This window comes from Pseudomonas sp. GW823-FHT02C02 (assembly GCF_058797635.1).
The window spans coordinates 169,975-282,976 of sequence record NZ_JBXAJV010000006.1 but is presented as its reverse complement, the minus strand read 5'-3'; the positions used below and the strand labels follow the sequence as shown (position 1 = coordinate 282,976).

The 113,002-nt window shown below is 59.3% G+C and carries 105 protein-coding genes, 9 tRNA genes and 4 pseudogenes (1 of these 118 cut by a window edge); 37 read left to right on the top strand and 81 right to left on the bottom strand.

What is annotated here, in order from left to right; translation table 11 throughout:
• The first annotated feature begins 248 nt into the window (after positions 1 to 248).
• The 3 genes from AC1ROI_RS13300 (at position 249) to AC1ROI_RS13290 (ending at position 2,491) form a co-directional block, all read left to right on the top strand.
• Positions 249 to 1,337: an asparaginase gene (locus AC1ROI_RS13300; RefSeq protein ID WP_010455963.1), complete on the top strand. Its 1,089-nt coding sequence runs from the start codon at positions 249 to 251 to the stop codon at positions 1,335 to 1,337.
• 169 nt (positions 1,338 to 1,506) lie between these two features.
• Positions 1,507 to 1,797, top strand: a complete 291-nt coding sequence (locus AC1ROI_RS13295) for a DUF1654 domain-containing protein (RefSeq protein WP_042932723.1) — start codon at positions 1,507 to 1,509, stop codon at positions 1,795 to 1,797.
• A 4-nt stretch (positions 1,798 to 1,801) separates the two neighbouring features.
• Complete coding sequence (locus tag AC1ROI_RS13290; protein ID WP_010455967.1) at positions 1,802 to 2,491, top strand: endonuclease; 690 nt, start codon at positions 1,802 to 1,804, stop codon at positions 2,489 to 2,491.
• Between the two features lie 58 nt (positions 2,492 to 2,549).
• Here the strand turns inward: AC1ROI_RS13290 and AC1ROI_RS13285 are convergent.
• Positions 2,550 to 3,480, bottom strand: a pseudogene (locus tag AC1ROI_RS13285) (siderophore-interacting protein).
• A 101-nt stretch (positions 3,481 to 3,581) separates the two neighbouring features.
• Positions 3,582 to 3,947, bottom strand: a complete 366-nt coding sequence (locus tag AC1ROI_RS13280; RefSeq protein ID WP_010455972.1) for an SPOR domain-containing protein — start codon at positions 3,945 to 3,947, stop codon at positions 3,582 to 3,584.
• Positions 3,948 to 4,197: 250 nt separating this feature from the next.
• Between AC1ROI_RS13280 and csrA the strand changes: the two genes are divergently transcribed.
• Entirely contained in the window at positions 4,198 to 4,392 is a 195-nt protein-coding gene (gene csrA, locus AC1ROI_RS13275) for a carbon storage regulator CsrA (protein ID WP_007938114.1), read from the top strand.
• A 186-nt stretch (positions 4,393 to 4,578) separates the two neighbouring features.
• On the opposite strand, the gene AC1ROI_RS13270 is transcribed toward csrA, so the two are convergent.
• Together AC1ROI_RS13270 and AC1ROI_RS13265 are read right to left on the bottom strand one after the other, a co-directional pair.
• Positions 4,579 to 5,034 (bottom strand): DUF2214 family protein, encoded by a 456-nt coding sequence (locus AC1ROI_RS13270; RefSeq protein ID WP_102595441.1) that lies wholly within the window; start codon positions 5,032 to 5,034, stop codon positions 4,579 to 4,581.
• A gap of 457 nt (positions 5,035 to 5,491) precedes the next feature.
• Positions 5,492 to 5,686, bottom strand: a complete 195-nt coding sequence (locus AC1ROI_RS13265; RefSeq protein ID WP_010455982.1) for a hypothetical protein — start codon at positions 5,684 to 5,686, stop codon at positions 5,492 to 5,494.
• A gap of 191 nt (positions 5,687 to 5,877) precedes the next feature.
• On the opposite strand from AC1ROI_RS13265, the gene AC1ROI_RS13260 reads away from it, so the two are divergent.
• Positions 5,878 to 7,443, top strand: a complete 1,566-nt coding sequence (locus AC1ROI_RS13260; protein ID WP_083376297.1) for a methyl-accepting chemotaxis protein — start codon at positions 5,878 to 5,880, stop codon at positions 7,441 to 7,443.
• A 135-nt stretch (positions 7,444 to 7,578) separates the two neighbouring features.
• Here AC1ROI_RS13260 and AC1ROI_RS13255 read toward each other — a convergent pair whose 3' ends face one another.
• Positions 7,579 to 7,755, bottom strand: a complete 177-nt coding sequence (locus AC1ROI_RS13255; protein WP_169856879.1) for a hypothetical protein — start codon at positions 7,753 to 7,755, stop codon at positions 7,579 to 7,581.
• Positions 7,756 to 8,182: 427 nt separating this feature from the next.
• Between AC1ROI_RS13255 and AC1ROI_RS13250 the strand changes: the two genes are divergently transcribed.
• Together AC1ROI_RS13250 and AC1ROI_RS13245 are read left to right on the top strand one after the other, a co-directional pair.
• Positions 8,183 to 8,401, top strand: coding sequence for a hypothetical protein (locus tag AC1ROI_RS13250; RefSeq protein WP_102595440.1), 219 nt, complete (start codon positions 8,183 to 8,185; stop codon positions 8,399 to 8,401).
• A gap of 220 nt (positions 8,402 to 8,621) precedes the next feature.
• Entirely contained in the window at positions 8,622 to 8,981 is a 360-nt protein-coding gene (locus AC1ROI_RS13245) for a hypothetical protein (RefSeq protein WP_102595439.1), read from the top strand.
• A gap of 25 nt (positions 8,982 to 9,006) precedes the next feature.
• On the opposite strand, the gene AC1ROI_RS13240 is transcribed toward AC1ROI_RS13245, so the two are convergent.
• The 3 genes and pseudogenes from AC1ROI_RS13240 to AC1ROI_RS13230 all read right to left on the bottom strand — a co-directional run bounded on the left by AC1ROI_RS13240 (position 9,007) and on the right by AC1ROI_RS13230 (position 10,167).
• The gene (locus AC1ROI_RS13240; RefSeq protein WP_102595438.1) at positions 9,007 to 9,525 is read right to left on the bottom strand and encodes a lysis system i-spanin subunit Rz; all 519 of its coding nucleotides are present in this window, start codon (positions 9,523 to 9,525) and stop codon (positions 9,007 to 9,009) included.
• Positions 9,525 to 9,800: pseudogene (locus tag AC1ROI_RS13235) on the bottom strand (cell wall hydrolase); the annotation flags it as partial. The pseudogene AC1ROI_RS13235 and the gene AC1ROI_RS13240, both read right to left, overlap by 1 nt.
• 290 nt (positions 9,801 to 10,090) lie before the next feature.
• Positions 10,091 to 10,167: transfer RNA gene (locus AC1ROI_RS13230), tRNA-Val, on the bottom strand.
• A 183-nt stretch (positions 10,168 to 10,350) separates the two neighbouring features.
• Between AC1ROI_RS13230 and AC1ROI_RS13225 the strand changes: the two genes are divergently transcribed.
• A complete protein-coding gene (locus AC1ROI_RS13225) occupies positions 10,351 to 11,634 on the top strand; it encodes an NAD(P)/FAD-dependent oxidoreductase (protein WP_102594073.1) in 1,284 nt (427 codons plus the stop codon).
• A 119-nt stretch (positions 11,635 to 11,753) separates the two neighbouring features.
• Here the strand turns inward: AC1ROI_RS13225 and AC1ROI_RS13220 are convergent, their stop codons facing one another.
• From AC1ROI_RS13220 to AC1ROI_RS13200, 5 genes are all read right to left on the bottom strand, one after another.
• Positions 11,754 to 12,725, bottom strand: a complete 972-nt coding sequence (locus tag AC1ROI_RS13220) for an XdhC family protein (RefSeq protein WP_102594072.1) — start codon at positions 12,723 to 12,725, stop codon at positions 11,754 to 11,756.
• A gap of 1 nt (position 12,726) precedes the next feature.
• On the bottom strand, positions 12,727 to 13,962 hold the full coding sequence (locus AC1ROI_RS13215; RefSeq protein WP_102594071.1) for a c-type cytochrome: 1,236 nt from the start codon (positions 13,960 to 13,962) through the stop codon (positions 12,727 to 12,729).
• A gap of 2 nt (positions 13,963 to 13,964) precedes the next feature.
• On the bottom strand, positions 13,965 to 14,504 hold the full coding sequence (locus AC1ROI_RS13210) for a (2Fe-2S)-binding protein (protein ID WP_010455997.1): 540 nt from the start codon (positions 14,502 to 14,504) through the stop codon (positions 13,965 to 13,967).
• Positions 14,497 to 17,328, bottom strand: a complete 2,832-nt coding sequence (locus AC1ROI_RS13205; protein ID WP_102594070.1) for a xanthine dehydrogenase family protein molybdopterin-binding subunit — start codon at positions 17,326 to 17,328, stop codon at positions 14,497 to 14,499. The genes AC1ROI_RS13210 and AC1ROI_RS13205 overlap by 8 nt, the downstream gene beginning before the upstream one ends.
• Before the next feature lie 184 nt (positions 17,329 to 17,512).
• A complete protein-coding gene (locus AC1ROI_RS13200; RefSeq protein WP_102594069.1) occupies positions 17,513 to 18,454 on the bottom strand; it encodes a LysR family transcriptional regulator in 942 nt (313 codons plus the stop codon).
• A 125-nt stretch (positions 18,455 to 18,579) separates the two neighbouring features.
• On the opposite strand from AC1ROI_RS13200, the gene AC1ROI_RS13195 reads away from it, so the two are divergent.
• The 4 genes from AC1ROI_RS13195 to aldA are packed head-to-tail and all read left to right on the top strand — an operon-like array spanning position 18,580 to position 23,345.
• Positions 18,580 to 19,875 carry an MFS transporter gene (locus AC1ROI_RS13195; protein ID WP_010456004.1) on the top strand — a complete coding sequence of 432 codons (1,296 nt, stop codon included), beginning with the start codon at positions 18,580 to 18,582 and terminating at the stop codon, positions 19,873 to 19,875.
• Between the two features lie 16 nt (positions 19,876 to 19,891).
• Positions 19,892 to 21,076, top strand: a complete 1,185-nt coding sequence (gene rhmD / locus AC1ROI_RS13190; protein WP_077750338.1) for an L-rhamnonate dehydratase — start codon at positions 19,892 to 19,894, stop codon at positions 21,074 to 21,076.
• 14 nt (positions 21,077 to 21,090) lie between these two features.
• A complete protein-coding gene (locus AC1ROI_RS13185; protein ID WP_102594068.1) occupies positions 21,091 to 21,891 on the top strand; it encodes an aldolase/citrate lyase family protein in 801 nt (266 codons plus the stop codon).
• Positions 21,892 to 21,911: 20 nt separating this feature from the next.
• Positions 21,912 to 23,345, top strand: a complete 1,434-nt coding sequence (gene aldA / locus AC1ROI_RS13180; protein WP_083376282.1) for an aldehyde dehydrogenase — start codon at positions 21,912 to 21,914, stop codon at positions 23,343 to 23,345.
• A gap of 146 nt (positions 23,346 to 23,491) precedes the next feature.
• Here the strand turns inward: aldA and AC1ROI_RS13175 are convergent, their stop codons facing one another.
• From AC1ROI_RS13175 to leuC, 22 genes are all read right to left on the bottom strand, one after another.
• On the bottom strand, positions 23,492 to 25,915 hold the full coding sequence (locus AC1ROI_RS13175) for a TonB-dependent receptor (RefSeq protein ID WP_102594067.1): 2,424 nt from the start codon (positions 25,913 to 25,915) through the stop codon (positions 23,492 to 23,494).
• A gap of 67 nt (positions 25,916 to 25,982) precedes the next feature.
• Positions 25,983 to 26,933, bottom strand: a complete 951-nt coding sequence (locus tag AC1ROI_RS13170) for a FecR domain-containing protein (protein WP_102594066.1) — start codon at positions 26,931 to 26,933, stop codon at positions 25,983 to 25,985.
• Positions 26,930 to 27,439, bottom strand: a complete 510-nt coding sequence (locus AC1ROI_RS13165) for a sigma-70 family RNA polymerase sigma factor (RefSeq protein WP_077750333.1) — start codon at positions 27,437 to 27,439, stop codon at positions 26,930 to 26,932. Before AC1ROI_RS13165 ends, AC1ROI_RS13170 begins: the two co-directional genes overlap by 4 nt.
• Before the next feature lie 249 nt (positions 27,440 to 27,688).
• Positions 27,689 to 27,765: transfer RNA gene (locus AC1ROI_RS13160), tRNA-Asp, on the bottom strand.
• Between the two features lie 105 nt (positions 27,766 to 27,870).
• Positions 27,871 to 27,947: transfer RNA gene (locus tag AC1ROI_RS13155), tRNA-Asp, on the bottom strand.
• A 55-nt stretch (positions 27,948 to 28,002) separates the two neighbouring features.
• Positions 28,003 to 28,078, bottom strand: a tRNA-Val gene (locus AC1ROI_RS13150).
• A 182-nt stretch (positions 28,079 to 28,260) separates the two neighbouring features.
• A complete protein-coding gene (locus tag AC1ROI_RS13145; protein WP_010456018.1) occupies positions 28,261 to 29,034 on the bottom strand; it encodes an SDR family oxidoreductase in 774 nt (257 codons plus the stop codon).
• Entirely contained in the window at positions 29,031 to 30,242 is a 1,212-nt protein-coding gene (locus AC1ROI_RS13140) for an O-succinylhomoserine sulfhydrylase (protein ID WP_102594064.1), read from the bottom strand. The genes AC1ROI_RS13145 and AC1ROI_RS13140 overlap by 4 nt, the downstream gene beginning before the upstream one ends.
• A 64-nt stretch (positions 30,243 to 30,306) precedes the next feature.
• Positions 30,307 to 31,812, bottom strand: coding sequence for an amidophosphoribosyltransferase (gene purF, locus AC1ROI_RS13135; RefSeq protein WP_010456022.1), 1,506 nt, complete (start codon positions 31,810 to 31,812; stop codon positions 30,307 to 30,309).
• Between the two features lie 41 nt (positions 31,813 to 31,853).
• Complete coding sequence (locus AC1ROI_RS13130) at positions 31,854 to 32,414, bottom strand: CvpA family protein (RefSeq protein ID WP_010456024.1); 561 nt, start codon at positions 32,412 to 32,414, stop codon at positions 31,854 to 31,856.
• A gap of 98 nt (positions 32,415 to 32,512) precedes the next feature.
• The gene (locus AC1ROI_RS13125; protein WP_010456026.1) at positions 32,513 to 33,175 is read right to left on the bottom strand and encodes an SPOR domain-containing protein; all 663 of its coding nucleotides are present in this window, start codon (positions 33,173 to 33,175) and stop codon (positions 32,513 to 32,515) included.
• A complete protein-coding gene (gene folC, locus AC1ROI_RS13120) occupies positions 33,159 to 34,466 on the bottom strand; it encodes a bifunctional tetrahydrofolate synthase/dihydrofolate synthase (RefSeq protein WP_102594063.1) in 1,308 nt (435 codons plus the stop codon). The genes AC1ROI_RS13125 and folC overlap by 17 nt, the downstream gene beginning before the upstream one ends.
• Complete coding sequence (gene accD, locus AC1ROI_RS13115; protein ID WP_010456031.1) at positions 34,463 to 35,383, bottom strand: acetyl-CoA carboxylase, carboxyltransferase subunit beta; 921 nt, start codon at positions 35,381 to 35,383, stop codon at positions 34,463 to 34,465. The genes folC and accD overlap by 4 nt, the downstream gene beginning before the upstream one ends.
• 209 nt (positions 35,384 to 35,592) lie before the next feature.
• The gene (locus tag AC1ROI_RS13110) at positions 35,593 to 36,216 is read right to left on the bottom strand and encodes a phosphoribosylanthranilate isomerase (protein WP_010456034.1); all 624 of its coding nucleotides are present in this window, start codon (positions 36,214 to 36,216) and stop codon (positions 35,593 to 35,595) included.
• 63 nt (positions 36,217 to 36,279) lie between these two features.
• Positions 36,280 to 37,104, bottom strand: a complete 825-nt coding sequence (gene truA / locus AC1ROI_RS13105) for a tRNA pseudouridine(38-40) synthase TruA (RefSeq protein ID WP_010456035.1) — start codon at positions 37,102 to 37,104, stop codon at positions 36,280 to 36,282.
• A gap of 310 nt (positions 37,105 to 37,414) precedes the next feature.
• Positions 37,415 to 40,036, bottom strand: coding sequence for a FimV/HubP family polar landmark protein (locus tag AC1ROI_RS13100; protein ID WP_102594061.1), 2,622 nt, complete (start codon positions 40,034 to 40,036; stop codon positions 37,415 to 37,417).
• Positions 40,037 to 40,244: 208 nt separating this feature from the next.
• The gene (locus AC1ROI_RS13095) at positions 40,245 to 41,255 is read right to left on the bottom strand and encodes an aspartate-semialdehyde dehydrogenase (protein WP_102594060.1); all 1,011 of its coding nucleotides are present in this window, start codon (positions 41,253 to 41,255) and stop codon (positions 40,245 to 40,247) included.
• 269 nt (positions 41,256 to 41,524) lie between these two features.
• Entirely contained in the window at positions 41,525 to 42,637 is a 1,113-nt protein-coding gene (gene asd / locus AC1ROI_RS13090) for an aspartate-semialdehyde dehydrogenase (RefSeq protein WP_054052925.1), read from the bottom strand.
• Positions 42,638 to 42,706: 69 nt separating this feature from the next.
• Positions 42,707 to 43,789, bottom strand: coding sequence for a 3-isopropylmalate dehydrogenase (leuB, locus tag AC1ROI_RS13085; protein WP_083376276.1), 1,083 nt, complete (start codon positions 43,787 to 43,789; stop codon positions 42,707 to 42,709).
• 51 nt (positions 43,790 to 43,840) lie between these two features.
• Positions 43,841 to 44,608, bottom strand: a complete 768-nt coding sequence (locus AC1ROI_RS13080) for a class I SAM-dependent methyltransferase (protein WP_077750382.1) — start codon at positions 44,606 to 44,608, stop codon at positions 43,841 to 43,843.
• Positions 44,609 to 44,747: 139 nt separating this feature from the next.
• The gene (leuD, locus tag AC1ROI_RS13075) at positions 44,748 to 45,392 is read right to left on the bottom strand and encodes a 3-isopropylmalate dehydratase small subunit (protein WP_010456042.1); all 645 of its coding nucleotides are present in this window, start codon (positions 45,390 to 45,392) and stop codon (positions 44,748 to 44,750) included.
• An 11-nt stretch (positions 45,393 to 45,403) separates the two neighbouring features.
• Positions 45,404 to 46,822: a 3-isopropylmalate dehydratase large subunit gene (gene leuC, locus AC1ROI_RS13070; protein WP_010456043.1), complete on the bottom strand. Its 1,419-nt coding sequence runs from the start codon at positions 46,820 to 46,822 to the stop codon at positions 45,404 to 45,406.
• 142 nt (positions 46,823 to 46,964) lie between these two features.
• Here leuC and AC1ROI_RS13065 point away from each other — a divergent pair, with 142 nt between their 5' ends.
• Together AC1ROI_RS13065 and AC1ROI_RS13060 are read left to right on the top strand one after the other, a co-directional pair.
• Complete coding sequence (locus AC1ROI_RS13065; protein ID WP_010456044.1) at positions 46,965 to 47,855, top strand: LysR family transcriptional regulator; 891 nt, start codon at positions 46,965 to 46,967, stop codon at positions 47,853 to 47,855.
• A 66-nt stretch (positions 47,856 to 47,921) separates the two neighbouring features.
• The gene (locus AC1ROI_RS13060) at positions 47,922 to 51,200 is read left to right on the top strand and encodes a PAS domain S-box protein (protein WP_102594059.1); all 3,279 of its coding nucleotides are present in this window, start codon (positions 47,922 to 47,924) and stop codon (positions 51,198 to 51,200) included.
• A 50-nt stretch (positions 51,201 to 51,250) separates the two neighbouring features.
• Here the strand turns inward: AC1ROI_RS13060 and AC1ROI_RS13055 are convergent, their stop codons facing one another.
• The 10 genes from AC1ROI_RS13055 to gltX form a co-directional block, all read right to left on the bottom strand.
• Positions 51,251 to 51,694: an Hsp20 family protein gene (locus tag AC1ROI_RS13055; protein WP_010456046.1), complete on the bottom strand. Its 444-nt coding sequence runs from the start codon at positions 51,692 to 51,694 to the stop codon at positions 51,251 to 51,253.
• 132 nt (positions 51,695 to 51,826) lie between these two features.
• The gene (locus tag AC1ROI_RS13050) at positions 51,827 to 52,786 is read right to left on the bottom strand and encodes a tRNA dihydrouridine synthase (protein ID WP_102594058.1); all 960 of its coding nucleotides are present in this window, start codon (positions 52,784 to 52,786) and stop codon (positions 51,827 to 51,829) included.
• A gap of 172 nt (positions 52,787 to 52,958) precedes the next feature.
• Positions 52,959 to 53,396, bottom strand: a complete 438-nt coding sequence (locus AC1ROI_RS13045; protein WP_010456048.1) for an acyl-CoA thioesterase — start codon at positions 53,394 to 53,396, stop codon at positions 52,959 to 52,961.
• Between the two features lie 48 nt (positions 53,397 to 53,444).
• Complete coding sequence (locus AC1ROI_RS13040) at positions 53,445 to 54,278, bottom strand: alpha/beta fold hydrolase (protein WP_010456049.1); 834 nt, start codon at positions 54,276 to 54,278, stop codon at positions 53,445 to 53,447.
• A 31-nt stretch (positions 54,279 to 54,309) separates the two neighbouring features.
• Positions 54,310 to 54,849, bottom strand: a complete 540-nt coding sequence (locus AC1ROI_RS13035; protein ID WP_008151286.1) for a TetR/AcrR family transcriptional regulator — start codon at positions 54,847 to 54,849, stop codon at positions 54,310 to 54,312.
• Positions 54,850 to 55,032: 183 nt separating this feature from the next.
• Positions 55,033 to 55,108: transfer RNA gene (locus AC1ROI_RS13030), tRNA-Glu, on the bottom strand.
• A gap of 80 nt (positions 55,109 to 55,188) precedes the next feature.
• A tRNA-Ala gene (locus AC1ROI_RS13025) sits at positions 55,189 to 55,264 on the bottom strand.
• A 53-nt stretch (positions 55,265 to 55,317) separates the two neighbouring features.
• Positions 55,318 to 55,393 (bottom strand) — tRNA-Glu (locus AC1ROI_RS13020).
• A gap of 81 nt (positions 55,394 to 55,474) precedes the next feature.
• Positions 55,475 to 55,550, bottom strand: a tRNA-Ala gene (locus AC1ROI_RS13015).
• Positions 55,551 to 55,739: 189 nt separating this feature from the next.
• The gene (gltX, locus tag AC1ROI_RS13010) at positions 55,740 to 57,221 is read right to left on the bottom strand and encodes a glutamate--tRNA ligase (RefSeq protein ID WP_008037650.1); all 1,482 of its coding nucleotides are present in this window, start codon (positions 57,219 to 57,221) and stop codon (positions 55,740 to 55,742) included.
• A 220-nt stretch (positions 57,222 to 57,441) separates the two neighbouring features.
• On the opposite strand from gltX, the gene AC1ROI_RS13005 reads away from it, so the two are divergent.
• Together AC1ROI_RS13005 and AC1ROI_RS13000 are read left to right on the top strand one after the other, a co-directional pair.
• Positions 57,442 to 58,491, top strand: a complete 1,050-nt coding sequence (locus AC1ROI_RS13005) for an HlyD family secretion protein (RefSeq protein WP_102594057.1) — start codon at positions 57,442 to 57,444, stop codon at positions 58,489 to 58,491.
• Positions 58,481 to 60,031 carry an MDR family MFS transporter gene (locus tag AC1ROI_RS13000; protein WP_102594056.1) on the top strand — a complete coding sequence of 517 codons (1,551 nt, stop codon included), beginning with the start codon at positions 58,481 to 58,483 and terminating at the stop codon, positions 60,029 to 60,031. Before AC1ROI_RS13005 ends, AC1ROI_RS13000 begins: the two co-directional genes overlap by 11 nt.
• Positions 60,032 to 60,178: 147 nt before the next feature.
• Here the strand turns inward: AC1ROI_RS13000 and uvrB are convergent, their stop codons facing one another.
• The gene (gene uvrB, locus AC1ROI_RS12995; RefSeq protein WP_010456056.1) at positions 60,179 to 62,194 is read right to left on the bottom strand and encodes an excinuclease ABC subunit UvrB; all 2,016 of its coding nucleotides are present in this window, start codon (positions 62,192 to 62,194) and stop codon (positions 60,179 to 60,181) included.
• A 336-nt stretch (positions 62,195 to 62,530) separates the two neighbouring features.
• On the opposite strand from uvrB, the gene AC1ROI_RS12990 reads away from it, so the two are divergent.
• Positions 62,531 to 63,727, top strand: coding sequence for an amino acid aminotransferase (locus tag AC1ROI_RS12990; RefSeq protein WP_010456058.1), 1,197 nt, complete (start codon positions 62,531 to 62,533; stop codon positions 63,725 to 63,727).
• 179 nt (positions 63,728 to 63,906) lie between these two features.
• The gene (locus AC1ROI_RS12985; RefSeq protein WP_010456060.1) at positions 63,907 to 64,107 is read left to right on the top strand and encodes a hypothetical protein; all 201 of its coding nucleotides are present in this window, start codon (positions 63,907 to 63,909) and stop codon (positions 64,105 to 64,107) included.
• Here AC1ROI_RS12985 and AC1ROI_RS12980 read toward each other — a convergent pair.
• Positions 64,104 to 64,334, bottom strand: a complete 231-nt coding sequence (locus AC1ROI_RS12980) for a hypothetical protein (RefSeq protein ID WP_102594055.1) — start codon at positions 64,332 to 64,334, stop codon at positions 64,104 to 64,106. The genes AC1ROI_RS12985 and AC1ROI_RS12980 overlap by 4 nt on opposite strands.
• A 227-nt stretch (positions 64,335 to 64,561) precedes the next feature.
• Here AC1ROI_RS12980 and AC1ROI_RS12975 point away from each other — a divergent pair.
• Both AC1ROI_RS12975 and AC1ROI_RS12970 read left to right on the top strand, forming a co-directional pair.
• Positions 64,562 to 64,637 (top strand) — tRNA-Asn (locus tag AC1ROI_RS12975).
• Between the two features lie 163 nt (positions 64,638 to 64,800).
• A pseudogene (locus tag AC1ROI_RS12970) lies at positions 64,801 to 65,855 on the top strand (tyrosine-type recombinase/integrase); the annotation flags it as partial.
• Positions 65,856 to 66,122: 267 nt separating this feature from the next.
• Here AC1ROI_RS12970 and AC1ROI_RS12965 read toward each other — a convergent pair.
• The 3 genes from AC1ROI_RS12965 to AC1ROI_RS12955 all read right to left on the bottom strand — a co-directional run bounded on the left by AC1ROI_RS12965 (position 66,123) and on the right by AC1ROI_RS12955 (position 71,125).
• A complete protein-coding gene (locus AC1ROI_RS12965) occupies positions 66,123 to 69,209 on the bottom strand; it encodes an efflux RND transporter permease subunit (RefSeq protein ID WP_077750246.1) in 3,087 nt (1,028 codons plus the stop codon).
• Positions 69,206 to 70,327, bottom strand: a complete 1,122-nt coding sequence (locus tag AC1ROI_RS12960) for an efflux RND transporter periplasmic adaptor subunit (protein WP_102599712.1) — start codon at positions 70,325 to 70,327, stop codon at positions 69,206 to 69,208. Before AC1ROI_RS12960 ends, AC1ROI_RS12965 begins: the two co-directional genes overlap by 4 nt.
• 177 nt (positions 70,328 to 70,504) lie before the next feature.
• The gene (locus tag AC1ROI_RS12955; protein ID WP_010456071.1) at positions 70,505 to 71,125 is read right to left on the bottom strand and encodes a TetR/AcrR family transcriptional regulator; all 621 of its coding nucleotides are present in this window, start codon (positions 71,123 to 71,125) and stop codon (positions 70,505 to 70,507) included.
• Positions 71,126 to 71,212: 87 nt separating this feature from the next.
• Here AC1ROI_RS12955 and AC1ROI_RS12950 point away from each other — a divergent pair, with 87 nt between their 5' ends.
• Positions 71,213 to 72,730, top strand: coding sequence for an efflux transporter outer membrane subunit (locus tag AC1ROI_RS12950; protein WP_102594053.1), 1,518 nt, complete (start codon positions 71,213 to 71,215; stop codon positions 72,728 to 72,730).
• Between the two features lie 226 nt (positions 72,731 to 72,956).
• Here AC1ROI_RS12950 and AC1ROI_RS12945 read toward each other — a convergent pair whose 3' ends face one another.
• Positions 72,957 to 74,474 (bottom strand): nucleobase:cation symporter-2 family protein, encoded by a 1,518-nt coding sequence (locus tag AC1ROI_RS12945; protein WP_077750249.1) that lies wholly within the window; start codon positions 74,472 to 74,474, stop codon positions 72,957 to 72,959.
• A gap of 254 nt (positions 74,475 to 74,728) precedes the next feature.
• Between AC1ROI_RS12945 and AC1ROI_RS12940 the strand changes: the two are divergent.
• A pseudogene (locus AC1ROI_RS12940) lies at positions 74,729 to 75,018 on the top strand (BrnT family toxin).
• A 3-nt stretch (positions 75,019 to 75,021) separates the two neighbouring features.
• Positions 75,022 to 75,354: a BrnA antitoxin family protein gene (locus AC1ROI_RS12935; protein ID WP_102594052.1), complete on the top strand. Its 333-nt coding sequence runs from the start codon at positions 75,022 to 75,024 to the stop codon at positions 75,352 to 75,354.
• Between the two features lie 94 nt (positions 75,355 to 75,448).
• On the opposite strand, the gene AC1ROI_RS12930 is transcribed toward AC1ROI_RS12935, so the two are convergent.
• From AC1ROI_RS12930 to AC1ROI_RS12920, 3 genes are all read right to left on the bottom strand, one after another.
• On the bottom strand, positions 75,449 to 76,276 hold the full coding sequence (locus AC1ROI_RS12930; RefSeq protein ID WP_102594051.1) for an arylamine N-acetyltransferase family protein: 828 nt from the start codon (positions 76,274 to 76,276) through the stop codon (positions 75,449 to 75,451).
• Between the two features lie 111 nt (positions 76,277 to 76,387).
• The gene (locus AC1ROI_RS12925; RefSeq protein ID WP_102594050.1) at positions 76,388 to 77,182 is read right to left on the bottom strand and encodes an exodeoxyribonuclease III; all 795 of its coding nucleotides are present in this window, start codon (positions 77,180 to 77,182) and stop codon (positions 76,388 to 76,390) included.
• Positions 77,183 to 77,279: 97 nt separating this feature from the next.
• Positions 77,280 to 79,850 (bottom strand): bifunctional diguanylate cyclase/phosphodiesterase, encoded by a 2,571-nt coding sequence (locus AC1ROI_RS12920; RefSeq protein WP_102594049.1) that lies wholly within the window; start codon positions 79,848 to 79,850, stop codon positions 77,280 to 77,282.
• A 420-nt stretch (positions 79,851 to 80,270) separates the two neighbouring features.
• On the opposite strand from AC1ROI_RS12920, the gene AC1ROI_RS12915 reads away from it, so the two are divergent.
• Entirely contained in the window at positions 80,271 to 80,573 is a 303-nt protein-coding gene (locus tag AC1ROI_RS12915) for a hypothetical protein (RefSeq protein ID WP_370693227.1), read from the top strand.
• 53 nt (positions 80,574 to 80,626) lie between these two features.
• Here the strand turns inward: AC1ROI_RS12915 and AC1ROI_RS12910 are convergent, their stop codons facing one another.
• The 4 genes from AC1ROI_RS12910 to AC1ROI_RS12895 form a co-directional block, all read right to left on the bottom strand.
• Entirely contained in the window at positions 80,627 to 82,033 is a 1,407-nt protein-coding gene (locus tag AC1ROI_RS12910; RefSeq protein WP_102594048.1) for a DUF1254 domain-containing protein, read from the bottom strand.
• 141 nt (positions 82,034 to 82,174) lie between these two features.
• A complete protein-coding gene (locus tag AC1ROI_RS12905; protein ID WP_102594047.1) occupies positions 82,175 to 83,746 on the bottom strand; it encodes a sensor domain-containing diguanylate cyclase in 1,572 nt (523 codons plus the stop codon).
• A 65-nt stretch (positions 83,747 to 83,811) separates the two neighbouring features.
• The gene (locus AC1ROI_RS12900; protein WP_102594046.1) at positions 83,812 to 84,603 is read right to left on the bottom strand and encodes an aldolase; all 792 of its coding nucleotides are present in this window, start codon (positions 84,601 to 84,603) and stop codon (positions 83,812 to 83,814) included.
• Between the two features lie 20 nt (positions 84,604 to 84,623).
• Entirely contained in the window at positions 84,624 to 85,328 is a 705-nt protein-coding gene (locus tag AC1ROI_RS12895; protein ID WP_102594045.1) for a haloacid dehalogenase type II, read from the bottom strand.
• A 108-nt stretch (positions 85,329 to 85,436) separates the two neighbouring features.
• On the opposite strand from AC1ROI_RS12895, the gene AC1ROI_RS12890 reads away from it, so the two are divergent.
• Entirely contained in the window at positions 85,437 to 86,285 is an 849-nt protein-coding gene (locus AC1ROI_RS12890; protein WP_083376264.1) for a LysR substrate-binding domain-containing protein, read from the top strand.
• Between the two features lie 110 nt (positions 86,286 to 86,395).
• Positions 86,396 to 86,863 (top strand): hypothetical protein, encoded by a 468-nt coding sequence (locus tag AC1ROI_RS12885; protein ID WP_077750256.1) that lies wholly within the window; start codon positions 86,396 to 86,398, stop codon positions 86,861 to 86,863.
• A 71-nt stretch (positions 86,864 to 86,934) separates the two neighbouring features.
• Here AC1ROI_RS12885 and AC1ROI_RS12880 read toward each other — a convergent pair whose 3' ends face one another.
• On the bottom strand, positions 86,935 to 88,686 hold the full coding sequence (locus AC1ROI_RS12880; protein ID WP_102594044.1) for a L,D-transpeptidase family protein: 1,752 nt from the start codon (positions 88,684 to 88,686) through the stop codon (positions 86,935 to 86,937).
• 81 nt (positions 88,687 to 88,767) lie between these two features.
• On the opposite strand from AC1ROI_RS12880, the gene AC1ROI_RS12875 reads away from it, so the two are divergent.
• From AC1ROI_RS12875 to AC1ROI_RS12835, 9 genes are all read left to right on the top strand, one after another.
• On the top strand, positions 88,768 to 89,472 hold the full coding sequence (locus AC1ROI_RS12875) for a murein L,D-transpeptidase catalytic domain family protein (protein ID WP_010456104.1): 705 nt from the start codon (positions 88,768 to 88,770) through the stop codon (positions 89,470 to 89,472).
• Between the two features lie 159 nt (positions 89,473 to 89,631).
• Complete coding sequence (locus AC1ROI_RS12870; protein ID WP_102594043.1) at positions 89,632 to 91,332, top strand: copper resistance system multicopper oxidase; 1,701 nt, start codon at positions 89,632 to 89,634, stop codon at positions 91,330 to 91,332.
• Positions 91,333 to 91,342: 10 nt separating this feature from the next.
• Positions 91,343 to 92,230, top strand: a complete 888-nt coding sequence (locus AC1ROI_RS12865; protein ID WP_042932716.1) for a copper resistance protein B — start codon at positions 91,343 to 91,345, stop codon at positions 92,228 to 92,230.
• 56 nt (positions 92,231 to 92,286) lie between these two features.
• On the top strand, positions 92,287 to 92,658 hold the full coding sequence (gene copC / locus AC1ROI_RS12860) for a copper homeostasis periplasmic binding protein CopC (protein ID WP_010456110.1): 372 nt from the start codon (positions 92,287 to 92,289) through the stop codon (positions 92,656 to 92,658).
• 3 nt (positions 92,659 to 92,661) lie between these two features.
• A complete protein-coding gene (copD, locus tag AC1ROI_RS12855; protein ID WP_102594042.1) occupies positions 92,662 to 93,597 on the top strand; it encodes a copper homeostasis membrane protein CopD in 936 nt (311 codons plus the stop codon).
• An 85-nt stretch (positions 93,598 to 93,682) separates the two neighbouring features.
• Entirely contained in the window at positions 93,683 to 94,075 is a 393-nt protein-coding gene (locus AC1ROI_RS12850; RefSeq protein WP_102594041.1) for a hypothetical protein, read from the top strand.
• A gap of 104 nt (positions 94,076 to 94,179) precedes the next feature.
• Entirely contained in the window at positions 94,180 to 94,596 is a 417-nt protein-coding gene (locus AC1ROI_RS12845) for a hypothetical protein (RefSeq protein WP_102594040.1), read from the top strand.
• A gap of 98 nt (positions 94,597 to 94,694) precedes the next feature.
• Positions 94,695 to 94,964, top strand: coding sequence for a heavy-metal-associated domain-containing protein (locus tag AC1ROI_RS12840; RefSeq protein ID WP_102594039.1), 270 nt, complete (start codon positions 94,695 to 94,697; stop codon positions 94,962 to 94,964).
• Between the two features lie 160 nt (positions 94,965 to 95,124).
• Positions 95,125 to 95,916 carry a transporter substrate-binding domain-containing protein gene (locus AC1ROI_RS12835; RefSeq protein ID WP_042932713.1) on the top strand — a complete coding sequence of 264 codons (792 nt, stop codon included), beginning with the start codon at positions 95,125 to 95,127 and terminating at the stop codon, positions 95,914 to 95,916.
• 133 nt (positions 95,917 to 96,049) lie between these two features.
• Here AC1ROI_RS12835 and AC1ROI_RS12830 read toward each other — a convergent pair whose 3' ends face one another.
• On the bottom strand, positions 96,050 to 96,250 hold the full coding sequence (locus tag AC1ROI_RS12830; protein ID WP_102594038.1) for a hypothetical protein: 201 nt from the start codon (positions 96,248 to 96,250) through the stop codon (positions 96,050 to 96,052).
• A 683-nt stretch (positions 96,251 to 96,933) separates the two neighbouring features.
• Entirely contained in the window at positions 96,934 to 97,320 is a 387-nt protein-coding gene (locus tag AC1ROI_RS12825; protein WP_369122660.1) for a 4-fold beta flower protein, read from the bottom strand.
• A 145-nt stretch (positions 97,321 to 97,465) separates the two neighbouring features.
• Here AC1ROI_RS12825 and AC1ROI_RS12820 point away from each other — a divergent pair, with 145 nt between their 5' ends.
• Both AC1ROI_RS12820 and AC1ROI_RS12815 read left to right on the top strand, forming a co-directional pair.
• Positions 97,466 to 97,810 carry a hypothetical protein gene (locus AC1ROI_RS12820; protein WP_306461196.1) on the top strand — a complete coding sequence of 115 codons (345 nt, stop codon included), beginning with the start codon at positions 97,466 to 97,468 and terminating at the stop codon, positions 97,808 to 97,810.
• A gap of 89 nt (positions 97,811 to 97,899) precedes the next feature.
• Positions 97,900 to 98,259, top strand: coding sequence for a hypothetical protein (locus tag AC1ROI_RS12815; protein WP_146012993.1), 360 nt, complete (start codon positions 97,900 to 97,902; stop codon positions 98,257 to 98,259).
• 24 nt (positions 98,260 to 98,283) lie between these two features.
• Here AC1ROI_RS12815 and AC1ROI_RS12810 read toward each other — a convergent pair whose 3' ends face one another.
• The 20 genes from AC1ROI_RS12810 to AC1ROI_RS12715 form a co-directional block, all read right to left on the bottom strand.
• Positions 98,284 to 98,799 (bottom strand): lysis system i-spanin subunit Rz, encoded by a 516-nt coding sequence (locus tag AC1ROI_RS12810; RefSeq protein WP_102595889.1) that lies wholly within the window; start codon positions 98,797 to 98,799, stop codon positions 98,284 to 98,286.
• Positions 98,799 to 99,224, bottom strand: coding sequence for a cell wall hydrolase (locus AC1ROI_RS12805; RefSeq protein ID WP_102595890.1), 426 nt, complete (start codon positions 99,222 to 99,224; stop codon positions 98,799 to 98,801). The genes AC1ROI_RS12810 and AC1ROI_RS12805 overlap by 1 nt, the downstream gene beginning before the upstream one ends.
• Positions 99,225 to 99,287: 63 nt before the next feature.
• Positions 99,288 to 100,154: an HNH endonuclease gene (locus AC1ROI_RS12800; protein ID WP_102595891.1), complete on the bottom strand. Its 867-nt coding sequence runs from the start codon at positions 100,152 to 100,154 to the stop codon at positions 99,288 to 99,290.
• 73 nt (positions 100,155 to 100,227) lie between these two features.
• Positions 100,228 to 100,623 (bottom strand): tail fiber assembly protein, encoded by a 396-nt coding sequence (locus AC1ROI_RS12795; RefSeq protein ID WP_102595892.1) that lies wholly within the window; start codon positions 100,621 to 100,623, stop codon positions 100,228 to 100,230.
• Entirely contained in the window at positions 100,620 to 101,771 is a 1,152-nt protein-coding gene (locus tag AC1ROI_RS12790) for a glycine-rich domain-containing protein (RefSeq protein WP_146015523.1), read from the bottom strand. Before AC1ROI_RS12790 ends, AC1ROI_RS12795 begins: the two co-directional genes overlap by 4 nt.
• An 11-nt stretch (positions 101,772 to 101,782) precedes the next feature.
• Positions 101,783 to 102,382: a YmfQ family protein gene (locus AC1ROI_RS12785; protein WP_102595664.1), complete on the bottom strand. Its 600-nt coding sequence runs from the start codon at positions 102,380 to 102,382 to the stop codon at positions 101,783 to 101,785.
• Positions 102,373 to 103,410: a baseplate J/gp47 family protein gene (locus AC1ROI_RS12780; RefSeq protein ID WP_102595663.1), complete on the bottom strand. Its 1,038-nt coding sequence runs from the start codon at positions 103,408 to 103,410 to the stop codon at positions 102,373 to 102,375. Before AC1ROI_RS12780 ends, AC1ROI_RS12785 begins: the two co-directional genes overlap by 10 nt.
• Entirely contained in the window at positions 103,400 to 103,798 is a 399-nt protein-coding gene (locus tag AC1ROI_RS12775) for a phage GP46 family protein (protein WP_102595662.1), read from the bottom strand. The genes AC1ROI_RS12780 and AC1ROI_RS12775 overlap by 11 nt, the downstream gene beginning before the upstream one ends.
• 2 nt (positions 103,799 to 103,800) lie before the next feature.
• A complete protein-coding gene (locus tag AC1ROI_RS12770) occupies positions 103,801 to 104,307 on the bottom strand; it encodes a phage baseplate assembly protein V (RefSeq protein WP_102595661.1) in 507 nt (168 codons plus the stop codon).
• Positions 104,304 to 105,419 carry a phage baseplate assembly protein gene (locus AC1ROI_RS12765; RefSeq protein WP_102595660.1) on the bottom strand — a complete coding sequence of 372 codons (1,116 nt, stop codon included), beginning with the start codon at positions 105,417 to 105,419 and terminating at the stop codon, positions 104,304 to 104,306. Before AC1ROI_RS12765 ends, AC1ROI_RS12770 begins: the two co-directional genes overlap by 4 nt.
• A gap of 3 nt (positions 105,420 to 105,422) precedes the next feature.
• A complete protein-coding gene (locus AC1ROI_RS12760; protein WP_102595659.1) occupies positions 105,423 to 106,730 on the bottom strand; it encodes a DNA circularization protein in 1,308 nt (435 codons plus the stop codon).
• Positions 106,730 to 108,790 carry a phage tail tape measure protein gene (locus AC1ROI_RS12755; RefSeq protein WP_102595658.1) on the bottom strand — a complete coding sequence of 687 codons (2,061 nt, stop codon included), beginning with the start codon at positions 108,788 to 108,790 and terminating at the stop codon, positions 106,730 to 106,732. Before AC1ROI_RS12755 ends, AC1ROI_RS12760 begins: the two co-directional genes overlap by 1 nt.
• Positions 108,791 to 108,920: 130 nt before the next feature.
• On the bottom strand, positions 108,921 to 109,217 hold the full coding sequence (locus AC1ROI_RS12750) for a phage tail assembly protein (RefSeq protein ID WP_102595656.1): 297 nt from the start codon (positions 109,215 to 109,217) through the stop codon (positions 108,921 to 108,923).
• The gene (locus AC1ROI_RS12745; protein ID WP_102595655.1) at positions 109,214 to 109,561 is read right to left on the bottom strand and encodes a phage tail tube protein; all 348 of its coding nucleotides are present in this window, start codon (positions 109,559 to 109,561) and stop codon (positions 109,214 to 109,216) included. The genes AC1ROI_RS12750 and AC1ROI_RS12745 overlap by 4 nt, the downstream gene beginning before the upstream one ends.
• Positions 109,562 to 109,621: 60 nt before the next feature.
• Positions 109,622 to 111,118: a phage tail sheath subtilisin-like domain-containing protein gene (locus tag AC1ROI_RS12740; RefSeq protein ID WP_102595654.1), complete on the bottom strand. Its 1,497-nt coding sequence runs from the start codon at positions 111,116 to 111,118 to the stop codon at positions 109,622 to 109,624.
• Positions 111,118 to 111,324 carry a DUF2635 domain-containing protein gene (locus tag AC1ROI_RS12735; protein ID WP_102595653.1) on the bottom strand — a complete coding sequence of 69 codons (207 nt, stop codon included), beginning with the start codon at positions 111,322 to 111,324 and terminating at the stop codon, positions 111,118 to 111,120. The genes AC1ROI_RS12740 and AC1ROI_RS12735 overlap by 1 nt, the downstream gene beginning before the upstream one ends.
• On the bottom strand, positions 111,321 to 111,911 hold the full coding sequence (locus AC1ROI_RS12730; RefSeq protein ID WP_102595652.1) for a phage tail terminator protein: 591 nt from the start codon (positions 111,909 to 111,911) through the stop codon (positions 111,321 to 111,323). The genes AC1ROI_RS12735 and AC1ROI_RS12730 overlap by 4 nt, the downstream gene beginning before the upstream one ends.
• Positions 111,912 to 111,935: 24 nt before the next feature.
• Positions 111,936 to 112,457: a hypothetical protein gene (locus AC1ROI_RS12725; protein ID WP_102595651.1), complete on the bottom strand. Its 522-nt coding sequence runs from the start codon at positions 112,455 to 112,457 to the stop codon at positions 111,936 to 111,938.
• Positions 112,450 to 112,812: a phage head closure protein gene (locus tag AC1ROI_RS12720; RefSeq protein ID WP_102595650.1), complete on the bottom strand. Its 363-nt coding sequence runs from the start codon at positions 112,810 to 112,812 to the stop codon at positions 112,450 to 112,452. Before AC1ROI_RS12720 ends, AC1ROI_RS12725 begins: the two co-directional genes overlap by 8 nt.
• A gap of 2 nt (positions 112,813 to 112,814) precedes the next feature.
• Positions 112,815 to 113,002, bottom strand: the 3' end of a protein-coding gene (locus tag AC1ROI_RS12715; protein WP_102595649.1) for a hypothetical protein. It continues 364 nt past the right edge of the window; 188 of the gene's 552 nt are visible here — the last part of the coding sequence; its start codon lies off the right edge, out of view — the gene reads right to left on this strand; it ends in the stop codon at positions 112,815 to 112,817.

Here is a 113,002-nt window from a genome sequence, read left to right as displayed (position 1 = left end):
GGTCGTAGGCCTTTTCGGAGAGCCGAACGCGAAACCTCAACTAATTCGGAAACCCGGACACGAAGCTGTTTAAGGCCGGTAACCCACTGGGTAAATATTGATATAAATCATCCAGTTAAAAGTTTTTCTCATTCAACGTAGGGCTGGTACAGATCCTGCTCTTCACCTAGACCCCAAGCGTTCAGATCTGCCTGGGGCGTATCTAGATGAACTTGCATCAGCACCGTCTCACTACTAGAGAGAAAATAATGAAATCTGCCTTCAACACCTTTATTCCGGGCGCTTTGGCCCTCCTGCTGCTCCTGCCTACCGCTCTTCAGGCAAAAGAAGTCGAAACCCAACAGAAACTGGCCAACGTGGTGATCCTCGCCACCGGCGGCACCATTGCCGGTGCCGGCGCCAGCGCTGCTAACAGCGCGACCTACCAGGCAGCGAAAGTCGGCATCGAGCAACTGATCGCCGGGGTTCCGGAGCTCAGCCAGCTGGCCAACGTTCGCGGCGAACAGGTCATGCAGATCGCCTCGGAAAGCATCACCAACGACAACCTGCTGCAATTGGGTCGCCGCGTCGCCGAACTGGCCGACAGCAAAGACGTCGACGGGATCGTGATCACCCACGGCACCGACACCCTGGAAGAAACCGCGTACTTCCTGAACCTGGTGGAAAAAACCGACAAGCCAATCATCGTCGTCGGCTCCATGCGCCCAGGCACCGCAATGTCGGCTGACGGCATGCTGAACCTGTACAACGCCGTCGCCGTCGCCAGCAGCAAAGACGCCCGCGGCAAAGGCGTGCTGGTGACCATGAATGATGAGATCCAGTCGGGGCGCGACGTCAGCAAAATGATCAACATCAAAACCGAGGCATTCAAAAGTGCCTGGGGGCCGCTCGGCATGGTAGTTGAGGGCAAATCCTACTGGTTCCGTCTGCCGGCCAAGCGTCACACCATGGATTCGGAATTCGACATCAAAACCATCAAGAGCCTGCCTGACGTCGAAATCGCCTATTCCTACGGCAACGTCAGCGACACGGCCTACAAGGCACTGGCTCAATCCGGTGCCAAAGCGATCATCCATGCCGGCACCGGCAACGGTTCGGTCTCCTCGCGTGTGGTCCCTGCCCTGCAAGCCCTGCGCAAGGACGGCGTGCAAATCATTCGTTCGTCCCACGTCAACGCCGGCGGTTTCGTCCTGCGTAATGCCGAACAGCCTGACGACAAGTACGACTGGGTCGTGGCGCATGACCTGAACCCGCAAAAAGCCCGCATCCTGGCCATGGTCGCGCTGACCAAGACCAACGACAGCAAAGAGCTGCAACGGATGTTCTGGGAATACTGATTCGCCCTCGCCCGACCGACTCCGGTCGGGCACTGCATTCACCACTCGCCAGCCTGGGCGAGTGGTTCATACCCCGCCTGATACTCCGATAAAAATTTTCCCTTCTTCCTACACCAAATGGAAAAAACTGCTGTCAGAGGATTTTCTTGAATTTTAAGCAGTTGCGAAAATGCCTACAGTTAAATACTGTATGCACGTACAGCTTAATAAGGATAATTCCGTGGCCTCCACCTCTGCTTCTCCTGATGCCTATCAACGCATGGGCATACGCGTTCAGAAAATCATCAATTCCCCCACCGCTCAGAAAGCCAAAGCCGCACTGATCTTCCGTTTACCGGACGAGCCTGTGGATGAGTGGGAGCAATTGCTCGAAGAAATTGATGAGAACGACAACGTCACCCTCGCCTATCGCGACGATGGCGGTGTGCAGATTTTCTGGGTTGTGCCGAAGGAAGATTGAGTCAATGAGTGTCCGCTGGTTTGCTTTGCTGTTTCTGTTCATCACCCTTGGCGCCCAGGCTGGCGCCCCCCGCACCTTCAACGAAGCCAAGAAAGTCGCCTGGAAGCTTTACGCGCCGCAATCCACCGAGTTCTATTGCGGCTGTAAATACACCGGCAACAAGGTCAACCTCGCAGCCTGTGGGTATGTGCCGCGCAAGAACGCCAAGCGCGCCGCCCGCATTGAGTGGGAGCACATTGTTCCCGCTTGGCAAATCGGCCATCAGCGTCAGTGCTGGCAAGAAGGCGGACGCAAGAACTGCACGCGGTACGATCCGGTCTATCAAAAGGCCGAGGCTGATCTGCACAACCTGGTGCCGAGCATCGGCGAAGTGAACGGCGATCGCAGTAACTTCAGTTTCGGTTGGCTGCCGGTGCAATCGGGTCAGTACGGTTCGTGCCTGACCCAGGTCGATTTCAAGGCAAAGAAGGTCATGCCCCGTCCCTCCATTCGCGGCATGATCGCCCGGACGTATTTCTACATGAGCAAACAGTACGGTTTGCGCCTGTCGAAACAGGACCGGCAACTGTACGACGCGTGGAACAAGACCTATCCGGTTGAAGCCTGGGAACGTCAGCGCAACCAGAGCGTGGCCTGCGTGATGGGTCGGGGCAACGAGTTTGTCGGGCCCGTGGACATGAAAGCCTGCGGCTGATCGACCGCATAAAACCAAAAAGGCCTCGGGTATTCATGCCCGAGGCCTTTTTACGTTTCTATCCGCCGCTTTTGTTGTAGCGCCAGTAACCCATCAGATTGAGTGACTCCCGAGCGATGCCGCGCTCCTTGATCAAGTACTTGCGCAGGCTCATCACGGCCATCGTTTCCCCGGCGATCCAACCGTAGAAACCCTGACCGGTCGAGTCGGATGTTTCCCAGAGAATCTCTTGGTCGACATCGACCTCGGCCAGCTCCACTGTTGCGTGAGTCTGCGAGGAAGTAACCGGCAGCTCCGCCCCACGGACCGCTTCAACCATCAGCGAACCTGCTGCCCTACCGGCGGAATGATCCCGGACCAGCCACCGCACTGACAACCCAGGCCATTCAGGAACCGGCAATGCGTCTTCTGCGCTGGCCACCTCGAAAAATGCCTGAGTCGTCGGCGGCTCGGCCAAGGCAGCCATCTCGTCCAGAATGCCGAGAGCGGCGGGCAATGCCGAGAGCGGCGGGCAATGCCGTGGCATCAGCCACCAGCAACAGATGCTTGAGCGTGTGAGGCGGCTTCCATTCGAAACCTCCCGCGTCTTGCGCTGAAAACTGACGATCAGGCGCAACAATCTGGATTGGCTCGCCCACTCCCGACCGGATTGCCCAACGGGAGGCCGGACCGGTTTCACCGTGCAATACGAAGTCGATGTCCACTTCGCCTTGCTCGGCCCGCAGATGCCGGATGGTGTAAGTGCGCATTGCCGGACGCTGGTTGGCCGGCATTGAACGGTAGCGCGCATACCAATGCTGGTCATGAGCCAGTCTGGCAGGCGACCCGTCTTCGGCTGGAAAGAATAGTTTGACGCGCTGATCCGGTGCCTAGGTGGCCATTTCGGTGACCATCGGACCGGCCAGGGTCACGCGCATTAAATGTGGGCTGAGGGTCTTTTTGTGCGCCAGGACCGCGTCGAATATTTTGTAAGGGGTGGCGGAGGCCATGGAGAGCTCCTTCTGGGAATCGACAGTGACTACGCTTAGAGACGAGTCAATGTGGATCCCCTTTAAGGGGCTTCGACGGAAGGCCTGCGTGAAAAGGGCTGTTACTGGGCTACGGGACGCTCAAGCACCAGCACTTCGATGTTCTGTTTCTTGGCCCGGGTAAGCGCCGCAGCCACCTCGGCCTGCTTGGCTTCGGCCTCGGCTTTCGAATTGAATGGTCCGAGCAGAATGCGAGTCTTGCCGTTTTCCTTGACGATGCTGGACACAAAGCTGTGCTCGATCAGCCAGCCGCTCAGGTCGCTGACAGCCTGGGGCGTTTCGCCTCGCACTTCGACATCCCATTGCGGCCCGGTGACTGCCGCGGGCGCGGAAACGACTGCCGGCTTCGGCTTTTGAGCGTCGACGCCCTTACCTTGATCGCACCCAACCAGCGCCAGTACTGCGATTACCAAGACCATTTTGCGCACAACGTGTCCCTCTGAATGCTGAAAGCGGCGATTTTAGCATTCATGAATACTTCCCGAGTGCCGCAAAATGGGCGCAAAACAACGAGAATGATGGTTGCGGCCTCTGTATAGTTACGCCTTGGGAATTAATGCAGCATCTGCGCGTCAGAAAGAGGCACCCAAACCGTGAGACTTCGCACTAATCTATACATACCACCGACCTCTGCACTGTTCGAATCAGGTGCCCTACAAAGCAATCAAGGAGAAGACCATGCTGATACTCACCCGCAAAGTCGGTGAAAGCATAAATATCGGTGACGACATTACGATCACCATACTGGGCGTGAGCGGCCAGCAAGTCCGGATCGGGATCAACGCGCCGAAAGACGTCGCAGTGCATCGCGAAGAAATCTATCAACGCATTCAGGCTGGCCTGACCGCTCCAGACAAGCCGCAAACTCCCTGAATCCTGTTGCAGTCAGTAGCCAGCCCGTTCAGTCCCGGACAACGGCTGGCTAAAGATTCAAGCGTAGTATTGCCATCCGTTCGCCCCTGCCCGCCAAAAACGTGAAGCCGATATTAACGACACGTCCCCTGCCCTGACTGTCAGACGTTTCTGATTATCCCCCAGGAAGAACGTGATCCGACTCGGCTAACCAAACGTTACGCCGCGCGCCATGCCCGTGGCCGCCACCACCATCAGCAACACCAGCAGCCCTTCGAGATGACTGATCCGCGCAAACAGCTTTGCGCGCCCGGTATCGATCGCCGCGCCACGACTCAGTGCTACCCGCCATTTGATCAGCGTGATCATCGGCGCCACTTCGAGCAGCAAGATCAGCACGAACAGCGTCATCTTGAGATGGAACAATGGCTGGTGAAGGTAGTAATCCGTACCTTTTTCGTACCCACCGAAGGCCCGCATCCCACCGGAGATCAAGAGGATGACGGCAGAGATCCCCCACAGATTATCGGCCATCAACACTCGGCGAGCCTCCCCCGACCCGGCCGCCAGACGGCTGAATGCGGTTCCCCGCGTCAGTACAGCCCAGAACCCCAAGGCGAAAGCCAGCAAGTGAATTGCCGCAAGCGACCAATGAACCAGCATCGATTGACTCCTATCAGACTGAGTTTGAGTTTGGCCAGTCAGTAGTAGTCCAAAAAACCGCGATTCGCCCGGGTTTGCACAGGAGGCGTTTCGCGCTTCTCCATAGAAGCGGCACGGCACACAAGCAACTTTTTCAGAGTGAAGACAGGCGGCGGAGGTGTCCTTGCGATGTTCGAGCGAACCAGGACAAACCTCAGGCAAAAAAAAATCCCAAGCAGCTGATGGACGCTTGGGACTTAAAAATGCATAAACCGTGGTGGTGAACGCGAAGCAATCTTACCTAAAACCGACACTTGTAACAATATATTTTGAGGACCGTTCGGTTAATTAATTTTATAAGTGCTTAAATATCCACACTATTTTTGTGGAGCTTGAACAATCCTATAACGACCAGTGTCGTAACTGAGCATCTATTAGAGCGCCAAACAGAGAGCCCAGCACGATGGCTGGGCCCTGGTTATTTTCTGTTTTCCATCATCTTATCGGCGAGCGCTTTGGCCCTTTCAATCAACAGATTCTGCCTGTCTTCGTGAGTAGCCCCTCCGACAACGGGTGCCGTCAGATTACTTTCCGCAATCAACGCAGCGCAGAAGTATTGATCCCAAACAGCCTTGCCCTCAGACGCCTGTTTGTTCATTTGGTCGGCGATCATATGCGGCTCCTTTTGGTGGGATAGCACCGCTATCTTACGCCTGAACCGCAAACAACCTCAGCCGCTGAAGACCAACGCAAACGCGCCGCCCCATAAACTTTCCGACACAAGACAGTTTCATTTCCAAGAACTCGTTAACCTTTTGCAAATTCTTGCCGATGTCTCAAGCTTAGGGCATAGGAGCAACACAGATGAGAAACAATCAACCCGTTACACAACGTGAGGTTGCCCTTGGACCTCAACAGAAACTCATCTCGACAACGGACTCACGAGGGGTCATCACTTACTGCAACGACGCCTTCGTAGACATCAGCGGTTTCAACAAGTCAGATCTGATAGGCGCGCCTCAAAACATCGTTCGTCATCCTGACGTGCCATCCGCCATATTCGCCCATATGTGGAGCGCCCTCAAACAAGGCAACCCGTGGATGGGCATCGTCAAGAACCGCTCCAGGAACGGCGACCACTACTGGGTCAATGCCTACGTCACGCCCATATTTGAAGGGAGCCAAGTCGTTGGTTATGAGTCGGTCCGGGTAAAGCCGAGCATCGAACAAATCCGTCGGGCCGAAGCTCTCTATAAACGAATCAACCGGGGCAAGTCGGCAGTCCCCGGCAGCGACAAATGGCAACCCGTCTTGATGGACTGGCTGCCGTTCCTGGCCATGGGCTTAGCGGGGACTTTGGGCGGTGTTTTCCTCAGTCCTCCCTTGGCAGCATTGGTAGCCGTAGGTGTATCGGCTCCGATGGGCCTGATTGCTTCGCGCCGGCAGAAGCGCGGTGCGCTGCATCTGCTGGAAATGGCAGAGGCTTCCACTTCTGACCAACTGATCGCGCAAATGTATAGCGACGAGCGAGGTCATCAGGCGCGTCTTGAAACGGCCTTCGTGAGCCAGGCATCACGCCTCAAGACTTGCCTGACACGCTTACAAGACACCGCAGAGCAACTCACCGGGCTGGCCGGGAGATCTGATGCTCTCGCCTCCGACAGCTCACGTGGACTTGATCGCCAACGAATCGAAACCGAGCAGGTATCGGCCGCTGTCAATCAGATGGCAGCGACCACGCAAGAGGTAGCAAGCCACGTCCAGCGCACTGCCGACGCCACCCAGGCAGCCAACGTGCTGACAGGCCGCGGACGTGACGTAGCCCGGGACACCCGCGACGCCATTCAGCGGCTCTCCAATGTGGTAGGCGAGACAGGCCAGACCGTCGCGCAACTGGCCAAAGACAGTAACGAAATAGGGACGGTCGTCGATGTGATCAAAGGCATTGCCGATCAAACCAACTTATTGGCGCTCAATGCCGCAATCGAAGCTGCACGCGCGGGAGAAATGGGCCGAGGTTTCGCGGTCGTCGCGGACGAAGTCCGCCAATTGGCACAGCGAACAACCGAGTCGACAACCCAGATTCACGGCCTGATTTCCAAGCTACAGGTCTCTTCAAACAACGCCGTGAAGACTATGGAAAGCGGCCAGCGCCAGGCCGAAGAAGGAGTTGCGTGGGTGCTGGAAGCCGATAAAGCCCTGATCGGCATCAGTGAAGCCGTCGCCAACATCACCGATATGACCACCCAGATCGCGGCCGCGACTGAAGAGCAGTCGGCCGTCGCAGAGGAAATCAGCCGCAACATCACCACCATCGCAACCCTCGCCGATCAGACGTCTGAGCAAGCCAGGCATTCCGCCGAGGTAACCAAGGAACTAACACAGACGGCTAAAACTCAGTATTCGCTGGTTGAGCGCTTTAACCGATAGCCCCTGCTCTTACTGATCAGGGATCTAAATAGAAAAAGCAGGATGATCAATCCTGCTGTTTAAGCCAGTTATCTGCTCGACGCTCAAGATTAGCTATGGCGTAAGCACATGGGCACACGTCTACGGCCGAGAAGCTCACTTGTTCCTCTGCATCCAGCCGATCAACATAAAGGCGAGCCCTGGAATGAGCAGCCCGGGCGCCATGCCACTGAACGTTGCTTCGTTCAACAAGCCGGTCAAGCCAAAGCTGGATCCGCAAATGGCCAGCGGGATGCCGGTTAGAAACATGGGATTTCGAAATGCCTTATCCATAGCAAGATCTCCTTAACAATTTAGCTGACTGAACTATACCGTCTGTAGGTGAGCGGCGGGAATTGCTAAACGCCAGACAACAAAAAAGGGCCCACCTTTCGGTGAGCCCCTCTAGACCGCCCAGCAGATCGGATTTTGTTTGGTTGGCGCGTTTGGACTCGAACCAACGACCCCCACCATGTCAAGGTGACCCAGAAACCCATGCAAGCTGTTGATCCATAACGATAAATAGGTGTTTTTAGACAGGTGATAAAGGGGCGTATAGCCCTATAAGAATCAATAACTTAGCGTTGTATATTCCTACAGTAGTGCCCCTTCCCCGGCGTCCTGCCGACCGAACACAATCCAAAACCCTACAGCTCGTCGCCTTGCCCTCGCCCGAATCCTGCCCCTCGATTACTGTATATCCGAACAGTATCGATAAGGCATGACCGTGGACCCCCTCGAAATCGAAGACACCAGCGACTGGCTCCGCAGCCCCACTGAGCTCGAAACGTGCACCCACTATTTGCGCATGCTGGAAAACGAGGTCCAAGAACTAAACCTGCACCTTCGAAAGGCGCGAGAGGATATCTTCGGCCTGGTGCAGATGTATGACCAAGCGATCACTCAGCGCGACGACGCAATGAGCAATCTACGCGAGTGATCAGCTCAATTGGCAAGCGCTCGAAAGGAATTGTACGTCGTCGAAATTTCGGCCAAAGGCCACAAGCGCGAGGCTGATCGACTCAAGGGAATGGGAGGGCCTGGCGCCACGACCCAGAACGATCATTTAGGTTCGCAAAATATTCCGAATTCATTAGAACGCGCGTCTCAATATTGGCTATTATCCACCGCTCGGTCATATTCTCCACGGAAGGTTTACAATGAGTCGCTTTCTTATCGCCTGCGTAATATTTTCCTGCTCGGCTGCCCATGGTGCCGACCTGATTGTCTTGCCCTCACATTCACTCAGCAAAGATACGACCGTTTCAATCAGCCAAACTGATCAAACCCGAACCGTTATCACGGAAAGGGACTTTGGCAATTACAAGACTTACGTGAAGCTTGAGTTCAACTGCACTGATTCCACTGTTCGTTACCTTGGATCTAGCGCTAGCCCTACTGGTTTTGACGCCGGGCTGCAGGATAAATATTTTTCGAAAGTGGGCGATACCTTTGTGCCCCCTACCCTTTTGTCCGAGGCGTGCAAGGACACAACAAGCTCGCTCACCGCTTCACAGTAAAATTCCCTCTGGCCTATCACGATCGTCATCGCGACAATTCTCGCACGTAGGTTTGGCACGCGCGCAGCGCGATCAATCCTTGGTCGCCGGCGTCGGTAATGGCGACAATTCGTTGAGCATGCGCCGGGTCAAGTCGGGCTCGCGCCCCTCCATGAACCACGCTGCCGGCAACGGCAACGGTTGGCACTGCGCAACCACTGGCTGTATCCGCTGAGTCGAGAAGGACTGACAAGCGCAAATCAGAAGTGGCAAGGCGATCGCGCAGGCGAGCCTGATTAGCTTGAGCATCGGTTAGCTCCTTGTGGTGGGTTTCTTCGCTGGCCGACAGCCGTAGCTCGAGCGCCCGGCGTTTTTCCTGATCGGTACGAACCTGGGCAGCCGCCGCGCTGCTGATGGCGGCCAGGTCGTCTTTATGTAAGATGACCTGCTTAGCGAGTTGCTTACCATACCGCCAGTCCTGCACCTTCCAAGCGCCCGCCGCGGCGCCTGCTGTCAGAACCAGAATCAGCGCCAGCAGACCGATCAGCTTCTGCGTCGGTGTCATCACGGCACATCCTTGAAGAATACATGGCCACCAAGCCTAAGAGTTTCCTTAGCTTTCGCCGCCCAACCGGGGGCCTTCTTCATGGCAATGGCGTAATAGTGCGTGGCGCCGCCGGTGGGATCTGGCACCCTGCCGTCGATCACCTGGTCAGCAACGATCCGCGCTTGGGCAAGCTCCCGGAACGGAATCGCTTTGGCACCGATCAAGGACGGGTAGTTCGTGTCGCTCTTGTTCCAGCAGCTGAACTGGTACGGCGCTTGGCAGACACCGGCATCCATCACGTTTCCCCAGACACAAAAAAACCGGCTGCTTGGCCGGCCGTCGGGAGGATGCGTGGCATCCCCGACACATTGATGGGTCACGCAGATGTGAAGATGACCGAGCACTACCAGGCAGGGCACGGCGATGACGCAGTGGTTTACATGAAGGTCAAAGCCGACCTCAAGGTGTAGCGCGGTGGTCGTTTGCCCAAAATATTCCCAAAGTTTGCCCAAACACCAGACAACAAAAAAGGGCCCACCTTTCGGTGAGCCCTTCTAGACCGCCCAGCAGAGCGGATTTTGTTTGGTAGGCGCGATTGGACTCGAACCAACGACCCCCACCATGTCAAGGTGGTGCTCTAACCAACTGAGCTACGTGCCTGCTGTGAGGCGGCATTCTACGGAATTCCGGAGGGGTGTCAACACCTTTTTTCGAGCTAACCCTATGAATATGCAAAATATTTAATTTAGCGGCGGTTAAGAAGATTTTCCGGTGGCTGGCGGTCGTTTTTTAACTCGGGTAGGATCGAGGCACTCGTAAAATATATTAAACAGAGGCAGCCGGATGGCGAACACCCCCTACCCCGAATCCTATTACGCCGCGTCGGCCAATGCGGTTCCGCCGCGCCCGGCCTTGCAGGATGACGTAGAGACTGATGTCTGTGTGATCGGTGCCGGTTACACCGGTCTGTCCTCTGCCCTGTTTTTGCTGGAGAACGGTTTCAAGGTCACGGTGCTGGAAGCCGCCAAGGTGGGTTTTGGTGCGTCGGGCCGTAACGGTGGACAGATCGTTAACAGTTATAGCCGTGACATTGATGTGATCGAACGCAGCGTCGGTCCCAAGCAGGCTCAGTTGCTGGGGCAAATGGCGTTTGAAGGCGGGCGGATCATTCGTGAGCGGGTCGCCAAATATAATATCCAGTGCGACTTGAAGGACGGTGGCGTGTTCGCTGCCATCACTGCCAAGCAGATGGGCCATCTGGAATCGCAGAAACGCCTGTGGGAACGTTTTGGTCATACGCAGCTTGAGTTGCTGGATCAAAAGCGCATACGTGAAGTGGTGGCCTGCGAGCAATACGTCGGCGGCATGCTCGACATGAGCGGCGGGCACATTCACCCACTCAACCTGGCATTGGGCGAAGCGGCGGCGGTCGAGTCGCTGGGCGGTACTATTTATGAGCAGTCGCCAGCGGTCCGCATTGAGCGCGGCGCAAATCCGGTGGTGCATACACCACAGGGCAAGGTCAGGGCCAAATTCATTATCGTGGCCGGCAATGCCTATCTCGGCAACCTGGTGCCGGAACTCGCGGCCAAGTCGATGCCTTGCGGCACTCAGGTCATCACCACCGAGCCTTTGGGCGATGAAATGGCCAAGCGTCTGCTGCCGCAGGATTACTGCGTCGAGGACTGCAATTACCTGCTCGATTACTACCGCCTGACCGGCGACAAGCGCCTGGTCTTCGGGGGTGGTGTTGTCTATGGCGCGCGGGATCCGGCGAACATCGAAGCGATCATCCGGCCGAAGATGCTCAAGGCGTTCCCGCAACTCAAGGACGTGAAGATTGATTACGCCTGGACCGGCAATTTCCTGCTGACCCTCTCGCGCCTTCCCCAGGTCGGGCGGATCGGCGACAACATCTACTATTCCCAGGGCTGCAGCGGCCACGGCGTCACGTACACGCACCTGGCGGGCAAGGTGCTGGCCGAAGCGCTGCGTGGCCAGGCTGAGCGTTTCGACGCGTTTGCCGATCTGCCGCACTACCCGTTCCCCGGCGGGCAATTGCTGCGCACACCGTTTGCCGCGCTGGGTGCTTGGTACTACGGGCTGCGGGACAAGTTCGGGTACTAAGAATACTGAAATCCTTTGTAGGAGCGAGCCTGCTCGCGAAGGCGGCGAAACAGTCAACATGGATGTTGGATGTGCCGGGCTCTTCGCGAGCAGGCTCGCTCCCACAAGGGGAATGGTATTTAAAGTCGATCCCGTGCGATGCCGCTGCGGATTCGCAGGATGTCGGCGAGTACGGCGAGGGCAATTTCCGCAGGGGTTTTACTGCCCAGATTCAGGCCGATGGGCGCATGAATCCGCGCCAGTTCTGCGTCTCCCAACCCACCAATCCTGCGCAACCGCTCGAAGCGCTTCTGCGAGGTCTGCAGGGAGCCCATCACACCGATGTAAAACGCCTCGGTGCGCACGGCTTCCATCATCGCCAAATCGTCGATGCGCGGATCGTGAGTCAAGGCCACCACCGCGGTGTCGCTGTGGCAGCCGCCGTCAGCAATGAACACGGACGGCAATTGACGACGAATCTCAACGTTTTCCAGCACGACACCTTCCAGCACCTCGTCGCGCGGATCACAGAGAATCACCTCGAACCCGAGGCCAACCGCAAACTCCGCGCACGCCTGGGCGACGCTGGAATACCCCGCCAACAGCAAACGCTGAGCCGCGCCGATCCGCACGCGCACCCGATCAATCTCCCGTTCGATGCGCACGCCCTGCTCACGATCAGTGAATAGGCTGCGTGCACCGCTGGCCAGATCAATCTCGCGGATCAGCCGCCGCTGGCCCAGCAACGCCGACTCCAGCTCCCGCAGATGAGCCTGAACTTCACACCCGGATTCGAGCTTCTCCACCAGTACATCGAGCACACCACCGCAGGGCAGACTCACACGAGAATGCGGATCGTCGCCGTCGCCATAACGGACCACGCTGACCGCATCAACAAACGCGCCCTCGGCGACGCGTTCGAGAAAGTCTTCCTCGACGCAGCCGCCGGACAGCGAGCCGATCCATTGTCCGTCGGTGTTCACCGCCAGCAACGAGCCCGGCGCGCGCGGCGCCGAGCCATAGGTGGCGAGCACCGTGCACAGCCAGATGCGCTGGCCGGCCATCGACCATTCCAGCGCCCGGCGCACGACTTGCAGATCGAGATGCTGCATGTCAGTGCGCCTTGTGCTCGAGTGGCGGTGCATCGGCGCGCAACGTCTGCACGTCGCTCACGGCCAGATCACCTGTCTGACCACCCCACCCTTGACGCAGGTAGTTGAGCAGATCGGTGAGTTGCTCGTGACTGAGCTTCTCCGCGAACCCCGGCATCGGTTGCATGTGTTCGAACCCGGTGAATTTCTGCTCACCAATGCCGTCGTCGATCACCCGCACCAGGTTGCGCGGATCTTCCAGGCGCAGCGTGGTGTTGCCGCGCATGGCCACGGCGATGTGCGGCTTGCCCTCGCCGCCGACCGCGTGGCAACCGGCGCAGACGTTCAGGTAATCCTGACGACCGCGCTGGGCGCTGGCACCGAGCTTGTCCAGCGGCACGTCGGTCAGAACCTTCGCGGTCGGCGGTTGATCGCCGAGCAGGAAGGTTGCCATTGCTGCCAGGTCCGGGTCATTGAGGCCTTGGGTGCTGTTGTGAAACACCGGGAACATCTCGTTGAACATCGTGCCCTGGGCGCTCATGCCGTGTTTGAGGAACGTGCTCAGGTCCTGATGATTCCAGCCGCGAGCGGCCAGGTCGTTGGCCAGCAGGCTAGGCGCCAGATAGCCGTTGAGCACGCCGCCGGTCATGCGTTTGTCCTGCTGCATCGCGCCCGGCAAGCCGCGCGGGGTGTGGCATTCGCCGCAATGACCGAGCACGTCGACCATGTACTGGCCGCGCTTCCAGGCTTCGCTTTTGCCGTCGGCCGGCGCCAGCTTCACGTCCTTGCCGTAGAGCATGTTCCAGCCCGTCAAGCCCAGGCGCACGTTGAACGGAAAGCTCAGGCTCGTGACCGGCGCTGCCCGTTCGATCGGCTCGACGGTTTTCAGGTACGCGTGAATCGCATCGGAATCTGCGCGCGGCATCAAGTGATAGGAGGTGTACGGCATCGCCGGATACAGGTTCGCGCCATCGCGACGCTTGCCCTCGGTGAGCGCGGCGAAGAATTCGTCATCGTTGTACAAACCGATGCCGTGCTCTTTGCTCGGGGTGATATTGGTGCCGTAGATCGTGCCGAACGGCGAGACGATCGGCAGCCCACCGGCATACGGCGCGCCACCCGGCGCGGTGTGGCAGGCCATGCAATCGGCGGCGCGGGCGAGATAGGCACCACGAACGACTTGATCATCCGCATGAGCCAGCAACACAGACGCAGCCAGACCCACCGCCAACGCCAGACGGGACAGTAAATGCTTCATGCTCAACCCTCCTTGACCAGGCCGAGATCGGTCAGCACGTTGCGCGTCGCGCTGTAATACCGCACGTAGCCGGTGCAGCGGCAGATATGGTGACCGAGGCTGTCCTCGATGACTTTTTCCAGCTGGCTTTTGACGATGGGCTGACGCTGCAGCTTCTCCACCAACACCGTCGCGGCATTTACAAAACCCGGTGCGCAGTAGCTGCACTGGAAGGCAAATTCATCGACGAAGCGCTGCTGGATCGGATTGAGTTCGGTGACCTGGCCCTGTTCATCGCGGGTCGCGTGGCCTTCAATGGTCCGCACTTTTTTGCCTTCGAAATAGTGCGCACCGGTGATGCAGGTGCGCACTTCTTCGCTGGTGCCGTCCGGGTTGTCGACGATCACTACGCAGGCGTGGCAGATGCCCTGGCCGCAGCCCAGGCGCGAGCCGGTGAGGTTTTTGTATTCGTGCAGGTAATCGATCATCGGCAGGTCATCAGGGATGTCCACCGGGCCGACGGATTGACCGTTGAGGGTCAGTTGAAGCGGACGGTTAGCCATTGAGGGCCTCCTTGATGCGGGCAGAAGTGATAGGCAGGTCGCGGACCCGTTTGCCGATGGCATGCGCCACAGCGTTACCGATGGCACCGACCACCGGGATCATCACCACTTCGGCGATGCCCTTGGATGGATCGCTTGGCGACAGCGGCGGCAGGATTTCAGCCGTCTGCGTCCACACCGCTACGTGGCGCGCCATCGGCAAGCGGTAACGGTTGAAGTTCCAGTCACCCTCCCCCGGCCCGCCTTCATACAGCGGCATCTCCTCCATCAACGCATGGCCGATGCCCATGGCGATCCCGCCTTCGAGCTGGCCCTTGACCAGTTCTTCCACCAGCACCCGACCGCACTCGACCCACGAGTGGTGGTTGAGCACCTGCACTTCGGCGGAGCCCTTGTTCACTTTCAGCTCCACCAGCGTCGCCACCGGGCTGTAATACGTCACCGCCGCGTTGTTCAACTGCGTGTCCGGGTAATGCACGTTCTGGCGATCCAGCAAGTGAAAACCGGCGCTGTTCATCTGCGCCTTTTTCACGCTCGGCGCGCCATCGCCGTACTTGACCGCCAAGCCGTCCAGCGGCAGACGTTCACGCACGCCGTCGATGCTGAACTCGGCCTCGGCCCAACTCCAGCGGTTGAAACCGTGCACGGTCGCGCCGGTCACCAGGCCTTTTTCGTGGGCGTGCCTGGCCAGTTGCTCAAAGCTCAGCGGCTGCATGCCGTTGGCGGTGAGTCGGCCGTCGACCCAATGCGCATCTTCACGGCGAACCACATACGGGTTGGCCTGGCCGCCGTAAGGGCCCTGGCCCCAGATCTGCAACGCCGCCGGCCACAAACCGTGGTTGAACAACACGCGCGCCGCTTCACGGGTGGCGTGGCTGAAGTAATAGGCGGAGTTGGTCGCCGATGAGGCCGAGGCGAGTTTGCCGACCCAGCGCGGATTGCGCAGCACAGTGTCCTGCTCGGCCTGGCTCATGAGGTACGGGTTGCCGCCGGTGATCAGCTGCAACTCTTTCCATTCGGTCTCGCCGGTCTTCACTTCAGTCGCCGGGACGCCAAGGAAATCCGCCACGACCAAGGCTTGCGAGGTGGACATGCCGGTGCCGATTTCGATACCGATGTGGCGCAGGGTGATGTGCCCATCAGCGGTGAATTCGATGCTGGCCATCGGCGCTTCGGAACCGGTGCCGAAGTCTTTCTGGCAGATGGCAAAACCGACGCCGTACCAGTTGTCCGGGTCCCGGGCTTCGCGCTGCTTTTTGATCGCGTCGCGGTTTTTCCAGACTTCGTGGACAGCGGCTTTATCGAGAATTTCGTGCAGGCGCAACGCGCCTGCCGGCACCGCGCCCTGGGTGTTTTTCATGCCCGAGACCATGGCGTTTTTCTTGCGCAGATCAATGGCGTCAATGCCGAGGCGATCGGCAATCTCATCGACCATCATCTCGGTCGAGGCCATGCTTTGCAGGGTGCCGTATCCACGCATTGACCCGGCTTCAACGGCGCGGGAATGGTAGGCGGTGACCTGCAAATCGTTCTGCGGCATGTAGTAGATCGACTGCGCCGCCGTGGCGCCAACCGCCGCGACAGAGGGGCTGTAGTTGATCCGTCCACCGCCGTCGACGTTCATCTCGGCGCGGAAAATTTTGAAGCTGTGATCGGTCTTGTCGACCGCCAGTTGGTAGCGGATGTCGAACGGGTGACGCTTGATGCCGCTCTGGAACTGCTCGTAGCGATCGTTGGCCAGACGCACCGGCACACCGGCGCCGTACAACGCCGCAAGCGCCGCGTAGTACACGAAAATGTTGTGATCTTTGGAGCCATAACCGACGGTGTAGCCCGGGTGCATGTTCAGGTTGGCCAGGCCGAAACGCGACGGTGCGATCATCTTCGCGGTTTCGCTCGCGGTCTCCAGCGGGCACTGAGTGGCGACGACAAAATGCAGGGTTTTGGTCGCCGGGTCGTACCAGCCGTTGCCGTTGTCTGGCTCCATCGCGGCCGGTTCGATTGACGGGGTTTTGTAGCGCTCGTCGAACACCAGCCAGTTGTCTGGCGGCGTGTCGATTTGCTGCTTCATGCGCTCGGCGTAGAACAAGCCGCGCTCGGTCAGGTTGCCGTGCAGGTTCGGTTGGGAATTCCACACCGGACGACGGTTGCGCAGCATCGGGAACAGGATCGAATCCTTCAGGCTGGCGAATTCGTCTTCATCCGCCGAGGTCGCCCCACCGACGCGCACGTAGCGGAAACTGCCGTAGGGATCGCCTTCGTAGAACGGCACTTTGTCGCCGTAACGAATCGCTTTGTCATTAAATTTGAGTCTGGCCTTGGCCTGGCGGAAGCGTTCGAAGTCGTTCCAGATCAGGATCGCCACGGGATGGCCGATGAACATCGGCACCTTGCCCTCCGGCAGCAGCGGATCCGGCGCGTGCTCTTCCGGGAAGGCGATGCCGTTCTTGTCCAGGTCGGCGGCGGTGACGATGCGGTCCGGCTGCAAGTCGGCGCCGAGCCACGTCAGGTCGTAACCGGCATAAATGCGATCGGCCTTGGTGGTCTTCAGCAGCATGGCGTGGCCTTGTTGCTGCGGCCAGCCCGGCATGTCCTTGGCGCGGATGTCGCGGGCAAACACTTTGCTGCCGCAGACCTTGGACAAGGCATCGTTACGCGAGCGCGCCTTGCCGTTGTTGCCGAGCCATTGCTCGGAAGGCACGGTCACGCTGTTTTCCATCAAGGCCGCCAGCGCCTGACTGCTGAGCGGCGTGAGCGTCACGCTCACACCCGCCACCAGCCCGCCCTGAAGGAACGAGCGCCGGGATATTTCACGGTTGGACATGGATCATCCTCTGGGCGGTTATGGGTCCGCCCTTCTGGTTATGTTCTGGGGATCTCGAGTCTTGCAGAAGCCCTTTTTGACGAGGCAAAGGGCTGTGTTGACAGTGCAAAGCTGACCGAAAGGTTAACTTTATAGATATATCGGCTTGTAGAAAACAACTGGCAACAAAAATCTGACCAAATAATCAGAAAACCGCCACTTTCCGGCGAAGCAAATCGATGAACAAACCCAACTCCCGGCTGATGTGTTCGCCCTTGCGCAGCAACAATCCGAATGGCGCCAGTTGCACATCCAGCTCCACCGGCAGCGCCACCACCAGACCCATTTTCAGGTAGTCGCGCAACGCGGTTTCCGAGAGCACCATGATGGCGTCGGTCAGTTGAATCAGTTGCTGCATCGAGTACACCGAGCTGCATTCGATGATGTCGGCGGGTGTCGGCAACGCCAGGCGCTGCAAGGCCTGATCCAGCCCGATGCGCGCCGGGCTGGTTTCCGGCTGCAGGATCCACGGCCAGCCGCTGACCAGTTCCGAGAGTTCGAGCGTTTCCCGTTGCACCAAGGGATGACCGGCGTGAACGACAACCAGCAACCGTTCGTTGCCCAGCTGTTCGAACTCGTAATGTTCGCTGTCGGTGGCCGCGTTGCGACGGGCAATGGCGAGGTCGATGCGGCCCTGCTCCAGCAACTGGATCACCTGATCGCTGGTGTCGCCCATGATGCGAATGCGCAACTGCGGATTGAGCGCCTTGATTTCGGCAATCGAATCCATCACCAGGTCGGGCGCGGCGCCCATGATGGTGCCGATGGACAGATAACCGTAACCGCCCTGCTGCCGCGCAATCAGGTCTTCGGCGCAGCGGTCGAGGCCGCTGAGGGCGGATTCGGCGAAACGAATCAACTCGCTGCCCAGCGCTGTTGGCCGCATTCCGCGCGGCAGGCGCTCGAACAGATCGCAGCCGAACATGTCTTCAATCTCATGCAGCATCCGGGTCGCCGCCGGTTGCGACATGTTCAGGCTTTGTGAGGCGCGGTGCAGGTTCTGACTGCTGCTGAGCGTCACCAGCATGTGCAAATGCTTGTAGCGCAGGCGGTTGAGCAGGCTGCGGGAGATGATCGGCGTGGTCATGGCGGGCCTTTGTTATCGATACCCTGAAGGTATCAGTTGTGAGCTAGATTCGATTTGTAACGCATCGATCCGCGGCCGTACAGTCTTTCCCATAAGAACAAATGCCCTACCAAAGGAAAACTGCGATGAAGACTCTACCTGCGCCTCTGCTCGCCAAAATTTCCTGGCGGCTACTCCCTTTCCTGCTACTGATGTACATCATGGCCTTCCTCGACCGCGCCAACGTCGGGTTCGCCAAGCAAGCCTTTCAAGCCGACACCAACATCAGCGACGCCGCCTTCGCCTTCGGCGCCGGGGTGTTTTTCGTGGGTTACGCGCTGCTTGAAGTGCCGAGCAATCTGATCCTGCACCGTGTCGGCGCCCGCCTGTGGATGTGCCGGATCATGGTGACCTGGGGGCTGGTCTCCGCCGCCATGGTCTTTGCCCACACCGAAACCAGTTTCTACGTCCTGCGCTTTTTGCTGGGCGTGGCCGAGGCCGGTTTCTTCCCCGGCGTGATCCTTTACCTCACCTACTGGTTCCCCAGCGCCGCGCGCGGCAAAGCCATGGGCTTTTTCTACTTCGGTGCACCGCTGGCGTTCATCTTTGGCAGTCCGTTGTCTGGCTTGCTGTTGGAGCTGGACGGATTTGCCGGCGTCCACGGCTGGCAATGGCTGTTCGCGGTTGAAGGCTTGATGGCCACGGCGGTGGGCGTCTGGGCTTATTGGTATCTGGACAATCGCCCGGCTGACGCGAAGTGGCTGACGGTTGAAGAACGCCAGCAAGTGCAAGGCATCCTCGATCAAGAAGATAGCCACAAACAGAATCATGGCCGCAGCCTGCTCAATGTTCTGTGCCAACCCTCAGTTCTGTACTTGTGCCTGATTTATCTGCTGATTCAGGCCAGCGTCTACGGCGTGGTGTTCTATCTGCCGACCCAGGTCGGCGGGCTGCTGGGCACAAAGGTCGGGCTGATGGTCGGACTGGTCACGGCGATCCCATGGATCTGCGCGATAGTCGCGGCGTACCTGATCCCCGGCTACAGCGACCGCACCGGCGAACGTCGCCGCACCGCCTGCCTGACGTTGCTGATGTCCGCAGCCGGAATCGCCTGCTCGGTGACCTTCGCCAGCCCGTTCCTCGGCATCGTCGCCCTGTGTTTCGCCGCTTCGGGTTTCATCGCTGTGCAACCGGTGTTCTGGACCTTTCCTTCCAGCTATCTCGCCGGCAGCGCCGCTGCAGCCGGGATTGCCCTGATCAACTCGTTCGGCGCCCTCGGCGGCTTCATCGCCCCGGTCCTGAAGAACTGGGCCGAAGGCGCCTTCCATTCACCGGCCGCAGGCTTGTACGTGCTGGCCGGCACCACCGTCATCGCCGCGTTGCTGGTCCTGGGCATCCGCTCACCCGTCCACAAGCCTTCCAACACACCGGCCACCGTTTAACCTGAGGAGTCACACCATGGGCATTCCAACCATCAAACACGTCCGCGCCTTCACGTTGAGAGGCGGCGGCGCGGATTATCACGATCAGGCGGACGGTCACTGGATCGACGATCACATTGCCACGCCGATGAGCAAATACCCCGAGTATCGCCAGAGCCGCCGCACCTTCGGCATCAACGTGCTCGGCACGCTGGTGGTCGAGATCGAAGCCAGCGACGGCACGGTCGGTTTCGCCGTCACCACCGGTGGCGAGCCTGCCGCGTACATTGTCGAAAAACACTTGGCGCGTTTCCTCGAAGGCGCACGGGTCACCGACATCGAAAAAATCTGGGACCAGATGTACCAATCGACCCTGTATTACGGTCGCAAAGGCATCGTCATCAACACGATCTCCGGGGTTGATCTGGCGTTGTGGGACTTGCTCGGCAAGATCCGCAAAGAGCCGGTGCATCAGTTGCTCGGCGGTGCGGTGCGCGACGAATTGCAGTTCTACGCCACCGGCGCCCGTCCGGACCTGGCGCAGAAAATGGGCTTCATTGGCGGCAAGATGCCGTTGCATCACGGCCCGGCCGAAGGCGAGGAAGGCCTGCGCAAGAACCTCGAAGAACTGGCGACCATGCGCGAGCGGGTGGGCCCGGACTTCTGGCTGATGCTCGATTGCTGGATGAGCCTGGACCTCAACTACGCCACCAAGCTGGCGGTCGGCGCCCACGAGTACGGCTTGAAGTGGATCGAAGAGGCTCTGCCGCCGGACGATTACTGGGGCTACGCGGCTCTGCGCAACAACGTGCCCAAAGGCATGCTGGTGACCACCGGCGAACACGAAGCCACCCGCTGGGGTTTCCGCATGCTCCTGGAAATGGGCTGCTGCGACATCATCCAGCCGGACGTTGGCTGGTGCGGCGGGATCACCGAACTGGTGAAGATTTCCGCCCTGGCCGATGCCCACAACGCGCTGGTGATTCCTCACGGTTCTTCGGTTTACAGCTACCACTTCGTCGCCACCCGGCATAACAGCCCGTTCGCCGAGTTTCTGATGATGGCGCCGAAGGCTGACGAAGTGGTGCCGATGTTCCACCCGCAATTGCTCGGCGAACCGGTTCCGGTGAACGGCCGCATGCGCCTCTCGGCACTCGACCAGCCAGGTTTCGGCGTGACCCTGAACCCGGAATGCCAACTGCATCGGCCGTACAACCGCTGAGAAAGGACCCCGCTATGAACATGCCTCACAACGCTTTCAAGGCCGCGCTGAAAAATCCGGCGACCCAGTACGGAATCTGGGCCGGTTTCGCCACCGGCTACGCCGCCGAAATCGTCGCCACCACCGGTTACGACTGGATGCTGATCGACGGTGAACACGCGCCGAACACCGTGCCCGGCGTACTCGCGCAATTACAGGCGGTGGCGCCCTACTCCACGGCGCCCGTGGTGCGTGCGGTGACGGGCGATGCCAACCTGATCAAGCAACTGCTGGATATCGGTGCGCAGACGCTGATGATTCCGATGGTGGAAACCGCCGAGCAAGCGGCCGCCCTGGTGCGCGCCATGCGTTACCCGCCCCACGGTGTTCGCGGCGTCGGCGGCGGTTTGACCCGCGCCACGCGCTGGGACGGCGTGCCGGATTATTTGAACACCGCCCATGAGCAGTTGTGCCTGATCGTTCAGGTGGAATCGCGGATTGGCGTGGAAAACGTCGAAGCGATCGCCGCCATCGAAGGCGTCGACGCGGTGTTTATCGGCCCGGCGGATTTGTCCATCGGCCTCGGCCATGCAGGCAACCCTGGCCATCCTGACGTTCAGGAACGCATCCAGCACGCAGTGAAAGCAACGCTCGCAGCCGGCAAGGCTTGCGGCATCCTCGCGCCGAACGAAGAAGACGTGCGCCGCTATCAAAGCTGGGGCTGTCAGTTCATTGCCGTGGCCATCGACATCAGCCTGCTGCGCCAAAGCGCCACGGCCACCCTGGCCCGCTATCGCACACCAGCCACCGAACACGCGCCGTCGCGCACTTACTGATCAGCCAAGGAGTCGCCCCAATGTCGTCCGTGCCCGTGTACGAAAACTTCATCAACGGCCAGTTCGTGGCCAGCACCGACCATATCGATGTGATCAACCCGGCCACGGGTGTCATGCTGTCGAAAGTCCCGGCCTCGACGGCCGAAGACGTCGACCGCGCCCTTGCCGCCGCGCGCGCCGCGCAAAAAGACTGGTCGCGCAAACCGGCGATTGAACGCGCCGGGCATCTACGCCGGATCGCCGCCAAGCTGCGGGAGAACGTCCAGCACTTGGCCCGCACCATCACCCTCGAACAAGGCAAGGTCAGCGGCCTGGCGGAAGTGGAAGTCAATTTCACCGCCGACTACCTCGACTACATGGCCGAGTGGGCCCGGCGCATCGAAGGCGAAATCATCACCAGCGACCGGCAGAACGAAAACATCTTTCTGTTTCGCAAACCACTGGGCGTGGTCGCCGGGATTCTGCCGTGGAATTTCCCGTTCTTCCTGATTGCCCGCAAGATGGCCCCGGCCCTGCTGACCGGCAATACCATCGTGATCAAACCCAGTGAAGAAACCCCGAACAACTGCTTCGAATTCGCCCGGCTGGTGGCCGAAACCGATCTGCCGGCGGGCGTGTTCAACGTGGTTTGCGGCGATGGTCGAGTGGGCGCGGCGCTCAGTGCGCACAAGGGCGTGGACATGATCAGCTTCACCGGCAGCGTCGACACCGGTTCGCGAATCATGGCCGCCGCCGCACCGAACATCACCAAACTCAACCTGGAACTGGGCGGCAAGGCGCCGGCCATTGTGCTGGCGGATGCCGACCTTGATCTGGCAGTAAAAGCCATTCGCGACTCGCGGATCATCAACAGCGGTCAGGTGTGCAATTGCGCCGAGCGGGTGTACGTCGAACGCAAGGTCGCCGACTCGTTTATCGAACGCATCGCAGCGGCGATGAGCGCCACCCGTTATGGCGATCCGATTGCCCGGCCAGAGGTGGAAATGGGCCCGCTGATCAACCGTCAGGGCCTGGACAGCGTCAACCGCAAAGTGCGCACGGCCTTGAGCCAGGGCGCGAGTCTGATCAGCGGTGGGCAGATTGCCGATTTGCCGAACGGCTTTCACTTCCAGCCCACGGTATTGGCCGGGTGCAGCGCCGACATGGAGATCATGCGCGAAGAGATTTTCGGCCCGGTGCTGCCGATCCAGATTATCGACGACCTCGACGAAGCCATCGCCCTGGCCAACGACTGCGACTATGGCCTGACTTCGTCGATCTACACCCGCGACCTCAGTAAAACCATGCACGCAATGCGCGAGCTGGATTTTGGTGAGACTTACGTCAACCGCGAGAACTTCGAGGCCATGCAGGGCTTCCATGCCGGGGTGCGTAAATCCGGGATTGGCGGCGCGGATGGCAAGCATGGGCTTTACGAGTACACCCATACGCATGCGGTGTATTTGCAGGGCTGAGTCTTGCGGCGTTGCTGATGCCGCTATCGCGAGCAGGCTCGCTCCCACAGGGAATTGGTGTTGTTGATTAAATCTATGCAACAACACAAAACCAGTGTGGGAGCGAGCCTGCTCGCGATGGCGTCGGGTCAGTCAACGCGATGCCGTCAGAAGTCGACGGTCGCCGAAAGCAGATAGGTCCGCGGTGTCGACAGCGTCAACCCTGGCTCACTGTCATCCGACGCCCCGGCCGAACTCCAGTAGCGCTTGTCGGCCACGTTCTCGATGTTGGCGCGCAATGTGATGTTCTTTTCCTCGACCTTGAACGCGTAGCGTGCGCCCACGTCGAAACGCTCCCACGAGTCGATCTCCTTGTTGTTGGACTGGTCCAGATACTGCGAACTGGAATAGATGCCCCGGCTGGTGAGGGTCAGGCCCTGCACGGTGGGCACGTCCCACTCGGCGCCCAGGTTGACGTTGTATTTCGGAGTGGCCGGCGCCCGGTTGCCGTCGAAGGTGCCATTGGCGGTGTTGGTCAACTCGCTGTCGATATACATGACGCCGCCGAGCAGGCGGAAACCCTCGAGCGGCTCACCGAACACACTCAGTTCCACACCCGTGTTTTCACGCTTGCCGTTCGGGCCGAAAACCCGCGTGGTGGCGTTGGTCTCATAGGCCGGCTGCTTGATCCGGAACACCGCAGCGGTCATGGCAAACGCGCCGGCGTCATACTTGGCGCCGACCTCGACCTGGCGGCTGATGAATGGCGGGAAAATCTCGTCTTCGTTGATCGAGGTCGACGGTGCGATCTTGCCTTGGCTCAGGCCTTCCATGTAGTTCGCGTACAGCGACAGCTTATCGGTGGCCTTGAACAGGATGCCGCCCGACGGCGAAACCTTTTCCTCGTCGTAGGCGGTGTCGCCTTTGATGTTATCCGACCAGTCGTCGACCTTCACCCGCTGCCAGCGGGCGCCTAGGGTCAGCAGCAGCCGGTCATCGAAGAATCCCAGGGTGTCGGACAAGGCCACGCCGCTGAAGCGGTTCTCGGTATAGACCTTCGGATCCTGGCGCGTCGGCCTGACCGGCGTCGGTGTTTCCACAGGGTTGTAGAGGTTGCTGGGGGCCGCCGCGTAACGTGCGCCGCCATTTTCGAAGTCCATGTAGAAATAACTGGCCGCCAGGTTGACCTCGTGGCTCACCGGGCCGGTATGAAACCAGTTGCGCACCCCAGCCGTGGCCGTCCGGACGTTTTCGTCGCGGGTGAAATCACGGGGTTGAACGCTGAAATCGCCCTTGTCGTTGGTGACCGCGACGGCATGCCGGAGAAAATCATGATTGCTTTTGCGCGCGCCCACACCGCCGTAGAGCATGACGGAATCGTTGACGTCGAATTCGGCGTTCACCGTGCCGAAAGTGTCGTTGGTACTCGCCTTGCTCCAGGGTTGCGCATAGTTGTGACGCACATCGCTGGCATGTGGAACCTGCGCGTTGGCGTTGACCTGCACCCGCTCCTGCGGCGCGTCGGTATCACGCTCGGTACGGCCGACGTCCGTCGAGAGACGCAGGCGTTCACCGCGAAAATCCAGGCCCAGCACGGCCATCTCGCGGTCGACATTCTGCTGATCCCATTCGGTGTCGCCGGACTGCTTCACGCCATTGAAACGAATGCCGAACTTGTTGTCTTCACCAAAGCGCCGGCCAACATCCACTGCGCCGCCGACCTGGCTGTCGGAAGCGTACATACCGGTAAACGAAGTAATGGGCTTGTCGGTGGCGCGCTTGGCCACCACGTTGATCCCGCCACCCACGCTGCCCCGCGGCGAGATGCCGTTGATCAGTTGGCTCGGACCTTTGATCACATCGACACGATCGGCCATCTCCATATCAATCGTATAAGTCGGCAACACGCCGTAGAGACCGTTGTAGGCAACATCACTGTTGAACAGGCTCAACCCTCGAATGGTGAACTGCTCATAGCGCCCACCCGCCGGGTTCGTGGCACGAACCGATGGATCGTTGGCGATCAGGTCGCCCAAGGTCCGCGCCTGCTGGTTCTTGACCACCTCGCTGGTGTAGGTGGTCATGCTGAACGGCGTTTCCATGAAATCTTTGGAGCCCAGCAAGCCTTGCGAACCGCGACGCGCGACCTGGCCGCCGGCATACGGATCACCGCCCACCGGGTCGATGGAACCGAGAATCGAGGTGGCGCCGAGTTGCAGACCGCTGCCTTCGGGCGCCGAGGTCAGGATGTAGGCCTGCTCGCCCACCGGTTGCAGTTGCAGACCGGAACCCTGCAACAGCCGCGCAAAGCCCTCCTCCACGGCGAACTCGCCGGACAGACCGGGGCTGTTGCGACCGCTCACCAGCGCCGGGTCCACAGACAGATTGACCCCGGCCAGACCCGCGAAACGGGTCAGCGCTGCACCAAGGCTGCCTGCCGGCACCTGATAACTGCGTCGAGGCGCGTCTTCGGCCCAACCGGCGGTGATAAACAACGGACAGGCACTGAGGCTCAGCAACAGGCTCAAGTGCATTAACGGGCGCAGGCGGGATGAAGCCAAACGCGGACTCGACGGGAACACTGCGGGCATTGAAGAAGCTCTCTTGATTCGTTCACTTGCCTTGAATGACAAGCGACGCGAAAAAAGGGGACACCCTTCAAACACTATTTTTGCGCGGCAGTAGCGTGACCCAATAACGCGTACGCGAATGCACCTCCAGCGGCAAGCTGGCCGCTAACAGCGTGAGGATACGATCGGTGTCTTCCAGGCGAAAACTGCCGGTGACACGCAGGGATTCCAGTTCCGGCTCCCAGCGCAGCACACCCGGGCGATAGGTGCTGAGTTCACGCAGGAAATCCCCCAGAGGCTGGTTCTGTGCCATCAACACACCGTCTCGCCAGCCTGGAGCAAGCACGTCGAAGGGCTCCACAGCGCCGGCACCTGCCGCCTGAAGGCTGACTTGCTGTCCTGCGCGCAATGAAAAGACCGGTCCGCGCAAAGGCTCCAACTGCACCGCGCCGTTGAGCACCGACACCCGGCAACCCGTCGGCCACTGGCGAACACACACTTCGCTCTGACTGACGACTACCTGGCCGAAGTGAGTCTGGATCGTCAGCGGCGACGAACCGGGGACTTTCAGGGCTATTTCGCCCTCCACGAGCTTCAGTAGCCGAGTGTTCAGATCGATATCGACGGCGCTCGCGGTGTTCAATTGCAGCGAGCTGCCATCGGTCAACCGGACTTTCTTGCCCTCGCCGGTCGCCGTGCGCAGGTCGGCGCCCCAGACATCCAAAGGCAACTGCCGACTGATCAGCCAGGCAGTCGGCACCAACGCCACCGCTCCCACGGCGCGCTTGAGCACCGCACGCCGGCTCGGCTGCGGCCTATCCAGACTGGCCATCGCCAATGCTGAAGGCAGGTCGCTAAAACGTTGACGCAAGCGTTGCGCTTTCTGCCAGGCCTGTTCGTGACTGGAATGGCTGTCGCGCCAGGTCTGCAACTCGGCACGGTCCTGCTCATTGGCAGTGCCCGATTCCATCAGCGCCAGCCACTGCGCGGCAGCCCGCATGACTTGGCGGGCGTCGGCCGAAGGGGCTGAACCGATCACAGGTCCACCAGCAGGCAGTGTTCGTAGGCTTGGGCCATGTAGCGCTTGATCGTGCGTTCGGAGACTTGCAGGCGCTCGGCGATTTCCTGGTAACCCAGGCCTTCCAGTTGGCTCCAGAGAAATGCCCGTCGTACCGGGGTCGGCAATCCATCGAGCAATTCGTCGAGGGCTTGCAGGGTTTCCAGCAGAATCCAGCGCTGCTCGGGGGATGGCACGCAGTCTTCGGGCAGCAGCGCCAGGGCGTTGAGGTAAGCCTGTTCGAGGCTGCGGCGCTTGTAGAAGTTGGTCAGCAGCCGTTTGCCCACGGTCGCCAGGTAGGCACGGGGCTCTTGCAGGTCAGCAATGTGCTGGGAGCTGGCGAGCACACGCACGAACGTATCCTGGCTCAGGTCCGCCGCATCATGACCATTGCTCATGCGCCGCCTCAACCAGTTTTCGAGCCAGCCGCGATGGTCGCGGTACAAGTCATGGAAGGTTTGCTCCTCCGGCATCGCTGCATCGCTCATTTCAAGAAGCCCTGTGCCAAGGAGTTATCGTAAATGAGAGTGATTCTAATTAATGTCAGGCGTGCGAAGGAAGCCCTTTATGCATCGACTGAGCAGAAAGGTTCATTGGGGAGGGTATGGAGGAGAGAAAAGCCAAATCGCAGACACAAAAAACCCCGGTCTTTCGACCAGGGTCTTTGCTATCGACTCGAAGATTGCCAGCGGCTTTCTTCGTAGCTCCAAGGCGTTCAGCGGGCCTTGAGGCAGATATGGCGCAGCGGACGGGACTCGAACCCGCGACCCCCGGCGTGACAGGCCGGTATTCTAACCGACTGAACTACCGCTGCGTATCGCTTTGAGCTGACGCTCAATTAACTCGTCTGACTGAAAGCTCCGAGACTTTTCAATCTCTCTTTCAATCTCGAATCAGGTCAAGCCTGACTCGGAAAATATGGCGCAGCGGACGGGACTCGAACCCGCGACCCCCGGCGTGACAGGCCGGTATTCTAACCGACTGAACTACCGCTGCGCGTCGGTGGAGGCTTTTAACAGCTTCCATCTTGCTCTCGCAAGACTCTCGGATTTGGTGGGTGATGACGGGATCGAACCGCCGACATTCTGCTTGTAAGGCAGACGCTCTCCCAGCTGAGCTAATCACCCGTTTGCATCTCCGAGGCCGCGAAATTTACGCAGGTAGCGAACCTAAGTCAATAGCAGGATTGAAGTTTTTTCAAAACAGCTCCAAGTACAAGCTTCAAGCGGCAAGTAAAAGCAGGATCGCGTATTCAGGGCTTGCACGGGCTCGCATTTACTTGCCGCTTGTAGCTTGAGACTTGCAGCTTCTACTTGTAGACCATCTTCTTGGTCATGCCGCCATCGACCACAAATTCCTGGCCCGTGACGAACCCGGCATTCTTCGACAACAGCCACGCCACCATCGCCGCGACGTCTTCGACAGTCCCGACCCTGCCCGCCGGATGCTGGGCATGGTCGGCATCGGTCAGGGGGGCGGCACGTCGTGCCGCCGGGTCTCGCGCGTCGATCCAGCCAGGGCTGACCGCGTTGACGCGTATTTCCGGCCCAAGGCTGATGGCCAACGCGTGAGTCAGGGCCAGCAGGCCGCCCTTGCTCGCCGCGTAAGCCTCTGTATCAGGCTCTGATTGCCCGGCACGGGTCGAGGCCAGGTTGACGATCGCACCGCTGTGAGCGCGCAGATACGGCGCACAGTGTTTGGCCAACAGCATTGGCCCACTGAGATTGACCGCCAGCACCCGGTTCCAGTAAGCCAGGTCGAGGCTTTCCAGGGTGATGTTGTGCGGATCGGCCACCGCCGCGTTGCACACCAGCGCATCCAGACGCCCGAATTGACCCAGCACCTCGGCAACGCCCAGCGCCACTTGCCCCTCGTTCGAGACGTCCATGGCGACGAACCAGGCGTTTGCGCCCAGCACTTTTGTCACCTTCGAACCACGCTCTCGATCAAGATCGGTCAGCACCACCTGCCAGCCTTCGCTGATCAGCCAGGCCGCGATCCCCAAACCGATGCCGCGTGCAGCACCGGTGACCAGTGCAACGCGGCCATGGGTGCCGGTACCCGGCGTCGCCAACTCGATCACAAGGCCGCCAACCCGCGCGCCAGATCGGCTTGCAGGTCTGCCACGTCTTCCAGACCGACCGCGATGCGGATCAGGCTGTCACGAATGCCCGCCGCTTCACGCTCTTGCGGCGCCAGACGGCCGTGGGAGGTGGTGCTCGGGTGCGTGATCGTGGTTTTGCTGTCACCCAGATTGGCGGTGATCGAAATCAGACGGGTCGCATCGATAAAGCGCCAGGCGCCCTCTTTGCCGCCCTGGACCTCGAAACTCACCACGGCGCCGAAACCTTTCTGCTGGCGCAGCGCCAGTTCGTGCTGCGGATGGCTCTTGAGGCCGGCGTAATGGACTTTCTCGATGCCATCCTGCTGCTCCAGCCACTCGGCCAGTTGCTGGGCGTTGGCGCAATGCGCCTTCATGCGCAGGCTCAGGGTTTCCAGACCCTTGAGGAAGATCCAGGCGTTAAACGGGCTCAGGGTCGGCCCGGCGGTGCGCAGGAAACCCACCACTTCTTTCATCTGCTCGCTGCGACCGGCGACAACGCCGCCCATGCAACGGCCCTGGCCGTCGATGAACTTGGTCGCCGAGTGCACGACGATGTCCGCGCCCATCTTCAGCGGTTGTTGCAACGCTGGGGTGCAGAAACAGTTGTCGACCACCAGCATCGCGCCTTTGGCATGAGCGATTTTCGCCAGCTCGGCAATGTCTACCAGCTCTGCCAATGGATTGGACGGCGACTCGACGAACAGCAATTTGGTGTTGGCCTTGATGGCCGCGTCCCAACCGGACAGGTCCGCCAAAGGCACGTAGTCGACTTCGATGCCGAAGCGCTTGAAGTACTTTTCGAAGAGACTGATGGTCGAGCCGAACACGCTGCGCGACACCAGCACGTGATCACCAGCGCTGCACAGGCTCATGACCACCGCCATGATCGCTGCCATGCCGGTGGCCGTGGCGACCGCTTGCTCGGCGCTTTCCAGCGCGGCAATGCGCTCTTCGAACGCGCGAACGGTCGGGTTGGTATAACGCGAGTAAACGTTGCCCGGCACTTCACCGGCAAAGCGCGCCGCCGCATCGGCAGCGGTACGGAATACGTAGCTTGAAGTGAAGAACATCGGATCACCGTGTTCGCCTTCCGGCGTGCGGTGCTGACCGGCGCGTACGGCCAGGGTATCGAACGCTACGCCTTCGAGGTCGCTGTCCAGCCGACCGGCATCCCAATCCTGACTCATGCTGTCACTCCTTGCCTTGCTCTTCTAGTAGATACAAAACCGGCCCCTCAGGGCCGGTAGTTACTCAGTTGTTGTACAGATCAATGATCGCGCTGACGGCCTGCGTCTTGACCTTGGAGGCATCGTTACGTGCCTGCTCGATCTTGTTCAGGTAAGCCTCATCGACGTCACCGGTGACGTACTGGCCGTCGAACACCGCACAATCGAACTTCTCGATCTTGATCTTGCCGCCACCGACCGCTTCGATCAAGTCAGGCAAGTCCTGATAGATCAGCCAGTCGGCACCGATCAGGTCGGCAACGTCCTGGGTCGAACGATTGTGGGCGATCAGCTCGTGAGCGCTCGGCATGTCGATACCGTAGACGTTCGGGTAGCGAACGGCCGGTGCTGCGGAGCAGAAGTAGACGTTTTTCGCGCCGGCTTCACGGGCCATCTGGATGATCTGCTTGCACGTGGTGCCACGAACGATCGAGTCGTCCACCAGCATCACGTTCTTGCCGCGGAATTCCAGTTCGATGGCGTTGAGCTTCTGGCGTACGGATTTTTTCCGTGCGGCCTGGCCCGGCATGATGAAGGTCCGGCCGATGTAGCGGTTTTTCACGAAGCCTTCGCGGAACTTGACGCCCAGGTGGTTCGCCAGCTCCAGGGCCGCAGTGCGGCTGGTGTCCGGGATCGGGATGACCACGTCGATGTCGTGTTCAGGACGTTCGCGCAGGATCTTCTCGGCGAGCTTCTCGCCCATGCGCAGACGGGCCTTGTACACCGACACGCCGTCGATGATCGAGTCCGGACGCGCCAGGTAGACGTGTTCGAAGATGCACGGGGTCAGGGACGGGTTGGTCGCGCACTGACGGGTGTGCAGCTTGCCATCTTCAGTGATGTAGACCGCTTCGCCTGGTGCCAGGTCGCGAATAAGGGTGAAGCCGAGCACGTCCAGGGAGACGCTTTCGGAGGCGATCATGTACTCGACGCCTTCGTCGGTGTGACGCTGACCGAAGACGATCGGGCGGATGCCGTGCGGGTCGCGGAAACCGACGATGCCGTAACCGGTCACCATTGCCACGACCGCATAACCACCGACGCAACGGTTATGCACGTCGGTTACAGCGGCGAATACGTCTTCTTCGGTAGGCTGCAACTTGCCGCGCTGGGCCAGTTCGTGCGCGAACACGTTGAGCAGCACTTCCGAATCGGAGTTGGTGTTGACGTGGCGCAGGTCAGATTCGTAAATCTCCTTGGCCAGCTGTTCAACGTTGGTCAGGTTACCGTTGTGCGCCAGGGTGATGCCGTAAGGCGAGTTGACGTAAAACGGTTGAGCTTCGGCCGAGGTCGAGCTGCCCGCGGTCGGGTAACGCACATGGCCAATGCCCATGTGACCGACCAGGCGCTGCATGTGACGCTGATGGAACACGTCACGCACCAGGCCATTGTCCTTGCGCAGGAATAACCGGCCATCATGGCTGGTCACGATACCGGCAGCGTCCTGGCCGCGGTGCTGGAGGACGGTTAGCGCGTCATACAGCGCCTGATTGACGTTCGACTTACCGACGATACCGACGATGCCACACATGCGACGCAACCCCTACTTAATGGATCTGAACTGAACACAACTCACTGAGGCGTTTTGGCCGTCGGCAAGAGGTGCTCCTTGAACGGTATCTCAGCGGGTACGCTGATACCGCTGGCAAGCCACTGACTGCTCCACCCGAGGATCAGGTTTTTGGACCAGTCTGCGACCAATAGAAACTTTGGCACGAGCTGTGACTGTTGCCACCACCCGTCCTGCTGTACCGGCCCCAGGCTCAACAGCCCGACCGCCACGACCACCAGCAACACGCCACGCGCGGCGCCGAAGGCCATGCCGAGGAATCGATCGGTCCCGGATAGCCCGGTGACGCGTACCAACTCGCCGATAAGATAATTGATCATTGCGCCTACGATTAACGTGGCGATAAACATGATGGCGCAGCCCGTGATCACACGAGCTGATGGCGTTTCGATGTATCCGGCGAGGTGCTCGGACAATGCACCACCGAACATCCAGGCGACGACTCCTGCGATGATCCAGGTCACCAGCGATAATGCTTCTTTGACGAAGCCGCGGCTCAGACTGATCAATGCGGAGATGGCGACGATTGCAACGATCGCCCAGTCAACCCAGGTAAATGGCACAGTGCAGCCTACAGACGGATAAGGCGGCGCATTTTAGCAGAGCGCATGGCTATCGGTAAGCTGCGATTGTCAGTGCATTTCAAATCGGGGCGATAGTTTTAGTTGCGCTCAGGCTGGAAACGCACCACAAAACCCTTGAGGTTCTTCTGGCGGCCCAACAAGTCGCGCAGGCGATCCGCTTCGGCGCGCTCGATCAGCGGCCCGACAAACACCCGATTCTTGCCATCGGCCGTGCGGATATAGGCGTTATAGCCCTGACTGCGCAGGTCTTTTTGCAAACTTTCTGCGCTTGCACGACTCGACAGACTGGCCAGTTGCACCGACCAGCTGACCGACAGGCCATTGGCATCGACGCGGCTTTGAGTCGTGTCTGGCTTGCCCGGCGCGGCCGTAATCGGCTGGGCAGGCGGCGTGGTCGGCGCAGCAGGCTTGACCACAGGCGCCGGAGCGACCGGTTTGGTAGCAGGCGCAGCCGCGGCTGGCGCACTCGGGGTGATCGGCGCCACCGGTGCTTCTTGCTGAGCGATCTCGTCATCGCTTGGCACAGGCTCCTGAGGCAGCGCTTGTGGCTCGGGCACCACCACTGGCTCGACCTGCACTGGCGGCACCGAGGGTGCTTGCGGCGCAGCCGGGGCTTCGACCGTCACTTGACGCTGCTCATCCTGGCGGGAAAACAGCATCGGCAGAAAAATAACCGCCAGCGCCACCAGAACCAGGGCGCCAACCATGCGCTGTTTGTATGCCTTATCCAGCAATGCCATTTGCCGCTTCCTCCGTGGAGCGCCGGGCCAGCCATTCGAGGGCCTCGGCGACACAATAAAATGATCCGAACAACAGAATCTCGTCGTCGCTCGTTGCCAGTGCGCACTGCCCTTCCAGGGCGGCGGCCACACTGTCATAAGACGTTACCGCAGCGCCAAGGTTCTGCAACGCCGCCTGCAAATCGGCCACCGGGCGCGCACGCGGCGAATCCAGCGGCGCGACAGCCCATTGCTGGACACTAGCATTCAATTCACTGACAACACCATCCAGATCCTTGTCCGCCAACAAGCCAAACACCGCCAGACGCTTGCCGACCGGCGGACGAACGGCCAGACGGCGCGCCAGATACTCGGCTGCATGCGGGTTATGCCCCACATCCAGCAACAGGTTCAGACGCTTGCCCTGCCAGTCGATTTGACGGCGGTCAAGACGACCTGCCACCCGCGTCGCTGTCAGCGCATTGATTACTTGCGAATCGACCCACGGCAAACCGAGCAACAGGTAAGCCTGCAAGGCCAGTGCGGCGTTTTCCATCGGCAGATCGAGCAACGGCAGATCATGCAACTCGACCACTCGCCCTTGAGCGTCAAGACCGCGCCATTGCCAATTGTGATCGGTCACACCGAGGTCGAAATCGCGCCCACGCAGGAAAAACGGGCAATTGAGCTCGCGGGCTTTATCCAGCAGAGGTTGCGGAGGATTCAGGTCACCACAGAGCGCAGGCGCGCCCTGGCGGAAGATGCCGGCTTTCTCAAAAGCCACGGATTCGCGGGTATCGCCCAGGTAATCGGCGTGATCGACGCCAATACTGGTGACCAGCGCCATGTCGGCATCGACCACGTTGACCGTGTCCAGACGCCCACCCAAGCCGACTTCCAGCACCACGGCATCAAGCGCTGCCTGTTGAAACAGCCAGAACGCCGCCAGGGTGCCCATCTCAAAGTACGTCAGGGAAGTGTCGCCACGGCCCGCCTCGACCGCAGCAAAGGCTTCGCACAACTCGGCGTCCGTCGCTTCGACGCCGTTGACCTGCACCCGCTCGTTGTAACGCAGCAGGTGCGGAGAATTGTAGACACCAACGCTCAGGCCTTGAGCCCGCAGCAACGAGGCCACGAATGCACAGGTGGACCCCTTGCCATTGGTGCCGGTGACCGTGATCACCCGAGGCGCCATCTTGCCCAGTCCCATGCGGGACGCTACCTGTTGCGAGCGCTCCAGGCCCATGTCGATGGCCGAAGGGTGCAACTGCTCTAGGTAGGCGAGCCACTCGCCAAGGGTACGTTCGGTCATAGGTTGGCAGGTACCGGTGGAACCACGATCGGCTCAATGGGTGCGGCAACGAATTTTGGCGTCGGCAGACCCATCATTTGTGCCAGCAGGTTGCCCAGGCGCGGACGCAGTTCCTGGCGGTGAATGATCATGTCGATTGCACCGTGCTCCAGCAGGAACTCGCTGCGCTGGAAACCTTCCGGCAGTTTTTCACGCACGGTCTGTTCGATCACGCGTGGACCGGCGAAGCCGATCAGGGCTTTCGGCTCACCGACAATCACGTCGCCCAGCATCGCCAGACTGGCGGAAACGCCGCCGTAGACCGGATCGGTCAGCACGGAGATGAACGGAATGCCTTCTTCACGCAGACGCGCCAGGACCGCAGAGGTCTTGGCCATTTGCATCAGGGAGATCAGGGCTTCCTGCATCCGCGCACCACCGGAAGCGGCGAAACAGATCATCGGGCAACGGTTTTCCAGCGCGTAGTTGGCAGCGCGGACAAAACGCTCACCCACGATGGCGCCCATCGACCCCCCCATGAAGGAGAACTCGAAGGCCGAGACCACCACCGGCATGCCCAGCAGGGTGCCGCTCATGGAGATCAGTGCGTCTTTTTCGCCGGTCTGCTTTTGCGCAGCGGTCAGGCGGTCCTTGTACTTCTTGCCATCGCGGAATTTCAGGCGATCAACCGGCTCCAGGTCCGCGCCCAATTCTGCACGGCCTTCGGCGTCGAGGAAGATGTCGATGCGCGCGCGGGCGCCGATACGCATGTGGTGGTTGCACTTGGGGCAAACGTCCAGGGTCTTTTCCAGCTCCGGACGATACAGCACAGCCTCGCAAGACGGGCATTTGTGCCACAGACCTTCAGGCACCGAGCTCTTCTTGACCTCGGAACGCATGATCGAAGGGATCAGTTTGTCTACTAACCAGTTGCTCATGCTTTCTTTCTCCAGTACCGGCGGCCCGAACGCTCTGGTTCGCAGCCCCGCGTATGCCCTTGAGCTAAATTCATGTGTGTGGCGATGATCGGTGGATGGCCGGGTCAGCGAAACGTGACCTGCGTACAATCCAAAAATCCTCAGCCGTGCCTGCTTTGTGCAGCGCAGTGCATTTTGGGACGGCGGCAGTCTGCCAGCCGTCACATCAACTACGTGCTACTACGTACCGCCTTGATGAATGCCTGAATCTTTGCGTGATCCTTGATGCCCTTGCTCGCTTCTACCCCGCCGCTGACGTCCACCGCATAAGGCCGAACCCGGGCGATTGCCTCAGCCACGTTATCCGGCGTCAGGCCACCAGCGAGGATGATCGGCTTGCTCAAGCCCTGCGGTATCAGAGACCAGTCGAACGCCTCACCGGTTCCACCGGGAACACCTTCGACATAGGCATCAAGCAGGATACCGCTGGCGCTTGGAAACGCATCGCAGGCCGCCGCGATGTCGTCGCCGGCCTTGACCCGCAACGCCTTGATGTACGGGCGGTGCCAGCCTTCACATTCGGCTGCGGTTTCGTCGCCATGGAACTGCAACAGGTCCAGCGGTACGGCGTCGAGCAGCTCGCCCAACTCGCAGCGACTGCTGTTGACGAACAACCCCACGGTGGTCACGAACGGCGGCAGCAACTTGATAATGTCGCGCGCCTGCTGGAACGTGACGGCCCGCGGACTCTTGGCGTAAAACACAAACCCGATGGCATCCGCCCCGGCCTCGACCGCCGCCAACGCATCTTCTATGCGGGTAATCCCACAAATCTTGCTGCGAACGGCTGACATGTCGATAAAACCTCAGGGCAAATCCGAGAAAGTCCCGGATGGTAACAAATGCGTTCGAGGGCGTCAGCCGTCAAGTTCAGAGAAGCCGGTGAGGAAGTGTGGGCCGATGTAACGCTCAGGCAATTGGAACTCGTCGCGATACTCGACCTGTACCAGATACAGGCCAAACGGATGCGCCGTCACCCCGCCAGAACGACGGATCCGGCTCTCCAGCACTTCCTTCATCCACTCCACCGGCCGCTCGCCGGCACCGATGGTCATCAAGACACCGGCGATGTTGCGCACCATGTGGTGCAGGAAGGCGCTGGCGCGGATATCCAGGACGATCATCTTGCCGTGGCGCGTGACACGCAGGTGATGCAGTTCCTTGATCGGCGATTTGGCCTGGCACTGACCGGCGCGGAATGCGCTGAAATCATGGGTACCGACCAGGTACTGAGCGGCCTCGGCCATGCGCTCGACATCGAGCGGACGGTGGTTCCAGGTGATTTCTTCGTTGAGGTGCGCCGGGCGGATCTGATCGTTGTAGATCACATACCGATAACGGCGGGCGATGGCCTTGAAGCGCGCATGAAAATGCGCCGGCATGACCTTGGCCCAGCTGACACTGACGTCGTGGGGCAAGTTGATGTTGGCGCCCATGACCCAGGCCTTCATCGAACGCTCGACCTGCGTATCGAAATGCACCACTTGGCCGCACGCATGCACGCCCGCGTCAGTGCGCCCGGCGCAGAGCAGCGACACCGGTGAGTCGGCGACTTTGGATAAGGCCTTTTCGAGGGTTTCCTGCACAGTGAGCACACCGGAGGCCTGGCGCTGCCAGCCGCGATAACGCGAGCCTTTGTATTCAACGCCCAACGCGATCCGGAAAAAGCCGTCGGCCGCCATTTCGGCAGCCGGGTTATCTATATTTGCCAAGGAGTCACAGCCTGCTGATGTGCGCAAAGGCGGGCATTATAAAGCTGTCCGGCGGGGATACCAGCACAACAGAAAGTACGATATTGAATGTTGGAGCCCTTTCGCGGCCAAGCCCGCCCCCATAGTGTTTCGGGGGTGTTCTCAGGTTATGTGACCGCCACAAAACCTTGTGGGAGCGAACCTGCTCGCGATGGCGGCCTGACAGACGCCCTCGGACCACCGCTGAAACAAAAACGGCAGCCTCAATGGGCTGCCGTTCTGTTTATTGCCTACCGATCACTCAAGCCAGATGCGAAAGCATCTCCTTGGCCTCGCTCTTCTGGCCAGCATTCCCCTCGGCCACAACCTCATTGAGGATGTCCCGAGCACCGTCGTTGTCACCCATGTCGATGTAAGCCTGGGCCAGATCGAGTTTGGTGGCGACTTCATCGGTGCCGGAGAGGAAGTCGAAGTCCGGCTCGTCCGCCGCAGAAGCCATAGCGTCTTCTGCAGTAAAGGTCGGCTCACTCATGCTCTGGGACAAACGATCCAGCTCGGCGTTGACGTCATCCAGTTCAGCGGCAAAGGCGTCCTTGACCTCAGGCTCGGCCGGGGCGGCATCCATTTCATCAGCCAGCGACAGGTCGAAATCGGCCGGCAGCTCCAGATCGTCCTGAGGCACTTCAGGTTTTACAGGCTCCGCAGGCAGGTCCTTCACGCCTTCGTCCAGATCCAGCAGGAAGTCATCTTCAGCGAGGATGGCCGGCGATGGGTCGCCGCCCAAATCCATGTCCAGATCGAAGTCCGACAGGTCGTCGAGGTTTTCCTTGATTTCGGTCTGTTCCTTCAATACCGATTCAAAGCTCAGGTCATCGTCCAGCGGAAACTCGTCAAGGTCAGCCGCAGCTTCCGGCTCTGGCGTGACCACTGCGGGTGACGCGGCTTCCAGGTCATCCAGGCTCAGGTCGAAGGCACTGTCCAGGTCATCGGCCGGTGCTTGCGGCTCGTCCAGCAACAGGTCCTTGACGTACTGCGCGTCCAGCTCGGCAGCGAGGGCGGCGGCAGCAAGACCACCGGCAGCCGCGATAGCCATTGCCGGGAAGCGGCTTTTAAGCTGCTCGACCTGGGCGAAGTTGTCACCGTTGGCGACCAACTGACGCTCCTGGGCAACAAATGCATCGCGATCGCCCTGCTGACCGTAGACTTCCATCAGTTTCAGACGCAGGTCGCTGCGCTGTGGCTCTTGCTTGATGCCGTCTTCGAGCAACGCAGCGGCCTGGTTCAGACGACCGGCGGCAATGTGCGACTGAGCCTTGGTCAGTACGTCGTCATTGCGCTCGGCCGCTGGCGACACCAGCGGCGCGGCGATCGGCGTCGTCATTACATCCGGGGCTGGAGCTGGAGCAGGCGCTGGCGCAGGTGGTGGCGTTGGAATCGGCGCGGTAGCGAGTTTCACGCTCGGCGGCGGAACTTCCAAACCTTCGAAGCTGCTTTCTGGCAGGTCCTGCTCGGCAGAGAATTCCTTCTCTTCTTCCAGGGCACGCGCCATGCGCAGGTGTTTCTCGGCTTCTTGCTGGGCCTTGCGGCGACGCGCCAGCAACAGCAGCAGAAGCAGCAGAACCACTGCCCCACCGCCTACCAGACCCAGCAGGACCGGATTGGTCAGCAGTTCGTTGAATTTCTGCTCGTCGGAAGCTTCCGGTGTCGGCTCGATTGGCGGCTCGGCAGGCACGGATGCAGGAGCAGTCTCAGGCGCAGACGTTTCCGGAGCAGGAACCACTTCAGTCGGTGCTGCCGCAGGGTTCGCGGCCAGTTCAGCAGACATTGCCGGCGGGGTCGTCGCTGGAGTCGAAGCCGACGCTCCCGCTGCGCCTTCAGCCTGCAACTTGGCCAGTTGATTGTTCTTCAGCTCGATCAGACGCTGCAGCTTATCCAGCTGACTTTGCAGATCGGTCATGCGGCTTTTCAGTTCAGCGTTGTCACGACGGGTCGTGTCGAGGCTTTCCTGGGTCACCGCCAGTTTGTTGTTCAAGGCTTTGGCATCACCTGCAGCGCCTTTGCCCTTGCCGGTTTCGGCAGAAACCAGGCTCAGGTTGTCTTTCGCCGTTTGCGATGGAGCTGCGTCAGCGCGGCCACGCTTGGTGGCATCGAGTTGCTGCTGCCCGGTGCCGGGCTTCGCAACATAACGACGACCCTGGCGCCATGCAGTGTTCTGGGCAGCGACTTCAGCGATTGCCTTGGGTTGCGGCAGGCTGGTGCTCTGCGCCTGATCCGGCAAGCGCAGCACCTGACCGGTTTTCAGCCGGTTGATGTTGCCGTCGATGAAGGCATCCGGGTTCAGCGCCTGGATGGCCAGCATGGTTTGCTGGACCGAACCGCCATTACGCGCCTTCGCGGCGATTTCCCACAGGGTATCGCGCGGCGTGGTGGTGTATTGGGACGGCTGGGTGGCACCGGTCACCGGCGCAGTGACCGTTTCGGTCGGCGCAGGCTGCGCAGCCGCTTCAGCGGTCTGCGGGGAGAATTTGGAAGGATCGAGCAGCACGCTGTAATCGCGCAGCAAACGACCGTTGGGCCACATCACCTGAACCAGGAATTTCACCATGGGTTCGGACAGTGGTTTGCTGGACGTTACACGCAGGATACTTTTGCCGCTGGCATTGAGCACGGGCGTGAAGGTCAGGTCGTTGAGAAACGCCTGGCGATCGACACCGGCCTTGGCGAAATCTTCGGGTGACGCCAGGCTCGGCACCACTTCTGCGGCGGTGAGGTCCTTGACGTCGAGCAGCTCGATTTCCGCCACCAGAGGTTGGTTCAGCGTCGACTTCAGGGTCAATTCCCCGAGCCCGAGGGCATGCGCCATACCGGAGGACAGCGCCGAGGCGGCCGCTATTGCTAACACCAGTTTGCGAACTTGAACCATAGCCTCATCCTTTGTTTGAACATTCCTCGGCCAGCGAGAAGGTGTTGATAGCCGCTGCCGTAAGGCATTGCGCGCGGCGACGAAGGGTCGTCACGCGCGATCATTTCATAAATGCCCCGGAAAGCCCCGAAGAGTGGCTCGCCATCAGCAATCCGGCCAAGCATAGCGCTCGAATGGACTCATTCGAAAAATTGTTGCCAAGTATCTTTTACAGCAGGTCTTTTATCAACAATTCAGCCACCTGCACAGCATTGAGCGCAGCGCCTTTACGCACGTTATCTGACGTCAGCCACAAATTAAGTTCCGACGGGTCGTCGATTCCGGTGCGAACCCGACCAACGTAGACCACGTCCTGCCCTACTGCATCGCCTACTGCCGTCGGGTAATCGCCGGCTTCCACCAGTTCGATACCCGGTGCGTCTTCCAGCGCCGCGTTGACTTTCGCCAGGTCCACAGCGCTCGCTGACTGCAAGGTCACGCTAAAGCTATCGCCAAAAAACACCGGGGCTTGAATGCAAGTGACAGAAATCTTTAATAAAGGCAGCGCCATGACCTGACGCAGCTCACGCACCAGGCGTTTTTCCAGCAGCGTATGACCCTGCTCATCAGGCTTGCCGACCTGAGCCAACAGGTTGAAAGCCATCTGCCGATCAAAGAAAGTCGGCTCCAGCGGACGCACATTGAGAAGCTCGGCGGTCTGCCGGGCCAGCTCGGTCACGGCTTCGCGCCCCTGGGCGGAAACGGCCAGGCAGGCGGTCAGGTTGATGCGTTGCAGGTCGAGCAAACCCAGCAACGGCGCCAGCACCACGGCCAGCGTGGTGGCCGACGGGCTTGGGCTGCTGACCTGGAACGGTTTTTTCAAACCGGCCAAGACGTCGGCGTTGGCTTCCGGCACCACTTGCGGCGCCTGATTGGCCGGCAGAGCGCCGGACAGGTCGATCAGCGAACAACCGGCAGCGGTCGCGCGCGAGGCAAAACTCAGGGTCACTGCCGGACCGGCAGCGAAAAACACCAGCTGAACCTTGCTGAAATCGAATTCGTCGACTTCACGCACCCGCACGTTCTTGCCGCGAAACGGCACCGAATGCCCGGCGGATTCGCTGCTGGCCAGCAAATGGAGGTTGCCGACCGGGAAGTCGCGTTCTTCGAGAATCTGCACGAGCGTTTCGCCGACAGTACCGGTGGCGCCGATCACGGCAATATCAAAGGACTGGCTCATGGTTCTACCTCTGGCGAAACGGGGGGAGCGGCACTTTACCGGGTGGGTGGCGCGCAGGCAATTCGGCTGGGGTTTTGTGGTGTATGCGCCGGCTTCTTCGCGAGCAAGCCTCGCTTCTACGGGTTGTGTGTCGGTCGCGAAATCTTGAAACAACCGCGATACCTGTAGGAGCGAGGCTTGCCCGCGAAGAGGCCCTTCCTGACGACATACCTTCCCAAAAAAAACCCGCACCTCTTTCAAGGCGCGGGTTCTTTGATTACTTCAATCGATCAACGCTCAAGCAGGATCCGCAGCATGCGACGCAGCGGTTCGGCCGCGCCCCACAGCAGTTGGTCGCCGACGGTAAACGCGCCGACGTACTGCGTACCCATGTTCAGCTTGCGCAGACGGCCAACCGGTACGTTCAGGGTGCCGGTGACTTTCGTCGGGCTCAGTTCCTGAATGCTGGCTTCGCGATTGTTCGGCACCAGTTTGACCCAAGGGTTGTGCTGGCTGATCAGCCCTTCGATGTCGGCGATCGGCACGTCTTTGTTCAGCTTGATGGTCAGCGCCTGGCTGTGGCAGCGCATGGCGCCGATGCGCACGCAGATGCCATCCACCGGGATCGGGCTCTTGAAGCGACCGAGGATCTTGTTGGTCTCGGCCTGGGCCTTCCATTCTTCGCGGCTCTGACCGTTCGGCAGCTCCTTGTCGATCCACGGGATCAGGCTGCCGGCCAGCGGAACGCCGAAGTTTTCGGTCGGGTACGCGTCGCTGCGCATGGCTTCGGCCACACGGCGGTCGATGTCGAGGATGGCGCTGGCCGGGTCGGCCAGTTGATCGGCGACAGCGGCGTGGGTCGCGCCCATTTGCTTGATCAGTTCACGCATGTTCTGCGCGCCGGCACCGGAGGCCGCCTGATAAGTCATGGCGCTCATCCACTCGACCAGACCGGCTTCGAACAGGCCGCCCAGGCCCATCAGCATCAGGCTGACGGTGCAGTTGCCGCCGATGTAGTTCTTGGTGCCCGCGTCGAGCTGCTGGTCGATGACCTTGCGGTTCACCGGGTCCAGCACGATCACCGCGTCATCCTGCATGCGCAGGCTGGAAGCGGCGTCGATCCAGTAACCCTGCCAGCCGGCTTCGCGCAGCTTCGGGAATACTTCGCTGGTGTAGTCGCCACCCTGGCAGGTCAGAATCACGTCGAGGGTTTTCAGCTCTTCAATGCTGTAAGCGTCCTTGAGCGGAGCAATGTCCTTGCCCACGGACGGGCCTTGGCCACCGACATTGGAAGTGGTGAAAAACACCGGCTCAATAAGATCGAAATCCTGCTCTTCCAGCATCCGCTGCATGAGCACGGAACCGACCATACCGCGCCAACCGATCAGACCTACACGTTTCATCGCAACTACACCTTCTTTAAAAAGTGGGCCGCTGCTTTCAAGAGTGAAAGTGGCAGCGGGCCCGAGAGATTACAGATTCCGCAGCGCGGCGACTACTGCGTCGCCCATTTCCTGCGTACCGACTTTAGTGCAACCGGCCGACCAGATGTCGCCCGTGCGCAGCCCCTGATCCAATACCAGACTGACGGCTTTCTCGATGGCATCGGCCGCGTCCTGCAGATTGAAGCTGTAACGCAGCATCATCGACACCGACAGAATGGTCGCCAACGGGTTGGCAATGCCTTTGCCAGCGATGTCTGGCGCCGAACCGTGGCAAGGCTCGTACATGCCCTTGTTGTTGGTATCCAGGGATGCCGACGGCAGCATGCCGATGGAACCGGTGAGCATCGATGCCTGGTCCGACAGAATGTCGCCGAACATATTTTCGGTAACGATCACGTCGAATTGCTTCGGCGCACGCACCAGCTGCATGGCGGCGTTGTCGACGTACATGTGGCTCAGTTCGACTTCCGGGTAATCCTTGGCCACTTGCTCGACGATTTCGCGCCACAGCTGGCTCGAAGCCAGCACGTTGGCCTTGTCTACCGAGCACAGCTTCTTGCCGCGCACCATGGCCATGTCGAAACCGACACGGGCGATGCGGCGGATTTCGCTTTCGCTGTACGGCAGCGTGTCGTAAGCCTGACGCTCGCCGTTTTCCAGGGTGCGGGTGCCGCGTGGCGCGCCGAAATAGATGCCGCCGGTCAGTTCACGGACGATCAGGATGTCCAGGCCCGAAACGATTTCAGGCTTCAGGCTCGATGCCTCAGCCAGTTGCGGGTAGAGGATCGCCGGGCGCAGGTTGCCAAACAGGCCCAGTTGCGCACGAATCTTCAGCAGGCCGCGCTCAGGGCGGATGTCACGCTCGATGGTGTCCCATTTCGGGCCGCCCACGGCGCCCAGCAGCACAGCGTCGGCTGCGCGCGCACGGTCGAGGGTTTCGTCGGCCAACGGCACGCCGTGCTTGTCGATGGCGGCGCCGCCGATCAGGTCGTGACTCAGCTCGAAGCCCAGGCTGTACTTGTCGTTGGCCAGCTCCAGCACCTTGACCGCTTCGGCCATGATTTCCGGGCCAATACCATCACCTGGGAGAATCAGAATCTGCTTGCTCATGCTTTCCTCATGTCATCAGTCGGTGCGCCCTTGAGCACACCCGGAAAAATTCTATCGTTCGGCCATCAGCACCAGCACATCGGTACTGAACGAACCATCGGCCTCAATCTCAAAATATTCGCGTACTTCATTGCCCATCGACTGCTGCAACTCGCGGATCGCGGCGCGCATCACTTCTGGCGTGCGCATGCGTTCGACCCAGGAGTTGTACTCCAGCCGCAACCGTTGACGCGTAGTGCTACGGGTATGCAACCCCGCTTCGCTGACCTGACGCAACCACTCGCCGGCGGAATAATCGCGCACATGGCTGGTGTCGCGCAGCACTTCGACGCTTTGCAGGTAAGTGTCAAACAACGGACTGCCCGGTGACAACACGTCGATGAACGCCGCCACCCCACCCGGCTTCAGTACCCGCCGGACTTCGCGCAGGGCCAGGCCGAGGTCGCTCCAATGGTGCGCCGAGTAACGACTGAAGACGAAGTCGAACTCACCATCGGCAAACGGCAGGCGCTCGGCGGCACCGTTGACCGTGGTCACATTGCTCAAACCACGGTCCACAGCGGCGACGGTAACCACGTCGAGCATCTGCTGGGACAAATCGTAGGCCACCACTTCCTTGACCAGCGACGCCACGTGAAAACTGACGTGACCAGCGCCACACCCCAGGTCCAGCACCCGAGCATCGCCCTGCCCGGCCAGTTCGGCCTGTAGCAGCGCAAATTCGGTGCCTTGAGCGTGTACGGCGCTGCTCAGATAGGCCGAGGCCTGTTCACCGAATTGCTTTTGGACTACCTGGTTGTGCTGGGCGGTGCGGGTCATGGGGGACTTCCTTTTGGGGTTTAGCCTTGTGTTGTCTGGGCGGGCCTCTTCGCGGGCGAGCCTCACTCCTACAGGGAGACGTATTTCAGCCGTAGGAGTGAGGCTTGCCCGCGAAGGCGTCATCACGCCTTACGCAAACTTACGCGTCGCGAAACAACCAAGGCTGGCTCGCCCGGTGCTTGGCTTCAAACGTCGCAATCGCTTCATGGTCCATCAACGTCAGACCGATATCGTCCAGACCGTTGAGCAGGCAATGCTTACGGAAGGCGTCAATTTCAAAGCTCAACACCTTGCCATCCGGACGGGTAACGGTCTGGGCCTGCAAATCGACCTGCAACTGATAACCCGGGGTCACTTCCACCTGCTGGAACAGCTCATCCACTTCAGCGTCGCTCAAGATGATCGGCAGCAAGCCGTTCTTGAAGCTGTTGTTGAAGAAGATGTCGGCGTAGCTCGGCGCGATGATGCTGCGGAAACCGTATTCCTCCAGCGCCCACGGCGCATGTTCACGACTGGAACCGCAACCGAAGTTTTCGCGGGCCAGCAACACGCTGGCGCCTTGATAACGCTCGGCGTTGAGGACGAAGTCCTTGTTCAACGGGCGCTTGGAGTTGTCCTGATAAGGCTGCCCGACATCCAGATAGCGCCACTCATCGAACAGGTTTGGGCCGAAACCCGTGCGCTTGATCGACTTCAAGAATTGCTTCGGGATGATCTGGTCGGTGTCGACGTTGGCACGATCCAGAGGCGCGACAAGACCAGTGTGCTGGGTAAAAGCTTTCATGCTGCGCTCCTTTAGATCAATTCACGGACGTCGACGAAACGACCGTTCACCGCGGCGGCGGCGGCCATGGCCGGGCTCACGAGGTGGGTACGGCCACCGGCGCCCTGACGGCCTTCGAAATTGCGGTTGGAGGTCGAGGCGCAATGCTCGCCCGACTCCAAACGGTCCGGGTTCATCGCCAGGCACATCGAGCAACCCGGCTCACGCCATTCGAAACCGGCGTCGAGGAAAATCTTGTCCAGTCCTTCCGATTCAGCCTGGGCCTTCACCAGACCCGAGCCCGGCACCACGATGGCCTGCTTGATGGTCGAAGCGACTTTGCGACCTTTGGCGATCACGGCGGCAGCACGCAAATCTTCGATCCGCGAGTTGGTGCAGGAACCGATGAACACGCGGTCCAGCTGAATGTCGGTAATTGCCTGATTGGCAGTCAAACCCATGTATTTCAAGGCGCGTTCGATGGAGCCGCGCTTGACCAGGTCCATTTCCTTCGCAGGGTCCGGCACGTTCTGATCCACGGCCAACACCATCTCGGGCGAAGTGCCCCAGCTGACTTGTGGCTTGATCTGGGTGGCGTCGAGCTCGACGACGGTGTCGAACGTGGCGTCTTCATCAGTCACCAGGTCTTTCCACGCTTCGACGGCCAAGTCCCATTCCGCGCCTTTCGGAGCGAATGGACGGCCCTTCACGTAGGCGACGGTTTTTTCGTCAGCGGCGACCAGTCCTACGCGAGCGCCAGCCTCGATGGACATGTTGCAAATGGTCATGCGGCCTTCGACCGACAGATCACGAATCGCACTACCGGCGAACTCGATGGCATGGCCGTTACCGCCGGCAGTGCCGATCTTGCCAATGACCGCGAGAACGATGTCCTTGGCGGTCACGCCGAACGGCAATTTCCCTTCGACCGACACCCGCATATTCTTCATTTTCTTGGCGACCAGGCACTGGGTGGCGAGCACGTGCTCGACCTCGGACGTGCCGATACCGTGTGCCAACGCGCCAAACGCGCCGTGGGTCGAGGTGTGGGAGTCGCCGCAAACAACGGTCATGCCCGGCAAGGTTGCGCCCTGTTCCGGGCCGATGACGTGGACGATGCCTTGGCGCACGTCGTTCATCTTGAACTCGACGATGCCGTATTCGTCACAGTTGTCATCGAGGGTCTGGACCTGCAAACGCGAGACCTGGTCGGCAATGGCTTCGATGCCGCCCTTGCGTTCCGGGGTGGTCGGTACGTTGTGGTCCGGGGTCGCGATGTTGGCATCGATGCGCCAAGGCTTGCGCCCGGCCAGACGCAGGCCTTCAAAGGCTTGCGGCGAGGTCACTTCGTGAATGATGTGACGATCGATGTAGATCAAGGCAGAGCCATCGTCGCGCTGCTTGACCAAATGCGAATCCCAGAGCTTGTCGTAGAGCGTTTTGCCGGCCATCAGACGGTTTCCTCATCAGCTTGTTTCTATGCCCCGGGCCGTTTGTATAACCCTTTGGCTTGTGAGGTCGATCCTAGGGGGTTACATTAAATAACTCAAATTCATATTTTTCATGCTTTGGATAACCAACTGGAATACCGCAATGGACCTGGCCAATCTCAATGCTTTCATCGCCATTGCCGAGACCGGAAGCTTCTCCGGCGCGGGAGAACGGCTGCACCTGACACAACCGGCGATCAGCAAGCGCATCGCCGGGCTGGAGCAGCAATTGAAGGTGCGGCTTTTCGATCGACTGGGTCGTGAAGTCGGCCTGACCGAGGCCGGTCGCGCCCTGTTGCCGCGGGCCTACCAGATTCTCAATGTGCTGGACGACACCCGCCGCGCCTTGACCAACCTGACCGGCGAAGTGACCGGGCGCCTGACGCTGGCCACCAGTCACCACATTGGCTTGCACCGCTTACCGCCCTTATTAAGGGAGTTCACCCGACGCTACCCACAAGTGGCGCTGGATATTCAGTTTCTCGATTCGGAAGTGGCCTACGAGGAAATCCTCCATGGCCGCGCGGAACTGGCGGTGATCACCCTCGCCCCGGAACCTCATACCTTGGTCAAAGCCACGCCGGTGTGGGACGACCCCCTGGATTTCGTGGTCGCCCCGGAACATTCGCTGATCAGCAACGGCCCAGTCAGCCTGGCGGACATTGCCCTGCACCCAGCGGTGTTTCCCGGCGGCAACACGTTCACTCATCACATTGTCCAGCGCCTGTTCGAGGCTCAGGGACTGACGCCAAACATCGCCATGAGCACCAATTATCTGGAAACCATCAAGATGATGGTCTCGATCGGCCTGGCCTGGAGCGTTTTGCCGCGAACAATGCTCGACGATCAAGTTGCGCGAATACCTTTGCCGGGCATACAACTGACTCGCCAGCTAGGCTATATCCTGCACACCGAACGGACGCTGTCGAATGCGGCACGGGCCTTCATGGCCTTGCTGGATGCACAAATCGATCTGCCAGGGATTCAAGGCTAACGTGTGCTACTGCCATAGAGCCGCGAACCCCTGCGCCTAACGCCCAATTCAGCCCAAGGCCTGCCAATGCCGAAATCTGTTGACCGTATTCCGCCGATGCCACGTATACAGGCGCTTGACCCGAAACGGTCCGAGCAGAGCTGGGAAAGCGCACCACAGTTGTTGGCCGCCCTCAACGGCGCGCGCCTGGGCGCCTGGTATTGGGACATCGAGCGCGGACAGATCAGCTGGTCGCGGGGCACCCAGGCGTTGTTCGGCTTCGATCCCCGACAGCCGTTGCCGACCGATCTGGAATACCTCGACTTGCTGCCTCCGGAGGATCGGGCAAAAACCATTCGCGCCTTTCATGCCGTGATCGCCGGCGCCCCGCTGGAGCAGGCGATGCACCACCGCATCCGCTGGCCCGACGGCAGCCTGCACTGGCTGGAGATCAACGGCAGCTTGCTGCCGGACAAAGACGGTCGGCCACGGATGATTGGGGTCATTCGCGAAATCACCCATCAGCGCCAGCGCGAACAGGCCCTGAGCAGCTCGGAAAAACGCTTTGCCACGCTGTTTCACCTGTGCCCGAACATGGTGCTGCTGACCCGCCAGGAAGATGGCCTGATTACCGAAGCCAATCAGTATTTCGAAAGCCTCTTCGGCTGGCCGGTGCAGGACGCCATTGGCCGAACCACCGTCGAACTGGGCCTCTGGGTGCACCCGGAACAACGGGACGTGCTGGTCAAGGCGACCAAGGCCAAGGGCGAACTGACCAGCATGGAGGTGCAGTTTCGCGCCAGCAATGGCCAGATCCACGACGGCATCCTCAGCGCACAGAAAGTCGAACTCGAAGGCCAGCCCTACCTGCTGAGCACTTTCCTCGACACCACGGAACGCAAGGCCGCCGAACTCGCGCTGAAAGACAGCCAGGAACGCCTCGACCTGGCCCTGGATTCGGCGCAACTCGGCACCTGGGACTGGCACATTCCCAGCGGCATGCTGTACGGCTCGGCGCGGGCTGCGCAGTTGCACGGGCTGGAGGCCATACCCTTCCATGAGTCCTTCGACGCGTTTTTCGAAGGTGTGCCCGACGAAGAACGCGGCAGCATGCGCGACGCTTATCGCAGCCTGCGCGAAGGACCGGCCGGCAATTATCAGCTGACTTATCGCGTGCAGTTGCCGGACGGCAGTTCACGCTACCTGGAAAGTCGTGCCCGCCTCTACCGCGATGAAAACGGCGCACCGCTGCGCATGGCCGGCACCTTGCTGGACATCACCGATCAAGTGGAGCGCGAACAACGGCTGGTGGCCTCCGAAGAGAAATTCGCCACGCTGTTTCAAGTCAGCCCGGACCCGATCTGCGTCACGCGCCAGGACACCGGCCAGTTCATCGAGATCAACTCCAGCTTTACCCAGACCTTCGGCTGGAGCGCCGCCGAAGTGATTGACCGCAGCGCCGACGAAATCGGCCTGTGGGACGCGTCAGCGAAAAGCCTGCAACGAATTGAACAAGTCATCCGCGAACAGGGGCTGAACAATGTCGCGATCATAGCCCAACACAAAGACGGGCAAGCCCTGACCTGCGTGATTTCCAGCCGGCAGATCAGCGTGGGCGACCAGCCGTGCATCGTCACGACCCTGCGCGACATTACCCAGCAACAGCGTTCCGAAGCGGCACTCAAGGCCAGCGAAGAGAAGTTTGCCAAGGCGTTTCACTCAAGCCCGGACGCGATCACCATCACCGAACGCGATACCGGGCGCTACCTGGAGGTCAACGATGGTTTTTGTCGCCTGACCGGTTACCGCGCCGACGAAGTGGTCGGCCGCACGGTGTATCAAGTCGGCATATGGGCAGAAGAGAAACAGCGCTCGGCGCTGCTGGCCGAGTTGCAGCTTAAGGGTCGTGTGCATCACCAGGAAATGCTGGGCCGCAATAAGCGCGGCGAACTGCTGACCGTCGAAGTCTCGGTGGAGCCAATCACCCTCAACGAAACCGCATGCCTGTTGCTGACTGGCCGAGACGTCAGCCTGTTGAAAAATGCCGAAGCGCAGATTCGCCATCTGGCCTACCACGACCCGCTGACCAACCTGCCGAACCGCGCCCTGTTGATGGATCGCCTGAGCCAGCAGATCGCCCTGCTCAAGCGCCACAACCTGCGCGGTGCGCTGCTGTTCCTGGACCTCGATCATTTCAAGCACATCAACGATTCCCTGGGTCACCCGGTGGGCGACACGGTGCTGAAAATCATCACGGCTCGGCTTGAAGCCAGCGTGCGCATGGAAGACACCGTGGCACGCCTGGGTGGCGATGAATTTGTGGTGCTGCTCAGCGGCCTTGAGGGCTCGCGCAACGAAGTCAGCGCCCAGGTTCGGGAGTTGGCGGACACGTTGCGTGAACTGTTGTCGGAGCCGATGTTCCTCGACGGCCAGCGCCTGCAAGTGACACCGAGCATCGGCATCGCGCTGATCCCCGACCACGGCTCGACCCCGACCGACCTGCTCAAACGTGCCGACATTGCGCTTTACCGCGCCAAGGACTCGGGCCGCAACATGGCGCAGATGTATCACAACACCATGCAGAAGGCGGCCAGTGAACGCCTGCGCATGGAAACCGACTTGCGCCTGGCCCTTTCCCGGGGCGAGTTTCATGTGCATTACCAACCCCAGGTCGACGCTCGGGGCAACCGTATTGTCGGCGCCGAAGCGCTGGTGCGCTGGGACCACCCGGAACTCGGCCCGCAATCGCCCACCGAATTCATCAAGGTGCTGGAGGACAGCGGGCTGATTCTGGAAGTGGGCACGTGGATCATCGACGAAGCCTGTGGGGCCTTCAAAAAGCTGGTTGCCAAAGGCCTGGTGAACCCGCTCAGCTTCAGCCTGTGCGTGAACATCAGCCCGAGGCAATTTCGTCAAAACGACTTCGTCGAACGCATCGAATACAGCCTCAGCAGCCACGGCCTGCCCTGCTCGTTGCTGAAACTGGAAATCACCGAAGGGATCGTCATCCAGAACCTGGAAGACACCATCAACAAAATGCGCCGCCTGAAAAAACTCGGCGTGAGCTTTGCAATGGACGACTTCGGCACCGGCTACTCCTCGCTGACCTACCTCAAGCGCCTGCCGGTCGACACGCTGAAAATCGATCAGTCGTTCATCCGCGATGCCACCACCGACCCCAACGACGCCGAAATCATCCGCGCCATCGTGGCCATGGCCCGCAGCCTGGAATTGAAAGTGATCGCCGAAGGGGTGGAAACGGCGGAGCAGCTGGAATTTTTGCAGGGGCTGGGGTGTCATTTTTATCAGGGGTATTTGCACAGTCGGCCGCTGCCGGTGGAGGAGTTCCAGAAACTCCTCAAATAACGGGTACAAAAAAGGGCGCCGAATGGCGCCCTTCTCATTGCTCTGACTCGTTACTGCAGAGCGGGTTTTTGCGTCCCGTTGATCGGGATGCGTTTGGCTTTTGCCTCTTCCGGAATCACCCGCAACAGGTCGATGCTCAACAAACCGTTGCTCAGGCCGGCAGCCTTGATTTCGATATGGTCCGCCAGACGGAAGGACAGTTTGAAGGCGCGCTGAGCGATGCCTTGGTACAGATAGGTGACGTCTTCATTCGCGTCACGCTTGCCACCACTGATGGTCAGCACCCCTTTTTCCACTTGCAGATCCAGGTCTTCTTCCTGGAACCCGGCGGCCGCCACGACGATGCGGTATTGGTCATCACCATGCTTTTCAACGTTGTAAGGTGGGTAGGTGCTGCCTGGCTCGTTGCGCAGGGCGGTTTCGAACAAGTCATTGAAGCGGTCGAAGCCCACCGAGGAACGGAACAGGGGCGCCATCGAAAATGCAGTACTCATGATTCAAATCTCCTGAAAACAGATCAGCAAGTTTTTTTGTCTCCGCGACCCGAATTCGGCATCGCGTAATCCCTAGATAGGGATCGCCGATTGCTTTTCAAGAGATTATTTTCAGATTTTTTTGCGTTTTTTTCAGGCCGCTTCCGACACCTGGAGCCCCAACAAACGCGAGACTTGATCCAGTTCGGTCTCTCGACGCAACACGGTAAACAGCTCCACCGCCTCAGGATAATTGCGGGTCAACATCGCCAGCCATTGCTTCAAACGACCCGGCGACTGGCGGGCAGTCATCTGCGCCTTGGCTTGCAGCCAGAAGTCCTGGATCAGTGGCAGCAACTCGGTCCACGTCATCTCGACCACTTCTTCACCGGCCCGCGCCGCCGCGATCTGCCGGGCCAGGTCCGGACGCGACACCAGGCCGCGACCGAGCATGATGTCTTCCACGCCGCTGATTTCGCGGCAACGGCGCCAATCTTCAACGCTCCAGATGTCGCCATTGGCGAACACTGGAACCTTGACCACGTCCTGCACGCGGGGGATCCATTCCCAATGCGCAGGCGGCTTGTAACCGTCGGTTTTGGTCCGCGCGTGCACCACGATGTGCGCCGCGCCGCCTTCGGCCAGCGCTGTTGCGCAGACCAGCGAACCGTCCGGGCTGTCGAAGCCCAGGCGCATTTTCGCGGTGACCGGAATGTGCGCCGGCACAGCGCGGCGGACGTGTTCAACGATTTGGTTGAGCAGTTCAGGTTCTTTCAGCAGGACGGCGCCGCCCCGGGACTTGTTGACGGTCTTGGCCGGGCAGCCGAAGTTCAGGTCGATCACCTCGGAACCCAGCTCGCAGGCCAGCGCGGCGTTTTCAGCCAGACACACCGGATCGGAACCGAGCAACTGCACCCGCAGCGGCACGCCGGACGCGGTGCGGGCGCCGGTCAATAATTCCGGGCCGAACTTGTGGTAATAGGCGGGCGTGAGCAGTTGATCGTTGATCCGAATAAACTCGGTCACGCACCAGTCGATACCACCCACTCGGGTCAGCACGTCCCGCAGGATGTTGTCGACCAACCCCTCCATGGGCGCCAAAGCAATTTGCATGAAAAACACACTCAACGAAAAACGTGCGGCAGTTTACTGGATTCTCTGTCGAAAGACTTGCATCTGCCTCTGTGGCGAGGGAGCTTGCTCCCGTTAGAGTGCGTGGCACTCTCCATTGCAAGGGACCGCTTCGCGCTCCAGCGGGAGCAAGCTCCCTCGCCACAGGATCGCGTCAACCTGGAACTTGCAACGCCGGGCCGTAGCCTTCGATGAACTCGGCCGGCATGCGCTTGGGCTTGCCGGTGGACAGTTCGATGCAGACGAAAGTGGTTTGCGCGCGCAGCAACGTGGTGTTATCGCTGGGGCGCTTCAACTGGAAGTGGCGGGTCATTTTCAGGCGCTGATCCCAATCGACAATCCAGGTCGCCAATTGCAACTCATCGCCCTCATAGGCGGCGGCCAGGTAGTCGATCTCGTGCCGCACCACCGCCATCGCCCGATCCAGCCGACGATACTCGACCAGGTCCAGCCCCAGCCGCTGCGAGTGACGCCAGGCGCAGCGTTCGAGCCAGGTCACGTACACCGCGTTGTTCGCGTGCCCCAGCCCGTCGATGTCCTCGGCGCCGACTTCCAGATCAATGATAAATGGCGTTGCCCGATCCCAGCCCATGCCCCACTCCCGGTCAGATGATGTCGACCGGGGCAGTGTAACGGATGCTCAGGCCGATTGGCGCGATTGCAGGCTGCGGCCAGCCAGCAGTGATAACACGCCATCAATCACCCGAGGATCGGCCAGCACGCGTTGATGCCCGCCCTCCTCCAGGCGTAACAGCCGGCTGTCGAACCACGCCTCATTGATCAACTGGGACTCCTTGACCGGAACAAAGCAATCATCTTCGGCGTGGACGATCAGCCCCGGCATGTCGAGCTGATAGTGCGCAACATCCAGCGTTGCAGCGCGCATGCCGACGTCTTTCTCGACCTGGCGAATAAACGCCGAACGCGCTTTGGGCGGCAGCCGCACGTAACGGGCAAAACCGCGCAACACCCCGAGAATCCGCGCCGGTGCGGCGATGGTGACCAGGGTTTCGGTGCGCAAACCCAACTGCACGGCGAGCATCGCACTGGCGCCGCCCATGGAGTGGCCAATGACGGCTCGCAGCGGCGGCAACTCGGCGGCCGCTTCGAGCATGGCCCGGGCAAACAGCACCACGTTGGCTTCACTGCCCGGTGAGCGACCATGAGCAGGACCGTCGAGCGCTACGACGGTGTAGCCAGCATCGACCAGCGCCGTGATGAGACTCGCAAACTGTGTCGGCCGCCCTTCCCAACCGTGCATCAGCAACACGGCCGGACCTTGCCCCCAGCGCAGCGCCGAGAGACCGAAACGCAAGGTGATCCGTTCGGATTTCGCCAGCAGCGGCAATTCCCAGTCACGCGGCGGAAGCTCTCGCGGCGTCATGAACGCCAGTCGCATTTTGCTCGCGACCAGTTTCGGTGCAAACCAGCCCAAGGTGCCATTAACGCCACGAACCCACTTCAACGTGCTCATCGCTCTCACTCCTCAGGCCAATGCCTTCAGGTCATAGCACCGCCGACTTGGCGGCGCGCAGCAATCGATCGGACAACTCTCCTGGCCCCAGCGCCCTAGCCAGAGCCAGACCCCCGACCATCAAGGCCATGTCGGCCAGGGCTTTGTCGGTGTCTTCCGGGCTGGCCGCCAACTGCGCGACCATCATTTCCACATGCTCATTCAGCGCCACGCGAAACGCGTCCGGCAGGCGACCCAACTCACCGACAGACGCCGGGATCGGGCACGCGGAATCCGAGGAATCACGGTGTTTGCGCGACAGGTAAAACGCAGCCACCAACGCGCGACGCTCTTCGCCGGTCAATTCGGCGTCCATGTCAGCGATCAAGCCACGGCGGTGACCAAGCAGTTGCTTGAATGCTTCCAGCATCATGGCGTCCTTGCTTTCGAAGTGCGCATAGAAGCCGCCAACCGTCAGGCCGGCTGCGCCCATCACTTCGCCCACGCTCGGTTCGGCCGGGCCGCGCTGAATCAGCGCTGCGCTGGCGGCCTTGAGAATGCGTTCGCGGGTTTGAGCTTTTTTATCGTTCATCGTTGCCTCCGAATATTACGACTAGAATATTATTCTCATAATAATTTTCCGCAAGTCGTGGATGTGACCGCTGGTCTGAAGAACAGTTTGAAAGAAATGGGGGATTTGGCCAAACGCCAGACAAACAAAAGGGCCATTCAATAATTGAATGACCCTTATAAAATCCCGCAGAGCGGGTAATCGTGGCGTCCCCTAGGGGACTCGAACCCCTGTTACCGCCGTGAAAGGGCGGTGTCCTAGGCCACTAGACGAAGGGGACGCAAAACCTTCTATACAACTGATCAGTGCTGAGAGCTGATCGATTCAAGGCCGGTGTGGCCAGACCTTGAACTGTAAAATTGGTGGAGCTAAGCGGGATCGAACCGCTGACCTCCTGCATGCCATGCAGGCGCTCTCCCAGCTGAGCTATAGCCCCGGATTTTTCGCCTCGCGGCGGAGCGACATCTTGCAACATCACTTCTGTAAAACTGGCGTCCCCTAGGGGACTCGAACCCCTGTTACCGCCGTGAAAGGGCGGTGTCCTAGGCCACTAGACGAAGGGGACGCGCAAACCCTTCTATACAACAGATCAACGCTGAGTGTTGATCGCTTCAAGGCCGGTGTGGCCAGACCTTGAAGTGTAAATTGGTGGAGCTAGACGGGATCGAACCGTCGACCTCTTGCATGCCATGCAAGCGCTCTCCCAGCTGAGCTATAGCCCCTCATCGCTGAGGACGGGGCGAATCTTAATGGCGCTTCGGAAAGCTGTCAAACTTATTTTTAACAATTTTCAAAATTTTTTGTCGCCATAACAATCACTTACCGCCCTCCCCCCGGAAAAACGGGGGTGGCGCCGAAGATCACGATCAAATGATCGCCACCTCCGGCAGCCCCTACGAGGTCAAACGTCCTCAGGCGATGTTGCCCAGGAGTTTTTCCCACTCCTTGTTTTCCTTCTTCGACACGCCGCCCAGCAGGTCGATGGCCTGGCGCAGACGGAAACGGGTCAGGTCCGGGCCAAGGATTTCCATCGCATCAAGCACCGACACCGAACTGGCCTGGCCAGTGATCGCGGCGAACATCAGCGGCATGGCGTCACGCAGCTTCAGCTCCAGGGATTCGACCACCGCCTGAATCGTCGCGGTGATGCTGTCCTTCTCCCACTGACGCAGGCTTTCCAGCTTCCACAGAATCAGCTGCATCAACTGACGAACCTGGTCGCCCGAGAGCTTCTTCGATTCGAACAGCTTGGCATCCGGGTTCACACCACCGGCGAAGAAGAAACCGGCCAGCGGTGCAACCTGGCTGAAGGTCTCGACGCGCCCCTGCACGTGCGGCGCGATCTTCATCATGTATTCCGGGTTCAGCGCCCAGGTTTGCAGGCGCGAAGCGAACTCTTCCACCGGCAAGTCACGCAGCCATTGGCCGTTGAGCCACGACAGCTTCTCGATGTCGAAAATCGGCCCGCCGAGGGACACGCGGCTCAGGTCGAAATTGTCGACCATTTCCTGCAGCGAGAATTTTTCGCGCTCGTCCGGCATCGACCACCCCATGCGGCCGAGGTAGTTGAGCATCGCTTCCGGCATGAAGCCCATGCGCTCGTAGAACGTCACCGAGGTCGGGTTCTTGCGCTTGGACAGCTTGCTCTTGTCCGGGTTACGCAGCAGCGGCATGTAGCACAGCTCCGGTTGTTCCCAGCCGAAGTATTCATAAAGCAGGATCAGCTTCGGCGCCGATGGCAGCCACTCTTCACCGCGCAGAACGTGGGTAATGCCCATCAAGTGGTCGTCGACCACGTTGGCCAGGAAGTACGTCGGCAGGCCGTCAGTCTTCATCAACACTTGCATGTCCATGCGATCCCACGGGATCTCGACGTCGCCACGCAGCATGTCCGGTACCACGCAAACGCCTTCGCTCGGCACTTTCATGCGGATCACATGAGGCTCGCCAGCGGCCAGGCGCCGGGCGACTTCTTCTTTCGAGAGCAACAGCGCACGGCCGTCGTAACGCGGGGTTTCGCCACGGGCCATTTGTTCGGCGCGCATCTGGTCCAGCTCTTCGGCGGTGCAGAAGCACGGGAAGGCGTGGCCCATCTCGACCAACTGCTGGCAGTACTTCTGATAGATGTCGCCGCGTTCGCTTTGACGATACGGACCGTGCGGGCCGCCAACGTCCGGACCTTCGCTCCAGTCGATGCCCAACCAGCGCAAGGCGTCGAAAATCTGCTGTTCGGACTCCCGGGTTGAGCGCAACTGGTCGGTGTCTTCGATCCGCAGGATGAACTCACCGCCATGCTGCTTGGCAAAGCAGTAGTTGAACAAAGCGATGTAAGCGGTACCTACGTGGGGGTCCCCGGTAGGCGATGGCGCGATGCGCGTGCGGACGGTGGTCATGGCAAGTCTCGAAATGAAGATAAAACAAAGGGCGAATGGTAACAGGCGATACCCGCCCGGCTCCAGTCAGCAGGGCATTTAAGCCAAGGTTGCGTCTACAACGGGCCTGAGCCGCGATGAATGACGGATTATCAGCCGATGGCATTTACCCACTATCGACTGTATGCAAGATTCACCTGCTGATAACTTTCCTTACAATTTCTCGACTACAGTCTGCCCCATGCCTGCCCAACTCAAGCGACGCCTGTTTATTTTCCTGCTGATCGTCCTGCTGATTGCCGGGGGCTTCTTCGCCCAATGGTTCTTCAAGGGGCGGTTTTATGAAAGCACCGACAACGCCTATGTCCAGGGCGAGATCACCCGTGTCTCAAGCCAATTGGGCGCGCGCATCGATCAGGTGCTGGTGCAGGACAATCAGCACGTTGAGAAAGGCCAGTTGCTGATCAAGCTCGAAGGCGATGACTTCCACCTCGCCGTCGACCGCGCCAATGCCACCCTCGCTACCCGACAAGCCGAACGTTTGCAGGCGCAAAGCAAACTGACCCAGCAAGCCAGCCTGATCGCCGCCAGCGAGGCGCAAGTCGCCTCCAGCCAGGCCAGCCTTGGGCGTTCGCAGATCGACTTGTCCCGCGCGCAAACCCTGCGCAAACCCGGCTACGTCTCGGAGGAACGGGTGACCACCCTCTCCGCCGACAACCACATCGCCCGTTCGCAAGTGACCAAGGCCCAGGCCGACGCACAAAGCCAACGCCAGCAAGTCAATTCCTTGAGCGCCGAGATCAAGCGCCTCGACGCGATGATCGCCAATGCCAAAACCGACCTCGCCCAGGCCGAACTGAACCTGACCCGCAGCGAAATCCACGCGCCGATCAGCGGCCTGATCGGCCAGCGCGCGGCTCGACAAGGCCAATACGTGCAGGCCGGCGCTTATCTGCTGTCGATCGTCCCGGACCAGGACATCTGGATTCAGGCCAACTTCAAGGAAACCCAGATCGGCCACATGCAGCCCGGCCAGAAAGCCACGCTGACTTTCGACGCCTACAGCGACACACCGATAGACGCACGGGTCGACAGCCTGTTCGCCGCCTCGGGCGCACAGTTCAGCCTGTTGCCGCCGGACAATGCCACGGGCAATTTCACCAAAGTCGTACAACGGATCCCGGTAAAACTGACGTTCGCTGCGGACAACCCGCTGCACGGCAAGATTCGCCCGGGGATGTCGGTCACCGCCAAAGTGAACATCAAAGACGCCCCTGACGATGACCGGTGATCAACTGATCCGCCCGGCCGGCGAACCGACCCGGCGGGACTGGATTGCGGTGATGAGCGTGATGCTCGGCGCCTTCATGGCCGTGCTGGATATCCAGATCACCAACTCGTCGCTCAAGGATATTCAGGGCGCGCTGTCGGCGACCCTGGAAGAAGGCTCGTGGATTTCCACGTCCTATCTGGTGGCGGAAATCATCATGATCCCGCTGACCGCGTGGCTGGTGCAGCTGCTGTCGGCGCGACGCCTGGCAGTCTGGGTGTCATTGGGATTTCTCGCCGCCTCGCTGCTTTGCTCCATGGCCTGGAGCCTGGAGAGCATGATCATCTTTCGAGCGTTACAGGGATTCACCGGCGGCGCCCTGATTCCGCTGGCATTCACCCTCACCCTGATCAAACTCCCGGAACACCACCGCGCCAAAGGCATGGCCATGTTTGCCATGACCGCGACGTTCGCGCCCTCCATTGGCCCAACCCTTGGCGGCTGGCTGACCGAAAACTGGGGCTGGGAGTACATTTTCTACATCAACATACCGCCCGGCCTGATCATGATCGCCGGTCTGATGTACGGCCTTGAGAAGAAAGAGGCGCACTGGGAACTGCTCAAAAGCACCGACTACATGGGCATCCTCACGCTTGGCGTCGGCCTCGGCTGTTTGCAGGTGTTTCTGGAAGAAGGCCATCGCAAGGACTGGCTCGAGTCGAACCTGATCGTGACCCTGGGCAGCATCGCGCTGGTGAGCCTGATCACTTTTGTAATCGTGCAGTTTTCCAAGCCCAATCCGCTGATCAACCTCGGCATTCTGGGTAATCGAAACTTCGGTTTGTCGAGTATTTCCAGCCTAGGAATGGGCGTCGGCTTGTACGGCTCGATTTTCCTGTTACCGCTGTACCTGGCGCAGATCCAGAACTACAACGCCCTGCAGATCGGCGAAGTGATCATGTGGATGGGCGTGCCGCAGCTGTTTCTGATTCCGCTGGTGCCCAAGCTGATGAAATACGTGTCGCCCAAATGGCTGTGCGCAATAGGCTTCGGGCTGTTCGGGTTGGCGAGTTTTTCGTCGGGGGTGCTGAACCCGGACTTTGCCGGGCCGCAGTTCAATCAGATCCAGATCATCCGGGCGCTGGGCCAGCCGCTGATCATGGTGACCATCTCGCTGATCGCCACCGCTTACATCCTGCCGCAGGACGCGGGGTCGGCGTCGAGCCTGTTCAATATCCTGCGCAACCTCGGCGGCGCGATTGGCATCGCCCTCCTCGCGACCTTGCTGGACGCGCGAACCAAGACCTACTTTGATTACTTGCGTGAATCCATCGTGCCGAGCAATCCGCAAGTGGCGGAGCGAATGGCGTCGATGACGGACCGGTTCGGCAGTGAGACGGCAGCGCTGGGCAAGCTGAGCGAGATTGCGCATCAGCAGGCGTCGATCATGGCGTACAACGATGCGTTTCACTTTGTCGGGATTGCGCTGGGGATCAGCATGATTGCGGTGTTGTTGACCAAAGCGTTGCCGGTGGGGCTCAAGGCTGGCGAGGCGCACTAACCCCGATTGCGGTGGTGACCTTTCGGACGCCTTCGCGGGCGAGCCTCGCTCCTACAAGGTTTGTGGCGCGCCCGCGAGATGTGAACGGCACAAAATCAGAAGGCGCGAGGCTCGTCCGCGAAGGCGCATGCACATTCACCGCAAATCTCAGACAGTAATCAATCGATCCCGCAACTTGCCAATCTCATCGCGCATCTGCGCCGCCGCTTCAAACTCCAGATCCCGCGCCAGCGCGTACATCTTCTCTTCCAGCGCTTTGATGCGCTTGGCGATCTCGCCCGGTGAGCGCAATTCGGCTTCGTACTTGGCGCTTTCCTCGGCAGCCTTGGCCATGCCTTTGCGCTTCTTGCTGCGCGAACCGGGCACGGTGGCGCCTTCCATGATGTCGGCCACGTCCTTGAATACACCCTTCGGCGTGATGCCATTGGCGAGGTTGAAGGCGATCTGCTTGTCGCGACGCCGTTCGGTCTCGCCGATCGCCCGCTCCATGGAACCGGTGATGCGATCCGCATACAGAATCGCCCGGCCATTGAGGTTACGCGCGGCCCGGCCGATGGTCTGGATCAACGAACGCTCGGAACGCAGGAAACCCTCTTTGTCTGCATCGAGAATCGCCACCAGCGACACTTCCGGCATGTCCAGGCCTTCACGCAGCAGGTTGATCCCCACCAGCACATCGAACGTGCCCAGACGCAGATCGCGGATGATTTCGACCCGCTCCACGGTGTCGATGTCCGAGTGCAGGTAACGCACCCGCACGCCATGGTCGGCCAGGTAATCGGTCAAGTCTTCAGACATGCGCTTGGTCAGCGTAGTCACCAGCACCCGCTCTTCCAGCGCCACACGTTTACCGATTTCCGAGAGCAAGTCGTCGACTTGGGTCAACGCCGGGCGGATTTCGATCTGCGGGTCCACCAGGCCAGTTGGGCGAACCAGTTGCTCGACCACGCGACCGGCGTGTTCCGCTTCGTAATTGCCCGGCGTGGCCGAGACGAAAATCGTCTGCGGGCTGATGCTTTCAAATTCGTCGAAACGCATCGGCCGGTTATCCAGCGCTGACGGCAAGCGGAAGCCGTATTCCACCAGCGTCTCTTTACGGGAACGGTCGCCCTTATACATGGCGCCGACCTGCGGCACGCTGACGTGGGATTCGTCGATCACCAGCAAGGCGTCGGCCGGCAGGTAGTCGAAGAGGGTCGGTGGCGCCTGGCCGGATTCACGGCCCGACAGGTAGCGCGAGTAGTTTTCGATACCGTTGCAGTAACCCAGTTCGAGGATCATCTCCAGGTCGAAACGGGTGCGCTGCTCCAGGCGCTGGGCTTCCACCAGTTTGTTGTTGGTGCGCAGGTAATCCAGGCGCTCCTGCAATTCGACCTTGATCCCTTCGACGGCACCCAGCAGGGTTTCCCGTGGCGTCACGTAGTGGCTTTTCGGGTAGAAAGTGAATCGCGGCAACTTGCGGATTACTTCGCCGGTCAGCGGATCGAAAGCCGACAGGCTCTCGACTTCGTCATCGAACAGCTCGATGCGGATCGCTTCGAAGTCGGATTCCGCCGGGTGGATATCGATCACATCGCCGCGCACCCGGAAGGTCGCCCGGGCGAACTCCATGTCGTTGCGGGTGTATTGCAAGTCTGCCAGGCGACGCAGCAACGCACGTTGATCGAGCTTGTCGCCGCGATCCACGTGCAGCACCATTTTCAAATAGGTTTCCGGACTGCCCAAACCGTAGATGCACGACACCGTGGTGACGATGATCGCGTCCTTGCGTTCCAGCAGCGCCTTGGTCGCGGACAGCCGCATCTGCTCGATGTGGTCGTTGATCGAGGCGTCTTTCTCGATGAAGGTGTCCGATGACGGCACATAGGCTTCTGGCTGGTAGTAGTCGTAGTAGGAAACGAAGTACTCGACGGCATTGTTCGGGAAGAACGCCTTGAACTCACCATACAACTGCGCGGCCAGGGTCTTGTTCGGCGCCAGCACCAAGGTCGGACGCTGTACCTGGGCGATCACGTTGGCGATGCTGAAGGTCTTGCCCGAGCCGGTCACACCAAGCAACGTCTGGTGCGCCAGCCCGGCTTCGATGCCCTCGACCATCAGGCGGATGGCTTCCGGCTGATCGCCGGCGGGCTCGAAGCGGGTGACTAGCTGGAATTCAGACATGTATACCTCTGATATCGCGCCAGCGCGGTCAAACCGGCAGCAACGAGAAAGACCGCAAACGACTCACGTCGCCCGAGGAAAAAACAGGATTGTGCTCAATGTGGAGCCGATTGCCTGCGCTTTCAAGGCAAACGTCCTACATCCCTTGAAGTCTTTGATGCCGGCATTCGACTAACGGTCGAAAAATAATCGAAAAAACTTACCTGAAAAGCTGATTCGTCTGTCGCCATCAATCGCAGATGGCCTCTATACTAGCTCCCCGTTTGTGCACCGCTCTAGTGCATTCGGCTGGAGCGCGACACGTCCCTCCACACTCCATTCAGAGCCGCCGCAAAAATGAGCCTGTTCTCCGCTGTCGAAATGGCACCACGCGATCCAATCCTGGGCCTCAACGAAGCATTCAACGCCGATACCCGTACCAACAAGGTCAACCTGGGAGTCGGTGTTTACTGCAACGAGGAGGGGAAAATTCCACTCCTGCGCGCCGTTGTCGAAGCCGAGACGATTCGCGTCGCTCAACACGCTTCCCGTGGCTACTTGCCAATCGACGGTATCGCCGCCTACGACCAGGCAGTGCAGAAACTGCTGTTCGGCAATGACTCGCCACTGATCGCCGCTGGCCGCGTCATCACCACCCAGGCCGTTGGCGGTACGGGCGCCCTGAAAATCGGCGCCGACTTCCTCAAGCAACTGCTGCCGAACGCCGTTGTGGCGATCAGCGACCCGAGCTGGGAAAACCACCGCGCCCTGTTCGAAACCGCTGGTTTCCCGGTGCAGAACTACCGCTACTACGACGCCGCGACCCATGACGTTAATCGTACCGGTCTGCTTGAAGACCTGAACGCCTTGCCTTCCGGCTCGATCGTTGTGCTGCACGCCTGCTGCCACAACCCGACCGGCGTGGACCTGAGCCCGGCGGACTGGAAAAACGTCCTGGACGTGGTGAAAGCCAAAGGTCACGTGCCGTTCCTCGACATGGCCTACCAGGGTTTTGGCGATGGCATCGACGAAGACGCCGCTGCGGTGCGCCTGTTTGCTGAATCGGGCCTGACCTTCTTCGTCTCCAGCTCGTTCTCCAAATCCTTCTCGCTGTACGGCGAGCGCGTTGGCGCCCTGTCGATCGTCAGCGAATCGAAAGAAGAAAGCGCGCGCGTGCTGTCGCAAGTCAAACGCGTGATCCGCACCAACTACTCCAACCCGCCGACCCACGGTGCCAGCATCGTCGCCGCGGTCCTGAACAGCCCGAAACTGCGCGCCCAGTGGGAAGAAGAGCTGGCGGAAATGCGCCTGCGGATTCGTGGCATGCGCACCCAGATGGTCGACCTGCTGGCGAAAAACGCGCCACAGCGTGATTTCAGCTTCGTCGGTCGTCAGCGCGGCATGTTCTCCTACTCCGGCCTGACGGTTGAGCAAGTCACCCGCCTGCGCAGCGAGTTCGGCATCTACGCCCTGGACACCGGCCGCATCTGTGTGGCGGCGTTGAATCAGAGCAACATTGATGCAGTGACCAAGGCCATCGTTGCGGTGATCTGAGTCTCGCGCAGTACGGAAAACGGGAAGCCTCGGGGCTTCCCGTTTTTTATTCGTCGCAGATAAGTGTCAAAGCGCTATCGGCGCCCTCTAAACTCCACACAACGATGCACCTGCAGGATCGCCGCACCGCTCGCTCCTACAGGTTTTGTGTACACCTGAGAATTCTTACGAGAACCCACATGAAAAACGATGACCTACGCGCCGACCGTGACGAACTGGACCATTTTGTCCCTCGCACACCGGCCAAACGCGGTAACAACCTGGTGCTGCAAGTGGCCGCTGGCGTATTTCTCGGCGGCCTGGCCTTGTGGCTGGTGCAACTGGCCGCCACGATGCTGTACGCCAAGCTGATGCTCGCCACGGTCACCTTCGGCGGTTAAGCCAGTTCGGTCGCACGCTGACTGGCGGCATCGTCATAGGCGACGTAGAGCGCTTCGGCGACCTGACTCTTGATCGCTTTGGCGCTTTCCAGACCGAGGACGAAGCCCTCAGCCTTGCCGCCCGCGCGGTTCAGATCGTCAGCGGTGTTGGCTTGGGTGATCGCGTCAAACAGCTTCTCGGCATGCGGGCCGACACCTTTGGGCAGGCTGATCTGAGCGATGCTCATGCGAACACCCCGTTGTCTTGAGGGGTGAGGATTGGGTGATTCATGGCACGTACCTTTTCGGCGAATGGCCGGCAGCGCGTGTAACCACTTCCGGGCGGCCATGGTAGACCTCTGAGGCGATTCTGGTAACCGCCCACTGCCGATAAACCACCGTCCGTCTCCATGAATCCATCAAGTTGCTAACAGATGCTTGACTTCTCTTTCTGAATCAGTAACATACGCGCCATTCCGCGATAGCTCAGTTGGTAGAGCAAGTGACTGTTAATCACTGGGTCCCTGGTTCGAGTCCAGGTCGTGGAGCCATACAAGGTTCCAGAGAAGACTTCAAAAATCTCTGATAGCCCCGAAAAACCCGCCTTATGGCGGGTTTTTTCGTTCTGGCGTTCTGTTGGACCCCGGAGGGGTACCAGCCATTTTAAAGGTAGAGTTTGGGATAAAGGTCAGTTCGATAAAAGGGAGTCCCCTTATGTCGCGCACTACTGCCCCACTCTCCGACGCCGCTTGCCGTTCGGCCAAGCCCACAGACCGCGCCTATAAGCTTTTCGACGGCGACGGCCTTTACCTCTAGTCCAACCCAATGGCCGCAAAGGCTGGCGTCTCAGATACGTCAAACCTGATGGCCGGGAAGGACTGACCTCATTCGGCAACTACCCCATCGTTGGCCTCGCGGCTGCGCGCCGCAAGCGCTTGGAGGCCAAGCGAATGCTGGCGGATGGCATTGACCCTATAGGAGCCAAGAACCAAGCCAAGACGAACGCTCCGATCAAAGACCGCACCTTTGAAAGCGTTGCCCTCGGCTGGCACACGGAAATGTCAGCCAAGTGGGCACCGGACTATTCCAAGACAGTGATGAGTCGCCTCAAAACTCACCTCTTCACACTGATCGGCGCTCGCGCCATTGTCGACCTTGATACCCACGATCTTATGCAGCCCCTGGAAGCGATTAAGAACTGCGGAACGGTAGACATTGCTTTAAGGGTACAAAACTACCTGCGGAGCATCATGCGCGAGGCAAAGCGCCTCCGGCTTATCACCGTAAACCCTGCTTACGACCTCGTAGGCTCGATCAAAGCCTCGCGGGTCGTCCACCGTCCCGCTTTATCCTTATCGCGCCTGCCTGAATTGCCGGAACGGATCGCCACCTATAAAGGCCGGGCACTTACCCGGCTGACGGTCTTGCTGTCGCTGCACGTGTTTGTACCCTCCAGCAAGCTGCGCTTCGCCCGCTGGAGCGAGTTCGACCTCAAGCGCGGCGCCTGGGAAATACCCGACACGCGACCAGCGTTGGAAGGTGTACCCTTTTCCACAAGGGATACGAAGATGGCAAGCGATACCAAGTCTTGGAAACCAATCTCCGAAAACACGGTGAACAGCGCGCTTCGGAAGATGGGGTACGACACCAAATCCGAGATCTGTGGGCATGGGTTTCGTTCGATGGCCTGCAGCGCACTGATCGAGTCAGGTTTGTGGACGGACACAGCCATCGAGCGGCAGATGAGCCACAAGGAACGCGGTAATCTCTGAAGGTGGGACAGCAGAAACAACTATTGCGCTGAGTTCACTGCACGCCAGGTAAAAATCGCTATGGTCTGGCGAGCCCACAATCCAGCCATGCCTCAAACAACACCGCCTGCAATGACAGGCTCGAGATAGCCCGTCAAACACAGCTCTTCCCTGGAGCCAGTTGGCCGGAGCCACAAAGGGCGCAGCGGGATCAAACTGCTAAGTAATCTGGGCCAACGAGCTCATATCGATTTTCCTTTTTGAGACGATCCAGACACGCAGGTATCAAGCAACATGAGTGTTCGCTGCAAGCTCATGCGCGGGCTCAGGCTTGATCTTGAACCAGAGGGCGTACATCGCTGGCAGGAACACCAGGGTCAGCACGGTGCCAGCAAACGTACCGCCAATCAGGGTGTAGGCCAGCGTTCCCCAGAACACCGAATGGGTCAGCGGAATGAACGCCAGCATCGCCGCCAACGCCGTGAGAATCACTGGCCGTGCACGCTGCACAGTGGCTTCGACCACTGCGTCATAAGGCGACAGTCCGGCTTGCTTATTAGAGTGAATCTGGCCAATGAGGATCAGCGTGTTGCGCATCAGAATCCCTGACAAGGCAATCAATCCCACCAAGGCGTTGATCCCGAACGGCTGCTGGAACAGCAGCAGAATTGGCACCACACCAATCAGGCCCAAAGGCGCGGTGGCGAACACCATCATCATTGCCGACATCGAGCGCACCTGAATGATGATGGTCAGCAACATCAGCGCGATCATGATCGGGAACAACGGCAGCAATGCCTTGTTTGCTTTACCCGACTCCTCGATCGCGCCGGCAAACTCAATGCGGTAGCCCGCCGGCAGCTTTTCGATGATAGGTTGCAACTGCGTTATCAAGGCGTTGGAGACATCGGGAGGCTGAAGACCTTCAGCCACGTCACCGCGCACGGTTATTGTCGGCGTACGATCACGACGTCGCAGGATGGGCTCTTCCATGCGCACATCCACCGCCCCTACCTGGGACAGCGAAACGCGCTGGCCTTGGACGCCGTTCAGCGTGAAGGCGGCAATTTTCGATGGATCCAGACGCGTCTCACCAGCGGAGCGAGCGACCACCTGAACCGAACGAATGTCCTCACGCACCTCGGTGACAGGCACCCCCGTGAGCAGAAATTGCAGCTGTTGCGCGACATCGGTCGAGGTCAAGCCGAATGCTTGCAGGCGATCCTGATCCAGCGTGAGATGAAGTGCCGGCACGCGCTCGCCCAAGTCGGTGTTGACGGTTCTCATCATGGGGCTGGCGGTCATGACCTCACGCACCTGCGCGGCGATATCCCGCAACACTGCGGGGTCGGCGCCCATCACCCGAAAGGCCACCGGATACGGTGAGTAAGGACCAAATACCAACTGCGTCACCCGCACGCGGGCTTCAGGCGCCAAACCATCGGCCGTGGCTTGCCTGAGCCGAATCTTGAGCGCCTCACGCTCTTGCTGATTCGCCGTCAGGACGACGATTTTTGCGAAGGATGGATCGGGTAGCTCAGGGGCCATCGCCAAATAGAAGCGTGGCGCGCCCTGGCCAATGTAAGCGGTGACGATCTTGGCTTCCGGCTGCTGAGCCAACCACGCCTCGACCTTGGCCGCCGCCACATCAGTCTGTTCGATAGAGGTGCCGTAAGGCATCTGCACCTCAACCAGCACCTCAGGTCGGTCGGATGTTGGAAAGAACTGCTTCTTGACCACGCCCATGCCCAGAATCGCAACAACAAACAAGCCCACGACGGATGTCGCCACCAGGCCTTTGCGGCGGATCACACTGCCCAGCAGGCGCCTGAAACGCTGGTAGTTCGGTGTACCGTAAATCGCCGTATGCCCGCCTTCAGGCACCTTGATCTGCGGCAGCAGTTTGACGCCCAGGTAAGGGGTAAACACCACGGCCACCACCCAGGAAGTGATCAGCGCAATGCCAACGATCCAGAACATGTTCGCGGTGTACTCACCAGCGGTCGACTTGGCAAAACCGTTGGGCATAAAGCCGATCGCCGTCACCAACGTCCCCGACAACATCGGCGCGGCCGTGTGGCTCCAGGCATAAGCGGAGGCCTTGATTCGGTCGTAGCCCTCCTCCATCTTCACCACCATCATTTCAATGGCAATGATTGCATCGTCCACCAGCAGCCCCAGCGCCAGAATCAACGAGCCCAGGGTAATTCGATCGAAATCTTTGCCCGTGGCCGCCATGACAATGAACACGGCCGCCAGAGTCAGCGGCACCGCTGCGGCAACCACAACGCCGACACGCCAGCCCATGCTGAGAAAACACACCAGCAGCACCACGCCCAAGGCAGCAAAAAACTTCACCATGAACTCGTTGACGGATGCGCCAATATTCACCGCCTGATCCGTGACCTTGGTCAGACTCATGCCCAAAGGCATCTGCTCATTGATCGCTGTTGCCTCAGCATCCAGCGACTTCCCCAAATCCAGGCCGTTCCAGCCATCGCGCATGACCACGCCGAGCAACAGTGCCGGCTCGCCGTTGTTGCGTACCAGGAATGTCGCGGGGTCCTCATAACCGCGCTTGACCTCAGCCACATCGGACAACTTGAGGGTTCTGCCCTGCACTGTCAGCGGGGTATCGCGAATCTTCTGCAGGTCATCAAACGCGCCATCCAGGCGGATGAAAACCTGTGGGCCCTTCGCTTCTACCGAACCTGCCGGGGTTATCATGTTTTGCGTGTTCAGCGCACTGAAGATGTCTCGTGCAGAAATGCCCAGTGTCGCCAGACGCTCGTAGGACAGCTCGACAAAAACGCGCTCGGCCTGTTCACCGATGATGTTGACCTTCTTCACCCCCGCTACATGCAGCAAACGCTGGCGCAAGCTCTCGGCTTCGCGCACCAATAGACGTTGCGGCTCGCCCTTGGCCTTGAGCGCATAGAGCGCGAAGGTGACATCGGAATACTCATCGTTGACCATCGGGCCGATCACCCCAGACGGCAACCCCTTCTGCTCATCCAGAATTTTCTTGCGCGCCTGGTAAAACTCCTCCTGGACCGCTGAGGGCGGCGTGCTGTCGAGCAGGTACACCGTAGTGAATGCCAAACCGGGTCGGGTAAAGGTCTCGGTCCGATCGTACCAACGCAGCTCCTGCATGCGTTTTTCCAGCTTTTCTACCACTTGGTCTTGCATCTCCTGGGCCGTCGCCCCAGGCCAGGCAGTAACCACCGTCATTTGTTTAATGGTGAATGCGGGATCTTCCGCACGCCCCAGTTTGAAGAAGGCGTACAACCCACCCACAGAAATCAGCAGGATCAAAAACAGCGTGATTGAGCGCTCGCGTACGGCCAGCGCCGAAAGATTGAAGCCGCTCATCGACTTACCTCAACCACTGAATTTTGCGGAGCATCGGCGAGTTCAGTCCTGACCTTCTCTCCCTCGCTCAGCAAGTGAGCACCCAATGCGACAACACGATCACCCACCTGCAGATCACCCGTCACGCGCACGCTGGCCTCATTATTCAGGCCACGAACCTTGATCGGGCGCCATGCCACCTGCTCAGGTTCCCCGCCCACCACCCAGACCCCCGGGCCTTTACCGGCGTCGTAGAGGGCCCCCATGGGCACCTGTAATTCCTTGGCATCAGCAACATCCGTGTCAGCGATAACCACTGAGATCGTCGAACCCAGGGTGGCGTTGGAGAGCGCCCCCTCCAGCACATAACGCGCTTCAAACGTTCGGGTCTGTCGGTCGGCAGAGTCGGACAACTGGCGTAAACGCGCATTACCTGCAGTCTGGTGCTGGCCGTACAGCTCAACCCTCGCCGCCGAGCCCAGCGCAGGACGTAACGTCTCGGGCAACTGGATCACCGCCTCGCGCTGCCCTGAATGGGCAACGCGTACCACCACCTGCCCTGCGCCAACTACCTGCCCCGGCTCCGCCAAGGTATCCACTACCACCCCGTCAGCATCCGCCAGCAACGTCGAATAACCGGTCGCGTTTTTCGCCACATCAGCCTGGGCCTGGGCAGCGTTGAGTTGGGCTTTCGCCGAGTCGGCAGCAGCTTTGAACCCTGCATAAGCTGAAGCAGATACCGCTCCGACGGACACCAGATCACGGTAGCGAAGCTCGTCATCGGAGGCCTGCCGAGCTCGGGCCATGGCGGCCAGTACCGCTTCCTTCTGTGCCCGCGCGGTCAGCGTCAGGTCGTTGGCATCGATTCGCATAAGGGGCTGCCCGCGCTTGACACTCTGTCCAGCATCCACCAAACGCTCCAAGACCTTCCCTGGCACCCGAAAACCGAGGTCGCTCTGAATTCGGGCCGCGACGATACCGGTGAATACCCGTGCCGCAGGCGCGGAGGGTTGAACCACGCCGATGCGCACCAAGGGCGTTTGAAGGCGAGGATCGGCAGGCGTGGCCTCGTTGCAGGCCGCTAGGGCAAACGGCAACAAGACAATGAAAATGGCTGACATGCGGTGGCGCTGGATCATAAAGACCTCTCGGTAGCGGATGCATCATGCTTATTCAAGTGACCATTTCTGTCAATAGTCACTACCGAGACGAATGAACATCGCCCACTTGATCAGAGCAGAGCAAAGAGGCTCGATATCTAGTTTTTTCAGGCGCACACGCTGATACGGATGCGCAGCGCATCCGTCAGCAGAGGTTTAAGGCATCAGGCTGCGCAGAACAAGATTGGAGATGAGAGAAGGGGCTTCTTCAACAAAATCGAGGTTGTACTGCAATAGCAGAGGATTCATGAAAGGCCGCAGAGCGAGATGAATCGACTCTACCGTCTCGTCCAGCGGAGTCTTGCGTTCAAACTCGCCGAGCTCTCGCCCCTCACGCACGATTTGCAACACGAAGCTCTTAATCTGAGCGTCATAGACTTGTGAGCTGGGCCATCGCTCCGACGCGGAGAACGCTGCGATGTCGTAGAGTTTACGGTCGTTAAAGAACAGGCTCACACCTGTAGCGATTAAGGTTTTGACCAAGCGCCGAAAACGTTCAGTCGGGGAGATGCCGTCTACATTGATGGCTTGCTCCACTGCCGCAACGATTTCAGTCAGGCAATTTGTACAGATTGCTTCACCAATCGCCTGCTTGGATTCAAAGAATTTGTAGATGTAAGCCTTGGAAAAGCCGATGGCCTTGGCTAGGTCAGAAACTGTTGTTTTGCCATAACCGTATTGACTGAAATGTTCGTTGGCCGCCGCAACAATCTGGTCTCGAATGTCGTGATCGGCTGGGCCACGGGCGCTGGGCGAAGAAACTGATGGCTGATTCATGCGAGCAGCTTACTCATCCCAAAGGTGGTTGACAACTTGTGACCAAATTGTAATATCGTCACAAATCGACCCTTTCGCAGGCATCGCATGCACCCTCCTCCTCGTTTCGCCGTCTTACTGTGTTTGGGTATGGTTGCAGGTTGCTCAGTGGGCCCCGACTACTCAGAACCCCGCGTGGAATTGCCCGAGCATTTCTCGGCGCAAACGTCCAAGGCACGGCAAGTGGACGCTGCAAATGCCGATCTCGCCGCTTGGTGGAATGCATTTAATGACCCGATACTCAGTCAACTGATAAATCGAGCACTTGAACAGAACCTCGATTTAGCCCAGGCAACCGCAAGGATCGAGCAGGCTCGCGCCGGTTTGGGCGCAGCTAACGCAGCCCTCCTGCCGTCGGCTACCGTCAATGGTCAGGCGGCCCGAGCCCGTCAGTCATTGGAGACGCCGTTGGGCCAAGTGCTGAATTCAGCCCCTTCCTATAATCGCTACGGCAGCGCCTATGAGGCGAACTTGAATGCCGGCTGGGAGCTGGATGTGTTTGGCGGGCTGCGCCGAGGTAAAGAAGCGGCCTTCGCCGATTATCAGGCCTCGCAAGCCGGAGCGATTGCCACACGCCTGGCAGTGGTCGCGCAAACAGCCGACCTTTACATCAGCATCCGTGGCCTGCAAGCACGTCTGGAAATTGCCCGGCAGCAAGTAGACACACGACAACAACTGCTCACCACCATCGAACATCTCTACACAAAAGGCCTGGCGGCTGAACTGCAGTTGAACCAGACCCAAGGCGCGCTGAACCAAGCGCAGGCCACCGTGCCGGTACTGCAAGCAGGCATTGACACGGCAATGAATGCGCTGGATGTCATGTTGGGCAAGGCGCCCGGCACTTACAGTGCGCAGTTGACTAAGCTGGCGCCCATCCCTGAGGTGCCAGGCCTCTCGGACATGGGCGCTCCAGCCGACCTGCTGCGTCGGCGTCCAGACTTGATCGTCGCGGAGCGCCGTCTTGCAGCATCCAGCGCGCGCATCGGCGAAGCCATGTCCGAGTACTACCCCAAACTGTCTGTGGCTGCGCTGCTCGGCAGTGCTACATCGGTATCCAGCGCAAACCTGTTCAGCAACGGCGCCAGTCAGGCTTCGGCGGCACTGGGATTACGCTGGCGGCTGTTTGATTTTGGCCGCATCAACGCCCAGATTGATTTGGCAAAGGGCCAGGAAGCCGAAGCCTTGGCCGCTTACCGCCAGTCCGTTCTGCGGGCCTGCGAAGATGTGGAAAGCGCTGTTTCGGCACGGATCAATCGCGAGCAACAATCGACCCAACTCGCCCAAGGCGAGTCGGCGTATGCGAAAGCCAGAGCGACATCGTTTGCCGCCTATGAAAAAGGCGTGGTCAGCTTGATCGAAGTGCTGGATGCCGATGAACATCTCCTAGCGGCATCTGATGGCAGAGCCCAGGCACAAACTGAATCGGCTCGCGCTGCAGTGGCCACGTTCAAAGCCTTGGGTGGCGGTTGGCAGCGAGATGACTCAGATGCTCGCGTTGTCTCAAAAAGAGCGGAAACTCGAATGTTTTTTCCTGATCCAGGGATATCGAAAGAACTCCAATAAAATACGGGCTGGATTAGGATAATCGTAGGGATATATATACTAAAAAGCAGAATAATTTCATTGTAGAACAAATGCTTATTTTTCTGTTCGAGTCCAGGTCGTGAGCCAGACAGCAATATCGAAAAGCCCCTGAATCGAAAGGTTCAGGGGCTTTTTTGTGGCCGCTGGAAAAGCAAAAGGCCGATCTGTCTATTCAACAGATCGGCCTGTTTAGCAGGTGCCGCCGTCAGACATGCTCACTGCTTTTAGCATGAGACGCTCGATGCTCGCTCGATTCATGGGCCGCTTCCACCACCGGAATCTCGTTCCCGTCGCAGTCACGCAGTTTACCTTCGCTGAAGTAATCCCCTTCACGCAACGCCGCCAGATCCTGATATCGAAGAACCCGCTCGGTACCGGCCGCGAACACCGATTGCTGATCCGAGTTACCGGCAGTGAGGTGGTTGAAGGCCAGGTTGAGCACGATGGCCATGATCGCCGAGGAGCTGATGCCCGAGTGGAAGATGGTCGCGAACCAACTTGGGAAGTGGTCGTAGAAATTCGGCGCGGCGATCGGGATCATGCCGAAGCCGATGGAGGTGGCGACGATGATCAGGTTGACATTGTTGCGGTAATCAACCTTGGACAGCGTGCGAATGCCACTGGCCGCCACGGTGCCGAACAGCACGATGCCAGCGCCACCCAGTACCGAGGTCGGTACTGCGGCGATGACCCGGCCCATGAACGGCAGCAGACCGAGTATCACCAGGAACAAGCCACCGGTGGCGACCACGAAACGACTCTTGATGCCGGTCACGGCCACCAGCCCGACGTTCTGGGCGAAGGCGCTTTGGGTGAAGGAGCCGAAGATCGGCGCGATCATGCTCGACAGCATGTCGGCGCGCAGGCCGTTGCCCAGGCGTTTGGAGTCGACCTTGGTGTCGATGATTTCACCGACAGCAAGGATGTCCGCCGAGGTTTCCACCAGGGTCACCATGACCACGATGCACATCGACAGGATCGCGGCAAAATGGAAGGTTGGCATGCCGAAGTGGAACGGGGTCGGGAAGCCGAACATCGGGCCTTGCGTGACCGACGAGAAGTCCGCCATGCCAAGGAACACCGCGAGGATCGTGCCGATGACCATCGCCAGCAGGATCGACAAACGGGAGATGGTCGCGCTGCCAATCTTGCTCAGCAGCAGCACCAACACCAGCGTCACCGCCGCCAGACCGATGTTGGCCATGCTGCCGAAATCCGGGGCATGGCTATTGCCGCCCATGGCCCAGCGTGCAGCCACCGGCATGAGCGTCAAGCCGATGGTGGTGATCACGATGCCCGTCACCAGCGGCGGGAAGAACTTGGTGATTCGCGAGAACACCGGCGTGATCAGTAATCCGATCAACGACGCGGCAATTACCGCCCCGAGAATTGACTGAAAGCCGCCCTCCCCGCCGCTGCTGACAATCGCCACCATCGTCGCGACACCGGAGAAGGACACGCCCTGTACCAGCGGCAACTGACACCCGAAAAACGGTAAACCGAGGGTCTGCAGCAATGTCGCCAAGCCCCCCGCAAACAATGAAGCAGCAATCAACAAACCGATGTCCGCCGGCGAAAGCCCGGCCGCCTGGCCGATGATCAAAGGCACCGCGACGATGCCGCCGTACATGGTCAGAACATGTTGCAGGCCGTAAGCCATATTCGCGCCGACCCCGAGGTTTTCGTCCTCAGGCCGTTGGTGTGAAACATGGGGCGTTTTCATGGTTGGGGGGTTCCCTGGTTTTTTGTTATGCGCACACTGTATGCAAGAGTCAGGACAAATGTCTATAGAGTTGTATACAACTCACCAGTCAGATAATGGACACATGTCCATGTCGCCCTTTAGCTGCGCGCCTTTCCCCTCCAAAAATCTTGAAATACATCCTTCATCTGCCTGCTCCCCTGCCCGCTAGTCTTTTGCATTCCAAGCGACCGCCGGCACGGACGCCCCTCGCTTATACATATAAAGTATGCATAATTAAGTCATTCGAAATTCAGTATCACAAGGCAAAAAACACAGCCAACAAATTAAAGCATCGCGGCATCGCGGCATCAGCCTCGCCGAAACAGAACCGGTGTTTTACGACGAACGAGCACTGACGATTCGGGACAACCATCACGATGAACAACGGTGGATCGTCATGGGCATGGATGCCAAAGCTCGCTTGCTGGTCGTTGCGTACACCTATCGCGATCCGAATTTCGTACGAATCATTTCCGCGCGCCTCGCCAGCAAAAACGAGCGCCGTCGTTATTTGGAGAATTGAACGATGAAAGACGAATACGACTTCAGCAACGCCAAGCGTGGAGCAGTTGCCTCCAGCAAAGGCAAAACCCGAATTACCATCATGCTCGATGATGTCGTCATCGAAGCAGCACGCGCCATGGCGCAGAGCGAGGGGTATGGCTACCAAACAGTGATCAACAACACGCTGCGCCAGGCGCTGCTCAACACCAAGGAACAAACCACCGCGCACGATCAGTACGCGACGGTGGCGAATGGCGGGCATTTCAGAGAAGGCGTTACTGCATCTGAACTGAAGAGCCTGGAGAAAAAACTCTCTGAGGTCTTGAGCGAGATCCATCGTGTGATTGAGCCTTGAGGGTGTGCCGCTTCAAGACCCAAGGGGGGAACGGAGCCTGCCCCACGCAAAGAAAAAGGGCAGATGTTTTGAATCTGCCCTCTCGGGACGATGGCTATGTCACCTGAATCAACCGCCCAAGCACCTGCCGCAACCCCGCATGCTCCGGCACGCGAATCCCGAACTCCCCCTCCAGCAACCCGATCAACTCCTCCACATCTGCAACCTGCCGCCGTTCGCTCTCGGCGCCCACCCGATGAATCGCAAAACTGCCGTTGTTCAACGTGCGCCTCCAGCCATCCCCGGTGCGCGCGACCAACAGTTGCTTGGTAAACGACGATTCCGGATGGGTCGAGACGTACCAGTTACCGATGACGTAGTCGATGTCTTCCTGGCGTTGCAGATCGAAAATGTACATCGGCCGCCACTCGCTGCCGACATTGGCGCGCAGGGTGTAGCCGTCTGCATGGCGCTCGATGCGATACGGTTCGTGGGGCGTGAGTTGTGCCGCATCGTTGTCGAGCAGGAGCGGTGCGGTCGGCACCATGCCGCCGAAGCCGACGTCGGCGATGTAGCGCACGCCGTCCAGCGTGACCAGGCTCAAGCGGTGCGTGCGGGCAGTCCAGGCGCCTTCGGGCTGACCCATGACGACTCGGCCGGTAATGCCGCATGCGTCAAAACCCAATTCCTGAAGCAAGGCTAGAAACGCGTAGTTGAGCTCGTAGCAGTAACCGCCGCGCCCCTCATGCAGGATTTTCCGCTCGATGGATGGCAGGTCGATGCGTACCGGCTCGCCGGACAGCGTGGTGAGGTTTTCAAACGGGAAGGCCCCGGTGTGGCGCAACTGGAGTTGGCGCAAGGTGTCCAGGGTCGGCGCCGGGGGCGCGTCGTAACCCAGGCGCTGCAGGTATGCCGCACGGTTCGTCAGGCGTGGTTCGCTCATTGCTCGGTCCTTATGCAGGGGCCGCGGATCTCTCCGCCGATGGGCGCCATGTATAAGGGAAAAAGCGGTTCGACTGACAATTGATTTAGCCAATCGCCCACCCTCTGAACATCAACGCTGTTTGCGCGAACTCAAGCTAATCCACGTTGGCGCATGGTCGCTGGCGTGCGGTTCGTTGCGCACCCAGGCATCGACCCCAGCCTCGTGCAGATAGGGGCTCAGCGCCGGGTTAAGTAGCAAGTGATCGATGCGCAACCCCGAGTTCTTCTGCCAGTGCTGGCGGAAATAATCCCAGAAGGTGTAGAGCCGATCCTCCGGGTACAGATGACGCAGGGAATCGGTCCAGCCCTGATCCAGCAAGCGCTGGTAACACTCGCGACTTTCCGGTTGCAGCAACGCGTCCTTGAGCCACGAGCGCGGGTTGTAGATGTCCAGGTCGGTGGGCACCACGTTGTAGTCGCCGGCCAGCACCACCGGATGCTCGCTGCTTTGCAGGTCCTTGGCATAGGCGATCAGCCGTTCGAACCACGCCAGTTTGTAGTCGAACTTCGGCCCGGGTTGCGGATTGCCGTTGGGCAAATACAGGCAGCCCACCAGAATCCCGTGCACCGCAGCTTCCAGGTAGCGACTGTGCGTGTCGGTGTCATCTCCCGGCAGACCGCGCCGACTCTCCAAAGGCTGCGCATCACGGGCCAGAATCGCCACCCCGTTCCACGACGACTGGCCTTGCCAGATAGCGCCGTAGCCAATGGCCTCAAGCTCGGCGGCCGGGAATGCGCTGTCGACCGACTTGAGCTCCTGCAAACAGGCAATGTCCGGTTTTTCTCGCTCAAGCCAGGCCAGCAAATTCGGCAGCCGGGCACGCATGCCGTTGACGTTGAAAGTGGCAATTTTCAGGTTTTTCATAGGCCGGGGCTCACAACGGATGGACGATATCCAGTTGTGACCGGAGTGCGCCATGGCAGTTGCGACGACAACTGAAACAGGCGACTAAAGGTCCCCCTCACAAAGGATGCTCGTCACGCGATGCCTTGAGCAATGGCAGCAGCGCCTGGTTTTCCATCGGCCGGCTGAGGTAGAAACCCTGCACCTCATGGCACTCGTCCGAGATAAGGAAGTCCAGTTGTTCCAGGGTCTCGACGCCCTCTGCGGTCACCGTCAGCCCCATGGCCTTGCCCAGGTTGATGATCGCCTGCACCACCGCACGGTCGTTACCGGTGCCGCTCATGGACGAGATGAAGCGCTTGTCGATCTTGATCCCGTCGAACGGATACGTGCGCAGATAACCCAGCGATGAATAACCAGTGCCGAAGTCGTCCATGTTCAGGCGCACACCCAGCTCCTTCAGCGAGTTCATGGTCGCGAGCGCGCCGTCGACATCGTTGAGCATCACATTTTCGGTGATCTCCAGCTCCAGTCGACTGGCCGGCAAACGACTCTGGATCAACGCCTCCCTGACATCCTCCACCACGTCACTGCGAACAAACTGCACGGGCGACAGGTTGACCGATACCATCAGCTCACCCGGCCAGGTCAGTGCCGTCTCGCACGCCTCACGTAAAACCCAGCGCCCCAAGGGCACGATCAGATCGGTCTGTTCGGCCAATGGAATAAACGAGTCGGGCCCCAGCAACCCCTGCACAGGATGCTGCCAGCGCAGCAACGCTTCGACCGAGACGATCTGCTTGCCATCGACGTGATAACGAGGCTGATAGTGCATCACGAACTCATTGTTCTTGATCGCCTGACGCAGGTCGTTTTCGAGTTTGCGGCGATGCTGGATCTGGTCATTCATGTGCGGCGCAAAGTAGCACCAGGTTTTCTTGCCGTCGGATTTGGCCTGATACAGCGCGATGTCGGCACATCGAATCAACTCCTCCGGCATGTGCCCCTGACGCCGGCTCAAGGCGATACCGATGCTCGCACCGATGTGCAGCGCGTGATGGTCATAGTGGATCGGCTGGTGCAGGCTTTGGAGGATACGTTCGCATATGCGGTCGATTTCCGTGTGGATGTCCATTCCATTGAGTACCAGCACAAACTCGTCGCCGCCCAGTCGGGCGACCAGGTCAATGTCCCTCGTGCACTCACGCAAACGGGTAGCCACCTCCAGCAACACCGCATCGCCCGCCGGGTGGCCGAGGGAATCATTGATCGGCTTGAAGTTGTCCAGGTCGATCATCAACAACGTCAGCGGCGCCGAATGCTCCTTCAGCACCAAAGCGTCTTCGAGGTAGCGCGCCAGCTTGTTGCGATTGGGCAGGCCAGTCAGCGCGTCGTGCAACGACAGATGCTGGATCTGCGCATGGGCGGCGACTTCATCGGTGATGTCACTGGCCGTGCCGCGGTAACCCACCACCGCGCCTTTGCTGAGGATCGGTCGCGCCGATACCCGACTGATCCGTTGCTGCCCCGACTGTTCGCGATAGGAGCAACGCAGGTGGCTGACGCTGTGCTCTTCGTCGAGCTTGTTCAGCCACAGCGACAAGGGCGTAGTGTCGCAATACAACAACTGCTCGATGCCCTGCCCCAGCCATTGCTGATCGGAAAACCCGGTGACGGCGCCAAAACGCCCCGACAGGTACGTGATGCGATGCTGGTCATCGATTTCCCATATCCAGTCAGACGCGGCCTCGGCCACTGCACGAAAGCGTTCTTCACTGGCCTCCAGCGCCTGGTTCGACAAATCGAGTTTGATGTAACTGGCATCCACGTGCCCGGACGTGCGCAACACGTAACGAAAGAAGTAAGCCGTCAACAACGCGAGAATCAACAGCGCGCCGCCCAGTGGCGGCAGCAGTGACCAAAGCAGCTGATGGCCTGGCTGCTCGAGCTGCGAGACCAAACTATAACCGGTGCCCGTGAGTCCGACCGCAGGCTGACCGGGAGCAAGGGTGTTGTCAGGTGCGAGACTCAAGTCATGCAAACCATAGTCGGCACTCAAGGCGCTGAGCTTCTGCGAACTCAATTGATCGACGAACACCAGCACCGACGTGCTTTGGGGATCGACCGCCGGTCTTTCGTCATTGGGCACGATCGCCGCCGCCGTCAATAGCGCGGGCTGCCCCTCGAAGAGCGTGAACCGGCTGATGGGGGCAAGCAGGCTTTCCTGGCCCTGCACCTCCTTGATCAGTGCTGCCATCGCTATCGACAGCCAGGCCGCCGCGTCGCCCTGGACCTGAAGGCCGCGCACCACGGCGTATTTGGTTCGCTGAGGGTCGACCACAAAAACGCCGTCGTAATGATCCAGGGTGAACAGGGTTTTGCCCATGTTCTGCTCAACGTAAGCCCACTGCGCGTCAACTTCGCCATTCAAATGATCGTAGGCCGTGGTCCAGTTTGCATAACTGGCAACGTAGTTTTTCGAGGCTGAGATGCGGTTTTCCAGCGCGCGCTGGGTGTAGAACGTGGTCTTGGCCAAGTCCTGGGCATCGAGCCGGCCGGCAATGTTGAACAACGCAACCAGAGCAATCAGCACCCCCAATACAAATACCAGCCCGACAGACCAGACCAGGTTCCGTGTGATCGGTGTATGGCGCGCTGGTGCGGCGGCGGTCGTGGCGGTCAATTCCATGCATGGGATCCTGTCAATCGATTGCCTGCGTCCATTGACCATAGCAGCCAGGGTCCAACATCGCGCCACGACTATTGCCAATCGGCAGCCGCAACCCTGTAATGACGCGCATCACACGTCAACCTGCAACAGGAGGGCACCGTGCTCCACGAACGGATCATGCCGGATGGGCGAACACGCACTCGCTACGGTCCAGCATCATTGATGAGAAATGGCCGTTGGTGCGGGAGAGTCTTGAGAAGAAGCTGAACGGATACAGCCCTCTCTGACACCTGCAAAACGACTGTGGGTACGAGCCAGTTCGCGAAGACGGTGATCACGCTCGTCGATCGGCCCCACCACTCGTCATCCAACCGGCACCAACCGCCCCACCCTTCACACCAACATCAGGTAACGACTCATCTTTGGAGACGTACCCTGATGAACATCAAAATGACTTCGATGTTTCTGGCCGGATTGCTGAGCGTCGCTTCGGCGGCCACCTTTGCGGCCTCCGGCGATGGTGCTGATGCGACCGGTACGAAATCCGGCGCTACCAGCGGTTCGACCATGCCGCCCGATAACACCCCCGGCTCGCCCTCCTCCGGAAACAGTACGGATTCGGGTGGTGGCTCCGGTACCGGCACCAGCGGTGGGGCCAGCGGTTCAGGTTCCGGCGCGGGCGGCGGCACCGGTGCTGCCGGCGGTGGTACCGGTGGGGCTGGAGGTGGAACAGGCAGCTGAACGCATAAAAGCAGGCCGTGATGAACATCGCGGCCTGCTTTCATACGACACCTTCATAGCCGCTTGACGGGGGGTGGCTCCCACTTACCGTTAAGCGCCTCGGGCTTGGGTCCGTACAAGCGCATCGTCAAGTTGAACGGACCTTTTGGCGCGGGCAGCCAATTGGCTTCAAGTTCCTTTCCGGGACTTTCGTTCTGGAAGTAAATATCCAACGATTGATCCGCATTGGTCTTGAACGGCATCCAACTGCTGACCGCAAAACGGTTGAGTTCGTTGCCGACCTGGAACCCTTCAGAGTCGTACAGGGTGATCGACCAGAAAGCACTCACGGGCGGCACCTCTCCCTTGTCGAAATGCAGCACGTACTTGTTAGAACCGTCGAGCGGCCTGCCTTTGTCATCGCCGATATTTAACGGATAAATCGCATCCTCGGGCAGGTTGGCGCCGAGCCCGACTTGCGCAACGATGGCGCGTTTAAGGTAGTAGTTACCATAGACGCCCATGGTGTCGGTATTCATCGACCAACCGTTGACCACGCGCGCGAGGGTTGCAACCTTCCACTTCATCAGCGCCTGAGCTTCCTGTGGCACGGTTTGAAGTGCCGCCTGGACATCGGGATCGATTGCATCGAAATTAAACGGCTTGCCGGCCTCGATACCAATGCGCTGCATTTGCGCCAGTATCGGCTGGTCGGTGATGTGGGGCGGGTGCACTTTGAGCAGCGCGGCGGCGTAGACGAAGTAATCGGCCGCTGACATCGTATCGATCTGAATTTTTGGCGGCGTCTTCATGTCCACCGCCGGGTCGATGTGCACCTTGATCGGTTCAACCTTTTCGCCTAGCCGCGACAACGGCGTCACGGTATAGCCCGCCTGAATCTTATGCACCGCAGCGTAGTCCGCAACTCCGTCGGTCTTGGTGCGACCAATGACCCAGACAAAAGGTGTGGGGGCGGGTAAATGATTCAATCCGGGCGGCACCGTTCCGGTCCATCCCGGCGGCGTCACCAGAAACTGACTGGCCTCTGTACCTGTCGTGCGCCAACCTGGCGAGGCAAAGACATCGCTCCACATATCAAGCATCGGCAACAAGTAAAATCGCCCGGCGGTGTCCGGTGCACTAATCACCAGCGGCTCCTGGGTCAAGTCGAGCCAGGCGATGGAGTACAGGGTGTCGAAGTTCGACCGCACCACTCCCTTGAAATCTGCGGGCGGGTACTGCGGCACACTCACAAACATGTTCATCGGGCCCTTGCCAAACTCTTTGCCGGGTTCGATGTTGGTGAACTGCTTGCGGGTAATATCCATGGTCAACAGCGGGTAAAAATACAGGTAGGCATCCACGCCGATGGCGTGAGCTTCTTGCTGCGTGATTTTCGATTGAGCCTGGCTGGCCAGCGGAAAGACAGCACAGGCTGCCAGAGTTAGAGCAACGGCTGTCAATGCTTGAGGTATCAACATTTCGGCGATCGTCCGTGCAATGGGGAGGTCTGCCGGGCTCGGCAGAGCTACGGACACTCTAGACGATCAAAACAATTGGATCTGACAGGGAGACCGACGGACGAGCGACTGTTGCACAGCTGAAACAACTGCAACCAATGCTTAACGATCCGAGCGCATCAACGCCTCCACACCGCCCTCAAGCGACAACACGGCCGAACGGTTTCGACCCGAATGCTTGGCCTGATAAAGCGCCGCATCCGCTCGTTCGATGAACAGTTCGATGCTGTCTCGCCCGGTCGGCACGAACGCGTAACAGCCAAGACTGACCGTCACATATCCGGTGGGTGAACCGTTGTGGGTGATGTTCTTGTCCATGACGCTGCGGCGGATCTGTTCGGCAATCACCAACGCACCGTGAATGTCGGTGTCAGGCAGCAGCACCGCAAACTCCTCGCCGCCATAACGCACCGCCAGGTCTGCTTTGCGGTGGCAGCAACCCTTGACCGCACGCGCCACTTCCGCCAGGCAGTGGTCCCCTGCGACGTGGCCGTAAGCATCGTTGTAGCGTTTGAAGTAATCGATATCGAGCATGATCAGGCTCAGCGAACTCGACTGCCGGGCGCCTCGGCCAAACTCGATGTCCAGCGCCTGCTCGAACAGTCGGCGATTGGCCAGGCCCGTCAGGCTGTCATGAGTCGCAATCAGCTTCAGTGCTTCCTTGGCCTTGCGCAAATCGGCCTCGACCCGCACGCCGACGCGCACCTGGCGAACGAACACCCAACCGAACAGACCGACACCCAGCACCACCAAGGCAACGATGACGCAGGATTGAAATGCGGTGTCGTACCAATCCTTGAGAATCGAATCCCTGGACGATGCCGCCGAGACCACCAGCGGATAGGCGTCGAGTTGACGGTAGCCATACAAACGTACAACGCCATCGATCACCGAACTGATCATCGCGTTGCCGGCGGGCGCGTTGGGCAAGAGTTTATGAAAGATTTCGCCCTTGGCCAGGGATGTGCCGATCTGTGATTCTACAAACGGCCTTCGCGCCAGCAACGTGCCGTCGGTCAGCGCCAAAAACATCGAGCCGTTGTCATCGATGCTGAAGCTTTTGAAGAACTGATCGAAATAGGCCATTTTGATTCCGGCCAACACCACGCCCTGGAAGTTGCCGTTCTTGTCGTTCACCCGTTTGGACACCGGAATGATCCACTCTCCATTTTCCCGACTGCGAAGTGCCGGCCCGATGTGCGCGAGGGTGGATGCGTTCTGCTGGTGGAACGTGAAGTACTCTCGATCCGACACGCCCGGACCGCGGGTCAAATCATCGAACGACGTCACGACCCACTGCCCTTGCTTGTCGAACAGAAATATCCCGTGCAATTGGTCGAGCGCCTGCGCCCGCCGGGCAAAGGTTTTCTGCAAGCGTGGCTTTTGTGCCGCGCCGTAGCCATCGACCTGAATCCAGTCCACCAGACTGGTCAACACCAGGTCGGCTTTCATGAAGGTGTCTTCGGCCTGCTGTGCCATGGCGCGAGCCAGGTTCGAAGACGCGACTTGCGCCACGTCCAGCGCGTGGCGCCGCGATTGCTCCAGTTGCAGATAAAGCAGACCACAGAGGCACAGGCACACCGTCGCGATAAACAGCACCGCTGCCTTGAGCAGAGATAACCGTTTCAAAGCGCCGCCAGGAGTTTGCTGCGGGTCTTGAGTGAGGATAGGCAAAAGCTCGTCCTGTAAGGGCAAGGCATGGGCAAAGGCCCAAAGCCCTTAATTTTTGTGAGCTTAGTCTACCCGCTAGTGTGGGGCAATTGTCCTTTGGCCAGCCGCCGCATCGCACTGTGCAAATGCGCCCGAGCACTTTCGGCATCGCCCAGGCGCATTTGCTCGTAGGCCCGCCGGGCAATGTCGTGGGGTACCGGTTTGAGTTCGCGCTGGGTCGCCATGGCCATCAGTTGCACTTGCGCGGCACGCTCCAGGTAGTACAAATCATCCCAGGCTTCGGCGATGGTCGGCCCGGCGACAATCACCCCGTGGTTCTTGAGGAACAGGATGTCGGCGTTGCCCATGACACTGGCGATCCGGTCGCCTTCGGATTCATCGAGGGCCAGGCCGTTGTAGTTTTCGTCCACCGCCGTGCGGCCGTAAAATTTCAGCGCCGTCTGGCCCAACCACAACAGCGGCGGACCTTGCAGCAAGCACAACGCCGTGGCGTGAGGCATGTGAGTGTGGAACGCCACTTTCACCCTCGGCAGCTGTTTGTGCAGTCGGGCATGGATGTAAAACGCGGTCGCCTCGGGCTGTCCTTCGCCGTCCACGACATTGCCGTGGAAGTCGCACACCAGCAGATTCTGCGCCGTCACCTCGGCGAATGCGTACCCGTAGGGATTCACAAAAAACAGATCATCCCGGCCCGGCACCATCGCCGAAAAATGGTTACAGATGCCCTCCTCCAGGCCATGCAGCGCGGCCAGTTGAAAACACGCAGCCAACTCGGTGCGGGCGGTGATGACGGCATGTGAATCGAGGTTGAGATCGGCATAACGCGCGGAACGCGAACCGCCTGCAAGGGTGTGTGCCATGACGAGGTCTCCGTGTTTTGTTACCAGCCGAGGGATGTGAATAAAGGCACGACCTGATCCAGCGTGCTCAATATCTCATCGGGTCGGTAATCCGGCAGCAATTGCCGACCGGTGCCACGGTCAATCCATACACAACGAAAGTGCATGTCTCGGGCGGCGGTGTGATCCAGTGTCGGGCTGGCGCAGATGTGCACTACTTGATCTCGACTGACACCGAGCTGCTCATGAGCGTAGTCAAACAGGCGCGGATTCGGCTTGTACGCCCCGGCCTGTTGCGCAGTGATGACTCGATCGATATGCCCCCCGAGTTGCTCGACGTTGCCGGCGATGATGTCGTCGTCGGTGTTGGAGACGATGCACAGTTTGAAACCCATTGCCTTGAGTTTCGCGAGGGTCTCGATCACCTCAGGGAACGGCGGCATCCGCGGAATCGCGCCGGCCAACCGCTGACTGTCTTCGGGCCGACTCGTCAGCCCCAACTCCTCCAGGGCGAGCTGCAACCCGAGCGTGCTCAGTTGGCGAAACGAGCGATGCGGTGGAGTCTGCTCCAGCCGATGTTCATGCCGGTCGTAGACCTCGATGAGGCGATCGGCTTCAACGCTGTGGTCGCCCTTGTCGTGCAGGATGTCGGCGACCACGGCCTTGAGGCCTTCATCCCACTGGATCAACGTGCCGTAACAATCGAAGGTTAGCCATTCGGGACGCGGGGTATTTTCGAGTGTCATGTTTGTATCCTCTGAAGGGTGATCTTCAGATTACGAGCCGCTAGTGATAGTGTGAAATTAAATTAATGTCGATTAGTCAGTAGAAAATCAAATATCAAGGAGATCGCCATGCTTGATCTTGAATTGCTCAAGACCTTCGTCTGCGTGGTCGATGAAGGCAGCTTCACCCGTGCCGCCGAACGCGTGCATCGAACCCAATCCACGGTGAGCCAACAGGTTCGCAAGCTGGAAGTATTGGTCGGTCATCCCCTGCTCCTGCGTGACCGAACTGGTCAGAACGTCACCGTCACCGAGCATGGCGAACTGCTGATTCACTATGCCCGACGCTTGTTGGCCCTGTCCTCTGAAGCCGTTGAAGCCTTGGCCAGCGACCTGGATCTGGAGATCCTGCGCATCGGCGTACCGGAGGACTTTGATGCGCGGCGTATGGCGCTGATCCTTGCCGGTTTCAATCGCGCCCGCCCGCACGCCCGGCTGGAAACCGTCAGCGGCATGAGCACGGATCTGAAGCAGAAACTCGCATCGGGTGAGATCGACATCGCCTTGGTCAAACGCGAACCGGACAGCGGACCGTGCTGGGCGGCGTGGCCGGAAGTGCTGGTGTGGGTCAAAGGCGCGGGGGTGGACTCGGCCAACGGCGTGTTGCCATTGGCGTTGTTTCCGCAAGGGTGCATTTATCGGCAGCGGGCAATCCGCTTGCTGGACGTGGCACAGCGCCCCTGGCGCGTGGCGTTTGGCAGCCATAGCTTGACCGGTATCCAGGCGGCAGTCGCTTCGGGGCTGGGGGTGTCCGTGCTGCCGGCTTCGGCGGTGTTGCCGGAACACAGCGTGTGCACCGATTTGCCGGAGTTGCCACCGACGGAGCTGGCGTTGATCAGCCGCGAGGGCGCGTTGACCGGGTTGCAGCGGGATTTGGTGGAGTTTTTGCGGGAGGAGTTGGCGGTCTTGGGCAATTGAGTGTGAGTAGAAATGATTTGTCACGCTTGTGTCGCTGACATGACGCAGGGCAAAGCGCGGATAGCAGTGAAGGAGCTACGATTACTCTTACACCACGACAGGGAATCGAAATGAGTAAGGCAGACGAACTCGCGGCGAAGTTGAAACAGACCCGGTCTACCAGCGCAGATCAGATGATCGACAGTTGGCCCGGCCAAGTCTACGAGTTGTATGAGCAGATCGAGGCGTGGCTGAAGCCGCTGACTGAGGTAGGCCTGATTCTGCGACGCAATCCGACACATGTCTTCGAGTGCGATTCAGAGGGTGCGACTTTCGATTACGCGATCGACCAGCTTCTGATCGAAGGCAATGAGCACGGCATCACCTTCGACCCTGTTGCGCGCTTCACTGAAGATGGCGCTGGGCGTGTCGAGATTCACTCGACGGGCAAAGAACTCGCGCTGTTGCGCACAGTGGACGCGGATGGCGAGACACACTGGTGGTTGCAGGTGATTGAGCAGGCCGGACAGCAACTGGATGCGGTTGCGTTGACGGAGAACAATTTACTTTCGGTGGTGCAGGAAGGTCTGCAGCTTTAACACCCAGACGAACAACGAAGACAGATCACCCACACCGGAAAGGGGACGGACTTACTATCAAGTCCAATCCCCTACTGCCGCGCCGGTCCCGCCGCCACCACCGACCCCACCGCCGAATGCAAATCCAGCACTGGCATCGGCGACGGCCGATTCAGTGCCCGCAACACCGGCGCATCGTAGCCATACACATCAGGCTTGAACGCCACTCGCCCGTCGCTGCCCAAATCCACGGTCCAGTACGCCAGCAACACCGGCACTTTCACCGGAAGCCGAATGTTCTCGGTCTTGCCGCTGGCCAACTGCTTTTGAATACCTTCGCTGTTCCACCGGACCGGGTCGTTGAACAACAATTCCACAAGCTGCAGCGGATTCTCTACCCGAATGCAGCCCGAGCTGGTCGCGCGGATGGTTTTGGCAAACAACTCGCGGTGCGGTGTGTCGTGGAGGTAAATCGCATAGTCGTTGGGAAAGCGGATCACCACTCGGCCCAGCGAACTGTCAGGCCCGGCGTCCTGGCGCAACGTGAGGCCGCGTGGATTGGTCCAGTCCACAGTCGATGGATCGAGCACATTGCCTTCGCGATCAAGCACTCGAATGCGATTGGCGGCGAGGTAGCCGGGGTTGCTCTGGATCTTCGGCAACACATCCTCCTTGAGGATCGTCGGCGGCACTGTCCAGGTCGGGTTAAACGTGATGTAGGTAATCTGCGCCTGGAAGACTGGCGTATTGCGCGCCGCTTTACCGACCTGCACCCGGGATCGCCAGATCGGCACGCCATCGCGGTACATCGCCACCTTGTAGCCGGCGATATCGACGATGACGAATGTGCCCTGGAGTTTGTAGAGCAGCCAACGTGCACGCTCCATGTTCACGCGGACCTGGTCGATGCGCGCATCAACGGGCACGTTCAGCGCTGCCAGTGTTGTCGCCCCTGCCATGCCGTCCGCACTCAGGTATTGCTCGTTCTGATACTTTTTCACCGCGGCGGTGACGGCGCCGTCGTACTGGGTGCCGTGGATCAATCGCGGATCGAGAAAACCGGCCGCGACCATCCTCGCGCGCAATTGCGCGACCGCCGGTTCGTCCATGCCGGGTTTGAGTGAATGGTCGACAATCACTTTCGGCCAGCCGCCCCGGTCCTGAATGCCGCGCAATTGCGCCAGGGCCTGACGCAAACCGACGTACACCGCTTCTTGCGGCGGTGCCTGGGCAAAAGCCTTGGCCACGTCGTGATTGTCGAGTGCGGCGAAGAAAGCATTGAAGTCGTCACGTGGATCGACGCCATTCGAATCAAAATTCCAGTGAATGTCGAGCCGCGAAGGGTCGACCTTGCCCCGCCGCAACTGCAGCAGCGCGGTGATAAACGTATGCGTGGTCGCCAAATCGAAAGCCGCCCGCTGCTCGGGCGTCACCGGTGTCGTATGCATCGTGGTTTGTGACCGGACCAATTCATCGATATGAAAGTCCGCCGGGGTCAAGCCGTCGGCCTCAGTCGCGTTCAGGCTGGCGATCAATTGCGCGACATCACTGTCATTGGTCCACGCCGCGCGATAGGCACGATGGGTATAAAAATCCATGACCAGACGGCTGACATCCACTCGACGATTGCGTGGTGCGGTCAGCAGCGGAGGAAAAGCGGTTTTCAGCGGTTCAAGCGCGGCCTGAATCGCTTTACCGACGTTATCATCCGCTCCCGCCTCGATAATGGAGGTAGGCGCATTTAGCGGCTCAATCGACGACGTTTGCCCAAGTGCTGTGCCGCTTATCAGAAAGCCCATAAAAAATACGCGGCTTATGACGAATAACCTTGTTAAAAGCACCATGAATAATCCTTAATCCCCCGCATTCAACGCCCGGCTGGCAACGCACTGCTAGACTCGAACTTAACATGATGAGACATCTGTATGGCGCCACTACGTTTTGGCTATCTATTCTCGGCCCTGCTACTGACTGCAATGTCCGTACCGTCAGCCTACGCCGATTCGCTCGCGGCCGCCCTCATCAAAGCGGCCCCGAAAGCTAACGCCAACGTCATCAACCTCGCCGTTCGCGCCTCGCAATGCAGCATCGCTCAAGGCAAAGCGCCTGTCCAAAGACTTGCGGTTATTGATTATTCGCTGCCTTCGACCGAGCAACGTCTATGGGTGTTCGATTTAAAGAAGCGCAAGTTGCTGTTTCATGAACTGGTCGCCCATGGACGCAATAGCGGCGAAAACATGGCCGTCAACTTCTCCAACCAGAATGAAAGCTTCGCCACCAGCCTCGGGTTGTATCGCACCCAGCAGAGCTATGTCGGACAGAACGGTTACTCGCTACGCATGGAAGGCCTGGAGCCGGGTTTCAATGACAACGCGTTTGACCGTGCCATCGTGATTCATGGCGCGCCTTATGTGAGTCCGGTCCTGGCCCGTGCGAATGGACGTATTGGCAGAAGCCTCGGCTGCCCGGCGGTCAGACCCGCGGTTGCTCGTCGGCTGATTGATTCGATGAAGGGAGGCCAACTGTTGTTTTCCTACTATCCGGATCAGCGTTGGCTGAAGTCTTCTTCGTATATCAATTGTGGCAGCGGCACGGTGGCTGATACATCCGCGCCAAAAAAACACCTTTAAGAACAGGCGCCCGTCCAGTGGCGCCTCCCTCCTGCTTCACCGCGCCTACATCGGTGAAACTGTCAAAACTGTAATCTCAGCCTCAGCCTTCTGAAAGGCACCGCTCGTTAGCCTCATCGTCAAGCTAGCTCCAAGCTGACGGACGGGGAACACAACGGCATGCAATCCAACACTACAAGACGCACCTTCGTGAAAGGGCTGGCCGCAGGCGGACTGCTGGGCGGCCTCGGCTTATGGCGCACGCCGGTCTGGGCAATCACCAGCCCTGGCGAACCTCAGGTGTTGACGGGCACCGACTTCGATCTGTCGATCGGCGAAACCCCGGTCAACATCACCGGCAACCCGCGCACCGCCATGGCCATCAACGGCGGCATTCCCGGCCCGCTGCTGCGCTGGCGCGAAGGCGACACGGTGACGTTGCGGGTGAGGAACAAGCTCAAAGTCGACACGTCCATTCACTGGCACGGCATCTTGCTGCCGGCCAACATGGACGGCGTACCGGGCCTGAGTTTTCACGGCATCGAACCGGGCGGCCTGTACGTCTACCAATTCACAGTCCGGCAGAATGGCACCTACTGGTATCACAGCCATTCGGGCTTTCAGGAACAGTCCGGCGTTTACGGCCCGCTGGTCATCGATGCCAAGGAGCCAGAGCCATTCCAGTACGACCGCGATTACGTGGTGATGCTGACCGACTGGACCGACGAAACCGCCGTCGGCCTGATGAAGACGCTGAAAAAGCAGTCGGATTACTACAACTACAACAAGCGCACCGTGGGTGATTTCATCCATGACGTCAGCGAAAAAGGTTGGGGAGCCACCGTCGCGGATCGAACGATGTGGGCCGAGATGAAGATGAACCCCACGGACATCGCCGACGTCAGCGGCGCCACTTACACCTACCTGATGAACGGCCAGGCGCCGGACATGAACTGGACCGGTGTATTCCGCCCCGGCGAGAAGCTGCGGCTGCGGTTTATCAATGGCTCCGCCATGAGCTACTTCGACGTGCGCATCCCGGGGTTGAAAATGACGGTAGTCGCAGCCGACGGTTTGCACATCAAACCGGTGAGCGTCGACGAGTTTCGCATCGCAGTGGCAGAGACGTTTGACGTGATTGTCGAGCCGACCGAAGCGGCTTACACGCTGTTCGCGCAATCGATGGATCGCACGGGTTTTGCACGGGGTACGCTGGCAACGAAGCCAGGTTTGTTGGCGCCGATCCCGGCCCTGGACCCTCGACCGTTAGTGACCATGGATGACATGGGCATGGGCGGCATGGACCACAGCAGCATGGGCGATATGGCAGGCATGGATCACAGCAGCATGGCCGGCATGCAGTCTCATCCAGAGACGGAAAAGGACAACCCGCTGGTGGACATGCAAGCCATGTCCACCTCGCCCAAGCTCGACGATCCCGGACTGGGCCTGCGCAACAACGGACGCCGAGTCCTGACCTATTCCGACCTGCGCAGCACCTTCGAAGACCCGGACGGCCGCGAACCCGACCGCACCATTGAGCTGCACCTCACCGGCCACATGGAGAAATTCGCCTGGTCGTTCAACGGCGTGAAATTCGCGGACGCCGAGCCGCTGCGCCTCAAGTACAGCGAGCGAGTCCGGATTGTGCTGGTCAACGACACGATGATGACCCATCCCATTCACCTGCACGGCATGTGGAGCGACCTCGAAGACGAGAATGGCGAGTTCATGGTGCGCAAACACACCATCGACATGCCGCCCGGCTCCCGGCGCAGCTATCGGGTCACCGCCGATGCGCTCGGCCGCTGGGCCTATCACTGCCATCTCCTGTACCACATGGAAATGGGCATGTTCCGTGAAGTTCGCGTGGAAGAATGAGGCGCATCCCATGACCCGATTGACTCCAATATCTTTAGCACTCGTGACCGCGGGCCTGACGCTCTCTTCGGCAATGGCCGCCACTGACGACATGCAGGGCATGGACCATAGCCAGATGACCGGCATGGACCACAGCCAGATGCAAAGCATGGATGACGGCCAGATGCAGCCCGCCGCGCCGACTGAAAGCCGCACGCCGATCCCGACGCTGACCGACGCCGACCGCGCCGCCGTGTATGCCAGCCCGACCGGCCACGGCGTGCATGACACCGCACTCAACTATTATTTCCTTGCCGACAAACTCGAATGGCAGGACGCGGACAACGGCAGCGTCCTGGCCTGGGATCTGTCAGGCTGGATCGGCGGCGACATCGACCGCCTGTGGCTGCGCTCCGAAGGCGAACGCACCAACGGCAAGACCGAAGACGCCGAAATCCAGGCCCTGTGGGGCCATGCGATCTCCCCATGGTGGGACGTGGTGAGTGGCGTGCGCCAGGATTTCAAACCTGGTGCCCCACAAACCTGGGCCGCCTTCGGTGTGCAAGGCATGGCGCTTTACAACTTTGAAACCGAAGCCACGGCCTTCATCGGTGAGGGCGGCCAAACCGCTGCACGACTGGAAGGCGACTACGACATCCTGTTGACCAATCGGCTGATTCTGCAGCCGACCGCCGAACTCAACTTCTACGGCAAAAACGATCCACAGCGGGGTATCGGCTCCGGCTTATCCAACACCGAGGCCGGCCTGCGGCTGCGCTACGAAATCCGCCGGGAGTTCGCGCCCTATATTGGCGTGACCTGGAACCGCACTTACGGCAAAACCGCCGATTACGCCAACGATGAAGGTGAGGATCGCAGTGAAGCGCGCCTGGTCCTCGGCGTTCGGCTGTGGTTTTAAACGCTTCAACTCAAAAAAACCAAAAACCAACCGTTGAAAACGGTAAGAGGCCTCGCATGCGCATGATCAAAACCACCGTTGTTGCCCTGGGACTGCTGCTGAGCACATTCGCTCAAGCCCACCCGAAATTACTGTCCTCCACCCCCGCTGAAGGTGCAGTCGGCGCAGCACCCGCCAAAATCGAACTGCACTTTTCCGAAAATCTCATGACCCAGTTTTCCGGCGCGAAACTGGTCATGACCGAAATGCCCGGCATGGCCCACGCCCCCATGCCGATGAAAGCCAAAGTCTCCGGCGGCGGCGACCCGAAAACCATGGTCATCACCCCGCTTTCGCCACTGCCCATCGGCACCTACAAAGTCGAATGGCGCGCGGTGTCTTCGGACACTCACCCGATTACCGGCAATGTTACGTTCAAAGTGAAGTGATGAATGAGCGACTCGATCGGCATTGCCCTGCGGTTTGGCTTGTATGTGGATTTGATGCTGCTGTTGGGCTTGCCGCTGTTTGGGTTGTACAGCCTTAAAGGGCGGGAACGCGTGTCGGGCGCTGTGTTGCCGTTTCGGTTGATGCTGGCGGGGACGGCGGCGCTTGGGTTGCTGTTGTCTATTGCGAGCATGGTAGTGATGGCGAGCGCCATGAGCGGTGAAACGGCCTTTGCCGAGTTACGTCCACACGTCGAGATGATGGTGTTGGAAACGGACATGGGCCTGGCCTGGGTCGTGCGTATCGTCGCACTGGTTGTTGGTGGATTGGCGGTGATGCTCAATCATCGTGCCCCTGGCGTTGGCTTGCTGGTTGCGACGATTGCTGGCGGTATCGCCCTCGCCTCTCTCGCCTGGAACGGACATGGCGCGATGGATGAAGGCATCCGCCGTGTCTGGCATTTCACCACCGACATCCTGCACTTGCTGGCCGCAGGAGTGTGGCTGGGAGCGCTGGTGGCGCTTGCGTTGATGGCGAAAGCTAATGTTCTGCAAACCGAAGAGCGCATCCGGCTGCTGGCCCGCGCAGTGACAAGGTTTGAACTGGTGGGCGCGTTGATTGTGGTCGTCATCACCGTCACGGGTGTTGTGAACTACCTCTTCATCGTTGGGCTGGAGCTTGATGACTTATTTCTAAGCACCTACGGGATTTTGCTGTTTATCAAAGTCACCTTGTTTGCAGGGATGCTGGTGCTCGCCGCGTTGAACCGGTTTCACCTTGGACCGTTTTTGCAGAGGTCGTTGCGCAACGGGCAGTATTGGGTAGCGGCGAATGCACTGCGGCGCAGTGTGGTGATGGAGTTGGCTGCGGCCGTTCTGATTGTTGGGCTGGTGGCCTGGCTGGGGACGTTGAGTCCAGAGATGGAAATGGCCGCGGAGTAACGTAAAGGGCGCCACTTGATATAGATCAACGTCAGCCCCCTACACAGGGCTACGCTCAAAATAACCCTCAGATCGGATACCAGACATGCACGGGCTCCGCACCCATCTACCGCTGCTGATCCGCCAAGTGCTCGCACTGTGGCTGTTAGCCTTTGCGGTAGCGGCGAGCCAGGGTTGTCTTAGCCTGCCGCCCCATGATCTGAACGCCGCCCATGAAATCACCAGCAGCGCTGGCCATGACAATAGTCATGAGCAGCATGCCAGCGGCTGCCTGCAATACTGCGAACACAGCGCCACAGCACTGCCCCCCGCACAGACCTTGCCCACCTTCGAACACGCCCTTTGGGCCGTCCTGTTTCTGCTGCCTGCGCTGATTCTGAGTGTCCGTTCCCAGACTCCGTTCGCGTTTCTCACCTTACACCGACCGGCGCCACCCCGGCCGCCAGCGCGCCTGCGCTTCGTTCGCTTCAACGATTAAAACCATTCTCCGAGCGTCCGGAGTTCCGGCCGCCCCTCCTTTGGCTTCGCCTCTTTAGCGCGGCTCAATAGTTCCTGTACGTCCCTGACTCACTGGAGATTGCCATGCATACGCACTTCAAAGCACTCGTCGCCGCACTGCTCATCAGTAGCCCATTGGTTGCTATGGCCGTCGAGGAGCATCACCCCGACACACCGCCAACCACACCGGCCACCGCCACCGCCGCCACCACCACGCAAAACAAGGCCATGAGCGAACAGATGGAAAAAATGCAGGCGGCCCACGAAAAAATGATCGCCGCCAAAACCCCGGCCGAACGCCAGGCCGCCATGCAAGAAGGCATGGCCACGATGAAGGACAGCATGGGCATGATGCACAACCATTGCCAAGGCATGGGCATGGGCATGGGTATGGGCAAAGGCATGTCCGGCGACAAGAACCACTCAGAACAGATGATGGACATGATGATGAAAATGATGGAACAGCAGTCGAGCATGATGAAGATGCCGATGGCGCAGTAACCGCCTGAAAGAAGCACTTGACCTTGCCATCGTGGCAAGGTCAACCATCGAACCCTGTCATCACACCACCGCCACTCATGGCGAAAGAGGTTTACGCAATGAACGGTACAGAATTGCAAGTCGAAGGCATGAGCTGCGGCAGTTGCGTCAAACACGTCAACGCTGCGTTGCTGCCACTGGCCGGGGTTGGTGAAGTGACTGTCGACCTGGCGTCTGGCCGGGTCAAAGTGACCGGGGACATCGACAGCGATGTCCTGTTATCGGCACTGAATGAGGCAGGGTATCCAGCAAGCGTGTTGAAGGGTGAACGCCCCCAAAGCATCGAGAAAAAGTCGGGGTGCGGCGGCTCCAGTTGCTGCTGTCACTGAGTCCGAACGGCCAGGATAACATCGAGGCCAGACCGCATTGTGCAAACACAACAATGGGCGCTCCCACAATGAGCGCCCTTTTTCGTCGTGGATAGCAGCCGGGAAACTGTTTCACTACACTCCACTTTTTCTAACACACCCGGATAAAAGCCTGCCAAAAATGAAAACCATAAAATGCACAATGATGCTCGGTGGCCTGCTCGCTCTATCCTTCGGCGCTCAGGCACAGGACGGCCCTTCGCATCTGGACAGCATCATCCAGCAAAACCAACTGCGCGTGTGTACGACGGGCGACTACAAACCCTATACCTCCAAAGCCGAGAACGGCGAGTACTCGGGGATCGACATCGCCATGGCCCGCACATTGGCCGACAGCCTCGGCGTCAAGGTTGAGTGGGTGCAGACCACGTGGAAAACGCTGATGCCCGACATGCTGGCCGGCAAGTGCGACATCGGCGTCGGCGGCATCTCGGTCACCCTGGAACGCCAGAAAAAAGCCTTCTTCAGCACCACACTGGATGTCGATGGCAAAATCCCGTTAGTGCGCTGCGAAGATCAGGCCCTGTACCAGACCGTCGAACAAATCAACCAGCCTTCGGTTCGCTTGGTTGAACCGGCCGGTGGCACCAACGAAGCGTTTGTCCACGCGTTTCTGCCCAAGGCGCAATTGAGCCTTCACGACAACGTGACGATCTTCCAGGAGCTGCTGGATAAGAGGGCTGACGTGATGATTACCGATGCGTCGGAAGCGTTGTATCAGCAGAAACTTAAACCCGGGTTGTGCGCGGTTAACCCGAGCCAGTTCATGCAGTACGGCGAGAAGGCTTACTTGCTGCCCCGCGATGACATGACCTGGAAGTTATACGTCGACCAATGGCTGCACCTGGCCAAGGTGACCGGTAACTATCAGAAAGTCCTGAGCGAGTGGATAGCAACGCCCGCCCCCAAATAACCGCCACCCATCGTCCCACGCAAGCGCTGGCGAAGCCGCGTCCAGCTGAGAAACAGTCCCTCATTCAGCACTCGCGGTACATCAGGTAACAACGCGCCCCGACGGAAACATCTTCCGTCGGGGGCATTACGCCTTAGTCGTCATGGAGCAACCCTGAGCTGTACTCGCTGAAATTGCTACCGATAGCGCTTCCGCCAAGGTTCAACTTGTTGGCGCCATGGCCGTCGAACGATTGGCAGCCATCTGAAAAACAGGTGCTGGTACTGACGCCTGAGCAGGCGCTTAACAGCAAGGCACTGGTGATCATCATGACTTTGAAGAGATTTGAGATCATCTTTCATGTTCCTGGGGGGCTGGAAGCGTGGCAGTTCGACTACGCCTCATCCTAGGACGCCAATTCGTCAGACATTATGAAACTTGGCTGGGCGACAGGATTGGTTCAGCCAAGGCGGTTTCTTGAGGCAAAAAAGGCGCTCTCTTCTGCTGCAACGGCACCCCAGTAAGACTCGTCTCCACCTCAAAAGCCCATTCCTGATAAACTCCCCCACCTCCCAGCCCCATCGATTCCAGACCCCCAATGCCCCCAATCACCGCCACACCCGCCCCGCTCTCCCGCCGTTTCTCCGTGGCGCCGATGATGGATTGGACCATCTAATCCTTAAGGCCTTGCAAACCAAAGCCCTCAGAGAATCTGTTTTTCACGCGTACCTCTTTCGTACCACCGCTCACACATTTCCTGCCTCCCCTAGCAAATCGTGTCGTCAGTGACTGTCGCTCCAATCCAGACAGCACCGACACGACATTCACTCTCAGACTCCAAGCACAAAAAAACTCCGCCGCCTCATTAAGGCGACGGAGCTTTGATGTGCGTCACTGAAAGTGCGTAGGGTTCGAACCCCGTCAGAGCTTTTCGTAGTCCGCTTCAGACCGGTAAAACCGAGGATGTGACCTTCATCCTCCGGCCTAGCTCGGCCTAATGCGGCCCATGATTTGCCCTAAATATGCCTTAATCTGGGATCACCTCAAAAAGAATGCATCACCACTTAGTGGAGACCAAGACGTCGTTCTGGCAGGCCTAGCCGGACGAGCGTGACGAGCTCCGCGAGCAGGCCGCGCCTGTCGTGCGCCCCTCGCAGGTCGGGCATGTCGCGCGGGGCGAGCTGGACCGCCGCTGCAATCTGGAGTGAAGAGCACAGCGTGACCATGCGAATCACGAATCCAACCATCAACGAACCATCCGAGGTGCGCCCCCGAATAAGCATAGATTGACTCATCTGAAATCCAAGCTACTGGTCTGCCGCTGTAGAGATAGATGGCAGGGTTGTCCTGCTCATCATCAAACCAGGCCACCGCCCGACCCTGCCGATCATAGAACGTCACATAGGCCACAAGTCTTCCCTCCATGTGTGGAACACAATTCTCAATACACTGAACGCCTCGCCATAGCTGACCCTCAGGCCGCATGCGAATACAGGTCGTCGCTTCACTGTAGCCAGAAACACGCCTGATCGAATACTGTATATACAACCAGCCCCAACAAGGCATCACCGTGGATCCGTACGAAATCGAAGACACCAGCGACTGGCTAGGCTGCCCGACTGAACTTGAAACCTGTCGCCACTACTTGCGCCTGCTGGAAAACGAAGTCCAAGAACTAAACCTGCACCTTCGGAAGGCGCGAGAGGATATCTTCGGCCTGGTGCAAATGTATGACGAAGCGATCACGCAGCGCGACGAAGCAATGAGCAATCTCCGGGAGAGGGCAGCTCAACTGGCAATCGATCGAAAGGAGCTGTACGACCTCGAAATCTCGGCCAGAGGGCACAAACGCGAGGCTGATCGGCTCAGGGGAATACTGGAGGGCCTGACGCCCAGACCCAAAACTATAATTTAGGTTCAACACACAACTGCAATAATTACTATGCAATGTCTACGAAATGGATATCATCCCCCACTCGGTCATATTCTCCACGGAAGGTCCCCATGAGTCGCTTTCTTATCGCCTGTGCCTTATTTTCCTGCTCCGCCGCCCACGGCGCTGACTCAGTTATCTTGCGCTCGCATTCACTCAGCCAAGACTCGACCGTTTCAATCACCCAAACCGACCAAACCCGTACCGTCATCACGAAAAGAGACTTTGGGGATTACAAGACTTACGTGAAGCTTGAATTTAATTGCACTGATTCCACTGTTCGTTACCTCGGATCTAGCGCTAGTCCTAACGGTTTCAACCCAACGCTGCAGGATAAATATTTTTCAAGAGTGAGTGACACCTTCGTGCCTCCTTCCCTGTTGTCTGAGGCATGCAAGGACACAACAAGCTCGCTCACCGCTTCACAGTAAAATGGACCTGTCTTGTCCCGATCGTCATCTCGCAAACTCTCGCACGTAGGCTTGGCACGCACGCAGCGCGATCAATCCCTGATCGCCGGCGTCGGTGATGGCGACAATTCGTTGAGCATGCGCTGGGTCAAGTCGGGCACGCGCTCTTCCATGAACCACGCTGCCGGTGGCGGCCCCGGTTGGCACTGCGCAGCCACTGGCTGGATCCTCGGCAAGGAGGACTGACAGCCGCAGATCAGAAGTGGCAAGGCGATCACGTAAGCGAGCTTGATTGGTTTGAGCATCGCTCAGTTCCTTGTGATGGTTTTGATCGCTGGCCGACAATCGCTGCTCAAGCGCAACGCGCTTATTCAGATCGGCTTGCTGCTGGGCAGAGGTAGCGTTACTGATGGCGGTCAGATCGTCGGCATGCAGGCGGGCTTGATCCGCCAACTGTTTACCGAAGCGCCAGTCCTGGATTAGCCAAGTCGCCACGGCACTACCAGCCATCAGCGCCACAATCAACGCCAGCAGGCAGATAAGCTTTTGCACCGGCGTCATCACGGAACATCCCTGAAAAAAACGTGACCGCCAAGCCTATACGTCTGTTTCGCTTTCGCCGCCCAAGCCGGTGGAGTCTTTATGCTGGTCGCATAGTAGTGCGTGGCGCCGCCAGTAGGGTCAGGCTCGACGCCGGAGATCACCAGGTCAGCGGCTCTCTGCGCCCGGGTGAACTCGCTAGCCGGAATAGGTTTCGCACCGATCAGGAAAGCGAAGTTTGGGTCGTTCGCATTCCAGCAACTGAATTGGTACTTGGCTTGGCACACGCCTGCGTAGCCTTCACCCCACCACGACTTCGATACACCGTCGTTCACACGGTTGCGGATCGTCCAGGCCACCGCAATCTGCCCGACCAGGCTCTCGCCACGCGCCTCCCCCCACAATGTACGCGCGAGGATGTCGCGGTCTTTTTCGGTTGCAGTCATAACTTATCTCCAGAAAATAAAAAACCCGCCGGAGCGGGTTATGTAATTAATGATTGTTTATGTTTATTTTCGAAAATCTACATGGATAACTCGTCTATCATCGACAATGGGTTTCACAGGAACCGCATCAGGCGGATTCTGCTGCCAAACCAATCCAGTTCCAGATAAATCAATACCTCCACCACAACAGGAATAGAACCCACCAGAAAAACCCCCATTACCATAGGTCGTTCCTTTAGGGGATAACTCGATAGTTGTACCACCTATTCTTAAGTTAACCTCAAGAGCAGTTATAGGGTAACGCACAAACTCTTCACTCAAAAAGGCCGGATGATTATATTTTTTGAATGCCTCCTCTGCCGAGTTTAATTCAAAAAACCGCAAATAGAGATAATCCCCATTATCATATTTAACTTCTAGCTCTTTCCCTTGAGGAGGACATCTCAGATCAATAGGATTACCTACTCCTCGCCAAGAGTTACGATCAATAGTGATGCGATCTGCCCGTTCCAAGCTAAGAAAATTAACGCTAAGCCTTAAGTACCCTTCATCATCCCTCTTTAATGAGACCACCTCAACGTCATCTATTACAATGACTCTTGGCGTTTCGTAATAATAGTTGCCTCCTACCACTGCGAGGAGTTCATAGCGTAGCCAATCTAGACTACCTTTAACGCTTTCTGCATGGGCCTTATCCGACTTCAATGCATGTAGTTGTTCATTTGTAAATGCTCCACCATCTGCCTTTTTATGGTGCTGGGCACACAGAGCTATCATCCCCTGCGGTTCATTATGGGCACGAACACTTATCGGAGGATCAAAATGATGGTACTCCAGATACGGATTACCACAGCCACTCACCGGACAACCAAATCCTACTTCAGCTCGAAGAGTGAGTTTTACTTGGGGAGGAATTGACTCGCGCTTCATTGAACATTCCTTGTAAGCCAGGGCAGTCACCAAACCTACTCCAGCTACCCATTCGATGTCCAAGCGATTTTTATCAATCCGGCGAAACCGGCCAATCAACTGTGCCGGGATAACCTGGTTGATCGGGAATTCGATTCAGATCGACCCGGTACTTTTTCCACAACATGAGTTCCGCCCGCTCTGCGTCGGTGATCTCGTCAATATCCAATGCATCCTGAAGGGGGGCCACCGCCTCATCGGCGCGCCTGCGCTCAACGCTTACGCGACTTTGAACGCGAGCGATAATTTCCTCGGCAGAAGGTGGAGGCGGTGGAGAGAATGTCGATCCGTCAAATCCCCATCCCTCTTGAGGCATTGGAGATACGCCGGTGATCTCGATGATCACCAGGTCAGGGGCAAACTCTGGCTGGTCATCCTGTTCGAACTTCCAGTGCAGACGATCATCTTGAACTTGCGCAAAAACTTTCATTGGAACCACTCCACCAGAACAAACCCCTTGCTACCCGATGCGCCCACCGTTCGGCAGCCACCACCACCACCCGCGCCATAACCAGTACCCGGTCGGGCTGGGACGGCGCCGAGGCGCATGCTGCCCACACCACCCGCGCCAAATACCGAACCGCCACCACTGCCGCCCTGCTCTTGGGATGGGCCGGAAGGGTTGTACGCTTGCCCATAACTACCCGCGACAACGATGCTACCACTGGCTGCACCACCGGACCCGCCGTCTCCGGCCGCTACACCGCCGCCACCGCCGGCCGCGCTGACTAGTGCCCCGAGCGATGAAGCCCCACCAGCCAAACCATTGGCCGCTGCAGCTTGCCCGCCAGTCCCCGCCGCGCCGACTGTGACCGCCAACACCTGGCCGGGTGTCACGCTGATCGGAATGTTGATCCCCGCCGCGCCACCGCCCCCGCCGCCACCGGCCGAGGTCGTATCGTAATAAGCCGCACCGCCGCCGCCACCTCCACAAAGAGTGACCAGAACCGAGGTAATACCAGCGGGCACGGTAAACGTGCCATTGGACGCGAATAGCTGCGACCCGCGATTCTGCAGCTGGCCGAGCGTGACCGCGTGGCTACTCTTGAGCGCGGGAGCCACTTGCAGTGGCGCGGTATCACACGACAGCAGCACATAGGCCCCCGCGCCGCCCCATAGCGAACTGTTCCAGCACACCGTACAGATACCGTCGACGACCACTTCACCGCCTTGCAGCGCCAAGCCCCCCAGGCCGACCAAGTTCGCCAGACCGGCGCCGTCATTGAACGTCGACGACGCGGTGTTGGTAGTCTTCGCTTTGAAGCGCAACAGCCGACCATTGACGCGGCTGGTGATGGACGGGGTAAACGCCGCCACATAGGCGTTCGCAACGCCCGTATCCAACGCGTAATTCGTAGCGCCAGCTTGACCAAGCGCGCGGATGGCCTTCAACAGCTGGGTCAAATCCGCTTCAGCCGGGACAAGCCCCGCAGCCTGAATGACATTCAGCATTTCGTCAGTGACTGAGTTGCCCCACGCCGAAGGGATCAGTGAACCCGGTGTACCTGCCAGAGGATCCTCGTCTACAAACTTGCCACCTACCAGCCCAATACTGGGCACACTTTTTGGATAATCCACGTTCCATCCCCTCAGTCGTAATTGATGTGCACAACGGTGTGCGCCGGCGCCGGCCGACGGATCAAGCATTCGATGGCGTTGCCCGGGTTTGCCCCAAAGCGTTCGCCCCAATAGCTGACGCCAAAGCGACGGCCTTGCCGCTGACGCCCCCCGGTGTTGAGCGTCCACATGAACTGCGCATGCCAGGTCCCAAAATGCGCCGCCCCAAAACGAGAACGCCCCATACGGGGCGCTCGATGTTCGGTGATAGTGGGATTCGGGTAGCCCTGGCTCACTGCGATTTCAAGGAAGTAAGCCCTGCTCTGCCCTCCCACTTCCACCAGTCTGCGCCTCACTGCCAGACGCCTGTCTTCAAACGCTGGGTTTGGCCCGAGACAGACATCGGGCAACCCCATTACAGCCTCCCAGTCCGGCACCAGTTCGCTCACGCCCGAGGGGTCCATCTCGTTAAGCAGGTCAACCGCTCGTGCATCGAGCCGGGAGAACTCCAGCGAAACGCCCGTCAGGACAAGATCAATCTCCGGCACCAACTCCGGATCCCATGCGGGGCCGGCAGGCAGGAGCCCCCGAAGCTGCTGGCGGTATTGATCGGCGGTTCTCGCTACAGCCATGTGATACCCCCAAATGTCAGCAGTTGGTTGGTGGCGGGCACGACATTGGCCACAGGCGCTATCAACTGGTGGTCGGTCTCGCCTGATGATCCGCTGATCGCCTCACGGATATGGCTTATGAGCAGAGTGTCCCCAAGCCCGGCCTCTCGCTCGTGCAGATCTATCAACTGCGCCTGAATGCCAGCACGAACCGCGCTGGTGTCTGGTACCGCATGGATGGTGTAGAGCACCGGGACTCTGTTGGGTGCGAGGACATATAGCTCAGCCGTTACCGGCCGCAGCGGCTCGATGTAGGCTTTCACTTCCGCGAGCTGCGCCGGATTAGGAACCGGATCGACATCGCCATCACGCATGATAAATAAGCCAACGGTGCCTGGCCCCAGGTAGCTACCGCGACACCAGGCACGAGTCACACCGGCAACCTCCAGTGCCCACGTCTCATAATCGGCGGAAGATCCACCGTGCGGGATAACCCGATAGGACCGCACCACTCGGGCACGCAGCGACTCAACGCTTTCCTTCGCGATACCACCCGTTACACCGGGAGCCAACACGGTAAAAGTATTGGTGACGCCGGCCACCGGCTGGACCAGGCTCAAAGTCAGACCCGGATCAGCGTTGCCCAGAGTGCCGGCGTCGACCGCCTCGATCGTGGTGGTGTTAAGTCCCGCCACCGTGGTGACGCCAGTCGTCACCTTATAGGTGCGACCATCACCAGCCTGCAGCACAACATCAATATCGAGCACAGCCCCCGCTGCGGCTGTAAAGCTGACTGGCCCTTCTGCCGGCTGGGCTGGGTTGCGCGGCTGATTCAGGCGCAACAACGCAACCCGCTCCAGCGTTTCTTCGTCCGCCCGATCGGGCAGGATTTGCTCGACGATCCAGTCGAGGTAGCCGTACAAACCAAAAGCCGTGCCACCCAAGGTTCTGGCCAGCACCTGTGCATCAGATCGGCGCAGCGAGTCAGAGGCCAAGTCACCTTGGGTACGGCCGATCAAGACAGGTAGCGAAGGCGTTTCAAACGGCATAGATCACCTGCCATGAAGAGGGTTGTTTGATTTCAAGACGTGTACCGCCGGTAATGGTCAGCGTCGGGATAAGGTTCAGTCGGTTGATATCGACTTTTTCGCTGGCGATAGCGATGTCGACAACATGACCGTCATCCAGCAACCATTGCAGGGCCTCATGTGCGTAGGCCTCGGCATCGCGCTGGGTTTGTGGTGTCAGCTTCACCCGACGCAGTAGCCACAGGCGGGAGCCGATGCGGTCATTCGTGATCGGCGGGTAGCTGTCGCCCCACCAACCAAAACGTTCATCGTCATCAACAAGATCATCTGTTTCGGCGCGGCGCCAGGTGTACAGGCTGATTGTCACGGCGCGAATAAGCGCAGCCTCAACCTCGGAAGAAATGACCATGCTCAACCTCCCGCGACAGGCGCGGCGCTCTGACCACTACCAGCCATAACGCCCCCGTGAACGTGATGAATTTGGCTGATGCCACCAGCGACCTGATCACCCTGCGAAACGATTTCCCCTGTCTGGTTGATCACCGGCGAATCAATGTTCACCGCTGTCGTGGCCTTGATGTTCAGGGTCTGCGTCTCGATGTCGATGATCCGCCCGCGCTTGAAGTGGATGTGATCACCTTCGTCGGTGTAGATGGCCACCTCGCCGGACGCCATTGCCTGAATGCGGTACCGGCGATCAGCGGCCACCAGCACCACCGCATGGGATCGATCACCACCGATGAACGCAGCCAGCACCTCGGCGCCGGGCAGTGGGTTGCTGGTGAAACCGTAAGGTTCGAAGTGTTCAGCGCCATCCTTGAGCTCACCAGCGGTGAGGCGAACCTGTAGGCCTTGGAGTTTTTTGGTGGCATTGACCAGCACCACCGTGCCGCGGGCGAGCAAGTTTTTCATATTCATTTTTTGGGCTCGTAGTCAGCGGGGATCAGGTATTCGAAGTTGTCACCCTTGCCGCCCTTCTTCACCTTCCTTTTGCCATGCGGGTCCTTCGGCTCAGGCTCAAAACTTTCAGGCGGCCCCACCTCCAACTTGGCGAGCATCCCCTGCTCGTTCAGCGTGTAGGTGATGCGCGAGATCAGCATGTCTCGGTCCATGCCAATGATGGGGTCGATCACCCTGACAATCATGTTGTGTCGCCAAAGCTGTCCATTGGATTGACGCCAGCCCTGAACCACATAAGTGACCGTCAGCGCCTTCCCCATTCGGCTGCTACGTTCCCAGTTGGCCCGCGACTGGGCCAGCTCGTTGGTCACCTGGCCGGACTCCTGAATGATCATCACCCGTTTGCGGGTGGTGCGATCGTCAGCGGCACTGGCCGAAACCTCAGCGGCATCGGGACCAAACTCATCGTCGGTGCCGCTTTTCTGGCCCAGCACCTGGTACTCAGAAAACACCCCGGAGAAGTCGAGCGGCGCATCGCCGGTCTTGACGTTCTTGCCCACCTCAATCGCATCGAAGGTGCGGCCACCACTGCCTGGGCTGGCCAGCACGGCGGCACCGCGCGCGTCGTCCGTGGAGAACACCCGGAACAATGTCAGCAACCGGTCAATGGAGGCGAACGCCGTCTCGCCCGGCTCGATGGTGTGGTCAGAAAGTTTTCCGCCTTCAGGGATCTCACTGTTCACCGTGATGCCATAGGGCGCAGCCAACGCTTTGACGATGGCCAGCACCGCCTGGTTGTTCCATTGGCCAGGCTTGTTGACTGCCGCGCAGTCCACCAGGTCCGCCGTCAATGATCGCCCGCTGATCGTCTTGGTGATTTGCTTATCGTCGTAGCTGACCGGTGTTGCAAACACCCACGCCGTCAGCACCAGGTCATTACCGATTTTCACCTGGCACTTGTCGCCCTGCCGGATCGGTACGTTTTGAACCTGCCCCGGCCACTTCCACGTCAACGACACATTGAACGATCGGGCCTGATCTTCGAGCCCCGCAGTGATTTCCACCGATTTCCAGCCGAAGTAATCCAGACCGCCAACCGTAAGGCTGACCGCATTTTGGTCATCGGACATTGGTTACCTCTGGGCGATTTTGATGGGCACCGCCGGCACAAAGCCTGGGTGCTGAATGCGGTTGCGCTGAACGACCTCCGGCGAGCGCGTTGCATCGCCGAAGCGTCTGTAGGCCAGCACCAATGCAGGCAAGGTTTCAGGCGGCGTGATGTCGACCAACTTGACCCCGGATTGCGCGACAGCCGTCAGGTGCTTTACCACCGTCTGCCGAAAATTGTTCAGCACCAGATAGTGCTCGGGATCAGCCTTCAGTGACGCTTCATGAATGGCCTCATTGAGGTTGTCACGGAGTTCGATCACGTCGTCAGCCACCGGCACGTCGGGCCGAACAATGGGCTGGAGCGCCTGTTGCTCAACGGAAGGCATGGCCTCAATTGACTCTGGCTGCGGGGCTACTGGCATCTCGCTCACGATCAGGCCGATCTGCACCAGGGTTGAATCCTGCACCAGATTTGCGGTGGCCTGTGATGCAGTGATTGCATCAGTGCCACCGATAGAGCTGACGGTGTTGATACTGCCGACCGCCGCCGTCTGCTGGCTGGCTTCGGCGACAGCCCCGCGGTAACCGCCACCATCATTGCCCGAGCTACTACCGAAGCTGCTGCCCGAGCTGGACCGACCACTTGAACTTGAGCTGAAAAAATCGAAACCTGAAAAGCTGCTGAAGTAGCTGGAGAAAAGCGAGGACAAAGAGCCAGGGGAGTTGATGAGCGATTGCGCGAAACCCGTGACATCCGTGAAGACACTCACGAACGGCGCGAACTGCTGCTGAATGACAGAGAAGACGTTCGTCAGGCTGTTGCGCATTTGTAGCAACCCGAGCCGGGCTTGATTAACTGTACCCATGGCGGTCTTGTATCGATTGAGCGAAGACGTCAGCAGGCTTTCAGACGAATTCACCACTTGCGCCTGGGTGTTGACCTTCGCCGCGGGCGTCTTAAGCGGCACGTCCGGATAGAAAGTCAGCTCAAAACTGACCATGCCACCGCCCACGAAGTCGTGGGACATATCGCACTCGCCTGCCTTGACCTGCATTTTTCCGAGCCAGGGATGCACCAGCTCGCCGCCGCCCGGCGTGTTCAGCGCCTCGATCAACTTGTCTCGACGCTCGAAACAATCATCACCGATGATCCACGCCGTCATCTTGTGCACCTGGGATTGCTTGCCCAACTGCTCAAAGAACGGTGTGTCTCGCTGCGGAAATTCATGCAGCTGTCCCTTCATACCCACCGGCACCGAAGTCTGGGGGATCAAGAAGCTGATCCCCCGGAACGAAGCCGGCAACAACTTATCACGCCACGTCACAGTCATTAGTTGGGCCTCATAACACCGATGGTTCGGGTACCGACACTGGGCTTGATGCTCAGGCCCGGTTGATTGGTTTTCGCTTGATCGACGGTGGTACCGGGAGGAGCACCGGGGATGTTGATGGTGATTTCACCATTGAGCTTTGGCGCCTGATTACCTGATGCCTGCTGAAGCAGACCGCTGGATTGGTTGGCCAGATTTGGCCGACTCAACAACTTTTCAGTGCTCGGGATGCCCGCCGCGTTTTTCATCATCCGCTGATATCGCTGCGCGCCTTCGACAGCGCCGGCCTCAACAAACGAGCCATCGCCGCCACCTGGTCCCGCGTTGCGCACGCGCTGCTCTTCGGCAAACTCATTGGCTTTATTGGTGGCGGTTTTGATGATTCCTTCACCACCCTCGCCGCCTCCGAAGTACTTCATCATCGGTTCGATGATCGGTTTCAGTTTCGCCCAGAGCTTCTGAAACCACTCAGTGATGGGCGCCCAGTTCTTGGCAATCATCCCGAGCGGCGTCCACTCAAACATGCGCCCGAGGAAATCCATTACCGGGGTGGAGACGGCGACAAGAACATCCCAAAGCGCCGAGAACAACTCAGTCAACGGCCCCCAGTTTTCCATCACCATCGGGATCGGAGTGAATGCAAAGGCCTGCTTAAACCAGCCCCACAGGACCATGGCCGGACCTTTGATCTTTTCCCAGATCGCTTCGAAGTACGGCGCAACGGTCGCCCAGTTGGCAATCAACAGGCCGGCCGCTAGCGCGATACCGCGAACGATTATCCCGATCGGCGACATTGCGGTGACGGCGCTGAGGATCTTGGTTGCCACCACGGCGCCCATCACCGCGACACGCAGAACACCAAAGGCAACGCCGGCACCCAACACCCCACGGATAACACCAGGGTGTTCACCGGCGAGCGAAGACATTTGGGAGATGGCTGGGCCGATCTGGTCCATGAAGTCATTGAACGGCGGTAGGAGACCGGAACCCACTGCGATACCCAACCGGGTTACCTTGTTGGTCAGCAGCTGCATGGAGTTGGCAGTGGTCGCGGACCGAGCCGTGTATTCCGCCTCCATCGATCCAGCAAATTTTCCTTCCTTGCCTACGGCGCCGAAGCTGGATTTCAACAGATCGAGGTTGGTCAGCAGTGGCGCGATGGCAGACACCGACTCGGTACCGAAGAGCTGCGTCAGTAACCCGGCCTGCTTCGCCGGATCGACCTTGGCGATGCGCTCCAGCACATCTTCGATCGTGCCCTGAGCATCCTTTTGCATGCTCTTCGAAACTTGCTTCACATCCAAACGCAGCGACTTGAAAGCCTCCGATTGTTGTTTGGTGGCCGCACTGCCCTTGGTCAGCGACAGCATGAAATTCTTCATGCCCGTTGCCGCTACTTCACTCGGGACACCCACGCCCGCAAGCGTGGCCCCCATCGCGGCAACCTGACCTGCTGACAGGCCGGCGATACCACCCAACGAACCGATCCGGGTCACGATGTCGGAGATCTGCGCTGCGGACGAAGGACCGATGTTGCTCAGGTAGTTGATCTTGTCAGCCAGGGTTACGACTTCGGGCTGGGTCATTTTGAAAGAGGTGCGCCACTTCGCCATCATGTCGCCGGACTGGTCGGCTGTTTGATCGAAGGCGATGCCCATCTTCACCGCGTCTTCAGCGAACTGCTTCAGCTCACCACGGGCGAAACCGGCTTGGCCGCCGGCAGCAACAATGGCCGCGATGCCGCTCGCCGCCATCGGCATTTTCTCCGACATATCAAGCACGTCCTGCCCCATCTGCTTGAACTGTTCGGGCGTGTCGAAGGTAACCACCTTCTTCACATCGGCCATGGACGTTTCGAATTCCATGGCAGCACGGGCGCCAGCAATGAACGGCGCAGCAAAGGCGCCGCCCTGCAACATGTCCTGAAAGCCGATGTTGCCAAGGCCTGAGCTGCTCATCTGTTTGCGGAAGCCCGCAACGTTCTTACGGATCCCGGTCAGTGTCGGCGACAACTTATCAACGCCGGTGATCAACGCCTTGAGCTGGAACTTGTCCGCCATCACTGCCCCTCCTGTATACCGTGAATACGCTGGCCGTGCTCAAGGCATTCGATGAGCATATCCAGTGACCTGGCCATCATTTGTTGGGGGTCAACCTTCCAATACCAGGCCAAGTCGTAGGCGACCCTGATTAAGTCGTCGACGGTTTCGACGCCGCTGTCATGAAAAAACCTGCGATCTGCCAACTCAGGTCATTCAGGTCTGCAAGGTCCAACTGGTTGACGGACGATGGTGGGATGGCGGTGCAGATCGCGATGTATTTGGCGGCCACATCCATATCGAGACTGACCTCTTCGTCTTTGCCGATTCTGTATGGAAGCGCCTTGATGGCGCGCACTTCCTGTACGGTCGGCCGACGCAGCGTCAGCTCGGTCAGAGGCTCGCCGTGGGCCTCGATGGCCACCTGAAGTTTTACTGTGCCCGTCATTGCCACACCCCTTTAATGCCGTCGAATTGCAGTTCAATGGTGCCGTCATCGCCTTTCGTCGTCGGCTCGTCGACCAGGTACGCACCCGAAAGCACGTAGACCTTGCCGTTGTTGAATTCACAGGTGACCGTCATGTCGGTGCCTTCGGTCAGCGTTTTGAGCGATAGAGCCGGATCATGAATAACGGTCATCTTCAGATAAGGCGCCAACTCCTCTTCCTTGTAGAAGCCCGGATAAACCGTCTCCCTTTTTTTATCCATCAACGGCGCTTCGGCGCCACCGGTGACGGTCAGCTGCATTCCATCCACCTTGATGTACGCCGTGCCCGCTACTTTTTTGCCCATGGGTTGTATCTCCAGAATGAAAAAGCCCGCTCGGGGCGGGCTTGGTGATCGTGGTCAGCGTTACGCGGCGGCGTCGTACTGGAGGCGGAACTGGTTGAGCAGCGCAAAAATACGCAGACCGTTGATGTAGTCCGGCGGGAACAACACGTTCACGCGGCTCGGGTCATTGCTGTCGCGCTCCACCACCAGGTGCTCGGCGAACAGGTCAGCATTTTCCACATGGCCTTCCAGTTCGAGCTTGGCGTATTGCGCGATCAACTCGCCGCGAATGGTGCTCGGCGTGACGATCGGCTGACCGGCACCGAAGCGCGTACCGTCACTGGCCAACTTGTGGCGACCGTACTTGCTGGTGATGACGCTCTGCATGCGCCGGATGATGAACGCCGACTGGTGCATGGTCTCGCTGTCCAGGTAGGAGTTGTCCGCCTGGCCGTACGCGTTTTTCTGGTAGGTGGTGATCGAGCGCTGAATGCGCACATAGCCACCTTCGTAGTAGGCCGTAGCCAGGCCGTAGGTCAGCAGCGATTGTCGCTCCGTGAGCGTGAACCGCTCGCTGGCAGGTGCCGGATCCAGCCCGGGCAGTGAGCCGCTTTGCGTTGGTCGGCTAGCATCTGCCGAGATGAACACCGAGGTGCGCGCCGCCAGTGCTGCTGCCTGTACCCAGACCGGCTGGGGCACACCTGGCTCCACCGCTTGGATCGTCATGTGCTGATCGTTACGCGCCTGACCTGCCGCCACCAGCGTACCCAAGGTGCCGCGCTTCGTCGTGTAGACGTGGCCGAACAGTTGTTTGGCCCAGCTCCAGCGACCGGTGTTGTCGTCCATCGCATCTTTCCACGCGTTCAGCGTGGTCGTATCCGACCAAGGCACGCAGATGAATTCGAAAGGCTCATCGCCCAGCGCCGCTACTGCATCGATCTGGTCAGGCGCACCGACGCCCCCCGTCATCTGGGTCGCAATAACAGTCAGGCCCGCAGGGGTCGCCTCGCCATTGGACTTGCCCAGCCGATTCAGAACCAGACCAATGTCGTTGCCGCTCTCACCCTTCCACTTACAAGTGAGCGTAACTACTCCCGCGACAGCCAAAGCGGTGACTGGCAGGTCTGGCGTCGCGTTGATCTTCACGGCCAACGCCGATGCTGCGATCGTCGGAGTAGCCGCCGACACGACGACCGACTGCACGCGAACACCACCTACGTACAGGTTCAACAACCCAGGCTCGGTCGCGGCACCGGTGATAGTGACCGTCGCTGTTGCAGCGGTACCGGTATCGTTTTGTAGCGGCAGACACCAGATCTCGCCGATCGGATCAGTCTTGCGCCAGGTTTCGTACATCGTCGCCAGCATCGAGCCTTGGCCGCCGATGTCCTTGGCCAGGCCCAAACTCGACACCAGCACCAGTTGGCCAATACTTTCGCTGGCGGCGTCACCGTTGACCTGGGCAACAATCAGTCGACGCATGGCCGACGACGCACTGTTGGCCGCCGAGTTATCCATCTCCGCATAAAACAGCGGCACCCGGACATCGGCGGGGATGTTGCTGAATCCGATAGCCATTATTGCGCTTCCTCGGGTTTCGGCGCGGTGACGCCCTTGATGGATTGGGCTTTATCAGCCTTGAGGGTTACGTCCCCATCCGCTTGGCGGCGGCGCCACCATGCGTTATCTGGGACTTCCCGGCCTTCAACAGGCAACAAGTCGCCAGCCTCCGGATCGGGCACAGAGCGGCCAGAGGCCGGCACCACAGTGATGCGTTTGGTCATGGTGTTACGTCTCCTGAGAATTTCGCTTCAATGCGCCCATCCGGGCCAGGTTGTTGCAGGTTTGGATCTGCCGGGTCGATGCAGTCCATGTCGAAGTCTGCGCCGGTGAAAGGCGGCAACCCGTCGAGCTCAAGTTCGTGCCAGGTCTCAGCGGGGTCGCTTTGCCTGCTGCGGCCAAGCTGGAACTCGGCAGTGAACAGAAACTGGTAAACCACACGTGCCCGGCTGGTATGCAGCAAGGCGCCCTTGCCGTATTCGATCGGTTCGTACTCCGGTGCCGGGCACCAGCCCACAAGCGATCGCCAGAGCTCGGCGCGCAGGTCATGCAGCAAATCGTTAGCTTCCTGCCCTCGCTCATCACCGGCGTCGAGAACTATCACCACAGCGAACTGATCAGTGATGTCTTGGATGACAGCGTTTTGCGCTTTATTGGGACCACCCGCATCCGCCGACGCAATGACGTAGGCCGCGGGCAAAGCAAGTTTTGCGCTTTCAACGACAGCATCCCAATCGATGCCGCCGCTGACTCTCCCGGCAAAGGTCGGGCATGTCGCTCGAAGGTGAGCAACGATCGGATTCAGTTTCATCAGAGTGTCCAGAAAGATCGACGATCAACCCAAGGCAGCAGAAAACGCAGAAGAGAGGATCGATTGAACTTGTGATGCCGAATCCTGCAAGGCGTCGGCCATGTAGTTATCCCGCGGTTTGATTCGCCATTCACCAGAAGCTCGCTCGGCCAACGCCGCAGCGCGAGCACCTTTTGCTCGACGGTTCGATTTACCTTTGCCCTTCCCGGGCGCCAGCTTTCCGAGGCGCTTCCCTTTTTTCACCCCGTAGTGCAGGTAGGCCGGGTAGAAATCTTCCATGGCCGTGGTTTTGGTGGGAGAGATGCGAACAAGAAAGCCGGAGCGCGACACCTTGAAACTGATCGATTCCACCGTGGCACCGGTGCGCGTTGTTGGATAGCCATCCTGTCCACCGCCAAGCGCGAGGTTCATTTGTGCTTTTTGAGTGATCAGCAGGCCAACCTTCCGCATCCCGGCGCGAATCTTCCGTTTGTCAAAGGCCTCCCGCTCGAACTTGTCGAAGCCCTCGACGTGCAGGTATCCATCAATCGAAGCCGAGTTAGACATAGATCCCTCCCCCGACCAGTTGCGGCCCCAGCTCTTCTACTTCGAGTAAGGTAAACCGACTGTTACCGTTCATGTCTGCAACCCTGCGCACCCGATAGATCGTGTCGCCATGAACAACTTCGTGGGATTCGCTCATTCCCTTCAGGTAATACAGGATCATCCGGTGGGTAATCTTCACATCGGTCTGAACACCGTTCGCATAAACGGCGGTACCGACAGGCTCTATCTTTGCCCATCGCCTTTTCTGGTCGGTGAACAGCGAGTCGAGCCCTTGGTCTGGAGCCGGTATGTCTGTCCTCAACCTCAGGGTGATACGCCGGGCCAACTCCCCAGCACTGGGTTCGCGCATCGCCATAGTCAGAACCTCGGCGGGACGGTGATCTCAGCGACCAAGTGGTCGAGGAATGCAGATGGCAGCTCTGCCAAGGTCTGCCCCACCAGAAACATTTCCGGGTGTCGGTAGATCGTCGCCGCAGCCATCAACAACCAGTTGCGGACGCCGGGGTGCACGGCCATATCAAGCTGTGCCTTATACCGAATCCGCA

Excerpts from the sequence above, each read along its gene's own strand:
- purF (WP_010456022.1), bottom strand. The coding sequence starts at position 31,812 with ATGTGTGGCATCGTCGGTATCGTCGGTAAGTCGAACGTCAATCAGGCG.
- rhmD (WP_077750338.1), top strand. The coding sequence starts at position 19,892 with ATGGGCATTCCAACCATCAAACACGTCCGCGCCTTCACGTTGAGAGGC.
- folC (WP_102594063.1), bottom strand. The coding sequence starts at position 34,466 with ATGACCGAACGTACCCTTGGCGAGTGGCTCGCCTACCTAGAGCAGTTG.
- AC1ROI_RS12725 (WP_102595651.1), bottom strand. The coding sequence starts at position 112,457 with ATGTCTAACTCGGCTTCGATTGATGGATACCTGCACGTCGAGGGCTTC.
- AC1ROI_RS12785 (WP_102595664.1), bottom strand. The coding sequence starts at position 102,382 with ATGGCTGTAGCGAGAACCGCCGATCAATACCGCCAGCAGCTTCGGGGG.
- AC1ROI_RS13240 (WP_102595438.1), bottom strand. The coding sequence starts at position 9,525 with ATGACACCGACGCAGAAGCTGATCGGTCTGCTGGCGCTGATTCTGGTT.
- AC1ROI_RS13225 (WP_102594073.1), top strand. The coding sequence starts at position 10,351 with ATGGCGAACACCCCCTACCCCGAATCCTATTACGCCGCGTCGGCCAAT.
- AC1ROI_RS13195 (WP_010456004.1), top strand. The coding sequence starts at position 18,580 with ATGAAGACTCTACCTGCGCCTCTGCTCGCCAAAATTTCCTGGCGGCTA.
- AC1ROI_RS13050 (WP_102594058.1), bottom strand. The coding sequence starts at position 52,786 with ATGCAAATTGCTTTGGCGCCCATGGAGGGGTTGGTCGACAACATCCTG.
- AC1ROI_RS12950 (WP_102594053.1), top strand. The coding sequence starts at position 71,213 with ATGCACCCTCCTCCTCGTTTCGCCGTCTTACTGTGTTTGGGTATGGTT.
- AC1ROI_RS12900 (WP_102594046.1), bottom strand. The coding sequence starts at position 84,603 with ATGGCACACACCCTTGCAGGCGGTTCGCGTTCCGCGCGTTATGCCGAT.
- AC1ROI_RS13210 (WP_010455997.1), bottom strand. The coding sequence starts at position 14,504 with ATGGCTAACCGTCCGCTTCAACTGACCCTCAACGGTCAATCCGTCGGC.
- leuB (WP_083376276.1), bottom strand. The coding sequence starts at position 43,789 with ATGAGCAAGCAGATTCTGATTCTCCCAGGTGATGGTATTGGCCCGGAA.
- AC1ROI_RS12800 (WP_102595891.1), bottom strand. The coding sequence starts at position 100,154 with ATGAAGCGCGAGTCAATTCCTCCCCAAGTAAAACTCACTCTTCGAGCT.
- AC1ROI_RS12845 (WP_102594040.1), top strand. The coding sequence starts at position 94,180 with ATGCATACGCACTTCAAAGCACTCGTCGCCGCACTGCTCATCAGTAGC.
- AC1ROI_RS13270 (WP_102595441.1), bottom strand. The coding sequence starts at position 5,034 with ATGCTGGTTCATTGGTCGCTTGCGGCAATTCACTTGCTGGCTTTCGCC.
- AC1ROI_RS12965 (WP_077750246.1), bottom strand. The coding sequence starts at position 69,209 with ATGAGCGGCTTCAATCTTTCGGCGCTGGCCGTACGCGAGCGCTCAATC.
- AC1ROI_RS13060 (WP_102594059.1), top strand. The coding sequence starts at position 47,922 with ATGCCGAAATCTGTTGACCGTATTCCGCCGATGCCACGTATACAGGCG.
- AC1ROI_RS13055 (WP_010456046.1), bottom strand. The coding sequence starts at position 51,694 with ATGAGTACTGCATTTTCGATGGCGCCCCTGTTCCGTTCCTCGGTGGGC.
- AC1ROI_RS12730 (WP_102595652.1), bottom strand. The coding sequence starts at position 111,911 with ATGAAACTGAATCCGATCGTTGCTCACCTTCGAGCGACATGCCCGACC.
- AC1ROI_RS12750 (WP_102595656.1), bottom strand. The coding sequence starts at position 109,217 with ATGACGGGCACAGTAAAACTTCAGGTGGCCATCGAGGCCCACGGCGAG.
- AC1ROI_RS13185 (WP_102594068.1), top strand. The coding sequence starts at position 21,091 with ATGAACATGCCTCACAACGCTTTCAAGGCCGCGCTGAAAAATCCGGCG.
- accD (WP_010456031.1), bottom strand. The coding sequence starts at position 35,383 with ATGAGCAACTGGTTAGTAGACAAACTGATCCCTTCGATCATGCGTTCC.
- AC1ROI_RS13110 (WP_010456034.1), bottom strand. The coding sequence starts at position 36,216 with ATGTCAGCCGTTCGCAGCAAGATTTGTGGGATTACCCGCATAGAAGAT.
- AC1ROI_RS13200 (WP_102594069.1), bottom strand. The coding sequence starts at position 18,454 with ATGACCACGCCGATCATCTCCCGCAGCCTGCTCAACCGCCTGCGCTAC.
- aldA (WP_083376282.1), top strand. The coding sequence starts at position 21,912 with ATGTCGTCCGTGCCCGTGTACGAAAACTTCATCAACGGCCAGTTCGTG.
- AC1ROI_RS12910 (WP_102594048.1), bottom strand. The coding sequence starts at position 82,033 with ATGTTGATACCTCAAGCATTGACAGCCGTTGCTCTAACTCTGGCAGCC.
- AC1ROI_RS12880 (WP_102594044.1), bottom strand. The coding sequence starts at position 88,686 with ATGGTGCTTTTAACAAGGTTATTCGTCATAAGCCGCGTATTTTTTATG.
- AC1ROI_RS13265 (WP_010455982.1), bottom strand. The coding sequence starts at position 5,686 with ATGATCGCCGACCAAATGAACAAACAGGCGTCTGAGGGCAAGGCTGTT.
- csrA (WP_007938114.1), top strand. The coding sequence starts at position 4,198 with ATGCTGATACTCACCCGCAAAGTCGGTGAAAGCATAAATATCGGTGAC.
- AC1ROI_RS12830 (WP_102594038.1), bottom strand. The coding sequence starts at position 96,250 with ATGATCTCAAATCTCTTCAAAGTCATGATGATCACCAGTGCCTTGCTG.
- AC1ROI_RS12915 (WP_370693227.1), top strand. The coding sequence starts at position 80,271 with ATGAACATCAAAATGACTTCGATGTTTCTGGCCGGATTGCTGAGCGTC.
- AC1ROI_RS12760 (WP_102595659.1), bottom strand. The coding sequence starts at position 106,730 with ATGACTGTGACGTGGCGTGATAAGTTGTTGCCGGCTTCGTTCCGGGGG.
- AC1ROI_RS12835 (WP_042932713.1), top strand. The coding sequence starts at position 95,125 with ATGAAAACCATAAAATGCACAATGATGCTCGGTGGCCTGCTCGCTCTA.
- AC1ROI_RS12955 (WP_010456071.1), bottom strand. The coding sequence starts at position 71,125 with ATGAATCAGCCATCAGTTTCTTCGCCCAGCGCCCGTGGCCCAGCCGAT.
- AC1ROI_RS13260 (WP_083376297.1), top strand. The coding sequence starts at position 5,878 with ATGAGAAACAATCAACCCGTTACACAACGTGAGGTTGCCCTTGGACCT.
- uvrB (WP_010456056.1), bottom strand. The coding sequence starts at position 62,194 with ATGTCTGAATTCCAGCTAGTCACCCGCTTCGAGCCCGCCGGCGATCAG.
- truA (WP_010456035.1), bottom strand. The coding sequence starts at position 37,104 with ATGGCGGCCGACGGCTTTTTCCGGATCGCGTTGGGCGTTGAATACAAA.
- AC1ROI_RS13205 (WP_102594070.1), bottom strand. The coding sequence starts at position 17,328 with ATGTCCAACCGTGAAATATCCCGGCGCTCGTTCCTTCAGGGCGGGCTG.
- AC1ROI_RS12980 (WP_102594055.1), bottom strand. The coding sequence starts at position 64,334 with ATGAGCATCGCTCAGATCAGCCTGCCCAAAGGTGTCGGCCCGCATGCC.
- AC1ROI_RS13005 (WP_102594057.1), top strand. The coding sequence starts at position 57,442 with ATGCCTGCCCAACTCAAGCGACGCCTGTTTATTTTCCTGCTGATCGTC.
- AC1ROI_RS13215 (WP_102594071.1), bottom strand. The coding sequence starts at position 13,962 with ATGAAGCATTTACTGTCCCGTCTGGCGTTGGCGGTGGGTCTGGCTGCG.
- AC1ROI_RS13165 (WP_077750333.1), bottom strand. The coding sequence starts at position 27,439 with ATGAGCGATGCAGCGATGCCGGAGGAGCAAACCTTCCATGACTTGTAC.
- AC1ROI_RS12850 (WP_102594041.1), top strand. The coding sequence starts at position 93,683 with ATGCACGGGCTCCGCACCCATCTACCGCTGCTGATCCGCCAAGTGCTC.
- asd (WP_054052925.1), bottom strand. The coding sequence starts at position 42,637 with ATGAAACGTGTAGGTCTGATCGGTTGGCGCGGTATGGTCGGTTCCGTG.
- AC1ROI_RS12735 (WP_102595653.1), bottom strand. The coding sequence starts at position 111,324 with ATGACCAAACGCATCACTGTGGTGCCGGCCTCTGGCCGCTCTGTGCCC.
- copD (WP_102594042.1), top strand. The coding sequence starts at position 92,662 with ATGAGCGACTCGATCGGCATTGCCCTGCGGTTTGGCTTGTATGTGGAT.
- AC1ROI_RS13250 (WP_102595440.1), top strand. The coding sequence starts at position 8,183 with ATGACCGTGGACCCCCTCGAAATCGAAGACACCAGCGACTGGCTCCGC.
- AC1ROI_RS12755 (WP_102595658.1), bottom strand. The coding sequence starts at position 108,790 with ATGGCGGACAAGTTCCAGCTCAAGGCGTTGATCACCGGCGTTGATAAG.
- AC1ROI_RS12740 (WP_102595654.1), bottom strand. The coding sequence starts at position 111,118 with ATGGCTATCGGATTCAGCAACATCCCCGCCGATGTCCGGGTGCCGCTG.
- AC1ROI_RS12885 (WP_077750256.1), top strand. The coding sequence starts at position 86,396 with ATGAGTAAGGCAGACGAACTCGCGGCGAAGTTGAAACAGACCCGGTCT.
- AC1ROI_RS12890 (WP_083376264.1), top strand. The coding sequence starts at position 85,437 with ATGCTTGATCTTGAATTGCTCAAGACCTTCGTCTGCGTGGTCGATGAA.
- AC1ROI_RS12720 (WP_102595650.1), bottom strand. The coding sequence starts at position 112,812 with ATGGCGATGCGCGAACCCAGTGCTGGGGAGTTGGCCCGGCGTATCACC.
- AC1ROI_RS13295 (WP_042932723.1), top strand. The coding sequence starts at position 1,507 with ATGCCTACAGTTAAATACTGTATGCACGTACAGCTTAATAAGGATAAT.
- AC1ROI_RS12935 (WP_102594052.1), top strand. The coding sequence starts at position 75,022 with ATGAAAGACGAATACGACTTCAGCAACGCCAAGCGTGGAGCAGTTGCC.
- AC1ROI_RS12895 (WP_102594045.1), bottom strand. The coding sequence starts at position 85,328 with ATGACACTCGAAAATACCCCGCGTCCCGAATGGCTAACCTTCGATTGT.
- AC1ROI_RS12925 (WP_102594050.1), bottom strand. The coding sequence starts at position 77,182 with ATGAAAAACCTGAAAATTGCCACTTTCAACGTCAACGGCATGCGTGCC.
- leuC (WP_010456043.1), bottom strand. The coding sequence starts at position 46,822 with ATGGCCGGCAAAACGCTCTACGACAAGCTCTGGGATTCGCATTTGGTC.
- AC1ROI_RS13065 (WP_010456044.1), top strand. The coding sequence starts at position 46,965 with ATGGACCTGGCCAATCTCAATGCTTTCATCGCCATTGCCGAGACCGGA.
- copC (WP_010456110.1), top strand. The coding sequence starts at position 92,287 with ATGCGCATGATCAAAACCACCGTTGTTGCCCTGGGACTGCTGCTGAGC.
- AC1ROI_RS12745 (WP_102595655.1), bottom strand. The coding sequence starts at position 109,561 with ATGGGCAAAAAAGTAGCGGGCACGGCGTACATCAAGGTGGATGGAATG.
- AC1ROI_RS12960 (WP_102599712.1), bottom strand. The coding sequence starts at position 70,327 with ATGATCCAGCGCCACCGCATGTCAGCCATTTTCATTGTCTTGTTGCCG.
- AC1ROI_RS13000 (WP_102594056.1), top strand. The coding sequence starts at position 58,481 with ATGACCGGTGATCAACTGATCCGCCCGGCCGGCGAACCGACCCGGCGG.
- AC1ROI_RS12930 (WP_102594051.1), bottom strand. The coding sequence starts at position 76,276 with ATGAGCGAACCACGCCTGACGAACCGTGCGGCATACCTGCAGCGCCTG.
- AC1ROI_RS12770 (WP_102595661.1), bottom strand. The coding sequence starts at position 104,307 with ATGAATATGAAAAACTTGCTCGCCCGCGGCACGGTGGTGCTGGTCAAT.
- AC1ROI_RS13300 (WP_010455963.1), top strand. The coding sequence starts at position 249 with ATGAAATCTGCCTTCAACACCTTTATTCCGGGCGCTTTGGCCCTCCTG.
- AC1ROI_RS13035 (WP_008151286.1), bottom strand. The coding sequence starts at position 54,849 with ATGAACGATAAAAAAGCTCAAACCCGCGAACGCATTCTCAAGGCCGCC.
- AC1ROI_RS13255 (WP_169856879.1), bottom strand. The coding sequence starts at position 7,755 with ATGGATAAGGCATTTCGAAATCCCATGTTTCTAACCGGCATCCCGCTG.
- AC1ROI_RS12875 (WP_010456104.1), top strand. The coding sequence starts at position 88,768 with ATGGCGCCACTACGTTTTGGCTATCTATTCTCGGCCCTGCTACTGACT.
- AC1ROI_RS12795 (WP_102595892.1), bottom strand. The coding sequence starts at position 100,623 with ATGAAAGTTTTTGCGCAAGTTCAAGATGATCGTCTGCACTGGAAGTTC.
- AC1ROI_RS13140 (WP_102594064.1), bottom strand. The coding sequence starts at position 30,242 with ATGAGTCAGGATTGGGATGCCGGTCGGCTGGACAGCGACCTCGAAGGC.
- AC1ROI_RS13125 (WP_010456026.1), bottom strand. The coding sequence starts at position 33,175 with ATGGCATTGCTGGATAAGGCATACAAACAGCGCATGGTTGGCGCCCTG.
- AC1ROI_RS12865 (WP_042932716.1), top strand. The coding sequence starts at position 91,343 with ATGACCCGATTGACTCCAATATCTTTAGCACTCGTGACCGCGGGCCTG.
- leuD (WP_010456042.1), bottom strand. The coding sequence starts at position 45,392 with ATGAAAGCTTTTACCCAGCACACTGGTCTTGTCGCGCCTCTGGATCGT.
- AC1ROI_RS13220 (WP_102594072.1), bottom strand. The coding sequence starts at position 12,725 with ATGCAGCATCTCGATCTGCAAGTCGTGCGCCGGGCGCTGGAATGGTCG.
- AC1ROI_RS13245 (WP_102595439.1), top strand. The coding sequence starts at position 8,622 with ATGAGTCGCTTTCTTATCGCCTGCGTAATATTTTCCTGCTCGGCTGCC.
- AC1ROI_RS12765 (WP_102595660.1), bottom strand. The coding sequence starts at position 105,419 with ATGTCCGATGACCAAAATGCGGTCAGCCTTACGGTTGGCGGTCTGGAT.
- AC1ROI_RS13175 (WP_102594067.1), bottom strand. The coding sequence starts at position 25,915 with ATGCCCGCAGTGTTCCCGTCGAGTCCGCGTTTGGCTTCATCCCGCCTG.
- AC1ROI_RS12810 (WP_102595889.1), bottom strand. The coding sequence starts at position 98,799 with ATGACGCCGGTGCAAAAGCTTATCTGCCTGCTGGCGTTGATTGTGGCG.
- AC1ROI_RS12945 (WP_077750249.1), bottom strand. The coding sequence starts at position 74,474 with ATGAAAACGCCCCATGTTTCACACCAACGGCCTGAGGACGAAAACCTC.
- AC1ROI_RS13045 (WP_010456048.1), bottom strand. The coding sequence starts at position 53,396 with ATGGGCTGGGATCGGGCAACGCCATTTATCATTGATCTGGAAGTCGGC.
- AC1ROI_RS13290 (WP_010455967.1), top strand. The coding sequence starts at position 1,802 with ATGAGTGTCCGCTGGTTTGCTTTGCTGTTTCTGTTCATCACCCTTGGC.
- AC1ROI_RS13095 (WP_102594060.1), bottom strand. The coding sequence starts at position 41,255 with ATGAGCCAGTCCTTTGATATTGCCGTGATCGGCGCCACCGGTACTGTC.
- AC1ROI_RS12825 (WP_369122660.1), bottom strand. The coding sequence starts at position 97,320 with ATGGAGGGAAGACTTGTGGCCTATGTGACGTTCTATGATCGGCAGGGT.
- AC1ROI_RS12805 (WP_102595890.1), bottom strand. The coding sequence starts at position 99,224 with ATGACTGCAACCGAAAAAGACCGCGACATCCTCGCGCGTACATTGTGG.
- AC1ROI_RS12920 (WP_102594049.1), bottom strand. The coding sequence starts at position 79,850 with ATGGAATTGACCGCCACGACCGCCGCCGCACCAGCGCGCCATACACCG.
- AC1ROI_RS12775 (WP_102595662.1), bottom strand. The coding sequence starts at position 103,798 with ATGGTCATTTCTTCCGAGGTTGAGGCTGCGCTTATTCGCGCCGTGACA.
- AC1ROI_RS12870 (WP_102594043.1), top strand. The coding sequence starts at position 89,632 with ATGCAATCCAACACTACAAGACGCACCTTCGTGAAAGGGCTGGCCGCA.
- AC1ROI_RS13100 (WP_102594061.1), bottom strand. The coding sequence starts at position 40,036 with ATGGTTCAAGTTCGCAAACTGGTGTTAGCAATAGCGGCCGCCTCGGCG.
- AC1ROI_RS13040 (WP_010456049.1), bottom strand. The coding sequence starts at position 54,278 with ATGAGCACGTTGAAGTGGGTTCGTGGCGTTAATGGCACCTTGGGCTGG.
- AC1ROI_RS12990 (WP_010456058.1), top strand. The coding sequence starts at position 62,531 with ATGAGCCTGTTCTCCGCTGTCGAAATGGCACCACGCGATCCAATCCTG.
- AC1ROI_RS12815 (WP_146012993.1), top strand. The coding sequence starts at position 97,900 with ATGAGTCGCTTTCTTATCGCCTGTGCCTTATTTTCCTGCTCCGCCGCC.
- AC1ROI_RS12985 (WP_010456060.1), top strand. The coding sequence starts at position 63,907 with ATGAAAAACGATGACCTACGCGCCGACCGTGACGAACTGGACCATTTT.
- AC1ROI_RS13080 (WP_077750382.1), bottom strand. The coding sequence starts at position 44,608 with ATGACCCGCACCGCCCAGCACAACCAGGTAGTCCAAAAGCAATTCGGT.
- gltX (WP_008037650.1), bottom strand. The coding sequence starts at position 57,221 with ATGACCACCGTCCGCACGCGCATCGCGCCATCGCCTACCGGGGACCCC.
- AC1ROI_RS12780 (WP_102595663.1), bottom strand. The coding sequence starts at position 103,410 with ATGCCGTTTGAAACGCCTTCGCTACCTGTCTTGATCGGCCGTACCCAA.
- AC1ROI_RS12840 (WP_102594039.1), top strand. The coding sequence starts at position 94,695 with ATGAACGGTACAGAATTGCAAGTCGAAGGCATGAGCTGCGGCAGTTGC.